At 71.5% G+C, this 83,565-nt stretch carries 67 protein-coding genes and 2 tRNA genes; 33 read left to right on the forward strand and 36 right to left on the reverse strand.

Annotated features, from left to right (window positions below):
* Window positions 1-86: 86 nt before the first annotated feature.
* Window positions 87-1,595: a carotenoid oxygenase family protein gene (locus tag EES42_RS25380; protein ID WP_124720555.1), complete on the forward strand. Its 1,509-nt coding sequence runs from the start codon at window positions 87-89 to the stop codon at window positions 1,593-1,595.
* A gap of 122 nt (window positions 1,596-1,717) precedes the next feature.
* Here EES42_RS25380 and EES42_RS25385 read toward each other — a convergent pair whose 3' ends face one another.
* On the reverse strand, window positions 1,718-2,311 hold the full coding sequence (locus tag EES42_RS25385) for a dienelactone hydrolase family protein (RefSeq protein ID WP_124720556.1): 594 nt from the start codon (window positions 2,309-2,311) through the stop codon (window positions 1,718-1,720).
* Window positions 2,312-2,661: 350 nt separating this feature from the next.
* Between EES42_RS25385 and EES42_RS25390 the strand changes: the two genes are divergently transcribed.
* The 3 genes from EES42_RS25390 to EES42_RS25400 all read left to right on the forward strand — a co-directional run bounded on the left by EES42_RS25390 (window position 2,662) and on the right by EES42_RS25400 (window position 7,157).
* A complete protein-coding gene (locus EES42_RS25390; protein ID WP_124720557.1) occupies window positions 2,662-3,576 on the forward strand; it encodes an AurF N-oxygenase family protein in 915 nt (304 codons plus the stop codon).
* A 28-nt stretch (window positions 3,577-3,604) separates the two neighbouring features.
* Window positions 3,605-5,254, forward strand: coding sequence for an FAD-dependent oxidoreductase (locus EES42_RS25395; RefSeq protein ID WP_124720558.1), 1,650 nt, complete (start codon window positions 3,605-3,607; stop codon window positions 5,252-5,254).
* 286 nt (window positions 5,255-5,540) lie between these two features.
* Entirely contained in the window at window positions 5,541-7,157 is a 1,617-nt protein-coding gene (locus tag EES42_RS25400) for a chitobiase/beta-hexosaminidase C-terminal domain-containing protein (protein ID WP_206433569.1), read from the forward strand.
* 71 nt (window positions 7,158-7,228) lie between these two features.
* Here the strand turns inward: EES42_RS25400 and EES42_RS25405 are convergent, their stop codons facing one another.
* Window positions 7,229-7,756 carry a DoxX family protein gene (locus EES42_RS25405; protein WP_124720559.1) on the reverse strand — a complete coding sequence of 176 codons (528 nt, stop codon included), beginning with the start codon at window positions 7,754-7,756 and terminating at the stop codon, window positions 7,229-7,231.
* Between the two features lie 250 nt (window positions 7,757-8,006).
* Between EES42_RS25405 and EES42_RS25410 the strand changes: the two genes are divergently transcribed.
* On the forward strand, window positions 8,007-10,022 hold the full coding sequence (locus tag EES42_RS25410) for an NADPH-dependent 2,4-dienoyl-CoA reductase (protein ID WP_124720560.1): 2,016 nt from the start codon (window positions 8,007-8,009) through the stop codon (window positions 10,020-10,022).
* 108 nt (window positions 10,023-10,130) lie between these two features.
* Window positions 10,131-10,679: a PadR family transcriptional regulator gene (locus tag EES42_RS25415; RefSeq protein ID WP_124720561.1), complete on the forward strand. Its 549-nt coding sequence runs from the start codon at window positions 10,131-10,133 to the stop codon at window positions 10,677-10,679.
* A 77-nt stretch (window positions 10,680-10,756) separates the two neighbouring features.
* Here the strand turns inward: EES42_RS25415 and EES42_RS25420 are convergent, their stop codons facing one another.
* On the reverse strand, window positions 10,757-11,728 hold the full coding sequence (locus tag EES42_RS25420; protein ID WP_241196581.1) for a DMT family protein: 972 nt from the start codon (window positions 11,726-11,728) through the stop codon (window positions 10,757-10,759).
* Entirely contained in the window at window positions 11,725-12,615 is an 891-nt protein-coding gene (locus tag EES42_RS25425) for a phosphatase PAP2 family protein (RefSeq protein WP_124720562.1), read from the reverse strand. Before EES42_RS25425 ends, EES42_RS25420 begins: the two co-directional genes overlap by 4 nt.
* A 161-nt stretch (window positions 12,616-12,776) precedes the next feature.
* On the opposite strand from EES42_RS25425, the gene EES42_RS25430 reads away from it, so the two are divergent.
* The 6 genes from EES42_RS25430 (at window position 12,777) to EES42_RS25455 (ending at window position 17,726) form a co-directional block, all read left to right on the forward strand.
* The gene (locus EES42_RS25430; RefSeq protein ID WP_124720563.1) at window positions 12,777-13,400 is read left to right on the forward strand and encodes a TetR/AcrR family transcriptional regulator; all 624 of its coding nucleotides are present in this window, start codon (window positions 12,777-12,779) and stop codon (window positions 13,398-13,400) included.
* Window positions 13,401-13,659: 259 nt separating this feature from the next.
* Window positions 13,660-14,487, forward strand: a complete 828-nt coding sequence (locus tag EES42_RS25435; protein WP_124720564.1) for an SDR family oxidoreductase — start codon at window positions 13,660-13,662, stop codon at window positions 14,485-14,487.
* Window positions 14,488-14,579: 92 nt separating this feature from the next.
* Complete coding sequence (locus EES42_RS25440; RefSeq protein WP_124720565.1) at window positions 14,580-15,593, forward strand: SPFH domain-containing protein; 1,014 nt, start codon at window positions 14,580-14,582, stop codon at window positions 15,591-15,593.
* Window positions 15,590-16,489, forward strand: coding sequence for a hypothetical protein (locus EES42_RS25445; RefSeq protein ID WP_124720566.1), 900 nt, complete (start codon window positions 15,590-15,592; stop codon window positions 16,487-16,489). The genes EES42_RS25440 and EES42_RS25445 overlap by 4 nt, the downstream gene beginning before the upstream one ends.
* A 174-nt stretch (window positions 16,490-16,663) precedes the next feature.
* On the forward strand, window positions 16,664-17,176 hold the full coding sequence (locus tag EES42_RS25450) for a nucleotide triphosphate diphosphatase NUDT15 (protein ID WP_124720567.1): 513 nt from the start codon (window positions 16,664-16,666) through the stop codon (window positions 17,174-17,176).
* Window positions 17,177-17,231: 55 nt separating this feature from the next.
* Window positions 17,232-17,726 (forward strand): FBP domain-containing protein, encoded by a 495-nt coding sequence (locus tag EES42_RS25455; protein WP_124720568.1) that lies wholly within the window; start codon window positions 17,232-17,234, stop codon window positions 17,724-17,726.
* 26 nt (window positions 17,727-17,752) lie between these two features.
* Here EES42_RS25455 and EES42_RS25460 read toward each other — a convergent pair whose 3' ends face one another.
* The 4 genes from EES42_RS25460 to EES42_RS25475 form a co-directional block, all read right to left on the reverse strand.
* Entirely contained in the window at window positions 17,753-18,979 is a 1,227-nt protein-coding gene (locus EES42_RS25460) for a cytochrome P450 family protein (RefSeq protein WP_124720569.1), read from the reverse strand.
* Window positions 18,980-19,086: 107 nt separating this feature from the next.
* Entirely contained in the window at window positions 19,087-19,653 is a 567-nt protein-coding gene (locus EES42_RS25465; protein ID WP_124720570.1) for a GNAT family N-acetyltransferase, read from the reverse strand.
* Window positions 19,654-19,902: 249 nt separating this feature from the next.
* Window positions 19,903-19,976, reverse strand: a tRNA-Pro gene (locus EES42_RS25470).
* Window positions 19,977-20,025: 49 nt separating this feature from the next.
* Complete coding sequence (locus tag EES42_RS25475) at window positions 20,026-22,659, reverse strand: ATP-binding protein (protein ID WP_124720571.1); 2,634 nt, start codon at window positions 22,657-22,659, stop codon at window positions 20,026-20,028.
* Window positions 22,660-22,767: 108 nt separating this feature from the next.
* Between EES42_RS25475 and EES42_RS25480 the strand changes: the two genes are divergently transcribed.
* A complete protein-coding gene (locus tag EES42_RS25480) occupies window positions 22,768-23,295 on the forward strand; it encodes a DUF309 domain-containing protein (RefSeq protein ID WP_124720572.1) in 528 nt (175 codons plus the stop codon).
* A gap of 120 nt (window positions 23,296-23,415) precedes the next feature.
* On the forward strand, window positions 23,416-23,928 hold the full coding sequence (locus EES42_RS25485; RefSeq protein WP_241196582.1) for a hypothetical protein: 513 nt from the start codon (window positions 23,416-23,418) through the stop codon (window positions 23,926-23,928).
* A gap of 7 nt (window positions 23,929-23,935) precedes the next feature.
* Here the strand turns inward: EES42_RS25485 and EES42_RS25490 are convergent, their stop codons facing one another.
* The 3 genes from EES42_RS25490 to EES42_RS25500 are packed head-to-tail and all read right to left on the reverse strand — an operon-like array spanning window position 23,936 to window position 28,045.
* Window positions 23,936-25,171 (reverse strand): NAD(P)/FAD-dependent oxidoreductase, encoded by a 1,236-nt coding sequence (locus EES42_RS25490; protein ID WP_124720573.1) that lies wholly within the window; start codon window positions 25,169-25,171, stop codon window positions 23,936-23,938.
* A complete protein-coding gene (locus tag EES42_RS25495) occupies window positions 25,168-26,592 on the reverse strand; it encodes an NAD(P)/FAD-dependent oxidoreductase (protein WP_124720884.1) in 1,425 nt (474 codons plus the stop codon). Before EES42_RS25495 ends, EES42_RS25490 begins: the two co-directional genes overlap by 4 nt.
* Window positions 26,593-26,611: 19 nt before the next feature.
* Window positions 26,612-28,045 (reverse strand): FGGY family carbohydrate kinase, encoded by a 1,434-nt coding sequence (locus EES42_RS25500; RefSeq protein WP_124720574.1) that lies wholly within the window; start codon window positions 28,043-28,045, stop codon window positions 26,612-26,614.
* A gap of 442 nt (window positions 28,046-28,487) precedes the next feature.
* On the opposite strand from EES42_RS25500, the gene EES42_RS25505 reads away from it, so the two are divergent.
* Together EES42_RS25505 and EES42_RS25510 are read left to right on the forward strand one after the other, a co-directional pair.
* Window positions 28,488-29,495: a hypothetical protein gene (locus tag EES42_RS25505; protein ID WP_124720575.1), complete on the forward strand. Its 1,008-nt coding sequence runs from the start codon at window positions 28,488-28,490 to the stop codon at window positions 29,493-29,495.
* A gap of 88 nt (window positions 29,496-29,583) precedes the next feature.
* A complete protein-coding gene (locus EES42_RS25510; protein ID WP_124720576.1) occupies window positions 29,584-31,113 on the forward strand; it encodes an amino acid permease in 1,530 nt (509 codons plus the stop codon).
* A gap of 103 nt (window positions 31,114-31,216) precedes the next feature.
* On the opposite strand, the gene EES42_RS25515 is transcribed toward EES42_RS25510, so the two are convergent.
* From EES42_RS25515 to EES42_RS25525, 3 genes are read right to left on the reverse strand one after another with little or no spacing between them, the layout of a single operon-like run.
* Entirely contained in the window at window positions 31,217-32,491 is a 1,275-nt protein-coding gene (locus tag EES42_RS25515; protein WP_124720577.1) for an MFS transporter, read from the reverse strand.
* A gap of 5 nt (window positions 32,492-32,496) precedes the next feature.
* Window positions 32,497-33,102 carry a DUF5825 family protein gene (locus EES42_RS25520; protein ID WP_124720578.1) on the reverse strand — a complete coding sequence of 202 codons (606 nt, stop codon included), beginning with the start codon at window positions 33,100-33,102 and terminating at the stop codon, window positions 32,497-32,499.
* Window positions 33,099-35,015 carry a RiPP maturation radical SAM C-methyltransferase gene (locus EES42_RS25525; RefSeq protein WP_124720579.1) on the reverse strand — a complete coding sequence of 639 codons (1,917 nt, stop codon included), beginning with the start codon at window positions 35,013-35,015 and terminating at the stop codon, window positions 33,099-33,101. Before EES42_RS25525 ends, EES42_RS25520 begins: the two co-directional genes overlap by 4 nt.
* Window positions 35,016-35,398: 383 nt before the next feature.
* Here EES42_RS25525 and EES42_RS25530 point away from each other — a divergent pair, with 383 nt between their 5' ends.
* From EES42_RS25530 to EES42_RS25555, 6 genes are all read left to right on the forward strand, one after another.
* Window positions 35,399-36,559 (forward strand): substrate-binding domain-containing protein, encoded by a 1,161-nt coding sequence (locus EES42_RS25530; RefSeq protein WP_124720580.1) that lies wholly within the window; start codon window positions 35,399-35,401, stop codon window positions 36,557-36,559.
* 103 nt (window positions 36,560-36,662) lie between these two features.
* Window positions 36,663-38,024, forward strand: coding sequence for an ABC transporter substrate-binding protein (locus EES42_RS25535; protein ID WP_124720581.1), 1,362 nt, complete (start codon window positions 36,663-36,665; stop codon window positions 38,022-38,024).
* 81 nt (window positions 38,025-38,105) lie between these two features.
* Window positions 38,106-39,122 carry a carbohydrate ABC transporter permease gene (locus EES42_RS25540; protein ID WP_124720582.1) on the forward strand — a complete coding sequence of 339 codons (1,017 nt, stop codon included), beginning with the start codon at window positions 38,106-38,108 and terminating at the stop codon, window positions 39,120-39,122.
* Entirely contained in the window at window positions 39,119-39,991 is an 873-nt protein-coding gene (locus EES42_RS25545; protein ID WP_124720583.1) for a carbohydrate ABC transporter permease, read from the forward strand. Before EES42_RS25540 ends, EES42_RS25545 begins: the two co-directional genes overlap by 4 nt.
* Window positions 39,992-40,032: 41 nt before the next feature.
* A complete protein-coding gene (locus EES42_RS25550; protein WP_124720584.1) occupies window positions 40,033-41,082 on the forward strand; it encodes a hydroxyacid dehydrogenase in 1,050 nt (349 codons plus the stop codon).
* Window positions 41,079-42,980 carry a DUF2264 domain-containing protein gene (locus EES42_RS25555; protein WP_124720585.1) on the forward strand — a complete coding sequence of 634 codons (1,902 nt, stop codon included), beginning with the start codon at window positions 41,079-41,081 and terminating at the stop codon, window positions 42,978-42,980. The genes EES42_RS25550 and EES42_RS25555 overlap by 4 nt, the downstream gene beginning before the upstream one ends.
* Before the next feature lie 65 nt (window positions 42,981-43,045).
* Here EES42_RS25555 and EES42_RS25560 read toward each other — a convergent pair whose 3' ends face one another.
* From EES42_RS25560 to EES42_RS25585, 6 genes are all read right to left on the reverse strand, one after another.
* A complete protein-coding gene (locus EES42_RS25560; protein WP_124720586.1) occupies window positions 43,046-43,678 on the reverse strand; it encodes a LutC/YkgG family protein in 633 nt (210 codons plus the stop codon).
* The gene (locus tag EES42_RS25565) at window positions 43,675-45,219 is read right to left on the reverse strand and encodes a lactate utilization protein B (protein ID WP_124720587.1); all 1,545 of its coding nucleotides are present in this window, start codon (window positions 45,217-45,219) and stop codon (window positions 43,675-43,677) included. The genes EES42_RS25560 and EES42_RS25565 overlap by 4 nt, the downstream gene beginning before the upstream one ends.
* The gene (locus EES42_RS25570; RefSeq protein WP_124720588.1) at window positions 45,216-45,983 is read right to left on the reverse strand and encodes a (Fe-S)-binding protein; all 768 of its coding nucleotides are present in this window, start codon (window positions 45,981-45,983) and stop codon (window positions 45,216-45,218) included. Before EES42_RS25570 ends, EES42_RS25565 begins: the two co-directional genes overlap by 4 nt.
* Window positions 45,984-46,161: 178 nt before the next feature.
* Window positions 46,162-46,908, reverse strand: a complete 747-nt coding sequence (locus EES42_RS25575; RefSeq protein ID WP_124720589.1) for a FadR/GntR family transcriptional regulator — start codon at window positions 46,906-46,908, stop codon at window positions 46,162-46,164.
* Between the two features lie 161 nt (window positions 46,909-47,069).
* On the reverse strand, window positions 47,070-48,116 hold the full coding sequence (locus tag EES42_RS25580; RefSeq protein ID WP_124720590.1) for a S66 family peptidase: 1,047 nt from the start codon (window positions 48,114-48,116) through the stop codon (window positions 47,070-47,072).
* Window positions 48,117-48,215: 99 nt separating this feature from the next.
* Window positions 48,216-48,995: a crotonase/enoyl-CoA hydratase family protein gene (locus EES42_RS25585; RefSeq protein WP_124720591.1), complete on the reverse strand. Its 780-nt coding sequence runs from the start codon at window positions 48,993-48,995 to the stop codon at window positions 48,216-48,218.
* A 120-nt stretch (window positions 48,996-49,115) separates the two neighbouring features.
* Between EES42_RS25585 and EES42_RS25590 the strand changes: the two genes are divergently transcribed.
* Together EES42_RS25590 and EES42_RS25595 are read left to right on the forward strand one after the other, a co-directional pair.
* Window positions 49,116-49,994 (forward strand): DUF2510 domain-containing protein, encoded by an 879-nt coding sequence (locus EES42_RS25590; protein ID WP_124720885.1) that lies wholly within the window; start codon window positions 49,116-49,118, stop codon window positions 49,992-49,994.
* A 130-nt stretch (window positions 49,995-50,124) separates the two neighbouring features.
* Entirely contained in the window at window positions 50,125-50,451 is a 327-nt protein-coding gene (locus EES42_RS25595; protein WP_124720592.1) for a hypothetical protein, read from the forward strand.
* A 37-nt stretch (window positions 50,452-50,488) separates the two neighbouring features.
* On the opposite strand, the gene EES42_RS25600 is transcribed toward EES42_RS25595, so the two are convergent.
* Window positions 50,489-51,121, reverse strand: a complete 633-nt coding sequence (locus EES42_RS25600; RefSeq protein WP_124720593.1) for a class I SAM-dependent methyltransferase — start codon at window positions 51,119-51,121, stop codon at window positions 50,489-50,491.
* A gap of 470 nt (window positions 51,122-51,591) precedes the next feature.
* Between EES42_RS25600 and fusA the strand changes: the two genes are divergently transcribed.
* Entirely contained in the window at window positions 51,592-53,688 is a 2,097-nt protein-coding gene (fusA, locus tag EES42_RS25605) for an elongation factor G (RefSeq protein ID WP_124720594.1), read from the forward strand.
* A 58-nt stretch (window positions 53,689-53,746) separates the two neighbouring features.
* Here fusA and EES42_RS25610 read toward each other — a convergent pair whose 3' ends face one another.
* From EES42_RS25610 to EES42_RS25620, 3 genes are all read right to left on the reverse strand, one after another.
* Entirely contained in the window at window positions 53,747-56,392 is a 2,646-nt protein-coding gene (locus tag EES42_RS25610; protein ID WP_124720595.1) for an ABC transporter substrate-binding protein, read from the reverse strand.
* Between the two features lie 212 nt (window positions 56,393-56,604).
* Window positions 56,605-58,113, reverse strand: coding sequence for a DUF4246 domain-containing protein (locus EES42_RS25615; RefSeq protein WP_124720596.1), 1,509 nt, complete (start codon window positions 58,111-58,113; stop codon window positions 56,605-56,607).
* A 229-nt stretch (window positions 58,114-58,342) separates the two neighbouring features.
* Window positions 58,343-58,416 (reverse strand) — tRNA-Pro (locus tag EES42_RS25620).
* A 126-nt stretch (window positions 58,417-58,542) separates the two neighbouring features.
* Here EES42_RS25620 and EES42_RS25625 point away from each other — a divergent pair.
* The gene (locus EES42_RS25625; RefSeq protein ID WP_124720597.1) at window positions 58,543-59,244 is read left to right on the forward strand and encodes a thiamine pyrophosphate-dependent enzyme; all 702 of its coding nucleotides are present in this window, start codon (window positions 58,543-58,545) and stop codon (window positions 59,242-59,244) included.
* Between the two features lie 55 nt (window positions 59,245-59,299).
* Window positions 59,300-60,202 (forward strand): transketolase family protein, encoded by a 903-nt coding sequence (locus EES42_RS25630; protein ID WP_124720598.1) that lies wholly within the window; start codon window positions 59,300-59,302, stop codon window positions 60,200-60,202.
* Between the two features lie 163 nt (window positions 60,203-60,365).
* Here EES42_RS25630 and EES42_RS25635 read toward each other — a convergent pair whose 3' ends face one another.
* From EES42_RS25635 to EES42_RS25655, 5 genes are all read right to left on the reverse strand, one after another.
* Window positions 60,366-62,582: a right-handed parallel beta-helix repeat-containing protein gene (locus tag EES42_RS25635; RefSeq protein WP_124720599.1), complete on the reverse strand. Its 2,217-nt coding sequence runs from the start codon at window positions 62,580-62,582 to the stop codon at window positions 60,366-60,368.
* On the reverse strand, window positions 62,579-64,045 hold the full coding sequence (locus tag EES42_RS25640) for a M1 family metallopeptidase (RefSeq protein WP_124720600.1): 1,467 nt from the start codon (window positions 64,043-64,045) through the stop codon (window positions 62,579-62,581). The genes EES42_RS25635 and EES42_RS25640 overlap by 4 nt, the downstream gene beginning before the upstream one ends.
* The gene (locus EES42_RS25645) at window positions 64,042-65,715 is read right to left on the reverse strand and encodes an extracellular solute-binding protein (RefSeq protein WP_124720601.1); all 1,674 of its coding nucleotides are present in this window, start codon (window positions 65,713-65,715) and stop codon (window positions 64,042-64,044) included. The genes EES42_RS25640 and EES42_RS25645 overlap by 4 nt, the downstream gene beginning before the upstream one ends.
* A 59-nt stretch (window positions 65,716-65,774) precedes the next feature.
* Window positions 65,775-66,635, reverse strand: a complete 861-nt coding sequence (locus tag EES42_RS25650; RefSeq protein WP_124720602.1) for a carbohydrate ABC transporter permease — start codon at window positions 66,633-66,635, stop codon at window positions 65,775-65,777.
* Window positions 66,636-66,717: 82 nt separating this feature from the next.
* Complete coding sequence (locus EES42_RS25655; RefSeq protein WP_124720603.1) at window positions 66,718-67,731, reverse strand: ABC transporter permease; 1,014 nt, start codon at window positions 67,729-67,731, stop codon at window positions 66,718-66,720.
* 339 nt (window positions 67,732-68,070) lie between these two features.
* Between EES42_RS25655 and EES42_RS25660 the strand changes: the two genes are divergently transcribed.
* From EES42_RS25660 to EES42_RS25680, 5 genes are all read left to right on the forward strand, one after another.
* Window positions 68,071-69,057, forward strand: a complete 987-nt coding sequence (locus EES42_RS25660; RefSeq protein WP_206433570.1) for a hydroxyacid dehydrogenase — start codon at window positions 68,071-68,073, stop codon at window positions 69,055-69,057.
* A 148-nt stretch (window positions 69,058-69,205) separates the two neighbouring features.
* Window positions 69,206-70,300 (forward strand): LacI family DNA-binding transcriptional regulator, encoded by a 1,095-nt coding sequence (locus EES42_RS25665; protein ID WP_124720605.1) that lies wholly within the window; start codon window positions 69,206-69,208, stop codon window positions 70,298-70,300.
* Between the two features lie 156 nt (window positions 70,301-70,456).
* The gene (locus tag EES42_RS25670) at window positions 70,457-71,845 is read left to right on the forward strand and encodes a M60 family metallopeptidase (RefSeq protein ID WP_124720606.1); all 1,389 of its coding nucleotides are present in this window, start codon (window positions 70,457-70,459) and stop codon (window positions 71,843-71,845) included.
* A 23-nt stretch (window positions 71,846-71,868) separates the two neighbouring features.
* A complete protein-coding gene (locus EES42_RS25675) occupies window positions 71,869-74,313 on the forward strand; it encodes a polysaccharide lyase 8 family protein (protein ID WP_241196583.1) in 2,445 nt (814 codons plus the stop codon).
* A gap of 37 nt (window positions 74,314-74,350) precedes the next feature.
* A complete protein-coding gene (locus tag EES42_RS25680) occupies window positions 74,351-76,261 on the forward strand; it encodes a DUF2264 domain-containing protein (protein ID WP_124720607.1) in 1,911 nt (636 codons plus the stop codon).
* Here the strand turns inward: EES42_RS25680 and EES42_RS25685 are convergent, their stop codons facing one another.
* From EES42_RS25685 to EES42_RS25715, 7 genes are all read right to left on the reverse strand, one after another.
* Window positions 76,262-76,825: a GAF domain-containing protein gene (locus tag EES42_RS25685; RefSeq protein WP_124720888.1), complete on the reverse strand. Its 564-nt coding sequence runs from the start codon at window positions 76,823-76,825 to the stop codon at window positions 76,262-76,264.
* 20 nt (window positions 76,826-76,845) lie between these two features.
* Window positions 76,846-77,451, reverse strand: coding sequence for a GTP-binding protein (locus EES42_RS25690; protein WP_124720887.1), 606 nt, complete (start codon window positions 77,449-77,451; stop codon window positions 76,846-76,848).
* A gap of 277 nt (window positions 77,452-77,728) precedes the next feature.
* Entirely contained in the window at window positions 77,729-78,100 is a 372-nt protein-coding gene (locus tag EES42_RS25695; protein ID WP_124720608.1) for a DUF742 domain-containing protein, read from the reverse strand.
* Between the two features lie 2 nt (window positions 78,101-78,102).
* On the reverse strand, window positions 78,103-78,537 hold the full coding sequence (locus EES42_RS25700) for a roadblock/LC7 domain-containing protein (protein WP_072488891.1): 435 nt from the start codon (window positions 78,535-78,537) through the stop codon (window positions 78,103-78,105).
* 7 nt (window positions 78,538-78,544) lie between these two features.
* The gene (locus tag EES42_RS25705; protein WP_124720609.1) at window positions 78,545-80,548 is read right to left on the reverse strand and encodes a sensor histidine kinase; all 2,004 of its coding nucleotides are present in this window, start codon (window positions 80,546-80,548) and stop codon (window positions 78,545-78,547) included.
* A gap of 432 nt (window positions 80,549-80,980) precedes the next feature.
* Window positions 80,981-82,228, reverse strand: a complete 1,248-nt coding sequence (locus EES42_RS25710) for an MBL fold metallo-hydrolase (RefSeq protein WP_124720610.1) — start codon at window positions 82,226-82,228, stop codon at window positions 80,981-80,983.
* Between the two features lie 99 nt (window positions 82,229-82,327).
* The gene (locus EES42_RS25715) at window positions 82,328-82,768 is read right to left on the reverse strand and encodes a PPOX class F420-dependent oxidoreductase (protein ID WP_124720611.1); all 441 of its coding nucleotides are present in this window, start codon (window positions 82,766-82,768) and stop codon (window positions 82,328-82,330) included.
* Window positions 82,769-82,929: 161 nt separating this feature from the next.
* On the opposite strand from EES42_RS25715, the gene EES42_RS25720 reads away from it, so the two are divergent.
* Window positions 82,930-83,493, forward strand: a complete 564-nt coding sequence (locus tag EES42_RS25720; protein ID WP_124720612.1) for a carboxymuconolactone decarboxylase family protein — start codon at window positions 82,930-82,932, stop codon at window positions 83,491-83,493.
* Window positions 83,494-83,565 lie beyond the last annotated feature (72 nt).

Consider the following 83,565-nt stretch of genomic DNA (forward strand, 5'->3'; position numbering starts at 1 on the left):
CCGACTGACGCGGCACCGACCGCACAGCAGACTCTTTCCCGGCACCGGCGAGAACCGCCGGCACCGATCACGGACGGGGAAGAGCGATGAGCAGTCACACACGCCGAAGGATCCTCCAGGGAGCGGCGCTCGCGGCGGCCGGCAGTGTCGTCGGCGGTTACGGTCTCGGCCACTACGCCGGCGAGGCGCAGGCCGCCACCCGTGGTACGGCGGCCGGGGGCGGCGAGTCGACTCCCTTCCTGGAGGGCGCGTTCGCGCCGGTCACGGAGGAGCTCACCGCGTTCGGCCTCGAAGTGACCGGCCGGGTGCCGCACGACCTGGACGGCCGCTATCTGCGTACCGGCCCCAACGCGCTGGGCCTTGAGGACCCGCGGGCCCACCACTGGATGCTCGGCGACGGCATGGTGCACGGGGTGCGGCTGCGCGGTGGGCGCGCCGAGTGGTACCGCAACCGGTGGGTGCGTTCCTCGCAGGTGGCGCGGAAACTGGGCGAGCCGTACCCGGGCGAGGTGCCCCCGGACGACTTCCCCTGCAACACGCACGTCATCCCGTACAAGGGACGGATCCTGGCCCTCCAGGAGAGCGGGCCGCTGCCGTACGAACTGGACGGCGAGCTGAGCACGGTGCGCACGTACGACTTCCGCTCCACGCTGGAGGGCGCGTTCACCGCACACACCAAGTACGACGTGGCGGCGGACGAGCTGCACGCGGTGACGTACTACCCGACCTGGGACCACGTACGGCACCTGGTGATCGACCGGACCGGACGGGTGGCGCGGACCAGCAGGATCCCGGTGGCGGACGCGCCGATGATGCACGATTTCGCTCTCACCGGGAAGTACGTGGTGATCGTCGATGTGCCGATCACCTTCGACATGGCGGCCGCCGAGTCGGGCGCACCCGTGCCGTACGTGTGGAACCCGAAGCACCCGATGCGGGTGGGGGTGATGCCTCGCGCCGGCGGCGCCACCCGCTGGTTCGAGATCGACCCGGTGTACTACTCGCACACGCTCAACGCGTACGACCAGGGCGACACCGTCGTCATGGAGCTCACCACCATGCCCGCGCCGTTCTACGCCGCGGGCCGGGGCAACGGCGGACCCTCCACGACCGGCACCCCCGTGCTCGACCGCTGGACCATCGACCTGCGCGCGGGCCGCGTCCGCAGCACCCGCGTCGACGATCTGCCGCAGGAGTTCCCCCGCGTCAACGAGTCCCTGGTGTCGCGGCGGCACCGCTTCGCGTACGCGGCGAGCGCGGCGGAGATGTGGCGTGCGTACGAGACGGTGGACGGGGTGCCGCCGGACGAGAAGTTCACCAACTGCCTGGTCAAGCACGACATGCTGCGCGGCAGCCGCCAGGTGCACCGCTTCCCGGACGGCGCGGCGGCCGGCGAGCCGGTGTTCGTACCGCGCCGCGGGGCGCGCGACGAGGACGACGGCTACCTGCTCTCCTATGTGCACAACCCCGACCGCGGCGCGAGCGACCTGGTGATCCTCTCCGCCCAGGACTTCACCGCCCGCCCCCTGGCCCGCATCCACCTGCCGGGGCGGGTGCCCCTCGGCTTCCACGGGAGCTGGGTGCCGGACGCGTGAGGGGGCGCCCCCGGCCACACGGGGCCTCAGATTCGGAGTCCGGGGGGCGGGCCCCCGCGCGGCCCGTCACTCCATGTGAACAGGCCGTCCCCCCCCCGTCCCGTCCCGCTCGCCCCACCGTGTCACGCGTCGCTGTCGTCGGCGTCCCGGGAGCGGAGGAACGTCAGTGTGCGGTCGAGGAGAAGTGCGGTGGCCCCGGCGTCGTAGGACGGCAGGGAGTTGTCGGCGAACAGGTGCCGGTCGCCGGGGTAGAGGTGCAGTTCGGCGTCGGCCGCCTCGTCGACGAGGGCGTGGGCCGCGTCCGCGTCGCCCTCGTCGGTGAACAGGCGGTCCGCCTCCATGGCGTGGATGCGTACCGGGAGCCGGGCCGGCCACGTCCCGAAGGCCGAGCTCGGAACGCAGGAGTGGACGAACACGGCGCCGCGTGCGCCCGGTCGGGTCTGGGCCAGTTTCTGGGCCGGCAGCACGCCGAGGGAGAACCCGATGTAGACCAGCTCCGCGGGGGCGTCGGTCACTGTACGGACGCCTCGGTCCAGCAGCTCGTCGAAGCCGGTCTTCTCCGCGTACGCCAGCCCCTCGTCCAGGGTGTCGAAGGTGTGGCCGTCGTACAGGTCGGGGGTGTGCACGGTGTGTCCCTCGCCGCGCAGGACGTCGGCGAAAGCGGTCACACCGGGGGTCAGGCCCTGGGCGTGATGAAACAGGAACACTTCGGCCACCGTGAGCCTCCAACAGCCTTCGGACAATGATCGATCCACGAATCTAGAAGGTCCGGGACCTGTGCACAACAGCGGCTTGCCGGGCCACGGATGTGGAGCCGCGCCACGGGCGGCCTCCGGTGACGGATGGGGCGGACGCCCGTCGGACTCCGATGATCGATCGCGCGGATTCGTCACGAGGGGTAGGCCCGCACGCCACTCTTGCTATACGTTCCGTCTAACAGCTTGCTAGACGTCACGTCTAACAAGCGATGGAGGCGCCCGGCAGCCAAGCACCCCGTCGAGCGGGCACGGGATGGGGTCGCGGTCGGCCGGCGTCGAGTCGATCTGTCGAATCGAGGAGCCGCACCATGGCAAGCAGCACCCTTCGGCCGGAGGACCAGGACCGGCTCGACGAGCAGGACGTCGCCCGGCGGCTGCTCGACTCGTCGGCGAAGCTGTCGTACGACCCGGTCACCGAGGTGGACTGGGACACACCGCTGGACAAGGACTTCCACGGCGCGAGCCCCGAGTGGAGCACGCTCTACGGCACGGCGTACTGGAACGAGCTGACCGACGCTCAGCGCAAGGAGCTGACGCGGCAGGAGGCCGCCTCGGTGGCCAGCACCGGCATCTGGTTCGAGATGATCCTCCAGCAGATGGTGCTGCGCGACATCTACACGACCGACGCGACCGACCCGCGCTTCCAGTGGGCCCTCACGGAGATAGCCGACGAGTGCCGGCACTCCATCATGTTCGCCCGCGGGGCGGCGAAGCTGGGCGCCCCCGCCTACCGGCCGCGCCGTGCGGTGGTCGAACTCGGCCGGGCGTTCAAGACCCTCGCGTTCGGCGAGGCCGCGTACGCCGCGATCCTGGTCGCCGAGGAGGTGCTCGACGTCATGCAGCGGGACTGGATGCGGGACGAACGGGTCGCACCGTTCGTCCGCACCATCAACAACATCCATGTCGTCGAGGAATCAAGGCACATGAAGTTCGCCCGCGACGAGACCCGCAAACGGCTCCGGCACGCGGGCCCGCTGCGCCGGCAGCTCAACGCGTTCGTGATCGCGGTCGCGTCCTACTTCATCGTCACCAGCATGGTGAACCGCAAGGTCTACGAGAACGCCGGGCTCGACACCCGGCGCGCCCTCGCCGAGGCCGGGTCGAACGAGCACCACAAGTCCCTGATGCGGTCCAGCTGTTCGGGACTCATGGAGTTCCTGGCCTCGGCGCGTCTGCTCACCAAGCCCGCGCTGGCCCTCTACAAGCGCGCCAACCTGATCTGATCCGAGCCGAGCGACCCGAGCTGACGAGATGACCTACGCCATCACCCAGACCTGCTGCAGCGACGCCACCTGCGTCGCCGTGTGCCCCGTCAACTGCATCCATCCGACACCGCAGGAGCGGGCCTTCGGCAGCACGGAGATGCTGTACGTCGACCCGAAGACCTGTATCGACTGCGGCGCCTGTGCGGACGCCTGCCCGGTCGACGCCATTTTCCCGGTGGACAGCCTGCCCGCCTCGCAGGCCGGGTACGCCGCGATCAACGAGGCGTACTTCGCCGGACAGGAGCCCGGCCCGGACAGCACGGGACCGAACTTCCACCACTGGAACGCGCCGTCCTTCGAGCGCAGCCTGCCGTCCGACTTCGCACCGATCCGCGTCGCGGTCGTCGGCACCGGCCCCGCCGGGATGTACGCCGCCGAGGACCTCCTCCTGCACACCAACGCCGAGGTGACCCTGGTCGACCGGCTGCCCGTGGCCGGCGGACTGGTCCGGTACGGCGTGGCGCCCGACCACCCCGCGACGAAGAAGGTGGGCGACACCTTCGCGCGCTTCCACGACCACCCGCGGGTGCGGATGCACCTCGGGGTCGAGATCGGCAAGGACATCACCGCGGCCGAGCTCGCCGCCCACCACGACGCGGTGATCTACGCGGTGGGCGCCTCCACCGACCGCCGCATCGGCGTCCCGGGCGAGGAACTGCCCGGCAGCATCTCGGCGACCGCGTTCGTGGCCTGGTACAACTCCCACCCCGAGGTCGCACCGGACGCCGTCGACCTGTCCTCACGGCGGGTGGTCGTGGCCGGCAACGGCAACGTCGCGCTCGACGTCGCCCGTATCCTCGTCGCGGATCCGGCGGCCCTGGCCGGTACGGACATCGCGGATCACGCGCTCGCGGCACTGTGCGCCTCGAAGGTGCGCGAGGTGGTCCTGCTCGGCCGGCGCGGACCGGAGCACGCGGCGTACAGCGCCTCCGAGTTGCTCGCCCTCAAGCACCTGCCGGGCGTGGAGCTCGTGGTCGACGACCACGATCCGCGGACCGCCGCCACGATCGACGGCGCTGCGGCGGGCGAGAAGGCCGGGCTGCTGCGCGGCCTGGCCCGCGAGACGGTGGACTGGTCGCGTACGCCCGGGTCGGAGCGGCGCATCGTCTTCCGCTTCCGCTCCGCCCCCGTCCAGGTGCTCGGCGACGACGCGGTACGAGCCGTGCGCGTGACGGGTGGTCCGGGCGAGCTGGACATTCCGGCCGGCACGCTGCTGCGGGCGGTCGGCTACCGCGGCGTGCCCGTCGCGGGGCTGCCCTTCGACGAGGCGACCGGCACCGTCCCGCACGAGGGCGGCCGGGTGAAGGGGATGCCCGGCACATACGTCGTCGGCTGGATCAAGCGCGGGCCCTCGGGCGGCATCGGGGCCAACCGTGCCTGCGCCGCCGAGACCGTCGGCACGCTTCTGGACGATGCCGTGGCCGGCTCCCTGCCCACACCGGCGCCCGCACCCAAGGCGTTCCTCCGGCTGGCCCGGAGCCGCAGCCGCCATGTCGTCGACGCCAGGGGGCTGGCCGCGATCGACAGGGCCGAGCTGGCGCGTGGCCGCGACGGCGGGCGACCGCGGGTCAAGTTCGGCACGGTTCCGGAGCTGATCGCGGCGGCGAAGGGCGGCCGCTGGAAGCTGCCGAGCTGAGCCAACAGGAGGGCACGGGAGGGGCGCTGGGCGCGGGGCCGGGTACGGGGACGGCAACGGCGCCTGCCTGGCCGCTTCCCCGCCCTGCCCGCGGGGCCCCGCCCCCGCCCGGCCAGCGGCGTGCCCAGCCAGACGTTCATGATCACTTCACCGGGAAGTCGACCGGGCCGCACCACTGCCTGTCTCACGACACCTAACGTCTCTGGTTCAGACCGGTTATTCATCCGTTATGCAACCAGGCCGGGAGTCCAGGACGGACTTCCCGGGCCGGAGAACAGGTACCCCCGTGAGACTCACCCCTCTCGTGATCGCCGCGACGTCCGTCGCGCTCGTCGCCCCGACCGCCGCGCAGGCCGACTCCCCCGGCACGCACACCCCGGCCGCACCCGGCGTCAGCGTCCCGGGCGGGCGGTACGAGCACTCCGTCGAGCTGAAGTTCCGGGCCGAGCGCGGCACCACCGTCCGCTACACGCTGGACGGCACGACCCCGACCCGTGACAGCCGCGCCTACTCCCCCGGGCGCCCGCTGCGGATCAAGAAGGACACCAATGTCACCGCGGTCGCCTTCCGGGGCAAGCGGAGCAGTGTCCCGGTGTCCTACGGCTACCTGATCAAGTCGCGGGAGAAGCCGCTGGCCCGGCTCGTCGTCATGTCCGACGTGCACGTCGGCAGCCACGCGACCGCCGACAAGAAGTACGAGAGCTTCTTCGACACCATCGGGTCGATCTTCCCCGAGCCCGACGCGATCCTGTCCAACGGCGACATGATCAACGACAACGGTGACGGCAAGGGCCCCGACCACAGAATCGTCTCCGAGATCTTCCAGGCCAATCTCGCCCGCAAGGGCATGACCGACACTCAGCTGCTGATCTCCAACGGCAATCACGACGCGAGCCTCGCCGCGATCCGGGCCGGCTATCCCAAGGCCTGGTTCCCCGACTCCGGCGGCGGCTACTACGAGTCCGACGTGAAGGGGCTGCACGTCCTCACGGTCAACACCGAGACGTACAACTCCGACACCGCCCAGCGCACTTGGCTCAAGGGGCGGCTCGCCGCGATCACCGCCGACCCGGCCTACGCGGGCAAGCCGGTCCTGGTCCAGGGCCACCGGCCCACCACCGGGACGACGATGGACGGCCAGCAGGCTTCCAACCCGCGGCTCGCCGAGGACCTGAGCGCCTTCCCGCAGGCCATCCTCTTCTCCGGCCACTCGCATCTGAACATCAACGACGACCGCTCGATCCACCAACGCGACTTCACCTCGGTCAACGACGGTTCGATGTCGTACATCGAGGTCGACCACGGGTACCAGATGGTCACCGACGACGGTCTCGCCGACCGCTTCGAGTCGCCCACCGCCCAGGCGCTCTTCGTCGAGGTCTACAAGGACCGTACGGAGATAGCGCGGGTGAACATGGCCGCGGACAAGCACGACATCTACACCGGTGGCCAGTGGTCGGCGAACTGGCAGCCGCCGTACGCCAGCGCGGGCACCCTCGGCGGATCCACCTGGACCGTGCGGCTCAAGGGTTCGACGAGCGGGCAGATCAAGGACAACTTCCGCTACACGGACGCCGAACGCAACACCGTGGCACCGAAGTTCACCACCCGCAGGCCGCTGTCCCGGGTCCAGGACGCCAGGGGCGGCACCGCGCTGCGGATCGCGCAGGCCACGGACGACCAGATGGTCCACCACTACGACGTCGATGTCACCGATGCCGCGACCGGCGCCTCGGTCGTCTCGTCCAAGGTCCTGTCGGACTACTACTTCATGCCCCGCCCGAACAGCCTGGACATCCCGGTGCCGGGCACGGTCCGCAGTGGCCGGTACGTGGCCCGGGTCGTCGCCGTCGACGCGTACGGGAACGCCTCCCCGGCCGCCTCGCTGAGCTTCCGCAAGTAGCGGGGCCGGGACCGGGCGGCTCCCTCCCGGGGTGCCGCCCGGTCCCGACTCCGGCCTTCGGCGCGGTCCGGTCAGGTCGTGTCGGGGTCGACCGCGACCCGCCCCCTGGCGCGCCTGCCGACCACGGCCGCCGCGGCGACGGCACTGCCCGCGAAGGCCAGGGCCACCATCCACGGCTGGTTGAAGGCATGCCGGGTGACCTGGTCGACGGAGTAGCGGCCGGGGCCGGTCAGCCCGATCGCCGCGGCGGTGAAGCCGAGGAACGCCGGGTACTCGTAGCCACCGCCCTGCGCGAAGAACCCGGCGGGTGCGTGGACGGCCACGGCCCCCGCCATCGCCCCGGCCGCGGCCGCTCCGGCCGCCGGGGTGGCGAGGCCGAGGGCCAGCAGCACTCCGCCGCCCGCCTCACCGAGCCCGGCGGCGACCGCGCTGTGCTTCGGCGGGTGGAAGCCCATCGCCTCCATCGCGGCCGTGGTTCCTTCGATGCCCCCGCCGCCGAACCACCCGGCCAGCTTCTGGGTGCCGTGCGCGGCCAGTACCGCGCCGGTGCCGACGCGCAGGACGAGCAGGCCGAGGTCACGCCGGTCGAGGCAGGCCATGGGTGTCTCCGCAGGGGTTCGGGGGCGGGTGGAGTACGAGGGGCAACCGCGCCGTGCCGGGCGGATGCCGCCATTCCACCTTCCGTGCCGCCGGGCACCGACGCGTCCCGGTGCTACGCCGTTCGAGGGATGCCCCGCCCATGCCACGGGGCACACCCGAGTGAGACCCACGCCATTGTGCAACTTGTTGCATAATGGCGTTCCGGTGGTCTACAACTGGCGCAGACGACACTGCGTGAGGAGCCGCCGCATGAGCCCGTACCCGAATCTGCTGAGCCCGCTCGACCTGGGGTTCACCACCCTCCCCAACCGGGTGCTGATGGGTTCGATGCACATCGGCCTCGAAGAGGTCGAGCGCGGCTTCGAGCGGATGGCCGCCTTCTACGCGGAGCGCGCCCGGGGCGGCGTCGGACTGATGGTCACCGGTGGCATCGCCCCCAACGCCCGGGGCTGCTCCTTCCCCGGCGGGGCCAGGATGACCACCGAGGCGGAGGCCGAGCAGCACGCACTGGTCACCTCGGCCGTCCATGCGGCGGGCGGCCGGATCGCCATGCAGATCCTGCATTTCGGGCGGTACGCACACCACCCCGACCTGGTGGCACCGAGCGCGATCCAGGCGCCGATCAGCGCCTTCACCCCGCACGCCCTTGACGACGACGAGGTCGAGGAGACCATCGAGGACTTCGTCAGGGCGGCCGAGCTGGCGCGCCTTGCCGGATACGACGGGGTCGAGATCATGGGCTCCGAGGGCTATCTGATCAATGAGTTCATCGCCGCCGCCACCAATCACCGCACCGACCGCTGGGGCGGCTCGTACGAGAACCGCATCCGGTTCCCCGTCGAGATCGTGCGCCGGGTCCGCGAGCGGGTCGGCAGCGACTTCATCCTGATCTACCGGCTGTCGATGCTGGACCTGGTTCCGGGGGGTTCCTCGCTGGAGGAGGTCGTGCGGCTCGGCCGCGAGATCGAGGCGGCGGGTGCGACGATCATCAACACCGGGATCGGCTGGCACGAGGCCCGTATCCCCACCATCGCCACCTCGGTGCCGCGCGGCGCCTACACCTGGGTCACCGAGAAGATCCGGGGAGCCCTCTCCGTGCCGCTGGTGACGAGCAACCGCATCAACACGCCCGAGGTCGCCGAGGAGGTCCTCGCCTCGGGGCGGGCCGACATGGTGTCGATGGCCCGGCCGTTCCTCGCCGACCCCGACTTCGTCGCCAAGGCCGCCGCGGGCCGCGCCGACGCGATCAACACCTGCATCGGCTGCAACCAGGCCTGCCTGGACCACATCTTCAGCGGCAAGGTCACCTCCTGCCTGGTCAATCCGCGCGCCTGCCACGAGACCGAACTCACCCTGTCGCCGACCCGCACCGTGAAGCGGGTGGCGGTCGTGGGCGCCGGACCCGCCGGGCTCGCGTGCGCCGTCTCGGCGTCCGAGCGCGGGCACGAGGTGACGCTGTTCGACGCGGCCGAGGAGATCGGCGGCCAGCTGAACGTGGCGCGCCAGGTCCCCGGCAAGGAGGAGTTCGACGAGACGCTGCGCTACTTCCGTACCCGGCTCCGGGAGGAGAAGGTCGAGCTCCGGCTCGGTACGCGGGTCACGGCCGGCGCGCTCGACGGCTTCGACGAGGTCGTCCTCGCCACCGGCGTCACTCCGCGCTCCCCCGCGATCCCGGGCCAGGACCACCCCAGCGTGGTCGGCTACCTCGATGTCCTGCGCGACCGGGCGCACGTCGGCGAACGGGTCGCGATCATCGGGGCGGGCGGCATCGGCTTCGACGTAGCCGAGTTCCTGACCGACTCGGGGGACGCGGCGAGCCGCGACCCCGAGGTGTTCTTCCGGCAGTGGGGCGTCGACACCGAATACCGCGACCGGGGCGGGCTCCGCGCCCCGGAGCGTCCGAGGACGCCCCGGACCGTCCATCTGATCCAGCGCAGGAGCGGCAAGGTCGGCGCGGGGCTGGGGAAGACGACCGGCTGGATCCACCGCACCGAACTGCGGCACCGCGGCGTCACGACGATCGCGGACGCCGCGTACGACCGGATCGACGACGAGGGTCTGCACCTCACGGTCGACGGGGAACAGCATCTCCTGCCGGTCGACACGATCGTGCTCTGCGCCGGTCAGGAGCCGCGCCGCGACCTGTACGAGGAGCTGCTCGCCGCGGGCCGCCCGGCGCATCTCATCGGCGGTGCCGATGTGGCCGCCGAACTGGATGCCAAGCGGGCGATCCGCCAGGGCACGGAGCTCGCGGCCGCACTCTGACGCACGGACACCGTGGCCTCGTGGACCGGCCCGCACACCACGAGGTCGCGGCGTCCATGAGGTCACTGCCGCGCCGGGTCACGGCCGGCCGTCCATAGGATGCACCCCATGTCACTCCCCCATGCGATTCTCACCGCCCTGCTGGAGAAGCCGTCGTCCGGGCTGGAGCTGACCCGCAGGTTCGACCGGTCGATCGGCTACTTCTGGTCCGCCACGCATCAGCAGATCTACCGGGAACTGGCAAAGCTGGAGCAGGCCGGCCAGATCCGGGCGCTGCCCTCGGAGCAGCCCGCCCGCGGTCAGAAGAAGGAGTACGAGGTGCTGCCGGCCGGCCGCGAGGCGCTCCGCGCCTGGGTGGCCCGCCCGGAGGACCCCAAGCAGGTCCGGGATCCGCTGCTGCTGCGCATGCGGGCGGCGGCGGTCGTCGGAGCCCCTGGCCTGGACGCGGAACTCCGCCGCCACCTGGGCCTGCACCGCCGGCAGCTGGCGGAGTATCTGGAGATCGAGGAGCGGGACTTCCCGCCCGGACGGGACTCCGAGGAGGACCGGCTGCGGCACCTGGTGCTGCGCGGCGGCATCGACCTGGAGAACTTCTGGATCGGCTGGCTGACCCGGGCGCTGGGCGAGGACGGGCAGCCCGGTCCGTCGGGCGTCTGAGGGCAGGGGTGACGAGTCGGGGCGACGCCACGTGCCGCTGCCTCGGGAGGGCCGGACCGTCCACCGCTCCCGGCCCGCTACGGCCCGCCCACCGGCACCCGGTCGAGTTCGAGATCCGGGCGCAGTACCCGACCGCCCACCGGCCCCCGGCTCCCGGTCACCACGCGTGACGGTGATCCGGCCGGCGGCACCACGGCCGCCGTGGCCCGGTCACCGAGGGCCGAGGTCTGCGCCTGGGCGCGGCTGAGCAGAATCACGCCCCGCACTGCCGCCGCCGTACCGAGCAGTGCCAGGAGAAGGCTGGTCGCACCGCCCTGGAGGCGTTCGCCGAGCAGGGCGAGGCCGATGGCCGCGGCGGCCACCGGGTTGGCGAGGGTGACGACGGCCAGGGGTGCGCCGAGGCCGCCCCGGTAGGCGGTCTGGGAGAGCAGCAGCCCGCTCATCGCGAACGCGGAGACCAGCAGCGCGACGACGACCAGGCGCCAGCTGAACAGCGGACCGGTGTGGTCGGTGACCGAGACGGTCAGGGTCTGGGTGAGCGCGGAGGCGACTCCGGACGTGATGCCGGAAGCCGCCGCGTGCCGCAGGCCCGGACGCGCGCCCGGGCGGCTGAGGCCGGCGACGACCGCCATCGTCCCGGCCCCGACGGCCAGCGCCTCGGGCAGGCTGAGCGTCTCGTGCGGGGCGGTACCGCCCGCGGTCATCAGCAGGGCGCCGAGGCCGAGCAGGGTGAGGATGGTGCCGCGCCACTCGGTCCTGGTGACCCGGCGTCCGGCGGCCCTGGCGCCCAGCGGGACCGCGGCGACCAGGGTGAGGGCGCCGAGCGGCTGGACGAGGGTGAGCGGGCCGTATTTGAGCGCCGCGACGTGCAGCAGCGCTCCCCCGGCGTTCAGCGCGACCGCCGACCACCAGGCGCCCCGTCCCAGCAGCCGCAGTACCCCGGCGCCCGGTTCGGTCCGCCCGGCGAGCCGGGCCTGCGCCACCGCGGCCGACGCGTAGGCGGCGGCGGAGACCAGGGACAGCGCGACCGCGATCACGGTGGCGTTCATCGACGCGCTCCGGTCGGGCCCGTCGAGACGTACGAGGACGCGGAGTACGTCCGCGAACCGGCGTACCCGGTGGAAACCGCGGGCTCGGCGGTCCCGGGCAGCGCCGACGGCACGGGTTCGCCCGGCGCGGGCAGCCACGGGAGGTGTGCCGGGACCGGGTCCGTGCGCGGCAGCCGCAGCGCCGCGAAGGCCACCGCGAGCAGCGCCGACACCACGATCGAGTCGAGCCAGTAGTGGTTGGCCGTGCCGACTATCACCAGCAGGGTGACGAGCGGATGCAGCAGCCACAGCCAGCGCCACCGCGACCGGGTCGCGACGATCAGCCCGACGGCGACCATCACCGCCCAGCCGAAGTGCAGCGAGGGCATCGCGGCGAACTGGTTCGCCATCGAGTCGGTCGCGGGCGTCGCCCCGTACACCGACGGTCCGTACACCTGGCCGGTGTCGACCAGTCCGGTGGCGGCCAGCAGCCGCGGCGGGGCGAGCGGGAAGAGGAGGTGGAGGGCGAGCGCGGCACCGGTGAGTGCGGCGAGGATCCGGCGCGACCATATGTAGTGGCGCGGGCGGCGCCAGTAGAGCCACACCAGGAAGAGCAGCGTGGCCGGGAAGTGCACGGTCGCGTAGTAGGTGTTCGCGAGGTGGATCAGCGTCTCGTTGTGCAGCAGCAGGCTCTGCACCGCGCCCTCGCCCGGCAGGTGTACGGAACGCTCGAAGTCCCAGACGTTCCCGGCGTTTCGAAACGCCTCGTCGACATGACCGTTCGCGGCCTGCCGGCCGAGTTTGTAGATCACGAAGAGTCCCACGACCAGAAGAAGTTCGCGGACGAGGGGCGGTCGGGCAGAACTGTCCGGCTCCCGATCTGCTGGCTCGCTACCGGCGTACATCACCCGGTGCCCCTTTGCTGACGAAGCGGTGTTACGGCGGCATGGTCCAGTCCATGCCGTATCGATACGCCAGTGTACCGATACGCGAACGTATCGGTACACGCGCGTATCGGTACACTGGCGTATCGAAGACCTCGCCGCAGATTCGCCGAGAGGGAAAACACATGTCGCCGCAGGAAACCGCACCGGGACCGGCACAGACGCCACGCCGCTCGAAGATCACACCTGAGCGGGCGCAGGAGTTCTACGCGGCGGTGCTCGACATGCTCAGAGAGTCCGGCTACGAGGCACTCACCATGGAGGGGGTCGCCTCCCGGACCCGTTGCGGCAAGTCCACGCTCTACCGGCAGTGGGGCTCCAAGCCCGAACTGGTCGTGGCCGCGCTGCACGGCACCCGGCAGGCACTGCTCCCGCACATCGACACCGGCTCGCTCGCGGGGGATCTGCGCGAGGCGGCACGGGCGATCGGTGCGGGCTCCGGCCGCGACACCCCCCTCATGCACGCGCTCAGCCATGCCGCGCTGCAGAGCCCCGAGCTGCTGTGCGCGCTGCGCGAGGCGCTGATCCTGCCCGGCCTCGCGACGATCGACGACATGGTCCGGCGCGGTGCGGAGCGCGGCGAGATCCCGGCGGACAACCCGGCGGCGGAGTTCGTCTCCGCGCAGCTGCTCGGCGCGATGCGCGCCCGGCCGCTGCTGGAGGGGAAGTACGCGGACGAGGTGTATCTCACGCGCTTCGTGGACAACGCGATCCTCCCCTCGCTCGGACTGGGCGCGTCCTCGGCCTGAGGACCGCCCCTGCAGACGTGGGCCGTTGTCCGAGCGGATGACGACGGCCCGCCGGCGCCGCACCGTGGGGACGGGGGCGGCGCACCATCCGGGCGGCCGGTGACCCCTTGGGGAGTCACCGGCCGCCCGCGGTTGCACCCGCACGCCATCGCGCCCGGACCGACGACTGTTCCACCAAACAAACAGTTGGTAGATTCTCCCGACCGGCCGGCGCGGGCTCCGGCCGCGCACGCATTCCGGAGAACGGCGGGGCGGACCCATGGACATCGGCAATCCCATCGACTTCACGGGGCGAGCGGTGATCGTCACCGGCGGCACGAAGGGCATCGGTGCCGCGATCGCCGAGGCGTTCCTCGCCGCCGGCGCGGAGGTGCTGGTCTGCGGCCGCGGCGAACCGCCGGAACTGCCCGGAAGCGGCGCACGCCGGGCGCACTTCCGGTCGTCCGACGTCCGCGACCCGGCGGCCGCCGCCGGGCTGGCCGACGCGGCGGTGCAGCGGTTCGGACGGCTGGACGTGCTCGTCAACAATGCGGGCGGCTCCCCCGACGCGGACGCGGCCACCGTGTCACCACGCTTCGTCGAGAAGATCGTCGCCCTGAATCTGCTGGCCCCGTTCTACGTGTCACAGGCGGCCAACCGGATCATGCAGGGGCAGCGCGACGGGGGCTCGATCGTCAACATAGGCAGCGTCTCCGCGCACACGCCGCAGCCGGGCACGGCCGCGTACACGGCGGCGAAGGCCGGCCTGCTGGGGCTGACCCGGGCGCTGGCCCTTGAGTGGGCGCCGAAGGTGCGGGTCAACCACATCACGACCGGGCTCGTCCGCACACCGAGCGCGGCGCCGGTCTACGACGAGGACGGCGGCGCCGCGGTGGCCGGGGTCGTCCCGATGCGGCGGATGGCGGCGCCGGACGACGTGGCGCGCGCCTGCCTGTACCTGGCGGGCGATCTGGCCGGGTACGTCAACGGCGCCGACCTGGCGGTGCACGGCGGGGGCGAGGTACCGGCAAGGTTCCTCGCAGCGAAGCGGGGACCGGGCGACGGGAGCGACGGGGCCAGGGGACCCCGGCCGCAGGAGCCGCGCTGACGAAAGCGCGGGAAACTCTTTTTCTCGTCCTCTTGACGATAATCACCGCCTCCCCTTATCGTCCACATGACGAGAAAAAGAGGGGGCCCGACATGGCCGACATCACCAGGCGCTTCGGCTGGCGCCATCTGCGCTCCGCGCCCACCGCGCACATCCGCCACCACAAGCGCGGCCGGCTGGCCCACGACGGGCCCGGGCTGAGCTTCTGGTACCGGTCATTGAGCGCCGCACTCTCGGAAGTCCCGGTGAACGACAGGGAGTTGGCGATGGCGTTCCACGCCCGCACCTCCGACTTCCAGGACGTGACCGTGCAGGCCACCGTGACGTACCGGATCAGCGACCCGGCCGAGGCGGCCGCCCGGCTGGACTTCTCGGTCGACCCGGACACCGGGGTCTGGCGCGGTGCGCCGCTGGAGCAGATCGCCACCCTGCTCACCGAGACCGCCCAGCAGCACACCCTGGACGTGCTGGCCAGGACCGCGCTGGCCGAGGCGCTGGTCGACGGTGTCGCATCGGTACGCGACCGGGTCGCGGCAGGGCTCGCCGCCGAACCGCGACTGCCCGCCACCGGGATCGACGTGGTCGCGGTACGGGTGGTGGCGATCCGCCCCGAGGCCGAGGTGGAGCGCGCCCTGCGCACCCCCGCCCGCGAGCAGATCCAGCAGGAGGCCGACCGGGCCACCTACGAGCGCCGCGCGGTTGCCGTGGAGCGGGAACGGGCCATCGCCGAGAACGAGCTCGCCAGCCAGATCGAACTTGCCCGCAGGGAAGAGCAGTTGGTCGAGCAGCGCGGCACCAACACCCGCCGCGAGGCCGAGGAGAACGCGGCGGCCGACGGGGTGCGCGCCGAGGCCGAGGCGGCACGCAAGGTGCGGCTGGCCCGCGCCGAGGCCGAGGCCGCCCGCGAGGTCGGCGCCGCACGGGCGGAGTCCCAGGCGGCCTGGCTGCGGGTGCACGGCGAGGTGGATGCCGCGACCCTGCACGCCCTGGCGGCGACCAGGCTCGCCGAGAACCTGCCGCGCATCGACAGCCTCACCCTCTCCCCCGACGTGCTCACCGGACTGCTCAGCAAGCTCGGCAGCGCCGGACCGGACACCCGGGCATGAGTCTCGCCCCGCGCGCGGTACTGGTCCACCGCACCACCGAGTACGAGGAGTTGCTGGCCCGGCACGGCACACACGGGCAGGCCGCGTTCTTCCTGTCCAGCCGAGGCCGCTCCATCGACGAGGTGGCACGGCGGCACCGGCAGACCCGGCAGGCGCTGGCCGACGTGGCGGCGGCCGTACCGCTGCAGTGGCGTCAGTCGCGGGTGGAGCGCGCGGATCTCGACCGCTTCCTCTTCGGGCCGGAGGACGTGGTGGTCGTCGTCGGACAGGACGGGCTGGTCGCCAACGCGGCCAAGTACCTCTCCGGCCAGCCCGTGGTGGGCATCGACACCGACCCCGGGCGCAATCCGGGCGTGCTCGTCCGTCACCGGCCCCGCGACGCGGCCGCCCTGCTCCGGGCGGCCGTTTCCCCCGGCGGCACGGCGGACGAACTCACCATGGTCGAGGCGGTGTCCGACGACACCCAGCGCCTCCTCGCCCTCAACGAGATCTACCTCGGCCCGCCCGGCCATCAGACCGCCCGCTACCGGCTCGGCCCGGACGCCCCCGACGCGCCCGTCGAGCCGCAGGCCTCCTCCGGCGTACTCGTCGGCACCGGCACCGGCGCCACGGGCTGGATCCGCTCGCTGTGGCAGGAACGCCACAGCGAACTCCGCCTCCCGGCACCCACCGATCCGCGCCTCCTCTGGTTCGTCCGCGAGGCCTGGCCGTCGCCCGCGACCGGCACCTCGCAGGTCGCGGGCGAGCTGGGGCGCGAAGAGGGGCTGAGGCTCACCGTCGAGTCCGACCGGCTGGTGGTCTTCGGCGACGGGATGGAGACGGACGCACTGGAACTGACATGGGGCCAGACCGTGCGGCTGGGCATCTCGGCGATCTCACTGCGCCTGACCGTCTGATCTCCCGACCGGCCGGTAGCCCGGCCGGCTGACCGCCGGGTCGCCCGGCCGTTGCTCCGTGGTGCGGCCCGCGCGGAGGGCGGCGACGCGGTTGTCCGTAGGCTGCCCCGTACGACCGGAGTGCCGGGCCCGTGCCCGCGGCCCTCCCCGCCTGCGAGGAACACAGGGAGCACCATGACGACCACACCCGCGGACGACTCTTCCCGCAACACCCGCCCGCCGAAGGCACAGGCGGCGCTCGGGGTGGGTGTCGTCGTACAGGACGGCCATGGACGGATCCTCCTCGGCAGGCACCACGGCGGAACCTGGGAACTGCCCGGCGGCAAGGTCGACCCGACGCACGAGTCGATCGCCGAGGCGGCCGTGCGTGAGCTGCGTGAGGAGACGGGGCTTGAGGCCGATGCGGCGGGCGTACGCGTCTTCGCCATGCTCCACGACGTGGTCGGGGGCATCAACCGGGTGTCGATGGGCGCCGAGGTGACCGTACGGTCGGGAGTCCCGCGGGTGACCGAACCGCATCTGATCAGCGCCTGGCGGTGGACGGGTCTCGACGCCCTGCCCGGGTCGCTGTTCGCCCCCTCCGCGCAGGTGCTCGCGGCCTGGCGCCCGGACCTCTCGATCGAGCACCCGCCCGCGCACCGGCTGATGATCGCGGACGGCACGGCCGCCGCCGGGACCGACGCATAACCTTGCCCCATTAATCATTTGCCTAGTGCTCGTAGGCAGAGTTAGCGTCCCCCGCATGAAGGCCGTGAATGAGCAGGACATCCGTACGTCGTTCGTCAACTGCTCCAAGGGAGAGGCCAAACGTCTGCCGCTCCCCCGCGATCTGGAGGAGCAGCCCTGGGACGATCTGGACTTCCTGGGATGGCGGGATCTCTCCGCCCCCGGGCGCAGCTACATCGTCACCGAACGCGGCGGCGAACTCATCGGCGTGACGCTCCGCTTCCCCTCCCAGCAGCGCGGCTTCCTCCATCGGAGCATGTGCTCGCTGTGCCTCACCACGCACCCGGGGAGCGGCGTCTCGCTGATGACCGCCCGCAAGACCGGCGCGGCGGGGCGCGAGGGCAATTCGGTCGGGCTGTACATCTGCACCGACCTCGCCTGTTCGCTGTATGTCCGGGGCAGGAAGATCGCGGCGCCCGGCGCTCGCTTCAAGGAGTCCCTGACGGTGGCGGAGCAGGTGGAGCGGACCAGGAGCAACCTCGACGCGTTCCTGGGCAAGCTCTTCGACTGAGGTGGCGACAGGCCCGGTGAGCGCCTTCAGGCAGGGGCGCCGGCGGTGAAGGTGACGGGCAGTCGCTCCGGGCCGCGCAGCCCTCCTGGGCGCCACCGCAGTTCGCCGGGCGGCACGGCCAGGGCGAGGCCGGGAAGACGGCGCAGGGCGGTGCCGATGGCGATCTGGCCCTCCAGCCGGGCCAGCGGCGCCCCCAGGCAGTAGTGGATGCCGTGTCCGAACGCGAGGTGGGCGTTGTCCTGCCGGGAGATGTCCAGGCGGTCGGGTTCGGGAAATTGGTCCGGATCGCGGTCGGCGATCGCGGATGCCACGAGCACGGTCGCGCCGCGCGGGATGTCCACCCCCGCGATGGTGACGTCCTCGCGTGCGAACCGGGCGATGCCGGGGTTGACCGGTCCGTCGAAGCGCAGGAACTCCTCGATCGCCCCCGGCAGCAGCGCCGGGTCCTCCCGCAGCCGCCGGAACTGGTCGGGGTGGGCGAGCAGCGCCGCGATCCCGCTGCCGATGAGGTTGACGGTGGTGATGTATCCGGCCGCCAGCAGCAGGAAGGCCATGGCGATCAGCTCGTCCTCGTCCAGCCTCCGCTCCTCGTCCCGGGCGGCCACCAGGGCACTGAGCAGGTCGTGCCCGGGCCGGGCCCGCTTCGCCCCGATCAGCCCGGTCAGATAGCCGTGCATGCGCCGCCACGCCTCGTCGGTCCGCGCCGGATCCGGCGGCTCGGCGCCCTGCAGGACCAGGTCGTCGGTCCACCGCTGGAAGTCGCCCCGGTCCGTCACCGGGACGCCGAGCAGTTCACTGATCACGGTGACCGGGAGCGGCAGCGCGAAACCGCCCACGAGGTCCGCGCACCCGTCGGACACGATCTCGTCGAGCAGCCGGTCGGCGATCTCCTGGACGCGGGGCCGCAGCTCGGCCACGCTGCGCGCGGTGAACGCCTTGGACACCAGGCGGCGCAGTCGGGTGTGGTCGGGGGGATCGGTGCGGAGCATGTTGCGCAGTACGGATCCGCGGTCCGTGGCGGGCAGCCGCTCGATGAGCCGGGGGTCCGACGCATCGGCGACGTCGCTGCTCAGCCGCGGGTCGGAGAGGGCCGCGAGGCCGTCCTCGTACCGTGTGACGAGCCACGCCTCCAGGCCCCCGGCGATGACGGCACACCGTACCGGGCCGTCCTCGCGCAGCTGCCGGTAGACCGGGAAGGGGTCGGCCACGAAGGCCGGATCGGTGTAGGGAAGAAGGACCGGCTGCTGACTCATCACGCCTCCCTGAGACCACTCCGCTCTGCCCCGTTCAGCCTGCTTCGTACCAGCGTAGTGGGCCGAGTGGCCCCGGGCGTCCGGGCCGCTCGGGGCGCCGAGGCGGGTCAGGGCGCCGGTTCGCCGTTCCCGTGGCCCCAGGTCCGCAGCAGCACTCTCCGCCCCTTCGCCTCCCGCGCGACGGGTTCGTCCGTGGTGGGCGCGAATCCCGCAGATCGTGCCACGGCGGCACTCGGGGCGTTGTCGGCCTCTATCCGGAGCAGCACGCGCCTCGCTCCGCAGTGCTGAAGGGCGTACCCGGTGGCGACCGTGACCGCTGCGGACGCCAGCCCCCGACGCCGGAACCGGGATCCGACACCGTAGGCGAGTTCGATGTCCCGGTCGTCCAGGTCGTCCCACCAGATCAGCACCTCGCCCTGCGGCTGCCCGCCGTCGGCCGTGATGGCCAGTTGCACACGACGGCCCTCGGCACGGGCTTCACGGGCCCGCCCGAGGTACGCGCGAGCGGCTTCCGCGTCGAACGGTGAGGGTACGGGCGTCCAGCGGTCGATCTCCGGATCGTCGTACATCTCGATCAACGCGGGGATGTCCGCTTCGTCCCACTCCCTGAGCACGATGTTCTGCCCGGCAAGGCGAACAGGGGCGGCGGGTAAGGTTCTCGGCTGATTCTTCATGGGTTGATCGTGCCTTGTCCGGTGCCATCACCACAGCTCCAAGACCGGATATCGCCGGTCGGCCGGCGGCGCGTCCAGCCGCTGGGAATCCGGCAGGGCGCCGGGCAACTCGGTGCGCGGGAGCAGCGGTTGTACGCCTTCGGCGAGGCGACAGGAAGCCGGGCACCCGGGCCCCGACCGACCCGGGAACGGCCGAAGGGCCGCTCCAGATTTCTCTGGAACGACCCTTCGACCTGCGACTCTCACAAGTCGGGACGACAGGATTTGAACCTGCGACCCCTTGACCCCCAGTCAAGTGCGCTACCAAGCTGCGCCACGTCCCGATGCGGTTCCCCCGGTGTTTCCCGGCGGGCTCGCAGGACAAACATTACCTCACTCCGAGGACCGGATCGACGCCCGTGCCTGGTGGGCGCGGTTTGCCAGGGATTCCGCACCGCATGCGGTGGCCAGTTTGTGGGCCCGGGCGAGTTCGCGCGGTGAGCGGATCGCGATGCCGTAGTCGACGAGGGCCAACGCGTGTTCGTACGCGGACGGGGATGCCTCCAGGTGGCGGACCGACTCGGCCAGCAGGTGGGTGGCGTCCTCGGGGGCGGCGAACAGGGCGACACAGCGCAGTGCCTCACCGATCGCGGTGTCCGTGCCGAAGCGCTCGGCGTGCACCCGGGCCGTGGTGGCGAGTTGGGCGGCGCGGGCCGGGTCCTCCTCGGTCAGGGCCCGGGCCAGGTCACCGGCCCAGGGTGCCCACACCCCGTTGAACCTGCCTCGGGGTTCGAGAGCATGGCCGGCCGCTTCGAGTTCGACGATGGCTTCCTTCGTACGGCCTTCGGCCAGCAGCAGCCGACCGCGGACGCACGGGCCGTCGGGCAGCACCATCGCGCTCGGGTAGGGCGCGCCGAAGGCGTAGCGGTCGGCGATCTCGCGGGCCTCGGTGACCCGGCCCCGGGCGACCAGGGTGTCGATGAGCAGGCAGGCCGCGTCCCAGTGGACCGGAAGTCCGCTGCCGACGCGGTCGGCGAGGCGCAGTCCTTCGCGCAGGAAGCCCTCGGCCTCGGCGAGACGTCCGCGTCGGCGGTGGACCAGTCCGAGCAGGGTGTGCGCGAACGCGAGGTGCGCGCCGCTCCAGCCGGAGATCTCGAAGGCGCGGACGGCCTCGCCGAAGAGTTGCTCGGCCCGGTCGAGATGGTCGGTGAAGGCGTAGGTGATGCCGACGAGGGTCGGCAGTTCGAAGCCCCACTCCGAGTCGGTCCAGCCCAGTCCCCGGGCGGGGTGGCCGTCGACCAGGGCGCGTTCGCAGAGATCGACGATCAGCTGGGAGTTCTCGCCGCGCAGCATGGCGTCGAAGGCGCGGAGCGTGAGCAGGGCGCGCTCGGCGTTGTCGCGGCCCTGCAGGTGGTCGGCGTTCCGTGCGAGGCGGCCGGATCGGCCGGGGCCGTCCTCCTCGCCCGCCTGCATGCCCTCCCAGAGGAAGTGGGCCGCCTGGAGCCGCATCAGGCCGGGGCCCGGGGCGGTGCGGGCGGCCTCCGCGGCGAGGGCGCTCGCCGCTTCCTTGAGCTGGTTGTTGTGCGAGTGCGCGGCCGCGAGCCGGTAGGTGGCGTCGACCCGCTGGTCGACGTCGAGTCCGGGCATGTCGAGGGCGTCGCGCAGGTGCTGGACGGTGGTGGCCGGGGAGCTGAGCAGGGTGGCGCAGCCCAGTTCGTACAGCAGGGTGGCCTTCACGCGTTGACGCGGTGGCTCCTGCAGGGCTCGTTCGAGGCAGCGGCGGGCGGCTTCCGGGGCACCGACGGCGAGGTGCTGTTTGGCCGCTTCGCGGAGCTGCTCGACCAGTTCCTGGTCGTCGTCCGGGTGCACTTCGAGCAGGTGGCGGGAGGCCGCCGCGGGGCCGAGTCCCGCGCGGGTGATCGCCCAGGCGGCGCGGCCGTGCATGGCGGTGCGGGTGGCCGGCGGGATGGACCGGTACACCGCGCTCGCGATGAGCGGGTGGACGAACTCCAGCGGATCGAAGCCGGTGACGATACGGGCCTCGCGCAGCCGCGCCGTGCAGTCGGCGGCCTCGGCGGAGCTCATGCCGGCCAGGGTGGCGGCGAGGTCCTGGGAGATGTCGGTGCCGAGGACGGCGGCGGCCCAGGCGAACCGGTTGGCGTTGGTGCCGAGTCGTTCGAGCCGGGCCACGAGGCCGCTGCCGCGGGCCGAGGCGCCGAGCTCGCGCAGCAGTCCGGCCGACTCCTCCAGCGGTGCCAGTTCGCGGTCCTGGACCTTGGCGACGAGTTCGACAGCCTCGTAGGGGTTGCCGCCGGTGACGGCCCACACCTCTCGGCAGAACGGGTCGTCGGCGTGTTCGCCGAGGGCCGCGCGGACCAGTTCCGCGGTGGCGTCGGGGGTGAGGGCGCGCAGCGCGACCCGGACCTGGGAGGGGTGGGCGCTGCCGAGTCCGCTCTCCTTCTGCCGCGCGGCCAGCTCTTCCGGCCGGTGTGCCTGGACCACCAGGACGGGCAGTTCGCCGAGGCGGGCGGTGAAAGAGGCGAGCCAGGCGAGGGATTCGCCGTCCGCCCAGTGCGCGTCGTCGATGATGAGCAGCAGCGGACGGTGACTCAGCCGGGACGCGAGCCGGGCCACCACGAAGTCGAGGCCGTCCCGCACACCTTGCGGATCGGGCTGCGGGCCGGTCGGCTCGGCCAGTCCGAGGGCGGGTGCGGCGATCTCGAACCAGGACCCGAACAGGGCCCGCACCTCGTCGGGCGGGAACCGGTCGAGTGCTGGTTGCAGCAGTTGGCGCACGACGTGGAACGGGACGGAGGTGACCGTTTCGCCGCCTCTCGCGGACCAGACGGTGCAGCGGTCGGCGGCGATCGTCTGGATCTCGCCGAGCAGTGCTGTCTTGCCGATGCCTGCCTCGCCGCTGAAGATCAGCAGCCCGCCGACGGCCTGGGCGCCACAAAGGGCGTCCACGGCTTGTGTGGCGGCAGCGAGTTCCGGTTCGCGCTCGTACAGCGGCCGGGACGGCTTCATGCCTACCCTCCCCAGGGTGGTGCGGATGGCTTTCGACACTAGTCGTGTCCGGGGGTCCACGGACAGTGGTTCGGACAGTTCGCCGCAGGTGCGGGGCACAATCGTGGCGTGGAAGAGACTGGCAGGGACCGCGACATCGAGGGCCGGGCGCGCAACGCCCGCCCGCGCGACGGGCTGGGACGCCCCCTTCCCTACGGGGCTCCGGGGGTCGAACGGCAGCCGGAGGGGGTGGTCCGTGCCCCGGAGGAGACGGTGCGCGAGGCGCAGCGGCTGCTGGACGCGGGAATGCCGTTCCATGCGCACGAGGTGTTCGAGGACGCGTGGAAGTCGGGCCCGGTGGCGGAGCGGGAGTTGTGGCGCGGTCTCGCGCAGCTGGCCGTGGGGCTGACCCATGCGGCCCGGGGCAATGCGACGGGCGGGGCGCGGCTGCTGCGGCGCGGGGCGGCGGCACTCGCGGAGTTCGCCGGGGCCCGGCCGTACGGGATGGGTGTCGACGGGCTGATCGGCTGGGCCGGGGAGCTGGCGGGGCGGGTGGAGGCGGCCGACAGTGACGGGGCGGCCGGTGACGGGGCGCTGCGCGGCAAGCCGGTCGATGCGATCGCCGAGGCGCCGTGTCTGCGGCCCCCGACGCGTTAGCCGGGCCGTGGAACCGAGGGCCGGGATGTGGCCGGGCAGACACCGGAGCCGGGTCATATTGCGCCGCCCGTCGCCCGGAGCGGTGAACAGGGCCGCCCGTACCCATTACGATCGCGCGTCATGAGCATTTCTGACCAGGACCAGGCCGTGGACACCCCGATACCTGTCCCCGAGGCCGGTTCCAAGGCCGGTTCCGAGGCCACTTCCGAGGCCAAGGCCGAGACCGAGCCCCGGGCCGAGACCGCGACCGAGCCTGAGACCGAGGCCGAGACCGCGACCGTGACCGGGACTGTCGCGGGGGCGGAGACGGAGCCGGGTCTGGACACGGAGCCGGAGCTGGAGACGCAGCCGGGGGCGGACGAGGACACCGAGGACCGGAAGCTGACACCGCGCCAGGCGAGACGGCTGCGGATGGTTCTCTCCTCGGTCGGCATGGCCGCGATGGCGGTGGTCCTCGCGCTGCGGATCGCCAGCCGGTCGTCCGTCCTGGTGGTCGGGGTGTACGGGCTCGCGCTGATCCTGTGCGGGATCGTGATCGAGCTGAGCCGCAACGGCCGTACCCGGCTCGGCAGTTGGCTGCTCGCCGTCGGCCTGGTCGCGGCGATCGGCTCGGACTGGCTGCTGATTCCCTGACGTACGGTCAGCGCGCCGAGATCCGTACGGTCCCGCCGTGCGGATCGGCCCGGTCGAGCCAGTCTCCGCGCAGGTGGAACGGGCGGTCCGGTACGGCGGGCAGCAACAACCGCTGCCGGTGGAGCTCCCGGCCGTCCTGGCGGACTAGGAGCAGCGGCGCGGTGAGTCGCCGGTCGGTGCGCAGGGTGAGGCGGCCGTGGAGCGGGAGGTCGCCGGCCGGGCCGACGAGGTTCGGGGCGATCCACCGCAGTGGGGATTCGACCGCGATGGACGGCCGTCCGGTGGGCCACTCGCCGGCTGTCAGGTGGCGCAGTACGGGCGCGGCGACGGCCCGGCCCTCGGCGAGGGCGACGCCCGCGCTCTCCACGCCGTGCAGCAGGTTGCCGACGGCGAAGACTCCGGTGCGGTTCGTGCGGTGGGATGCGTCGTACGCGGGGCCGCGGGTGCCGGGGTCGAGGGTGATCTCGCCGCGCCGGGCCAGTTCGTGGTCGGGGATCCAGTCGCCGGTGAAGACGACGGTGTCGCAGCGCAGGGTCGCGGTCCGGCCGTCGTGGTGCCGCACCAGGACCCCGGTGAGCCGTTCCCGGCCGGTCAGGGCGGTGAGGGTGGTGCGGCCGAGGACCGGGGTTCGGTCGCCGGTCCGGGTCAGGGCGGTGAGCCGGGAAACCGGCCGGTCGCTGACCACGGCGACGACGTCCACGCCCGCGATGCGCAGGGTGTCGGCCGCGGCACGGCTGATGGGCCCGTCGCCGATGACGACGGCCCGGGTGCCGATGCGTTGCCGGTACAGGTGGACGGCCTGCTGGAGCTCGCCGGTGGTGTAGACGCCGGGCGGGCGGCTGCCGGGGACCAGGCGGGCGCTGCGGGGGCGTTCGCGGGCGCCGGTGGCGAGAATCACCGCGCGGGCGGTGATCCGTTCGAGGCCGGTGGGTGCGGTGGTGTCCACGGTCAGCGGTCCGGCCCAGCCGGTGACGGTGACTCCGGTACGCAGTGTGGCTCCGGCGCGTTCGGCGGCGGCCACGCAGCTCCGGGCGTACGCGGGCCCGGTCGCGCCTCCCCGGCCCATGGTGTGGCCGCCGAATCCGCCGTGGTGGCAGTGGCGGGGGATGCCGCCGGCGGCCTGTTCGCGTTCCAGGATCTCGACCCGGCCCGCGCCGGACGCGGCGAGTTCGGCCCCGGCGCCGAGGCCGGCCGGGCCGCCCCCGACGATCAGCACGTCGACGGTCCGCTCGTGCCGGGTCATGACCGGGCTTCCTCGAAGAGTGCGCGGACCGCGGCCCCGCAGTAGAACCCCTGGCAGCGCCCGTTCCCGGCTCTCGTCCTGCGGCGCAGACCGTCCGGGGAGCGCGGCGGCACCGGGCCGGCCAGTGCGTCCCTGATCTCGCCCGCGGAGACCCGCTCGCAGTGGCAGACCAGCGTGCCGTACGCGGGGTCGGCCGCGACGCGTTCGGCGTCCTGGTACGGGCGCGGGAAGGCCTCGCCGAGGTTGGGCATGGTGACGGGCGGCAGTTCGGACGGGGTGCCGAGATCGAGGCCCGAGTCGCCGAGCAGGTCGACGACGTGTGCGGCGATGGCCATGGAGGCGGTGAGTCCGGTGGAGCGGATGCCGCCGACGGTGATGTGGCGCCGCTCCGGCCGGGACTTGATGCGGTAGTCCTCCTGGCCGGTCGCGGCACGGAGTCCGGCGTAGACGGCGGTGACTTCCTCGTCGAGCAGTGCGGGCAGGATGCGGCGGCCCTTCTCGCGCAGCAGGGCGATCGCGCCGGCGGTCGAGCCGGTGGCGGTCTTGTCGTCGAGGTCCTCGGCGGTGGGGCCGAGCAGCACATTGCCGAAGACGGTCGGTGCGACCAGTACGCCCTTCCCGGCGGCGGTGGGCACCGGCAGCAGGATGTGGTCGACGAGATCGCGGGCGAGCTTGTCGAAGACGATGAGCTGGCCCCGGCGCGGGGTGACGGTGAAGTCGTCGTGGCCGAGTTCCCGGTCGAGTTCGTCGGCGTGGAGTCCGGCGGCGTTGATCAGGTGGCGGGTGCGCAGCGGCCCCCGGGTGGTGGTGAGGGTGTGGACTTCGTCGTCGCTGTCGATGTGCCGTACCCGGCAGTTGAGGTGCAGATGGACTCCGGCGCGTACGGCCTGGATGGCGTAGGCGAGCGGGGTGGTCCAGGGGCAGATGATGCTCTCGTCGGGGATTTCGAGCGCTCCGAGGGCGCCCGGTCCCAGATGGGGTTCGCGGGCGCGCAGTTCCCCGGCGTCCAGGAGGCGTGCCGCGCGGTAGTCGTTCCGCTCCGCCTTCGCCAACAGGGCGGGCAGTGCGGCCAGTTGTTCTTCGTCCCAGGCGACGAGCAGGGCTCCGACGCGTTCGACGGGGATGCCGGTCTCGGCCGCGTACGCGCGGAGTCTGTGCTGCCCCTCGCGTACGAGCCGGGCTTCCAGGGAGCCGGGTACGGCGTCGAATCCGGTGTGCAGGATGGCGGTGTTGGCCTTCGACGTGCCGTTGCCGATGTCGTCGGAGGCGTCCAGGAGTGCGGTGCGCAGCCGGTAGCGGGCCAGTTCGCGGGCGATTGCGGCGCCGACGACGCCCGCGCCGACGACGGTCACGTCGTAGGGCTGGGTGCCGGACGGCTCGTCGGCGGTGAGTTCACCGGCCGTGGTGATCGTGAGGGGCATCGGGTGGCTCTCGTACGTCTCAGGCATGGTCCAGCAGGGTCTGTACGGCGGTCCGGAACCCGGCGAGCCGTTCGGCCGCCTCGTCGGCGCCGATCCGGGGTTCGTACACGGCGGCGGGCTTCCAGTCGGGCAGGGCCTGCCGGACGGGGAGTCGCGGGTCGAGGCCGAGCCGGGCGACGGCTCCGACGCCGAGTGCGGTGACGTCGGGCAGTGCGGACACCTCTACGGGCCGTTGCAGCAGGTCGGCCTGGGTCTGCATGAGGAGTCCGGAGCGGGTCAGGCCGCCGTCGACGCGGAGCGAGGTCAGTGGTGAGCCGAGATCGGTGGCGACCGCCTCGGTGAGTTCGACGACCTGGGCAGCGATGCCTTCGCACAGGGCGCGCACCAGATGACCCCGGGTGGTGCCGAGGCCGAGGCCGGTCACCGATCCGCGCAGGTCGCCGCGCCACCAGGGGGCGGCGAGTCCGGCGAGTGCCGGTACGAAGGTGACGCCGCCGGAGTCGGGCACGGACGCCCCGACCGGGTCGAGGTCGGCCGCGCCGGAGATCACCCCCAGGCCGGTGAGCCAGTCGACGGCGGACGCGGCGGTGTAGACCTGCCCGTCGAGGCAGTAGCTCGTACGGCCGCCGAGCCGCCAGGCGACGCAGCTGACCAGTCCGGTGGAGCCGCGGCGCGGGACGGGCCCGGTCTGGGCGAGCAGGAAGGCGCCCGTTCCGTAGGTGCATTTGGCGTTGCCCGGGTCCAGGGCGTTCTGGGCGAGCAGCGCCGCCTGCTGGTCGACGAGCAGCCCGGTCAGCGGGAGTTCGCCGCCGAAGGCGGTCGTCGTGCCGACCGTGCTGTCGCAGTCGACGACGTCGGGCAGTGCCTCGTCGCCGAGGCCGAAGACTTCCAGGGCCCGGGGCGACCAGCCGGCCCGGTCGAGGTCGAGCAGTTGGGTGCGGCCCGCTGTGGCCACGTCGGTGACGAACGCGCCGGTCAGCTGGTGGACGAGCCAGGAGTCGCTGGTGGTGACGACGCCCTCGCGGGTGAGTTCCCGGCGGATCCAGGCCATCTTCGGGGCGGCGAAGTACGGGTCGAGCGGAAGCCCGGTGAGGCCGGTCAGCTCTTCGTCGTACGAGGTGAGTTCGGTGCAGATCGAGGCGGCGCGCCGGTCCTGCCAGACGATCGCGTCGGTGAGCGGCCGTCCGGTTTCCCGGTCCCAGGCGAGCACCGTCTCGCCCTGGTTGGCGAGGCCGACCGCGACTACGGGTTCGGCGGCTTCCCGTAACGCCCGGCGGCCGGCTTCGACGACCGAGCCGAGCAGTTCGGCGGGGTCGGCCTCGACCACTCCCCCGGCGCCGTGCCGCGGTCTCACCGGCACGGAAGCGGAACCGATCACACCGCGCTCGGGGCAGATCACCAGAGCCTTCGTCCCCGACGTGCCCTGGTCCACGGCGAGTACCGGGCCTGTCATCGACTCTCCAGTGGTGCGGAAGCTCTGCGGCTTGAACGGAATCGTGATCACTGAACTCGACGCCCAGAGTGGTGCAGACCACCGCGTACGTCAAGGGCCGTCCGGGACGCGACCGGAACAACCAGTACATCTTTCAACGTCCTGGTGAACCAACCGACTTGAGTAAGATCCGCGAATCGGTCCGGGGTTCGGAGCGACTGGCCTTACACTCACCGCCGAGCAACAACCGGACGCTTTAGGGCAGTTCGATTTTCAACAGCTGCTTCACCCCCCACGTCCTTGAGGATTGATGAGACCGACACCCTGCCCCGAGCCCCCGACCACCGGTGCCCCGGCCTTCCGCAGCTGCACGGGCTCCACGCCACCAACGGGTTGCGTGACGTGCTGAGGAGATCTCCCGACCGTCATATGCCGGCCTGTCGCTCAGGGACAGGACGAGTCCATGGCCAACAGTGATTTCCGGCCGGTCTACCACCCGGCCGGCCATGACAACGATCTGCGGGTCGCGTTACAGGACTTGCGCACCGGACGCTGGATGTCCATGCGCAATCTGCTGGAGAGCACCCCGGACTGGACCCTGTGGACCCAGCGCACCCAGGTGCTCGGAGCGGTCGCCGCCGGTTCGGACGCGGTGCAGGCCTGGCTGGCCGAGGACCCCCGGAGCACCGCCGCCGCGGTGATGCACGCGCGGGTCGTCGTCGAACGGGCGGTGCGCGCCCACCGCGAGGCCCACCACCGGGCCCAGGAACTGTGGTCGGAGGCCTGGCAGGCGTGCCGGACGGCGGCGAACGCCTCGCCCGCGGACCCGGTGCCCTGGGTGTGCCTGCTCGCCCTGTCCCAGCTCGACGAACACCAGCAGCTGGAGGAACACCGGCTGCACCCGCCGGGGCCGATGCTCTTCCCCGGTCCGTGGGGACTGCTGGCCGAGGCCGACAAGCGCGATCCGTGCAACCGCGAGGCCTACCACCGGATGCTCCAGTTCGTGTACGCGCGAAAGGCCGGAGGATCGCTCTCGGAGGCCGTCAACTTCGTCCAGTGGGCCGCCTCCGCGGCACCGGACGGCTCCGCGCTGCACGTGCTGCCGCTGTATGTGCGGGTCGAGCGCTACCGCCGCGAGCAGGGCCACGAGAAGGCCCTGGACCTGCACTGGGTCACCGAGGACGCGGAACGGGACGCGGCCCGTGCGCTGGAGCTCTGGTTCCGTCGCACACCACCGATCTCGCACTCCCTGCTCGATCTCAACCACCTGGCCCACGCCCTGTGGGGAGCCCTCCAATTCGCCGACGCCGCAATGGTGTTCGAGGAGCTCGGCCCCTATTTCACCTCGGTTCCATGGGTGTACCGCACACGGGGCCGCAAGGGCCCCGGAGACGCGGAGGACGTCTTCCTGCGCGCCCGCAGCCGCTGCCTCTCCGTCTCCCGCGGCCCCGGACGGGGGCCGCAGCGCTGAGCGACGGCACCGCGATGCCCTGTGCCCGCCCCGTCCCGAACCGATGACCGACCGTCCCTTTTCACCACCGCTCATGGAGGTTTTCCCGATGTCCATATCCACCCCGACCCAGTCGGGTGCGGAGGCAACCCCGCCGAAGGACGAGGAGGAGCGGCTGCGCGAACTCGGCTACCAGCCGGTGCTCGCCCGCCGCATGGGAGGCTTCGGCAACTTCGCCATCAGCTTCTCCGTCATCTCGATCCTGTCCGGCTGCATGACCCTGTACGGCTTCGGCATGTCGACCGGTGGTCCGGCCGTGATGCTCTGGGGCTGGGCCGGTGTCGGGCTCTTCGTGCTCTGCGTCGGCATGGCGCTCGCCGAGGTCACCAGTGCGTACCCGACCTCGGGGGCGCTGTACTACATGGCCGACCGGCTCGGCGGCCGCAAGTGGGGCTGGTACACCGGCTGGCTGAATCTGCTGGGTCTGCTGGGCGCGATCGCGGGCATCGACTACGGTGCGGCGCTGTTCACCGGCGCGCTGATGAACCTCCAGTGGGGATTCACCCCCACACCGGGCAAGACAATGATCATTTTTGTCTGCATCCTGCTGCTGCACGCCGTGCTGAACCTCTTCGGTGTCCGCCTCGTCAGCGTGCTCAACTCCATCAGTGTGTGGTGGCACCTCGCCGGTGTCGCGGTGATCGTCACCGTGCTGGCGATCGTGCCCTCGCACCACCAGTCGCCGTCGTTCGTCTTCACCGAGTTCGTCAATGACACCGGCTGGCACAACCCGTTGTACGTGGCGGCGATCGGTCTGCTGCTCGCGCAGTACACCTTCTGCGGCTACGACGCCTCGGCCCACCTGTCGGAGGAGACGTCGAACGCCTCCGTGACGGCGGCCAAGGGCATCGTCCGCGCGATCTGGGTCTCCTGGATCGCCGGCTTCGTGCTGCTGGCCGGGCTGACCTTCGCCATCCAGGACTACGCGGGCACCCAGAAGAGCGCCACCGGGGTGCCGCCGGCCCAGATCCTGATCGACGCGCTGGGCACCTCCGGGGCCACCGCGATGCTGCTGATCGTGATCGCGGCCCAGCTGTTCTGCGGCAACGCCGAGGTCGCCGCCGCGAGCCGGATGGTGTTCGCGTTCAGCCGGGACAACGCCCTGCCGGGTTCGGCGCTGTGGCGCAAGGTGAGTGCGCGCACCCAGACGCCGGTCAACGCGGTGTGGTTGTCGGTCGTCGTGGCCGGGGTGCTCGCGCTGCCCTCGCTGTACTCCGCCACCGCGTACGGTGCGGTGACCGCGATCAACGTCATCGGCATCACGCCCGCCTACGCGATCCCGATCTTCCTGAAGCTGCGTTCCGGGAGCCGGTTCGAACGCGGGCCGTGGCATCTGGGCCGCTGGAGCAAACCGATCGGCTGGATCGCCGTGGTGTGGGTCGCCATCGTGACCGTGCTGTTCCTGCTCCCGCAGTCCTCCCCGGTGACGGTCGACTCGATGAACTACGCGTCGATCGCACTGATCGCGGTGCTGGCCCTGGCCACCGTGTGGTGGTTCGTCGCCCGCCGTTCGTACAGCACGCCTTCGGCGTACGGGAACGCACGCGAGCAGGCCGAGATCGAGGAAGGCATCGTCTGATCCGGCCCGACTCCCGCCGGCCCTTCCGGAGCCGCCCGGCCGACAGGCCGCGGCCCGGGAGGGCCGCGTGCTTGTCGGGCCCACCCCGAGCGGTGCCCCGGCACTACGGCAGCCAGAGGCAGGCGGCGGCCAGGAGCGCCACCGTCGCCCCGCCGGTGAGCACCGGCACATTGCCCAGCCAGGCGGCGAGCGCACCGCCACCGAGCGCACCGATCGGCACCGTGCCGATGAGCGCGGCCTGCAGGACCCCGGCAACGCGGCCCTGGAGTTCGGGCGGTGTGATCAGCTGCTGGGTGGTGGTCATGGAGATGGCCCAGACCGTGGCCGCGAGACCGAAGACGAACTGGTACGCCAGCAGCGCCGGGAAGCCCGGGCCCAGGGATGCGCCCGGGATCAGGAAGATCGCGAGGGCGGCCACCACGGCGCAGATCCGGGTCGCCGCGGCCAGCCCGATGGTGGCGGCGAACCGGCCGGCCAGCAGCACTCCGAGTACGGTGGCGACGCTGAACGCGGCGTAGACCGTCCCCAACTGCCAGGCCGGCAGCCCGAGATCGCGGGTGGCATAGAGCACGAAGAGCGCGTCGGCGGCTCCGCTGCCGAGATTGAACCCGGCCCCCGCGAGCACCTGTCGGCGCAGCACCCGCTCACCGCGCACCACTTCGAGTCCGGCACGCAGCGCGGCCGTTCGGGACTCCTTCTCGTGACGGGCGTGCCGGACCGGGGAGTTGAGTGTCGCGGGCAGACCGAGGAGCAGCAGCGCTTCGATCCCGTACGCCACGCAGGCGGCCAGCAGTGCGGTGGAGGCCCCGGTCAGGCCCACCAGGACACCGCCGAGGGCGGGGCCGCCGATCTGCCCGGTGGTACGGGCTCCGGTCAGCGCGGAGTTGGCGGAGAGCAGCTGCTCGGGGTGCACGACCCTGGGCAGGGCCGCCTGAAGGGCGACGGCCAGCATGGAGGTCAGTGCGCCGGACGCGGTGGCCACCAGGTACAGCTGGGGCAGCCCGAGCCGTCCGAGGGCGTCCGCCACGGGTACGGAGCCGACGACCAGCACCTGAAGAACGGTGAGGAGCACGGTCAGTCCACGCAGCCGTGCCCGGTCGACCAGTACCCCGGCGAACGGGCTGAGCAGCGCACCGGGGAGGTAGCTCAGCGCCATCAGTGCGGAGGCGCCGAAGGGCCCCGCCCCCAGCCGGGTGACGGCGAGCAGCGCGAGGGCCAGGGTGGTGACCTGGCGCCCGACGGAGCTGGCGATCTGTTCCCCGCACAGCAGCGCGAACGGCCGGTGGCGCAGCAGCGCGCGCCCGGCTCGCCGCGGCTGTCCGGTGCCGGGGGGACGGGCACCGGCGGCAGGGGGCGGCGGGTCGGGCTGCTGCTCCATCCCGTTCAGATGTCGGTGCAGGGGACGGGCCACCGGCGGATGCGCGGCGGCAGGGCCACCGCCCAGCCGTCGGTCACCCGGGCGAGGCGCTCGGCCGCCAGCAGGTCCACCGCTTCCCGGCCGACGGCGTCCAGCGCGGCCACGGCGGTGGGGTCCTGGACGGTGCGGAAGGCGGCGAGCAGATCGGGATCGTCGATCGTGAAGCGGGCCGCGGCCGACGGCTCCCGGCGGTCCATGACGGTGACGAAGTCCGGTCCGCGCCGGTGGTAGAGCTGTCCGTAGGCGTGGCGCTCCCGCCAGGTGGTGAGCTCCGCCGGTTCGCCGGGCAGGGGGCCGGGGGCCGGCAGGTGGCGCAGCAGACCGGCCGTCCCGGCCACCTCGTGCGCGGGCCCGGTGAACAGCGGGTCGTCGGTCGCCGGAAGCCAGCGCACCACGAGGTCGTGGCTCTGGCACTCGCGCAGGAACCGGACCGCTTCCGCCGCCGGGCGGCCGCCCGCCCCCAGCCGCAGCGGTTCGTCGACCGTCACCAGCCGTCCGCGGATCCGGTGCGGCACCCACCCGGCCGGCAGGGCGGGCGCGGTGCGGGTCGGGGGTGCGGGCAGGGGGCTCATCCGGCGGCCTTCTCTCCGTTGTCCGGCGTGCCCGATGCCCCGCCGGCCGTCCCGTCCGGCGCCTGGGCGCGCTCGACCGACCGGACCGGTACGTGCCAGGTGGGCAGCGACACGTAGGAGCGCCCGTCGTCGAAGAGGAGTCCCAGCGCGACCGTTTCGCGGAGCCACGCGTCCAGCTCCGCTCCGGTCGGCGGGTCCCCGTCGGCCGTGAGCAGCCGGTGCAGTGCGCTCCGGGTGCGGCCCGCTTCCAGGTGGCGCAGGGCGGCGGCGTGCCAGCCGGTCAGCCGGTGGGTGCGGCGCGGCCAGCCGTGGCGCCGGTCGTGGACGAGGAGCGTCTCGTCGCCGGTGGGCTGTTCCAGGACCAGGGTCGAGGCGGGATGGCCGGTGTACCAGTCGCGGGCCGCGGCCTTCAGCCGCGCCTCGGTCCCGCCGCCGATCCCGGCGGGCGGGGTGTCGAAGAGGTAGACCAGATCGGCCAGTTGGTCCTCGGGCAGGTCGTAGACATGGCGGTACATCTCGGCGGGACGGCGTTGCGGAAAGCCGAGCGCGGGGTTGGCGAAGTTGGGGCTGAACCGCTCCAGTTGGATGCGGTGGGCGCCGCCGGGCGGCTGGAGGTGGACGAGCGCCGGCATCTGGTCGATGACGGAGGCGTAGTCCTGGTCGGTCTCCCCGGGGAATCCGTACAGGTAGTTCCAGGAGCAGGTGAGCGAGTGGTTCTCGCACTCGCGCAGGGTCCGGATGTTGCGGGAGCCGCTGACGCCCTTGTCCATGAGGTCCAGGGCCCTGTTGCTGAGGCTCTCGATGCCGGGCTGGATGTGGACCGAGCCGGCGCGGGCGAGCAGTTCCAGTTGCTCGGCGGTGAGGTTGGACTTGACCTCGTAGTGCATGCGCAGGTCCCAGCGGCTCTCGGCGGCGAGCGGGAGGAAGTCCTTGAAGTAAGCCATGTCGATGATGTTGTCGACGGTGACGATGTCCAGGATGCGGTGACGCCGGACCAGGCGGTCGACCTCGTCCCAGAGCCGGTTTCCGGGTTTGGCCCGGAAAGTCATCGCCGAGCCGTTGAGCCCGCAGAAGGTGCAGTGGTGCTTCTCGCCCCACCAGCAGCCCCGGGCCCCCTCCACCACCAGTTTCGGGTGGACGTACTCGGCGACCGGGGAGGCGTCGACGGCCTGCTGCCAGAGGTCGTAGTCGGGCGAGGGGATGTCGGCGGGTGCGACGGTGCGCCGGGACTCCTCGTTGGCGCGCGACTCCTGCCCGTCCCACCAGCAGAGTCCGGGGACGTCGGCGGGCGCGGTGCCCGCGTCGATGTGGGTGAGCAGGGCGGGCAGGGCGTACTCCCCCTCGCCGCGCACCACATGGTCGACGAAGCGGTGGTTGCGGTGCAGTGCGTGGCCCATCGGGCCGTCGCAGTTGCTTCCGCCGAACACCACGGTCAGTCCGGGGCGGCGCCGTTTGAGTTCCGCCGCGAGCGCCAGTGAGGAGACGTTCTGCATGAACGTGGTGGTGAAGCCCACGACATCGGGGGCCTCGTCGAGTATCGCGTCCGCGCTCTCCTCGATGAACTCCGCCGCGTGGACCCGCATCGCGGTCGCGGTGGAGATGTCGGTCCCGCGCCGTGCGGCGTACTCCTTGAGCTGCGCCACACCCCATTCGGGGTCGTTGTACAGGACGCCGGAGAACACCCAGTCCCCGAGTCCGTCAAAGATCGATTCGCTGCCGACCGCGACATGGTCACCGGGGCGCAGCGCCCCCTTCGAGCGTTCCAGCAGGAATTCCGCCCAGCGCAGGGAGCCGTGGAACTCGCGCACCTCGTCGTCCGGCCGGGTCCGGTCCAGCAGCGCGTGCAGCAGCCCCACCTGGAGCGAGGGGAGTTCGATCGGCTGCCAGGGCATGGTCACCAGATGTATTCGCACTGAGCCTCCCACGGCACGGTGGCGGACGCCGGGCCGCGCCCGGCGTCCGCCCTTCTCGTCGCTGTCCGGCCGGACCGGAGCATTGCGGTTCAGCGCGTCGGACGTTTCTCGATCGTCTGCCGTTCGCGGTTCTTCGCTTCTTCCTCGCGGACCACGACCTTCTTGATCTCCATGTGCCCCTCCCCTCGGCGTTCGGTCTCAAGTCCGTTGACGTTAGGTCGCGTTGTGACGCAGTGGCAAGGGTGCCTGCTGGGGCCGGTGGGGCGTACTGGGCGTTCCGGGGCCGTGGCCGGCCGGGGACCGATCGCTATGCTGCGTGCCGAGCGCTCACCGGAAGCGCTCAAACGAACAGTGCGCGGCGGTACGGCGAGGGGGCCAGCAGCATGCGGGAGCCGGTTGAACTCAGGCGGCAGCGGATCCTGTCGGTGGTGGAGTCGCGCGGCGCCGTCAAGGTCAGCGCCCTCGCGGCCGAGCTCGACGTCTCGGTGGTCACGGTCCGGCGGGACGTGGAGGAGCTGGCCCGGGAGGGGCGGCTGCGCCGCGGGCACGGGGTGGCCCGTCCGGTACGGGAGCCGGTCCCGACCGCCGCGGTCCCGGCGGCCCGGGGCAAGGAGCCGGGCGGGGACGCCGGGGCGGTCGCCCTGGTCGTCCCGGAGCGGCACACGTACCTGTACGAGACCCTGCACGGCGCCCGCTCCGTCCTGGAGGAGTCCGGGATCCGGATCGCCCTGCACATCGCGCCGCCGTCGGCCGGTGCCGAACGTCCGCTGGTGGAGCGGGCGCTGGCGGACGGGGCGCGCGGGTTGCTGATCGCGCCGCGCTGGCGCAGCGCCCGCTCGGAGGAGCTGGACTACGGCTGGCTCGCGAACGTGGGGGTGCCGACCGTGCTGATGGAGCGGCGGCCCCGGCCGGGCAGCGCGCTGCACGCCCTGGACTCCGTCTGTTCCGACCACTGGTACGGGATCCATCTCGCCGTGGACCATCTGGTGTCGCTGGGGCATCGCCGGATCGTGCTGGCCGCCCGGGACGACAGTCCGACGGCGCGCAGCATCCGTACCGCGTTCGCCGAGATCGCGGCGGCCCGTCCGGAGGTGGCGCAGTGGTCGGTGGTGCTGAGTTCCTCGCAGGCCGTACCGGGCCCGGACACCCCCGCCCCGGCGGGGGCCCGCGGGCCCGCCGGGGCGGGCGACGGCCGTGCCGTGCTCGACCTCGCCGCGCTGCTGCGGGAGCAGGGCGTGACGGGCGCCGTGCTGCACGGCGACGTGGACGCGCTGATGCTGGTGCAGCGGCTGGCGGAGAGCGGTGTCGAGGTGCCCCGGGACTGTTCGGTGGTGGCGTACGACGATGTGGTCGCGGCGCTCGGCAGCCCGCCGCTGACGGCGGTGGCGCCGCCGAAGGCGGAGATCGGACGGGCGGCCGCCGAACTGCTGCTCCACCGGCTGTCGGGCGGAGCGGGCGCGAGCGGTCCGGTGCGCCGCACGGAGCTGCTGCCCACGCTGAAGGTGCGTGGATCGGCCCAGGAGCCGCCCCGCTCCATCGACTGATCGTTTGACCGCTTTTATTTTCTTCTGAGCGATCTCTTGACCAAGTAACGATCAGCCGATCAGGATTCCCCGTGAGCCGTTTCAGCAGCCGCGGGAGGCGCACATGCCCGGACGACAGAGCCGTCGATCCGTGCTCGCCACGATCGCCGCCCTGCCGTCGGCAGCTGCGCTCGGCGCCTGCGGCGGCGGGACGTCGGCGGCGGTTGCCACGCGCGGCACCGGCGCCGCGGCAGACGGGGGCGGCAGGCGCCCCACCCGCATCACGTTCTGGTCCGCGCTGCGCGGCAGCCAGGACGTGGTGGACGCGTTCAACCGCACCCACGACACCGTCCAGGTCGACTTCCAGCAGGTCCCGGCGGGCTCGATGGGCGGGTACGCCAAGCTCAGCAACGCCGCCCGGGCGGGCAACGCCCCGGACGTCGCGACGATCGAGTACCCCCAGATCCCCGGCTTCGCCATCGACGGGGTCGCCCGGGACATCACCGGCCTGGTCGGCGACCGGCTGCGCGCCGCGCTGCTGCCGCAGGCGCTCGGCCTGACCACCTTCGACCGGCGGGTCTTCGGCGTGCCGCTGGACGTCGAGCCGATGGTGATGCACTACCGCACCGACCTGTTCGCCGAGTACGGCCTGCCGGTCCCACGCACCTGGGCGGAGTTCGAGGAGGTGGCCCGGACGGTGCGCCGCAAGGCCCCCGGCCGCCGCCTGGCGGCCTTCGCCACGGACGGCGCCCCGCAGTTCGCCTCGTTCGCCTGGCAGGCCGGTGCCCAGTGGTTCGACACCCGGGCGGGCGCCTGGAACGTGTCGTTCGCCGACGCGCCGAGCCGCCGCGTCGCCGCGTACTGGCAGCGGCTGATCGACCAGGACCTGGTCGTCGTGAACGCGGTCGACGGCCGGCAGTACGACGCCCAGATCGGCGGCGGCCGGGTCCTCACCCGGCTCAGCGGCGCCTGGGAGGCCGGAGCGCAGATGAACGCCCGGCCCGCGCAGAAGGGAAAGTGGGCCGTCGCGCCGCTGCCCCAGTGGAGCCCGTCCGCCGCCGTGCTCGGCACCCACGGCGGGTCCACCTTCGCGGTCACCTCCGGCAGCAGGCACCCGGAGGCCGCCATGGAGTTCATCGAGTGGCAGGTCTCGCACCCCGACGCGCTGCGCGCCCGGCTCGCCGGCGGCACCAGCAGCCAGTACCCGGCCGCCCCCGGCCTGGTGGCCGTCGGCCGGAGGGCCTTCGACCGCGGCTACTACAACGGTCAGGACCTCTACGCGCTCTTCGAGCAGGAGGCGCACAAGATCCGGGACGGCTGGACATGGGGGCCGCGGATGTCCGCCTCGCTGAAGGTGATGCAGGACGGCTTCGCCCGGGTGGGCGGCGGCCGGGGCTCGGTGATCGACGCCGTGCGCGCGACCCAGCGGGGCACCATGCCGGATCTCAGGGCCCTGGGCCTGGCCACCACCGAGCACAGCACCTGACCGAGCCCCCTTCACCCCAAACCGGCAGCAGCCCCCTTCACCGGCGGCAGACCTCCCAGCAGCAGAGAGGCAGGTGACACCATGACCAGCCCGATCACCACCCCCGCTTCCGCCCCCTCGCGCCCTCCCGTACCCCCGTCGGGGACCTCTCCGGTGCCGCCGCCGGCCGCCGCATCGGCACGCCGGGCCCGCAGGCACGCCCGGCGCCGGGAGCTCGGCGCGTGCGGCGCCCTGATGACCCCCTTCTTCATCCTTCTCGTGACGGTTTTCCTGATCCCCGTCGGGACGGCCCTGTGGCTCAGCTTCTTCGGCGCCGACCAGCCCGGGCTCGGCTTCGGCCCGGAACGCACCGTCTTCGTCGGGCTGCGCGGCTACACCGCCGTGCTGACCGACCCGACGTTCCTCGGCGGACTGGGCACCGTCGTCCTGTACTGCCTGATCTACATCCCGCTGATGGTGACCGGCGCCCTCGCGCTCGCCCTGCTGCTGGACTCCGGGGTGGTACGGCTGCGGTCCTGGGCCCAGCTCGGGCTGTTCCTGCCGCACGCGGTGCCCGGCATCATCGCGGCCGTCATCTGGCTGTACCTGTACACCCCGGGGCTCAGCCCGGTGATCGACCTGCTGGCCGGGGCCGACATCACCGTCGACTTCCTCGGTGTGCACACCGTGCTGCCGTCGATCGTGAACATCGCGCTGTGGAGCAATCTCGGCTACAACATGGTCGTCTTCTACGCCGCCCTCCAGGCCGTACCGCGCGAGGTGATCGAGGCATCGGTGGTCGACGGCGCGGGTCCGGTCCGTACCGCGCTCCAGGTGAAGGCACCGCTGGTGCGTTCGTCGATCGTGATGGTCGCGATGTTCACCCTGATCTTCGCCCTGCAACTGTTCACCGAACCGATGCTGCTGAGCCAGGCCACACCGATGATCGGCTCTCGGTTCTCGCCCAGCATGTACATCTACGACGCGGCGTTCACCCGTAACAACTACGGCCTCGCCGCGGCCGCCTCGGTCGTCCTGCTCGTCTGCACGATCGCGCTCTCCTACGGCGTCACCCACTGGTCCAACCGCGTGGGGGCGCCCGAGGAGGACACCCGGTGAGCGCGGTCTCCGGCCGGACCGCCGCCGCGCGGCGGCCCCGGCTCCTCGGCCGCGCCGTCGTCAACCTCGTCGTCGGCATCTCGGTGCTGTACACACTGCTGCCCGTGCTGTGGCTGGTCCTCGCCGCCTCGAAGGACCGCGACGCCCTGTTCGGCAGCGATGTCCTGTCGCTGGACCACTTCTCCTTCGCACAGAACCTGAAGGACCTGTTCACGATGGACGGCGGACTGTACGGGCGCTGGTACGGAAACAGCCTGCTGTACGCGGTCCTCGGCGCCGCGCTCGGCGCGATGGTGAGCATCGCCTGCGGGTACGCCTTCGACAAGTACCGCTTCGCGCACAAGGAGAAGCTGTTCGCTCTGGTGCTGGCCGCGGTGATGGTGCCGCAGACCGTGCTCGCGCTGCCGCTGTACCTGATGGCGTCCGGCACCGGCCTCGTCAACACCTTCTGGTCGGTCTTCGTCCCGGTGCTCTTCAACCCGTTCGGGGTCTACCTCGGCCGGATCTTCAGCCGGGGCTACGTGCCGGACGAGGTGCTGGAGGCGGCACGGCTGGACGGCGCCGGCGAGCTGGCCGCCTACTTCCGGGTCGCCCTGCGGATGCTGGGACCGGGCCTGGTCACCGTCTTCCTCTTCCAGCTCACGGCGATCTGGAACAACTTCTTCCTGCCGATGGTGATGCTCTCCGACCAGCACCTGTATCCGGTCAGCCTCGGTCTCTACACCTGGAACAGCGCCGCCGTCGTCTCGCCCGAGTACTACCCCGTCGTGATCATGGGTTCGCTCCTCGCGGTCCTGCCGTTGATCCTCGCCTTCGCCCTGCTCCAGCGTTTCTGGAAGTCGGGGCTCACCGCGGGGGCCGTGAAATGACCGGAGCACCGCCACCGTCCCATCCCTCTGCCAGGAGAAAGATGCCCAGGACCAGCCCTGCCTCTTCCGAAGCTCCCCTCACCCCGAACCGGCCGCGCGCCGCCGTGGCCATGAAGCCGGGCGCCGCGACCGCGCTCCTCGACGCCCGGTCCCTGGCCGCGCTCGACGAGGTCTGCGATCTCGCGGACCTCCCCGCCCTCGACGACTTCACCACCGACCGGGCCCGCGCCGTACTGGCGGACGTGGAGATCCTGGTCACCGGCTGGGGCTGCCCGCCGCTGGACGCGGCCGCCCTGGCGGCCGCCCCGCGGCTGCGCGCGGTCGTCCACACCGCGGGCAGCGTCCGCGGACACATCACCGAGGAGTGCTGGGACCGCGGCATCGAGGTGTCGTCGGCGGCCGCCGCCAACGCCCTGCCGGTGGCCGAGTACACCGTCGCGATGATCCTGCTCTCCGGCAAACGGGTCCTGGAACGGGCCCGTGAGTACCGCGCGGAGCGCCGGCGCGACAACTGGCTCGCCACTCCCGCAACGGTCGGGAACCACGGCCGCACCATCGGCATCCTGTCCGCCTCGCTGATCGGCCGGCGCGTCATCGAACTGCTGCGCCCCTACGACCTGCCCGTCCTGCTGCACGATCCGTACGTCACCGACGCGGAGGCCGCGGCGCTCGGTGTGCGGCCGGTCGGCCTCGCGGAACTCTTCGCGCAGAGCGACGTGGTGAGCGTCCACACCCCGCTGCTGCCGTCCACCCGCGGGCTCGTCGACCGTGAGCTGCTCACCTCGATGCGCCCGGACGCCGTGCTGATCAACACCGCGCGGGGCGCCGTCGTCGACCAGGAGGCGCTCACCGACGTACTCCGGCAGGACCGGATCCGGGCGATCCTCGACGTCACCGATCCCGATCCACTGCCCGCCGCACACCCTCTCTGGGACTGCGACAACGCTCTGATCACCCCGCACCTCGCGGGCTCGCAGGGCAATGAATGGCAACGACTGGTCGGCCTCGCGGTCGGCGAGATCGGCCGCTGGGCCGCGGGCGACGGTTTCGCCCATTCCGTACGACGCGAAAGGCTGGCATTCCTCGCATGACCGCTCCGCATCCGATCTCACCCATCGAACTCCCGGCGGACGACCGGGAGTCGAGCCCGTACACCGGCTACACCCGCGCACACTGGGAGGCCGCCGCCGACGGGCTGCTCCGGGCCGCCTGGCAGTGGGCCACCCCGGGCGGCGCCCTGCTGGACCTGCCGGGCCGGCCGTCCGCGTCCGGTGTGCGTTCCGACGGTCTGGAGGGGTACGCACGCACCTTCCTCGCCGCCGCCTTCCGGGTGGCGGGCGCGGAGGGCAAGGATCCGCACGGCTGGCTGGACCGGTACGCCGACGGGCTCGCGGCGGGTACCCGTACCCCCGGCCGTGACGACGCCGAGTCCTGGCCGCTGATCCGCGACCACACCGTCTTCGGCCAGCCCATGGTCGAGTCCGCCTCGGTGGCGATAGGTCTGCGGCTGACCCGGCCGTGGCTCTGGGACCGGCTGGACGCCGGGGTCCAGGACCGGACCGAGGAGTGGCTGCGCGACGCGCTGCGGCACGTCCCCTCTCCCAACAACTGGTACCTCTTCCCCTACTCCGTTGCCGGGTTCCTGGAGTCCGTGGGCCGTGGCGACGCGGAAACGGCACGGGCCAAGCAGCGGGCCCTCGATCTGCTGGAGGGCTGGTACCGGGGCGACGGCTGGTACGCGGACGGCGACGGCCGGGCCTTCGACCACTACAACGGCTGGGCGCTGCACCTCTACCCGGTGCTGGACGCGCATCTGTCGGGCGACGCCGGACTGTCCGCGCACTACGGCGCCCGGCTGCGCGAGCACCTGGAGGGCTTCTCGCTGCTGTTCGGCGGCGACGGTGCGCCGATCCACTTCGGCCGCTCGCTGACCTACCGTTTCGCGGCGGCCTCGTCGGTGGCGCTCGGCGCCGTCAGCGGGCACACCCCGCTCACTCCCGGCGCCTCGCGGCGGGTGATCAACGGATCGCTGCGCTACTTCCTGGAGAGGGGAGCGACCGGTACGGACGGGCTGCTGAACCTGGGCTGGCACGGCCCGCACGAGGCGTCGCTGCAGAACTACTCGGCGCCCGCCTCGCCGTACTGGGCGTCCAAGGCCTTCGTCTCGCTGCTCGCCCCGGAGGGCCATCCGCTGTGGACGGCGACCGAGGAGCCCGCGCCGAGCGAGGGCCCCGACCGGGTGCTCGCACTGCCCGCGCCGGGGCTGCTCGTCCAGACCACCCGCGCGGACGGGATCGTACGGCTGCACAACCACGGCAGTGACCATGTGCGCCCGCACGAGGGCGAGTCGGGTGTGCAGGACGATCCGCTGTACAGCCGCCAGTCGTACTCCACGGTGACCGGCCCCACCTCGCGGGGGAACGCGGCGGACAACCACCTGTCCGTGGTCGTCGCCGGGGCCCGCAGCGGTCGCCGGGTCATCCGTGCGCTGGGCGCCGGCGGGGGCGACGGCTGGGGCTGGGCCGCCTCCTGGCACCGCCCGGTGTTCACATCGGGCTCGCCGATGGTGCCGGGACTGCGGGTGGAGAGCGTCACCGCGGTGCGCGGGCGGTACGAGCTGCGGGTACACCGGGTGCTCGGCGCGCCGGACGGGGCTCGGGTGGAGCAGACGGGCTGGGCGACCGGCCGCGACGAGGCCTTGGCCTCCGAGCTGCACGGCCTGCACGGCTGGGAGTCCCGGGACGAGGTACGGGCTCCGCAGGGCACCGCGTACACGCCCTGGGCGGTGGTGCCCCGGCTGTCCGCGTCCGCGACGGGCTCGGTGGTGCTGGTGGCGCTGGCCTCGCTGACCGCGGAGCCCGACGCGGCGCCGCTGGACTCGGTGGTCGACGCGGTGACGGTGGACGGGGACACCGTGGAGGTCCGCTGGGCCGAGGACGGGACGACGACACGTATCGGCTTCGAGCCGGTGACGGTCACGCACGGGTGAGCACCGGGGTGCGCGGCTCGGGAATCCCCGTAACCGCCGCGCACCCCGCCCGCCGGGCGTCGGCCCTACACGTCCGTCCTGATCACCACGGCCAGGGTGCGCGGACCGTGCACGCCCTCCACCCGCTCCAGCTCGATGTCGGAGGTGGCCGAGGGACCGCTGATCAGCGTCGTCGGCCGCTGCGGCACCAGCCGTGCCACGGCTTCCGGCACACCGGCCTCGACCGTCGACAGATCGACGACGCAGACATGCAGATCGGGGACCAGGGAGAGCGCCCGCCGTCCCTGGTCCGGCGAGCCGTCCAGGAAGATGGTGCCGGTCTCGGCGCAGCTGACGGCCGAGGCGGTGACGACGCCGTCCAGCGCGTCGAGCCGGGGCGCCGGGATGTCGTCGGAGTCCTGCTGGACCTCGCCGTCGTACCCGTCGAGCCAGCCGGCGTCGAGCCCGGCCGGCACACCGATCCGCCGTGCCCCGCGCTCCCGCAGCACCTCGGCGACGACGTGTGCGGTGCGGTCGGCGGTGCAGGTGTGCACGGTGGCCTTGTAGTCGACGAGCCGGTCGGTGAAGAGGGCCAGGCGTTCGTCGTCGGGGAGGGTGCGGCCGGTGCGGTAGCCGCGGGGGACGGCGACGTCGGGGGCGGGGGCGAGGGAGAGGGCGTCCTTGATCCTGCCCAGCACCGTTTCGCGAGCGGTCGTCACTTCTCCTCCTCCGGCTTCCTGCGGTTCTGCTCGTACTCGTCCGCGGCGGCCCGCATCGTCGCGGCGCCCTCGGCCGATGCCAGCCAGGAGCGGAAGGTCTGCTTCGGCGGCACCTCGGTGTCCCGGCTCTCGCTCCAGCCGTCGAACGGCGGCGGGAGATGCGAGATCTTGCCGTCCCGCCCGCCGAGGACGCGGCCGATCCCCGCCCCCTTCTGCGCGGCGGTGAAGAGCTTCGGATGCTTCATGACGGTGGCCGCGGCCTTCATGGCCAGCTTCTCCGCCGTGGTGCCGGACTGCTCGGTGTGCTGGTGGCGCAGCTCGACCAGGAGCGAGGGAATGTCGATCTTGACCGGGCAGGCGTCGAAACAGGCGCCGCAGAGGCTGGAGGCGTACGGCAGCGAGCTGTTGGGGTCGTCCTTGGCCGCGTGCATCCCGGCGAGCTGCGGAGTGAGGACCGCGCCGATCGGTCCGGGGTACGTCGATCCGTACGCGTGGCCGCCGGCCCGTTCGTACACCGGGCAGACGTTGAGACAGGCCGAGCAGCGAATGCAGTTGAGGGCCTCGCGTCCGATCCGGTCGGCGAGCGCCGCGGTGCGGCCGTTGTCGAGCAGGACCAGATGGAACTCCTGCGGTCCGTCGCCCGGCGTCACCCCGGTCCACATCGAGGTGTACGGGTTCATCCGCTCGCCGGTGGAGGAGCGCGGCAGCAACTGCAGGAACACTTCGAGGTCCTGATAGCGCGGCAGCACCTTCTCGATGCCCATGACGGTGATCAGGGTGTCGGGCATCGTCAGACACATGCGGCCGTTGCCCTCGGACTCCACGACGGCGAGGGTTCCGGTCTCGGCGATGCCGAAGTTCGCCCCGGAGACCGCCACCTTGGTCGTCATGAACTTCTCGCGCAGGTAGGCGCGGGCGGCGGCGGCGAGATGCGCCGGCACGTTGTCCAGGCTCGGGTCGACGCCCGGGATCTCCTTGAGGAAGATCTGCCGGATCTCGTCGCGGTTGCGGTGGATCGCGGGCACCAGGATGTGCGACGGCTTGTCGTGCGCGAGCTGGACGATCAGCTCGGCGAGGTCCGTCTCGTACGGGGTGATGCCGACCGATTCGAGGTGTTCGTTGAGGCCGATCTCCTGGGTGGCCATCGACTTGACCTTGATGACGTCGCTGCTGCCCGTCGCCCTGACCAGCCGGGCGACGATCTCGTTGGCCTCGACGCCGTCGCGCGCCCAGTGGACGGTGCCGCCGCGCTCGGTGACCTTCCGCTCCAGCTGCTCCAGGAGTTCGGGGAGCCGGTTCATGGTGTCGGTCTTGATGGCCGAACCCGCCTCGCGCAGCGCTTCCCAGTCGGGCAGTTCGCCGGTGACATCGAGGCGTTTGGCGCGGATGGTGCGGGTGGCCCGGCCGAGGTTGCGGCGCAGTTGTTCGTTGCGCAGTTCGTCGTGGGCGGCCTCGGGGAACTTCCGGTCGCCGCGTAGATTGCCCGTTCCGTACGGGGAGCGGGGCGGGGTCGCGGGCATGCCGAGGAAGGTGCTGCTCATCGGACGGCCTCCGTGGGGACGTACGGCGAGGTGCGGGTGGCGGAGAGGACCTGCGCGAGGTGCAGGGTGCGGGTACCGGACCTGATGCGGGAGAGCCCGCCGCCGATGTGCATCAGACAGGACGAGTCGCCCGCGGTGCAGACATCGGCCCCGGTGGTGGCGATGTTGCGCATCTTGTCCTGGAGCATCGCGGTCGACGTCTCGGCGTTCTTGACGGCGAAGGTGCCGCCGAAGCCGCAGCAGGAGTCGGCCTCGGGGAGTTCGACGAGGTCGATGGAGTCGACGGCACGGAGCAGCTTCAGTGGCTTGTCACCGACGCGCAGCATCCGCAGCGAGTGACAGGTGGGGTGGTACGTCACCCGGTGCGGGAAGTACGCGCCAACGTCGTCCACGTCCAGGACGTCCACGAGGAACTCCGACAGCTCGTACGTCTTGGCCTTGACGGTGGCGACGCCCGCGCGCAGCGCCGCGTCCCCGTACCGTTCGGCGACGATCTCGTGCTGATGACGGACCGAGCCCGCGCACGATCCGGACGGCATCACGACGGCGTCGATCGAGGCGTCGCCGAACTGGTCGGCGAAGTTGCGGACCAGGGGAACGGGTTCGCGCTGATAGCCGGTGTTGACGTGCATCTGACCGCAACAGGTCTGCCCCGGCGGGAACACCACGTCGTGGCCCAGGCGGGCGAGCAGGACCGCGGTCGATTTCACCGCCTCGGGGAAGAGCGTGTCTCCCAGACAGGTGGCGAAGAGTCCGATGCGCATGGGGGTCTCTCCGATCGCTTCTGCATTTTTATGGTCCGACCATACTAGCCTCGGTCCGGAACGCGAGGGATGCGGCGCCGCGATCCACCGGGCGAGGGATTGATTAGCATGCACCTGACAATGACGCATTGCGTCCGTACATCTCCGGTCCGTCCGGCCGGAGCCGTACGTGGATGCGTCAGGAATCCCCTGGCGCCCGGTCGGAGTTCTCGTCGACCAGCGTGCCGTGGAGGCTGCGGATGTGCTTCTCGACCAGGTCGGCCGCGCTCACGCCCTCGCCCGCGCGCACCAGCCTCAGCAGCTCGGTGTGCTCGGCGTTGAGCGCGGCGGCCGTGGCCGGCCAGTCCTCGGCCGCCTCCAGCGCGCGCAGGATCAGCGGTCGCACCGACTCGCGGACGGCGGAGGTGAGCGTCGAGGTCAGTTCGTTGCCGGAGCTGCGGGCGATGTGCACATGGAACCGGGTGTCCAGATCGTTGAACTCCAGGACCGGAACACCCGGCTCCGCCATGCGTACGACCAGCGCCTCCGCCTCGTCGAGATCCTCCGGGGAGGCGTTGCGCGCGGCCGCCTCGAAACTGGACCGCTCCAGCACGACGCGCGCCTCCAGGACGTCCTCCAGGCTGTAGCTGCCCAGCGCGAAGTGCAGTCGCAGCAGCCGCCCGAGCGCGTCGTCGGGGTGGCGCACGATCCGCGCCCCGGCGTCCGGCCCCCGGCCCGGCTGCGCGACCAGTACCCCGATGGTCTCCAGCACCCGAAGCGCCTCGCGCAGCGCGGACCGGCTGACCCCGAGCACCGGCGCGAGCTCGCGCTCGGGCGGCAGCCGGTCGCCCGCCCGCAGTTCACCGGCGAAGACCCGCTGCTCGATGCTCTGGAGCACCAGCTCATGCGTACGGGACTGCCGTACGGGTTGCCATTCGACGGGCATCCGTCACCTCTTGCCTCGGCCGGAACCGTCCGGTTGCCGTCGCTTCTGTCACTGGATCTTCAACTATGTCACACACCGCATATGGTCGGACCAAAGAGGCGATGCCTGCCCGGCGTTCCCGCCCGGCAGGTGTTCGCCGGCCCGGTCCGGGCGAGGCCCGCTCAGTAGGTGACGACGATGCGGCGCCCCACTCCGTCCACCTCGATCCGGCCGCCGAACGGAATGATCTGCTGGGGGTCGGTGTGACCGAGGCCGACATCGAGGACGGCCATGGTCTCGGGGGCGTACTCGCCCAGTGCCCGCAGCACCGCTTTCCGCTGCTCCGTGCGGTACCGCTCCCCGGCCTCGGCTCCGAGGGGCTTCTCGAACGACCAGTTCTTGGCCCGGCCCATGAGGAGGGCGGGGAACTGCCGGAGCAGCCCGCGCTCCCCCATGCTCCGCAGAATCCAGTAGACCTCGTCGGCCGACGGCATCTCCTCGCTCGTTTCGAGGAACAGCACCCGCCCCGCGTAGTCGTCCACCGGCCGGATCTCGCGATCGGCCATCAGCAGCCAGGAAAGGATCTCCAGATTTCCGCCCCAGCTCGCGCCCCGCACGTTCCTGCCGTCGGCGTTGTGCCAGATCCAGCCCCCGCAGGGCAGCATCTCGGGCTCGGAGTCGAAGGTGCGGGGGTCCTCCCATCGGCCGTTCTCCCCGTTGGACTCCTTGGACGGGGTGAGTTCGAAGTCGCCCCGGGTGAAGAGGGCGGCGCGCATGGAGTCCGCGGTCAGCGGGTGCATCGCGCCGGGACGCCCCAGTTCGACCATGACCGTTCCGCCGTGGTAGCCGACGATGCCCAGATTCTCCAGGTACACCAGCAGGTTCGTGCAGTCGCTGTACCCGAAGAACGGCTTGGGATTGGCGCGCAGGAGCTCACGGTCCAGGTGCGGCAGCACGGTGATCTGGTCGTCGCCGCCGATGCTGGAGATCACGGCCTTGATGCCGGGGTCGGCGAACGCCGCGTGGATGTCGGCGGCGCGTTCCTGCGGGGTGGAGCCCGGCTTCCTCGTCGTCGGGTACTCCACCGGTTCGAGGCCGAAGTCCTCCCGGAGCCTGCGCAGCCCCAGTTCATGGGGCAGCGGCAGGATGCCGGGGAGACCGGAGGAGGGCGACAGCACGGCGACGCGGTCGCCGGGCCGGGGCTTGTCGGGGTACGTGTGGGTCGACATCCGCCGAGCCTAGGGGCCGGGAACTTGAGCGTCGCCACGTTTTGCCGGCCCGGCCGCCGGAGGACCGGGCGGCGAACACCGCGACGAAGACTCGGGCCGTCACCCGTCGAAGGATCCGTGGCGGCCTGCGCCGCCTCCGAAGCGTTCGGCCCCGGCCTGCGTCTCTCCCGCCGTCAGCGGCACCAGGCCGTGCCGGTACTCCTGGGCCAGCGCCTCCGGTTCACTCAGACCGTGCTGCTCGCGTACCGAGAGCCGGTCGTGGCGCAGACACAACTGCGGGAAAGCGGCGATCTCGTGGGCGAGCCGCTCCGCCGTGCCGCGCGCCTCGCCGGGTGGCACGATCCGGTTGGCGAGCCCGATGGCGTACGCCTCGGCCGCCGGGACGGGCCGCCCGGTGAGGATCATGTCCATGGCCCGGCTCTCGCCGATCAGCCGCGGCAGCCGTACCGTTCCCCCGTCCACCAGCGGCACACCCCAGCGGCGGCAGAACACCCCGAACACCGCGTCGTCCTCCGCCACCCGGAGATCGCACCAGAGGGCGAGCTCCAGCCCGCCGGCCACGGCGTGGCCGGAGACCGCCGCGATGACGGGCTTGCCCAGGTGCATACGCGTCGGCCCCATCGGCCCGTCGCCGTCGGCCCGGACCTCGTTGCCCCGCTCCGTACCGATGCCCTTCAGGTCGGCACCCGAGCAGAACGTACCGCCCTCGCCCCACAGCACGGCGACGCACGCGTCCGGATCGGCATCGAACTCCCGGAAGGCGTCGGCCAGTTGCCGGGCGGTGGGGCCGTCCACGGCGTTACGGACCTCGGGCCGCCCGAGGATCACGGTGAACACCGGCCCGTCGCGCTCGATCCGCACGGCTGCTTCTTCACTCATCGTTCGGCCTCCCACAGGGACGGCGGACGGCCCCGCCGACTTCATCGATCCGGGTCGATCCGGCACAGCTGATTCATGTGATTCTCACGCAAACGTTCTACGGTGGGGCGCGTGACCCAGATGAGCCCGCCCGGCTGGCACCCAGACCCCGGGTATACAGGAATCGGCCCCGTCCACGAGCGCTGGTGGGACGGCACCCGGTGGACCGACCAGCTCCGCGTACCGCCCGCCACGATCCGGCGCCGCCGGATGCGCGTCGGACTGGGCATCACCGCCGCAGTGGTGGTCCTCGCCGCCATCGGGGGCGGCGTTTCCCTGCTGTCGGACAAGTCCGGCGACGACAACGATCGCGCGGCCACGGTCCCGTCCGCCCCGCCCTCGGACTCGCCCCGTCGTGGTCCGGGCGCACCGGGAGGCGGCGGCGGGAGCGGCGCCCCCGAGCAGCAGCTGCCGGGGACCGAGGACGGCTACGCCACGGACCTGGCCAGCGGGATCAGCCTCCCGGTGCCGGACGGCTGGAAGGGCAGCTCCGGGGTCGCGGGCGCGGGAGTGACGACGGGTGAGTACCCGTGTCCAGGCGACACGTCCCAGCAGTGTGTGCGCGGCGGGGTGTTCTCGATGCCCGCGAAGGGCCTGAAGCTCGACACCACGACGGCGAAGGACACGGCGGTGAAGGACATCTCCGCCAACGCCACGGATTCGTACGGCGAGAAGATCTACGGCGGCATCACCTCGCACGAGGAACTCAGGTCCGGTCCGGTGACCGTGGCCGGTGAGCAGGGCTACCTGGTGCGCTGGAAGGTGGTGACGAAGAACGGTGACGACGGGTACGTCCAGTCGCTGGCCTTCCCGTCGCCCCGCTCGAAGGACCTGCTGATCGTGGTGCGGTCCGGCTTCGACGTCAATTCCAAGGCGCCCGCGCTCTCCGTCATGGACGACATCACCAAGGGCATCAAGGCCTCGTCGGGAACGGGCTCCGGCCCCGGCACCACCGCGTAGGGCACGGCCCGGCCCGGACGAAGGGCCCTGGGCGGCCCGCCTTCGTGCACCCGGGTGTGAGTACGAAGGCGGGCCGGGCTGAGTACGCCGACCGATCCACCGGCGGGCGGTCGCTGGTCGAATGACCATCATGCTTCCTGACGCACCGTCCCGCCCCCGCATCCAGCACGTCGCCGGCGCCGGCACGACACTCGCGCTGTCACTGGCCCCGCTGGTGATCGGCGTGCTGCTCGCCAAGTCCATGGCGGCGGATCCGATGACTCCGGTGAACGCGCTGGTCACCCGGGGCGGGCAGCCCGTACCCATCTCGCCCGCGCAGTGGCGCGGCTGCGGCCGGCAGGTCCTGCGCAAGTGGAAGGGCCCGCTGAAGGCGGGTCGGCATCCCGTCGCGCTGGTGCGGCGGTGCCCCGGGGTCCGGCGTACGCGCCGCCTGGGAGAGCTGCCGGTCGGGCACTGAGCGAACGGCGGTCCCGGCGCCCGGGGCCGGCCGGGTATCAGGCCCGTCGGCAGTGCAGGAACAACTGGGGCTCGGCCACCGCCGCTTCGTACTCCGGGGTGAACAGGGTGCTCTGCTCCCACAGCACCGAGAGGCCGGCCGCGGTGACCAGCTCGGTGAACTCCTCCGGGCCGAAGCTCGTCGCCCGCACCTCGTGCCCCATGAAGACGACGCCGAAGTCCTCCACGTCCAACGGCACCGTGGCCACGACCAGATGACCGCTGGGAACCAGCAGCCGGCCGAGCTTCCGCAGCAGCCGGAACTGGTCGTCGCGGGACATCTGAAGCAGTGAGAAGTACGCGCAGACCGCGTCGAAACTCCCCTCGTCCAGGGCGAGTTCAAGAATGTCGGCGCATTCGAACCTGGCGTCGGGAACCTGCCGGGCCGCCAGTTCGACCATGCCCGGCGAGACGTCCACCCCCAGCACTTCATGGCCTGCCCCGGTGAGGGTCTGCGCGGTCGGCCGCCCCGTTCCGCTGCCGACGTCCAGGATCCGGCTGTGCGGCGTGAGGTCGCCCAGCAGCCGTTGCAACGAGGTGTGGTGGGCGGCGGATCCGGCGAACGCCCGCTCGTAGTCGGCGCCCAGCGCGTCGAACACCGTGGCGGCAGCGCGGCCGTGGTCTCCGTCCATCGATGTGGTCCCTTCCCCAAGCGCCGTGCCGTGCGGTTCCCCGAGGATCGTTTCATCATTCGTCGGCGCCCACAACGCCCGCCTCTGGGGGACGGGGGCCGCGAAATCCGGTTTCCCGCCGCCCGCGCGTTTCCTACACTCACCACGAAACGCGCGCCACGACGGCATGGTGACGCGCACCGTGACCAGTGAGGGGAGACCGGCCGTGCGCTACCGCACCGCTGTTGTCGTTCCCTCGTCGCGGTACGAGGTGATCCTGGTGTCTTCGTGCGCCCGGTGCAGGCTGCGCGGCCCGCACCGGTCCCCCGCGACGGACAACTGACCTCGCAGCGCCCGGCGTCGATACGGCCGGGCGGTCGCCCACCGGAGTGACACACCGGTGCGGAGGTCTGCGCCCGGCCTGGTCACAGGCCCGTTCGTCCGGGAATCGCGCCCTCCCGTTCCGGAAGAATTCCGAAAGGCCATGGGCCGTGCGTACCGAACTGCACCGTCAACCCACCAGTCCGCCGACCGACGTCCGCAACCTGGGCATCCTCGCCCACGTCGATGCCGGCAAGACCACCGTCACCGAGCGGATCCTCTATCTCACCGGCGCCGTCCACAAGCAGGGCGAGGTCCACGACGGGACGACCGTCACCGACTTCGACTCCCAGGAACGCGACCGCGGAATCACCATCTTCGCCGCCGCGGTGAGCTGCTCGTGGGACGGTCACCGGATCAATCTGATCGACACCCCGGGACATGTCGACTTCTCCGACGAGGTGGAGCGCTCGCTGCGGGTGCTCGACGGCGCGATCGCGGTGTTCGACGCCGTCGCGGGCGTCGAACCGCAGAGCGAGTCGGTGTGGCGGCAGGCCGACCGGCACGGGGTGCCTCGGATCGCCTTCGTCAACAAGCTGGACCGTGCCGGGGCCGACCTCGACACGGCGGTCGCATCGATCAGGGACCGGCTGCACACCGTCCCGCTGGTGGTCCAACTGCCGATCGGGAGCGAGGACGGGTTCGGCGGAGTGGTGGATCTGCTGCGCATGCGGGCGCTGCTCTGGGCCGACGACGGCACCTTCGAGGCGGGGCGGGTGCCCGATGCGCTGCGCGAAGAGGCGCTGCGGCGCAGGCGGCTGCTGGAGGAGACGGTGGCGGAGCTCCATCCGGCGGCGCTGGAGGAGTTCTGCGCGGAGTCGTCGGTCTCCGAGCAGACGCTGCGGGCCGCGCTGCGCGACCTGACCCGTACCGGCGAAGGTGTTGTGGTGCTGTGCGGTTCGGCCTACCGCAACCGCGGTATCGAGCCGCTCCTGGAGGCCGTCGTGGCCTACCTGCCCTCGCCGCTGGACGTGCCGCCGGTGCGCGGCACCCTGGACGGCGCGGTGCAGGAGCGGCCCGCCGATCCGGCGGCGCCGTTCGCCGCGCTGGTGTTCAAGGTGAACTCGACGGCCACCGGCCGGCTGACCTGCCTGCGGGTGTACTCGGGAACGATCCGGAAGGGGGACACGGTGCTGGACGCGGGCGCGCGGCGCCACGAACGCGTCGGGCGGATCCTGCGTGTGCAGGCCGGCCGGCACACCGACGTCGACACGGCGGTGGCCGGGGACATCGTCGCGGTGATCGGTCTGAAGGCGGCCCGCGCCGGGGCCACCCTGTGCGCACCTGCGGCGCCGCTGGTCCTCGAACCGCCCGCCGCGGCCGACCCGGTCGTCTCGGTGGCGGTCGAGGCCCGGCGGCGCACCGACACCGAACGCCTGGTGACGGCGCTGGCGCGGCTGGTCGAGGAGGATCCCTCGCTGGCGGTCCGCACCGACCCCGAGACCGGGCAGACGGTGCTGTCGGGCATGGGGGAACTGCATCTGGAGGTGGCGGTGGAGAAGATCCGGCGTGCGCACGAGCTGGAGATCGCTGTCGGCAGGCCGCAGGTGGCGTACCGGGAGACGGTCGCCCGTGGGGTGTCCGGGCTGGTGTACCGGCATGTGAAGCAGGACGGCGGCGCCGGGCAGTTCGCCCATGTCGTCATCGACGCGGAGCCGTTGGGGGCCACCGGTGACGGCGGTGCGGACGGCGGGCCCGACTTCGTGTTCCGGTCGACCGTGGTCGGTGGCCGGGTGCCGCAGGAGTATGTGCGGGCGGTGGAGGCCGGCTGCCGGGACGCACTGGCCGAGGGTCCGCTCGGCGGGCATCCGGTGACCGGGCTGCGGGTCACACTGACCGACGGGGCCACCCACTCCAAGGACTCCTCGGAGATGGCGTTCCGCACGGCCGGCCGGTTCGCGCTCCGTGAGGCGTTGCGGGCGAGCGCGATGGTGTTGCTGGAGCCGGTGGCCGAGGTCACCGTCACCGTGCCCGACGACGCCGTGGGCGGGGTCCTCGGCGATCTGGCCGCGAGGCGCGGCCGGGTCTCCGGCTCGACCGCGCGGGCCGGCACCGCGGTGATCACGGCGACCGTGCCGCTGGCCGAGCTGTTCGGCTACGCGACCCGGCTGCGCAGCCGGACCCAGGGCCGGGGAACGTTCACCTCCCGCCCCACCGGCTACGCCCCGGCGCCGAGCCCGGTCTCCCCCGGGACAGCGGACCGGTGACGACCGCGCCGGCCCCTCCCGTTCGCGGGCGGGGCCGGTCCGGCCGCACCGCGGCGGTCTACGGATGCGCCGGGATCACACAGTCGTCCTCCTGCGCGGGTGCGCGCCCGGTCGGCCAGGCCACTCCCTCGAACGTCAGCCGTTTCGAGCCGGGTTCGAGATGGACCACGGACAGGGCCTTGTTGTACGGGTTGCCCGCGTTGGTGAGGCAGATCCAGCCGCCGGCTCCGCGCACCCTCAGATCGGCGTTGAGCTTCCCGAGGTCTTTGCGGATCCGGTCGGCCGAGGGCACTTCCTGCCCACTGGTGTGGACCGCTCGCGCCAGTGCCCTGGAGGCGGTGAGGACGACGTCGTACGTCACGATGGTGCGCCCGTCGTCGAGGTACACGTCACCGATGGTCCCGGCCTGGTCCGTGATGCTCTGCCGCAGTGTCTCCATCGCGTCCTCGGCCTCCCTGAGGTAGAGCGGCGGCTGCTGTCCCTTGTGCTTCGGGTCCTGCTGCCACTTCCGCAGCTCGGTGGACCACGCGTCGGGGTGTGCCGGGGCGGCGTAGCGGATGGTGACGGACGGTTTCCCGGATCCCGGGTCGCCCTGGAGCAGGGCGCGGTGCCGGTCGTCGAGGCGCTGGTCGAGGGTGGTGGCGTCGGAGCCGGTGATCACCGTGTACGACTTCTTCTCGCGGCAGTAGGTGGTGGCCAGCTTGTTGACGAACAGTTTCAGATGGAGGGCGCGGCCCGCGAAGTAGATGACGTGGGCGTTGGAGCGGCAGATGTTTCCCGCGAAGTCCTCGAACTCGTTGGGGGTGACGCCCGCCTCCTCGACGTCCGGGGACTCGAAGCGCATGTCCTGGACCCCGCCCTGTGCCTTGCCCGCTCTGGCCTCGGCGAAGGCGTCCCGCAGCGAGCGGTTGTAGTCGTCGCCGGGCCGGTCGTCGGTGACCAGGGCGGTCTCCGCCCCGGCGAGTCGGGGGTCGAAGGCGAGCAGTGCGCGGGCCTGGTCCTTGGTGGTGGAGACGGCCCGGGCGAGCCCGGGGAAGGGAACCGTTTCCTTCCCTTCGGGGTTGGAGAAGTCGTCGGCCGTCACCACACTGGCGACGGCCGGGAGCTTCAGCGTGTTGGTCACGTACGTGAGGGCTTCCTTGGTCTTCGTCACGCTGAGGTTGAACCCGACGACGGCCCGCAGGTCGGGTTCCTGGCGCTGGAGCTGATCGACCGTGCCGCGCCATTCCCCGTAGCCCTTTCCCGGGTTGGCGAGGACGAGGCGGATGGGCGGCTTCGCGGAATCCACGCCGTTCGCTCCGGCCTGGGCCAGATAGGCCCCCTGGATCTCGCTGAGGATCTGGCGCTGGACCGCCGGGTTGTCCGACTCCATGGGGATGAGCAGGGCGACGGTGGCGTGCTTCGCCGCGGCGACCGCCTTGTTCTGTTCCGCGATCCGCGCGAAGACCTCGGGCATCCCGTCGTAGGTGGGCATGAACACGCCGCTGCCGTCGGAGACGCCCAGGCACTCCTCGCCGTGCACCTGAAGTCCGTTGCCGCAGCTCTCCGGCTCGCGGAAGAAGCCGTAGTAGGTGCCCAGTCCGGCCGCGGCGAGCGCCAGTGCCGTGACCACGGCGGTCACCGGCCCCAGGATCCGGCGACCGGGCCGGCGGCCGGGCTGCGGGTCGGGCGCGTCGTCCAGGGTGATCTGGACCAGGCGGCTCGGCAGCGGGGTACGGCCGCCGCGGCTCCGTTCCTCCGCGACCCGCACCCGCTCGCCGAAGCGCTCCTCGATCGCCTCCGCGAGGGCGGCCGCCGCCGCGGCGGGCTTGGCGCCCTCCGTGGGCGTGGCCCCGTCCGGCTGTGAGGTGGTGACGACCACGGGGTACACGCGAAGCGCGCGGAACTCCCCGTCGTACGCCTCCATGAGCCTGTCCCGGATGACCCGCCGCGCGTCCACGGTGTCCACGTCCGGCAGCAGGAGCACGGGGCGGCGGGCCCGGTTGAGGCGGCGGACGGCACCGTAGTGCGCGTCGATGTCGGCGAGCAGGGCCTCGACGAGCAGCAGCTGTTTCGCCGCCGCGGGCTCGCTGCGCAGCCGTTCCAGCTCTTCGCAGACGGCCTCGAAGGTGCGCTGCCGGGGAAAGCGCCGGGTGCCGTACCAGCGGACGGTCCGGTGGTGCGGGAACCTGAGTGCGTTGACGACCTTCAGGAGCAGGCCGACCAGCCCCCCGCCCATGCGTTCGCTGACGTACGGGTCGTCCAGGAGGGGGTTCAGCCGGGGACGCAGCTCGGGCAGAGTCTGCCGGCGTTCCTCGGTGATCGCCTCCCTGATCTGCCGCTTCAGGTCGCCGATCTGGCGCGGGTGGGACTGGGTCGCGACGGGCTGCCATTCGTAGAGCGCCGTACGGGCCGCCGCGAAGCGCGGGAACACTATGGGCAGACCGTGTGCCACCCGGCCGCCGTAGCCGCACCCCTCGGTCATCGCCTGCAACTGCTCGACGACCAGGCCCTCCTCGTCCTGGCCGGCCGGGACATCGCTCGGATTGTTGACCGGCACGACGCCCCGGTAGTTCCTGAGCAGCGCACCGAGCCACTGTCTGACGGGGGCGGGCGCACCCTCGACCTGAACGACGAGCGCACCGTATCTGCGCTCGAAGCGCACCCGCTTGCGGGTGAATCGCTCCCTGAAGGTCAACTGCGCCAGGACATCGTCCAGCCCCATCCGTACTCCCCGTTGTCGGACGGCGAATCGGCGATCACTATAGTGTCAAGTAGGCGTAGGAAAACGGAAGTTGGAGATTCGACATCTTCAGCTGTCGCGGTTGTGCGGGCCGGTCGGCGGGACCGTGCGCACGACGGTCCCGCCCAACGGTTTCGACGGCCCCTTGCCGGACTCGGGGGTCCTGAACTTCACACGCTCAGGGCGGACGAGGCTCAGTGCTCGCAGAGGGAGAATTCTCGTTCGTAGAGCTGATCGTTGTGTTCGTCGACGAAGAACTTGCGTTCCTGCATGAGTTGTTCGCGGTAGTTCTCAGCCTGTTCGAGCGTCATGGTCGAGGTCGCGGACCACGGTTGCTGCGGCGGCACATCGGATGTCGAGACGATCTTTTCCGACGGGTCGACCAGGAAGAACGCAAGGATTCTGCGGTGTCCGGGGCGAGTGGGGTCCACGAGGCGGAATGAACCGACGCGGTGTTGCAGGATGTTCGGGAACGCCAGGCAGCGACCCGCCGGCGTGGACGCCGATCCCAGCATCTGGTTGAGTGCGTCTTCGTCCTCCAGGCCGTAGACCTCACGCAGACCGTTGTCGTCGTTCTGTTCGTAGCTCGGGTCGTCGAGTGCCGCCCGGAAACTCAGCCGGCTCTCGGTGATGTTCTCGCTGTCCCAGTAGTAGATGCCGGTCGAGACGATCCGCTCGTTCAGCATCCCCTCGACATGCCAGGAACCGCCGGGGTATTCGGGCTTGTCCGGGGTGAGGTGAATAGTGGCGAGCTTGGCGATGACCTGGAGACTGCGGCCGCGCAGGTCGACCCGGGCGGATTCATCGGGCAACGCGGGCGGGGTGAAGGCCGGGGCGTCCGGGATGACCGGGCGGCGGTTTTCCCACCAGTCGTCCTGGGCCGCTTCCCATGCACGGAGGGCTTCCGCGTAGGCCTCGTCATCGCTGTAGGAAGCCTTGTCCGGATACTCAGGTTCCGAGTCGTACCACCCGTACGGATCGGCGTCGATCCGCAGGGGCCTCGGGTGGCGCAGATCGGTGAGCACGTTCTCCAGCAGCGGGCGCATGCGCGCGAGCAAGTCCGGCAGCACGGAGGCCAGTTCGTGATGAGCCTCGGGGTGGACGTTGTTGACGTACGAACGGAAGGTGACATCGCCGTCGTCACTGACGTCGACGTCCGTGGGCAGCCACTGGAACCTCTCCGAGAACTCGTACTTCGAGTAGCGGTCCGTCGGGTTCCGCCAAGCCCGCTCGGGCGCGCCGCTCACCTCTCTCACCAGGCAGAACAGTGAGGGATGAACCAGATCCAGTACCTGGCCGTCGGATCCGGGGTGCCAGTCCTGTTCTGCCTCGGGGACCTGTTCCAGAACCCGGACCGCCTCGCGCAGCCGGGATCCGAGCCGGTCGTCGACCAGTGTGTCCGACTGCCACACCCCGTCGACGGCGGATACCTCGATGCCGGTTCGTCCGTCCCGCAACGAGGCGTAGTGCACGAGTTCGGCGAGCACGTATCGAACCTGTGCTTCGGTGAGGCCCTGGGCGACCGCTTCCTGCGTCCACCTGGCGACGATGTCGGCATCGTTCATCTTGTCGAACCACGCCGGCTTCGCCCGAATGTGTGCGCTGCACTGCATCATCTGGAGTTCCCGCAGCGTTCGGGGCGCCGCGAACGATATGGAACGGGAAGCATGAAAGGGCAGCGGGAAAGCAGACAGGCCGGTCAATTCTCGTGGTCCCTACAGTCGGTGTGCGGTGGCGGGAAGGATAGCTCGGCAGACTGACACCGCAGCCGTGAGCTCTGTCTTCAGCTTGATCGGGACGTACCCCTCGGCCACGCAGGGTTCGAGTGCGCGGTCGTGCGACCGAGCCGGGATCACCACAACGACCCCGGACGCACGAAAGGCCGCCCTCTCATGGATGAGAGAACGACCTCCGACCTGCGTTTCCGCACAGTCGGGACGACAGGATTTGAACCTGCGACCCCTTGACCCCCAGTCAAGTGCGCTACCAAGCTGCGCCACGTCCCGATGCCCGCCTGACCTGGGGTTTCCCCCTGGCTGAACGCGCATGAGAACAATACCGCACTCGGGCGGGTGGTCACGAACGCCTTTACCGCTTGACCTCAACCGCGCTTGATGTTCAACGCTGGTCCCATGACGAACACCACCGCCGCACCGGCGCGCGACCATCGTGACATGTACCGCCTGATGAGCCTGATGACCGGGGCAGAGAAGCACGGCCCTGCGGCGACCTCCACCCTCGACGTCCTCTGGGTGCTGTACGACCGGGTACTGCGGGTGACGCCGGACACCGTCGACGCGCCCGACCGCGACCGGTTCCTGCTGTCCAAGGGGCACGGGCCGATGGCCTACTACGCGGTGCTGGCCGCGCACGGGTTCTTCGGCGAGGAGCTGCTGCCGGGGTTCGGGTCGTACGGATCGCCGCTCGGGCACCATCCGGACCGGATGCTGGTGCCGGGGGCCGAGATCGGCAGCGGGTCGCTGGGGCACGGGTTGCCGCTGGCCGTGGGGAGTGTGCTCGGGCTTCGGGCGCAGGGGCTCACCGACCCCCGGGTGTGGGTGCTGGTCGGCGATGCCGAGCTGGACGAGGGCAGTAATCACGAGGCGCTCGCCTACGCGGGCCCGGCCGGGCTGGAGCAGCTGCACACCGTGGTGATCGACAACGCTTCGGCCTCGTACGCCCGGCCGGGCGGGATCGCGGCCCGGTTCGAGGCGGCGGGCTGGTCGGTCGCCTCCGTCGACGGGCGGGACCACGAGGCGCTGTACGCGGCCTTCACCGCGCCGCACCCCGGGCGGCCCCGGGCCGTGGTCGCGCACGTCGACCCCAAGCCCTGATCGCACCGGGCGAACGGCCGAATCCACCGCACACAGCACGAGAGGGACACTTCAGATGGACACGATGCGTGACCGCTTCATCACCACCACGTCGCAGCTGCTGGACGAGGACCCGCGCCTCGCCCTGGTCCTGGCCGAGATCAGCCGGGACGGCTTCGGCCCCGCCGCACGGGCCCATCCGGACCGGGTCGTCAATGTGGGAATCAGGGAGCAGCTGCTGATCGGGGCGGGTGCCGGGATGGCGCTCACCGGGCTGCGGCCGATCGTGCACACCTTCGCCAGCTTTCTGGTGGAGCGGCCGTTCGAGCAGGTGAAGCTGGACTTCGGCCACCAGGGAGTGGGCGGGGTGCTGGTGAGCGCCGGAGGCTCGTACGACTGGCCCGCCGGTGGGTTCACCCATATGTCGCCGGGCGATGTCGCGCTGCTGGACACACTCGACGGCTGGACGGTCCATGTGCCGGGCCACCCGGACGAGGCCGAGGAGCTGCTGCGGCAGGCCGCGGCCGGGGACGGCCGGGTGTACGTACGGCTGTCGCTGCAGTCCAACGAGCGGGCGCGGCCGGTCGGCGCGGGGGCCGGGTTCACCGCGGTGCGGGAGGGGACGGACGGGGTGGTGATCGCGGTCGGGCCGATGCTCGACAACGTGCTCGCCGCGACCGAGGGGCTCGACGTGACGGTGCTGTACGCGACGACGGTGCGTCCGTTCGACGCGGCCGGGCTGCGGCGGGCGGTGGGTGATCACCGGGCCGCCGATGTGGTGATCGTCGAGCCGTATCTGGCGGGCACCTCGACCGCTGCCGCCAATGACGCGCTCGCCGAGCTGCCGCACCGCGTGCTGGGGCTGGGTGTGGGGCGGGCCGAGCTGCGCAAGTACGGGGAGATGGACGAGCACCTCGCCGCGCACGGGCTGGACGCGCGGGGGCTGCGGGAGCGGATCGGCGGATTCCTCCGCCGCTGATCCGGGCGGAGCGGGCCAGAGCGGGGCGGGCGGCGACGTGGTGGTGCGGGGGAGCACGGCGACGCCGCCGGTGGTGGTGTGACCGGCGGCGTCGTTGTGCTGTGGTGTGGTGGTTGTGCTTCGGCTGCGTGTCGCCGGGCGGGCCGGCGGCGCGGAGGAGCCGCTACGGGTGGACGAGCACCTGGGACAGTGCCACGCGGCCGGTGCCGGACGTCACGATCCGCACCGTGCGGGTACGGCTGTCCAGGTCCAGGACCGTCGGGCGCAGCGCCTTCCCGCTGACGTGGATCGTTCCGTCGTCAGTGACCACGTCGAAGTCGGCGGTCGTCGAGGAGGAGTTGTTCCAGATCTCGATCTGGCGGATCCGCCGCTCGGTGCCCAGGTCGACCTGCCACCAGGCGCCCGCCTCGGACAGGGTGCGGGTGTCCGTGTTGGTGTCGCCGTCCAGGGCGAGTGCCGCGTCCGCCGTGCCCTCGGTGGAGGACTGGGTGGCGGTGCCGGTGCGGGCCAGGTCGGTGCGCAGCTGCTCGACGGGGCCGCCGTGGGCGCCTGCCCGGCTCGCGACGGCGAGGGCCTCGGCCGGCAGCCGGTCCAGGCCGGTGAGGTTGTCCGTCATGACCGAGCCCTTGCCGCCGAGTGCGGGCGCGGCGGTGTCGGTCCAGTTGCCCCGGGCGGTGTTCTCGATGCCGTAGTCCGCCCAGTTGGAGACCCACTTGTACCCGATCCGGGTGATGACATTGCGTTCGACGCGGATGTGCGAGGACTGCTCGTCGAGGTAGATGCCGTTGCCGTCGCGCTCGGTGTTGCCGAAGGCGGAGCGGTTGATGTAGTTGCCGGACAGGACCGTGCCCGGCTGGGCGCCCTGGGTGTAGATGGCCCCGCCGTCGTGCTGCTCCCGGGCGACCTCCATGACGTCGGTGATCCGGTTGCCGGTCACCTTGTTGTCGCGCAGGACGGACTTCTGGGACTCGGGCTGGTTCCAGCCCCAGCCGACCGAGATCCCGGAGTACGGGAGGTGGTCCAGGCTGTTGTGGTCGATGGTCAGCCCGGCCTCGTACCCGGCCCAGATGCCCACCGAGTCGGTGTACTCGACTCCGGAGCGGGTGATGGTGTTGTACGCGACGGTGTTCCGCTCCCCCGCGAGCGCCGCCGACGGCATCGGCTCGGTGTCGCCCACGTAGACGGCGCCCGAGGACAGGTCGGTGAAGGACGAGCGGGTCACGGAGCTGTCCTTGGTGCCCGCTTCGAGGATCGCGCCCGCTCCGCCGAGCCGGGTGAACCGGCCGTTCTCGATGCTGATGTGCCGGCCGCCGCGGACGGTCACCGCCGCGGAGGGCTTGGTGTAGAAGCGGCCCGCGTGGTCGACGGGGCCGGTGGCTCCGGTCAGGGTGAGACCGGCCTGCATTCCCGCGTAGCCCTCGTCGGTGCCCGGCTGACGGTACGCCGCGTACGCGAAGCCGATCCCGCTGACGGTGACGTCATGGGCGCCGTCGACGACGAGCAGTTGTTCGGTGTGCGGGGTGACGGTCTGTGCGCGGCGCATGTTCTCGCCCTTGCGCGGCAGGTAGGTGACGGTGCGGTCCTTCGAGTTCCAGACGAACTCGCCCGGCTGGTCGAGGAGTTCGGGGGCGTTCTCGAAGAAGGCGACGCCGCTGTAGCGGGTGGAGTCGACCGTGGTGGAGTCCCAGGCGGGGCCGGTGCGATCGGTACCGCTCGCCGAGTTGGTCCAGCAGGGCTGGGCGAAGGTCATGACATCGCCGTTCACTGCCGTGATCCGGCAGTGGTAGTTGCGCCAGCGGACCCGGATGACGGCTTCGGCGTCGGTGGGGCGCTGCCACTTGGCGATGCCCGTCGCGACCGCGCCGGTCATGCCGGTCCTCGTGGCGTCGCAGGTGCTCGCCGCGCAGGCCTCACCGCGGGCGGGGGTGGCGCGCCTGCCGTCGACGAAGAGCTGGCGGGGGGTGACGCCGGCCGGGACCCCGGCGGTCCAGGTGCCGTCGGCGTTCTGCCGCCAGCCGGTGATGTCCCGTCCGCCGGAGAGGACGGGGCGGGTGCCGGGGGCCGCGCTCCAGGTGACGGTGCGGCCGTCCTTCCCGGAGTCGGCGGCGCCGAGCCTGAGCGGTTCGTCGAGCTTGTACGTGCCGTTCTTCAGCAGGACCCGGACGTCGCGCCCGCTCTCGGTGCGGGCGCGGTCGCGGGCGCCCTCGGGGGTGCAGGGGCGGGCGACCGTACAGGAGTTTCCGTGTCCGTCCGGGGCCGCGTACAGGGTGCGGGCGCCCGGTGCGGCCTGGGCGGTGGGGGCGACGAGAAGTGCGGCCAGGAAGGCGGCGGTGGCGGCAGCGGCGGTTCCTCGTACGGTGTTCAGGGGGCGGCGGTTCACGCGGAGGCCTTCCAGTCGGGGTGGCCGGGCATGGGCGGGTTCACGGCTCCGAAGAGCCAGTCGCGCAGGAACGGGTCGAGGGAGGAGTCGCGGGCGACGTCGACGGTGTGCCGGATGAACGCCTCGCTGGTGTAGGTGGAGTCCTTGAAGCGCTTCACCCACTCGCGCATGACCTTGTCGAACTTCCGCTGACCGATCCGGAGGCTGAGGGCGTACAGGACCAGGGCGCCGCCGTCGTAGATGTTGGTGCCGCCGAGCGCCTTGGGCAGTCCGGGCGGGCCGTCGGCGGCGCGGACCGCGTCGAGCTTCTCGTACGTCGCCTTCATCTTGTCCTCAAGGACCGACCAGCCGCGCTCCTCGCCGTACAGGCCGGCGTAGTACACGGCGGGGCCCTCGTTGAGCCAGGCCTGTTGCCAGTCGTTGGGGGTGACGGAGTCGCCGAACCACTGGTGGACCAGTTCGTGGACCATGGTGGTCTCGTAGCCCGGCTGTCCGTTGGCGTTGAGCTTGAACCAGTTGGTGGAGAACAGGGAGAGGGTCTGGTTCTCCAGGGCGTCGGTGTAGCCGTCGTAGATGTGGACGCCGTAGACGGAGAACGGGTAGCGGCCGAACTTCGCCTCCAGCCAGGCCAGATGGTCCGCGGTACGGGCGGCGATCGGACCGTACTTGTCCTCCTGGCCCTGCGGGACGATGTGGCGCAGGGGAAGTCCGCGATGGCTGGTGCCGTACAGGTAGGTGCCCTTGACGACGGCGATGCCGATGAGTTCGGTCGCCATGCGCTCGCGGAGGGCGAAGTGCCAGACGGTGGAGCCGTCGGCGCGCGGGGTCTTGTGGAGGAGTTCACCGTTGGCGGCGGCGACATAGCCCTGTGGTGCGCTGATGTGGAAGGTCCACGTCGCCTTGTCGGACGGGGTGTCGTTGCAGGGCAGGAAGGTGTCGGCGCGGGAGGACTGGGCGGCGGATGCGAAGCCGCCGTCAGTGCCGAACTTCCAGCCGGTCAGGCCGAGTCTGGGCGCTTTGCCGTTGCCCCGGTAGCGGATTTCGGTGGTGAACGCCTGTCCGTTGTGGAGCGGGCGGGCGGGGGTGACGGTGAACTCCTGGCCGCTCTTGCCGGGTGCGAGCACCCAGGTGGCGGGGCGGCCGGCGACGGTGACGGAGTCGATGGTGTGTCCGTCGGTGTCCAGGTTGAACGCGGAGAGGTCCTGGGTGGCCTTGGCGTTGATCCGCACCACGGCGGTGAAGTCGTAGGTGACCGGGGTGAAGTCGAAGGTCAGGTCGTAGTGGACGACCTGGTATCCGCCGTTGCCGAGGGTCGGGAAGAGCGGGTCGCCGACGCCGTCCGAGCCTGGCTTCGGGTCGAAGCCGTGCGGCTGTGCGATGGCGGTCGAACCGAGTGCGGGTACGGCGACGGCCGCGGCCACCGCCGCGCCGCCGAGCTTCAGGGCCGACCGTCGGGTCGTCACTTCTTCCCCTTCTGGAAGGCTTCCTCGAACTCGCCGCGGGCCTGCTCGCCGCCCTTGGCCAGGTAGTCCTTGACGAGCTGGTCGTAGGCGGACATGGGCTTGCGGCCGGAGATGATGTCCTTCAGCGCGTCCCCCTTCAGCGTGTTGAGGCTGCCGGAGCCCTTGGAGTCCCAGGTGGGCGAGGAGTACTGGAGCGTCGGGTCCGGCTCCATCATCGGGATCATCCTGGTGAAGGTGTCGTGCACGTGGCGGACGCCCTGCTCGGAGTCGGCGCTGAAGACGGCCGGGACGGCGGAGGCCATGAACTTCCAGGGCACGGTGACGTCCTGGGTGCCCTGCTTGGTGAGCGCCGGGTTGCCCTTGGCGTCGCGGGTGAAGTCCTTGCCCTCGACCCCGTAGTTGATGAGGGTGTACTCCTGGCTGCCGAACGGGGACGCGGCGAAGTCGGCGAGGGCCAGGATCTCCTTGACGCGGTCCCCGGACGCCTTCTTGATGTGGGTGTTCTGGAGCGAGATGTTGTCCATCCAGGCGACGGCGTCCTTGCCGACCGGCACGAACGGGCGCGGGTCGTACTTCTTGTCGATCGCCTTCATCGCGGCGATGTATCCGACACCGGGCGCCAGGTAGGTGGGCATCCCGTCGTAGACGTAGGCGCCCTTGCCGTTCTTGAACATGTCCGTGTACTGGGCCTTCTGCGCCCCGGACATCTGGAGGGTGCCCGGGTAGTAACAGCCGGCCTTGTACAGCAGCCGGGCGGTCTCCACCGCCTTGCGGTACTCCGGGGTCTCCAGGTCGGTGGTGAACTTGCCGGTCTTCTCGTCCAGACGCCAGAAGTTGGGCGCGCCCGCGGACATGGCGAGCATGCTGGTGGCGCCCGCGATGATGGCGTACTGGTCCTTCTTGGGCCGGGTCAGCTCCTTGCAGACCTCGACGAACCGGTCGAGGTCGGTGATCTGGTCGAGGCTGCTGACGCCGACCTCCTCGAACAGGTCGTGCCGGTACACGCCGGCGCCGCCGGTGCCGGTGCGGGCGATCGGGATGCCGTAGAGCTTCCCGCCGAAGATGGCGGACTGCCAGGCGCCCTTCGGGATCGCGGCCAGGTTCGGGTAGTCCTTGACCTTGTCACCGGCGAGGTACGGGGTCAGGTCGGCGCACTTGGCCTGGAGGAAGGCCGCCTTGTTGTCCACGCCGCCCACCTCCGGGTACATGAAGAGGTCCGGCAGGCTGTCGCTGGCGACCATGGTGGAGAACTTGGTGCCGTAGTCGTCGGCGGGGACCGCGGTGATGTTCACCTGACCGCCGAGGAGCTTCTCGATCTCCTGCCAGGCGGCGTTCTTGCCGCGCGCGGGCGGCGGCGGGGAGAAGGTCTCCATCGTCGCGCTGATCGGCTTCGCCCCCTTGAGCGGGGTGCTTTTCGTGGCGCGCAGCGGCTTGGCCGGGTAGCTGAAGAAGCCCTGCGGAACACCGGCCGCGGTGCCCGCCAGGTCGGGGTTGAGGCCGATGTTGCGGACCGCGGTCTCCGGGAGCAGCGAGGCGCTCTTGGCCTCCGCCTTCGCGGTCGTGCCGCCGTCGCCGCAGGCGGCGAGCAGCGGGGCGGCGGCCAGTCCCAGACCGACGCCCGCACCCATGCGGAACAGTGCTCTGCGATTGATGGGGGTGGAGCTCGACACCTGAATCTCCTTGGGAGAGGGGAAGGAAGGAGTGGGGGGCGGTGTGGCGGTGGCCGTGCTCAGCCCTTGACGGCGCCTGTGAGCACGCCCTTGGTGAAGTAGCGCTGGAGGAACGGGTAGACGCAGAGGATCGGTACGACGGCGATCACCAGGACCGCCATCTGCACGGCCTGCTGCGGGGCGAGCACCTCGCCCGCCGAGGCGGCGTTCAGGCTCTGGCCCTGGAGCACGTAGGTGCGCAGCACCATCGGCAACGGCCACTTGTCGGAGTCGTTGAGGTACAGGAGCGAGTTGAAGAAGGCGTTCCAGTACGTCACCGCGTAGAAGAGGCTGATCACGGCGAGGACCGCCTTGGACAGCGGCAGCACGATCCGCACCAGGATGCGGAAGTCGCCGGCCCCGTCGACCTTCGCGGCGTCGTACAGCTCGTCCGGCAGGTTCATGAAGAAGGACCGCAGGACGACCAGGTTGAACGCGCTGACCAGGGTGGGCATGACGAGCGCCGCGTAGGTGTCGTACAGGCCCAGGCCCTTGACCAGCAGGAAGTTCGGGATGATGCCCGCGTTGAAGAGCATCGTGAACAGGGCCGTCATCAGGATGAAGCGGGAGCCGGTGACGTCGCGGCGGGAGAGACCGTACGCCATGCCCACGGTGACCAGGAGGCTGGCGAGGGTGCCGAGGACCGTGATGCCGACGGAGACGATCAGCGCGCGGGTGACGACTCCGCCGGTGAAGATGGTGCGGTAGGCGTCCAGGGTGGGGTGGTCGGGCCACAGGACGAGGCCGGAGCTCTTGATGATGTCGGTCTGCGAGGCGAAGCTCGTACCGATGACGCCGACCAGTGGGTAGGCGACGGCGAGGACGACCACGACGACGGCTATCGCCTTGGCGGTCTGTCCGATGCGGGTCGGCCGTTCCATCCACGGGGGCCGGCCGTCCGACTTCCGTGCGGGAGCGGGCGGGGGCGCCGGTGCGGTGGATTCCGTAGTGGCGCGCGTCTTCTCAGCGGTCAGCACCGCGGTACACCCCTTCGTGGCCGAGTCGGTGGGCGAACTTGTTCGCGCCCAGGACGAGTGCGGTGCCGATGACCGCCTTGACGAGTCCGACGGCGGCGGCGACGCCCCAGTCGTTGTCCTTGATGCCGTGGTAGTAGACGTAGGTGTCGAGGACCTCACCGGCGTCCGGACCGACCGCGTCGCGCTGGAGCAGGATCTGCTCGAAGCCGACGGAGAGGATCTGTCCGAGGTTGAGGATCAGCAGCAGGATGAGTACGGGGGCGATGCCCGGCAGGGTCACGTGCCACAGGCGGCGTCGTGGTCCGGCGCCGTCGATGGCGGCGGCCTCGTACTGCTGCTTGTCGATGTTCAGCAGCGCGGCGAGGATGATGATCGTGCCCCAGCCGGCGTCCTTCCAGGCCACCTGGAGGGTCAGCAGCCAGGGGAAGGCGTCGGGGTCGCTCATCATGTCGTAGCGCGGCAGTCCCATTCCCCCGAGGACGTCGGGCAGGAGCCCGGCACCACCCAGGATCTGCTGGAAGATCGAGACGATGATGACCCAGCCGATGAAGTGCGGCAGATAGACGACGCTCTGCACGAACCGTCTGATCCGGTCGCTGGCGATGCTGTTGAGCAGCAGGGCCAGGGCGATCGGGATCGGGAAGAAGAACACCAGCTGGACGAGGGCGATCTCCAGGGTGTTGAACGTCGCGGACCAGAAGGCCGGCTCACCGAACGCCGCGGAGAAGTTGGCGAACCCCACCCAGACGCTGTGCATGTAGCCGAGGTACGGCTGGTAGTCCTGGAACGCCACCACGTAGCCGAGCAGCGGTACGTAGTGGAATACGACGAAGTACAGCAGTCCGGGCAGGGTGAGCAGCAGCATCACCCGGTCCCGCTTGATCCGCTGCCAGAGGCTCAGCCGGTGCTGTGCGTCGACGGCCCCGGCAGCGGGCGGGGAGGGTGTTTCAGCCTTCTGCCGCCGCTTCTCCCGCGGCAACGGGGGTGCTGTTTCAGCCATGGTGCGTCCTGTTCGGCTGGGTGGCGCGTGGTGGGCCTTCTGGGGCCGCAAGTTAGTAAGCGGTTAACCCAAGCGTCAAGAGATCCGGGCAAAAGTCGTTGAGTCGCGATGTCCCGGCGGCCGAATCCAGCACCTCGAAACCATAAATATGGTACGGAATTGGACAGTTGAAGCGGATGAGAGCTTGACGGTCGGCCATGACGCTCCCTAGCGTGCCGGTCATCCCATAGAACGCGATTACTGTCCGGAGGCAGGGTGCGAACCACCGAAGAGGCACCGGCACATTCCGGTAGCGATGCCGCGACACCGTCCCCGCGACGGCCGCGCACGCTTCTGGTCATGAGCCCCGGGCTGCTCGACGATGTTTTTCCGCCGCCGGTCCGGGCCCGCCTGGAGGAGACCGCCGACCTGCGGAACCCGTCCGTGATCAGCGAGTTCGACTCCCCGGAGGCCGCGGCGGCACTGAGCTCGGCGGAGGTACTGCTCACCGGCTGGGGCTGCCCGCCCGTCGATGCCGAACTGCTGGACCGGGCGCCCGCGCTGCGTGCCGTGATCCATGCGGCCGGCACGGTGAAAACGTTTCTGTCCCCGGTTGCGTTCGATCGCGGGATCGTCGTCTCGTCGGCCGCCGCCGCCAACGCGGTGCCGGTCGCCGAGTTCACCCTGGCGGCGATCATCATGGGTGCCAAGCGGGTGTTCCCGCTGGCCGGGCTCTTCCGCACCCGGCGTACCCACCGCACCGGCGCCGACCTCGACCGGCAGCACTGGCTCGGCACGCACGGGCTGACCATCGGTGTGGTCGGGGCCTCCCGGATCGGCCGCCGGGTCATCGAACTGCTCCGGGTTCTGGACGCGGAGGTGCTGCTCCACGACCCGTACGTCAGTGCCGCCGAGGCGGAGCTGCTCGGTGTCACCCCGACCGATCTCGACACCCTGGTGGCGACCAGCGACGTGGTGACCGTGCACGCCCCGGACACCGCGGAGACCCGCGGGATGATCGACGCCCGGCGGATCGGCCTGATGCGGCCCGGCACTCTGCTCGTCAACACCGCGCGCGGCCGGCTGGTGGACACCGAGGCGCTGACCGGGCACCTGGTCAGCGGGCGGCTGGACGCGGTCCTCGACGTGACGTCGCCCGAGCCGCTGCCGGACGGCCACCCCCTGTGGGACCTGCCCAACGTCTTCCTCACCCCGCATCTGGCGGGCGCCCAGGGCAACGAGGTGGGACGGCTGGGGGCGCTCGCGGTCGACGAGCTGGTCCGGTACGCGCACGGCACACCGTTCGACCACCCGGTGCACCGGGACGACCTGGGGAGGATCGCGTGAGGTCCGTCGCCCATGCGGGCGCAAGGCCCATTGCCTGCACTTTCGGCCGACCCGGCGGGCGTACGTGATGGGCGGCGCGACGGGGCGGCGCCTGCCCGGAGGGGCACTAGGCTCGGCGTCACACAACAGCCACCAGGGGGTGAGCCGGATGCGCCGGCAGAGCACAGCCGCGGACGGACAACGACGGGCGACGGTCACCGACGTCGCACGGCGCGCAGGCGTCTCGACGGCCACGGTCTCCCGCGTACTGAACCGCAACTACCCGGTCGCCGAGGCGACCCGGGAGCGGGTCGAGTCCGCGATGCGCGAGCTGGGCTATGTCGTCAACGCCCACGCCCGTGCCCTGGCCGGCGTCTCCAACCGCACCGTCGGGATCATCGTCAACGAGGTCATCGACCCGTTCTACGCCTACATCGCGCGCGGTGTGGAGCGGGAGGCGGCGCTCGGCGGACGGCTCTGCCTGGTCTGCTGCACCCAGGGCGACCCGCAGCGGGAGCTGGCCTTCATCGATCTGATGCACGAGCGCCGGGCGGACGCGGTGGTCGTGGTCGGCGGCTCCATCGCGGACCGCGGCTACACCACCGAGCTGGCCCGCAGGGCGCGCGAGCTGGACGCGGGCGGATCGAAGCTGGTGCTGTGCGGCAGGCCGCCTCTGGACGAGGAGGCCCCGACCGTCGCGGTCGAGTACGACAACGAGGGCGGCGCCTTCGCCATCACCGACCATCTGCTGATGCAGGGCCACGAACGGATCCTCTACCTCGGCGGCCCGCCCAAACTCTCCACCACCCGCGACCGGCTGGCCGGGCACCAGCGGGCGCTGCGGCTGCGCGGCATCGACCCGGACCCCGACCTGGTCCGTCCCGGCGCCTTCAGCCGCAACTTCGGCTACCGGAAGATGGCCGAAGTCCTGCGGGACAGGCCGGACTTCACCGCCGTCTTCGCGGCCAACGACATGGTGGCGGCGGGCGCGGCCCAGGCCCTGGAGGAGGCCGGGATCCGGGTGCCGAAGGACGTGTCCCTGGTGGGATACGACGACATCCCGGTGGCCCAGGAGCTGCGGCCGCGGCTGACCACCGTCCACGTCCCGCTGGAGGAGATGGGACGCCAGGCCGTACGGCTGGCCGTGAGCGGCGGGGACGAGGACGACTGGCGCGAACCCACCACGGGGGCGCTGCGGCTCGGAACCCACATCGTGGTACGCGATTCCGTTGCGCCGAGGGCCGGCCGCTCCACTCGGAAGTGACCGGTTACTTCCCACCTGTCCACAGTCGACCATAGTAAATCGCAGTAACTTCGTACCCCCTCTTGCCTCCGAATAGCAACCGCTTACATGCTGGCGCCGAGCAGCACCGTTCCGCACGCTTCCGCCCCTCACTCGTTCTCGCAGGGAGAGTTCCGCATGCGCATGCCCACAGACTCCGCCGGCTCCTCCACCGCCCCTTCCGCCGCCTCCTCCCCCGTCGGCCGGCGCTCAGTTCTCGCCGCGGCCGCCGGGGCCGGGGCGGCGATCGCGCTCGGCGCCGCCTCCGGAACTGCCCGGGCCGCCACCTCCGTAGCCTCCCAGGGACGCCCGGTCAAGCTGACCGTGACCGCCCGGCCCGCCGCCGAGGCCGAGCGGCTGCGGCTCGGACAGGCCCTGCGCGGCTCGGAGTTCCAGCCCACCGGCCTGTACGTACCGGCCGGCACGCCCCTCTCGCTCACCGTCCAGCCGCACGACGGTCTGCTGCCCACGCTCTGGATCGGCGCCTGGGACTACTACGGCGAGATCACCGAACCCCGCAGCCATCCGCTGACCGCCGGGGCGAACACGGTCACGGACCCGCACGGCGGCCCGGTCTACCTCACCCTGACCGGCCGCGGCGAGCGGGCCGGTGTGCTGGTCCGCTCCGGTGCCGTCCCCATGCCGGTCTTCACCCTGGGCCGTACCTCGGAGGCCGACTACCAGCGGCAGCTGGACACACTCACCGCATCGCCGTACGTCGAACTGCACGCGCCGCACACGATCATGACGCTCACTCGCGAGGGCGCGCTGCTGTACCGCGACGAGGACCACGCCGCGCTGCTCGGCCTGGTCGAGACGATCATCGACTCGCACGCCCGGATCAGCGGGCTGGACGGCTCGAAGCCGGTGCACCGGCGCAAGGCCGGGCCGTACCACTTCACCGAGGTCAGCAAGGTGCCCACCGGGGTCGGCGCCTACGCCACACACGGCTACAACGGCTTCCCGCGGGCCTACCTCGACCGGGCCACCACCGTGGAGGGGCTGCGCACCCGGGGCTGGGGGCTCTACCACGAACTCGGCCATCTCCACCAGCAGATGGCGTACAAGCCCGGTGGCCTGACCGAGGTCACGGTCAACATCTACTCGCTGGCCGCGCAGCGCACCCTGAAGCAGCCGTCCAACCTCCTCACCGTCGACCCGAAGACGGGGCTCACCTACTTCCAGTCGGCGCGGCAGAAGTTCGGCACGGCCGGTCTCACGTACGAGAAGTCCTTCGGCGCGTACGAGAAGCTCGTCCCGTTGCGTCAGCTGGAGCTGGCCTTCGGCGACGACTTCTGGCCCCGGATGCACAAGCTGGTCCGCGAGGAGAATCCGCAGTCCGACTACACCGAGAACGACAAGCGCTACCGGGCACTCGCGACCTACTCCAGCCGGGTCGCGGGCTACGACCTCACGGACTTCTTCGTGAACACCTGGGCGTTCCCGATCGACGCCACGGGCCGGGCCGAGCTGGCCGCGCTGAACCTTCCGAAGCCGCCCGTCGACCCGTCCGCACTGGACGACTGACCGCAGCGACAAGGGAGTTCACCGTGAACCTCAGCAGACGCACCCTGCTCGCGGCGACCGGCGCCACCGCCGTAACGGCCGCGACGACACTGATGACGACGGCAGGCACAGCGCACGCCTCACCCGTCGCGGACGCCTCCGCCGAAGACGGCACCACAGCCGCTCCCGCCGCCGGCTTCGACACACTGCTCCAGCGCGCCGAATCACTGCTCACCGGCGGTGGATTCGACCCGGCCGACCCCGACTTCACCGACGCCGTCGCGGCCCTGGACACCACGGCCGGGGACCTGTGGGACACCCTCGACCGCAGCGCCGGCCGCACCGCGCTCTGGCCGGACCTCGCACCGCTCACCGACCCGGGCAACTTCGGCCAGAGCTACACCCGGCTGCGTACCGTCGCGACCGCCTGGGCCACCGAGGGCACCGCTCTCGCCGGGAACGCCCAGGTGGCGGACGCCCTCGTCGCCGCGCTGCGCTTCACCCACGACACCGCATACAACCCGGCCAGGCGCGAGACCGGCAACTGGTGGTTCTGGGAGATCGGTGCCCCCCGTGCGCTGATGGACTGCTCCGTCGTCCTGCGCGGCCGGCTTCCCGCGGCCGACCTGGCGGACTATCTCGCGGTCGTCGACCGCTTCTGCCCGGACGCGGACCGCCGCACCAACTCCCCCACTCTCCCCGAGACCGGGGCGAACCGCACCGACAAGGCCGTCATCGTGGCGTTGCGCGGGCTGCTGGGACAGGACCCGGCCAAGCTCGTGTCGGCCCGCGACGCGCTCTCCGACGTACGCGACTCGGGCCGCAACAGCCTTTTCCGGTACACGAGTTCGGGGGACGGTTTCTACGAGGACGGCTCGTTCGTCCAGCACGATGTGGTGGCCTACACCGGTTCGTACGGCATCGTGCTGCTCAGTGGCACGGCGTATCTGCTGGCCCTGCTGGCGGGGTCCGAGTGGGCGGTGGCCGACCCGAAGGTGTCGGTGATGTACGACGCCGTGGAGCGGACCTTCGCACCGGTGATCTTCGACGGGCTGATGATGGACTCGGTGCGAGGCCGGGCGATCTCCCGGGAACGCGCCGGTGACCACCGCGACGGTGCGACGGCCCTGGCGGCGATCCTGCTGCTGGCGTCTGGAGCGCCCGCCGAGTACGCCACGCGCTGGCGGGCACTGGTCAAGGGCTGGCTGACCCGCAACCGCACCACCCCCTTCGAGGGTCTCGCGACGCTGCCCCAGCTCGCACTGGCCAAGGCCGTACTGGACGACCGGACCGTACCGGCCGGACCGCGCTCCACGGGCAGCCATGTCTTCGCGGACATGGACCGTGTCGTGCACCGCCGCCCCGGCTGGGCCTGCGCGCTGTCGCTCTCGTCGAAGCGGATCTCGGCGTACGAGGCAGGCAACGGCGAGAATCTGCACGGCTGGTACACCGGCGACGGCATGACGTATCTGTACGCCGACGACGACCTGGGGCAGTTCAACGACGGCTTCTGGCCGACCGTCGATCCGTACCGCCTGCCCGGCACCACGGTCGACACCCGGCAGCGGACCGATCTCGGCACGGGCGCCGGCACCTCCACCTACCGCCCGGCCAACACCGTCGCGGGCGGTGCCGTGCTGGACGGCCGGTACGGGGCCGCCGCGATGGAGGTGATCGGCGGCCAGGGCACCACCTTGCGGACCAGGAAGTCGTGGTTCCTGCTGGACAACGCGGTGATCGCGCTCGGCGCCGGCATCACGGCGAGCGACGGCCGTCCGGTCGAGACCATCGTCGAGAACCGCAGTCTGGGTACGGACGGACGGCACCGGCTGCTGGTCGACGGCGTCCGCCAGCCCGTCGAGCAGGGCTGGAGCGGCACGTTCGGCCGGGCCCGGTGGGCGCATGTCGAGGGAGTGGGCGGCTATGTGTTCCCCGGCGGAACCGCCCTGCACGCCCTGCGCGAGCAGCGCACCGGCACCTGGCGGGCCATCGACACAGGGGCGGACACGGGCGGCAGCACCGACCCCGTCACCCGCCGCTATCTGACGCTCTGGACGGACCACGGCGCCTCCCCCACCGACGCCCGCTACGCCTATGTGCTGCTGCCCGGCGCATCGGCCGCGGCGACCGCGGCCTGGTCGGCGTCCCGGCCGGTCCGGATCGTCGCCGACGACAGCACCGCACAGGCGGTGGAGGTGCACCGGGCGGGGCTGACCGCGGTGAACTTCTGGGGCGCCGGAACGGCCGCCGGGATCACCGCGTCCGGCCCGGCGTCGGTGCTGGTGCAGCGCCACGGCGCGCACATCCGGGTCGCGGTCGCCGACCCGGGCCGCACGCTCACCACCCTCTCGGTCGAACTGCCCTTCCGGGTGCGGGCGGTGGCGGCGGCCGATGACTCGGTGAGTCTCGTTCCCGGCCGCAGACCCGTGCTCACCGTCGCCGTCGGCGGCTCACGCGGCCACACCCACCGAGCCGAACTCGTTCCGTAACCCACCCCGCGCATCACCCACGAGGAGCAGCACCACCATGTCCGTCGCACCGCATCTGCACCTGCCGCCGCCCGACCGGCTCCTGTCGTCACGTACCGGCTGGACCCGGGCCCACTGGGAGGCGACCGCCGACCGGATGCTGGATGCGCTGGTGCCGTACGCGACCCCCGGCTTCGCCCAGTACCGGCTGCCCGGCCGCGGCAGCTGGTCGGGTGTCGTCTCGGACGGTCTCGAAGGCTTCGCCCGGTCGTTCCTGCTCGCCGCCTGCCGGATCGCGGGGGCGGGCGGGGCGGCCGACCCCGCGCTGATCGAGCGGTACACGGCGGGTCTGGCCGCCGGCACCGACCCCGGGAGCGGGGAGGCGTGGCCGAGGCTGACGGACTGTTCGCAGCAGATGGTGGAGGCGGCGTCGGTCGCGGTGGCACTGCACGAGACCAGGCCGTGGATCTGGGACCGGCTGGACGCCCGGGTGCAGGAGCGGGTCGTCGACTGGTTCTCCGGATTCGTCGGCGGGCGCACCTGGGACAACAACTGGCGGCTCTTCCAGGTGGTGTCCGAGCAGTTCCTCGCCTCGGTCGGCGCACCGTACAGCCGCTCGGACATCGAGTCGAACCTGGACAGGATCGAGGACTGGTACGTCGGTGACGGCTGGTACACCGACGGGGACGGCCGGAACTTCGACTACTACATCGGCTGGGCGATGCATCTGTACCCGTTGCTCTGGTCGCGGATGGCGGGCGCCGACGACGGCGGCCGGACGGAGGTCTACCGGAAGCGGCTGCGCAGGTTCCTGGAGGACTATCCGCACTTCTTCGGCTCCGACGGCGCCCCGGTCCACCAGGGCCGTTCGCTGACCTACCGGTTCGCCGCCCTGGCACCGGTGTGGATGGGGGCGCTGGCCGACTGCACCCCGCTCGCGCCGGGGCTCACCCGCCGGCTCGCCTCCGGCACGATGCGGCACTTCGCTGAGCGCGGTGTGCCTGACGAGCGGGGGCTGCTGACGCTCGGCTGGTACGACACGTTCCTGCCGAGCACCCAGCCGTACTCCGGTCCCGCCTCTCCGTACTGGGCGAGCAAGGGCTTCCTCGGGCTGCTGCTGCCGGCCGACCACGAGGTATGGACGGCGCGCGAACTCCCGCTGCCGATCGAGGAGTCCGACCAGTACACCGCGCTGCCCGCCACCGGCTGGCTGCTGCACGGCACCCGTGACGACGGCATCGTCCGGCTGGTCAACCACGGCAGCGACCACAATCCGCCGTTCGACGAGGCGGCCGACCCGGCCGAGGGCACGCACGATCCGCACTACGCCCGGTTCGGGTACTCGACTGCGACGGCCCCCGAGGCCGCCCCGCACGCCGTGGCCCGCTCCATCGACGGTCATCTGGCGCTCCTGGCACCGGACGGCACCCCGTCACCGCGCAGCCGGATCCATCCGTTGCGCTGCGAGGGCCGCGTCGCGGCCTCCTGGTACGCGGCCCGGCTGCCCGGCGACGACCGTCCGTACCGGATCGAGACGACGAGTGTGCTGCACGGCCCGTGGGAGATCCGGGTGCACCGGGTCGAGGCGCCCGAGGGGGCGGTGGTGCGGGAGGGCGGTCACCCGGTCGCCCATGCGCGGAGCCCGTTCGCCCTGTCGGGCCCCGACTGGGCACTCGCCCGCACGGCCGACGGTCTGAGCAGCGCCCTGATCGCGCTGCACGGCTGGGACGGCGGGACGGAAGGGGCCGCTGTGGCACGTGATGTCCAGTCCAACGCGTACGGACCGCATTCGGCGATTCCGTACCTTCGCAGCGGGCCGCACCCGGGCGGGCGGAGCATCCATGTCTCGCTGGTCGCCCTCTCCCGGGACGCCGTGCATCCGGAGGCGCTGCGCGATGCGGTGCGGGTGGGTGCGGGTGCGGACTCGGTGGTGCTGACCTTCCTGGACGGTACGACGGTCGAGGTCTGATCAGATTCCGATGCCGTTGCCCTCCCGCTGATCGATGTGCCCGACCAGTTCCATCGCCAGGGACTTGATCGCGTCGAGCCCCGCCCTGCCCCACGGGCGGGGCACGGTGTCGACCGCGCAGACGGCGCCCAGGGCGATGCCCGTGCGGTCGATGAGGGGCGCGCCGAGATAGGAACGGATGCCTATCTCGTCGACCACCGGGTTTCCGGCGAAGCGCGGGTAGTCGCAGACGTCCTCCAGGACGAGCGCCTTGCGCCGTACGACGACATGCGGGCAGTAGCCGCGGTCGAGCGCCACATACCGGCCGCTGCGGCTGCTGCCCGCGGCGGCGGCGCCGAGATCGGATCCCTTGTGCGTGCCGGCCGGGGTGTGCAGACCGGCGAAGAACTGCCGGTTGCCGTCGATGAAGTTGACCATCGAGAAGGGCACCTCGGTCACCTCGGCCACCCGGTCGGCGAAGGCGTCGAAATTGTCGAACGAGGCGTCGGAGCGCTCGCCGAGCCCGAGCGTCCTCAGCCGCTGGGTGCGGACCAGGGCATCGCCGTCGACGGGCGTGAGCAGCATGCGGCCGTTGTTGTTCCGGATCACGGGCGGGCTCCGAAGCCGGTCAACGGGGCCGGGGCCGAGGTGGCGTTGATCAGGTGCTGGACCAGTGTGACCAGGGCTCCGGTTCCGGAGCTGGCGATCCGGGCGTCGCAGAGCACCACCGGGACGTACGGGCCGAGGTCGAGTGCGGCCCGGATCTCCTCCGGTGCGTAGCGGTAGGCGCCGTCGAACTCGTTGACCGCGACGATGAATCCGATACCGCGCCGCTCGAAGAAGTCGACGGCGGCGAAGCACTCGGCGAGCCTGCGGGTGTCCGCGATCACGACGGCTCCCAGCGCTCCCTGGGAGAGTTCGTCCCACATGAACCAGAAGCGTTCCTGGCCCGGGGTGCCGAACAGATAGAGCACATGCTGCTCGTCGAGGGTGATGCGGCCGAAGTCCATCGCCACGGTGGTGGCGGTCTTGGACTCGATCCCTTCGAGACTGTCGGTCGCGGCGCTGACCTGGGTCAGCAGCTCTTCCGTGCTGAGCGGTGCGATCTCACTGACCGCACCGACGAACGTCGTCTTGCCGACCCCGAACCCGCCCGCCACCAGCACCTTGAGCGCGACGGGAAACCCCTCCGAGCCCGTGGGACCGCCGATGTCGCCGCCGGGATCGCCGTACCCCGGCTCGGGCTCGTGGACCGGAGCATCCGCGTAGCCCCGGGTGCCGCTGTGGTTCAGGGTGTCTTCGTAGCCCTGTGCATCCCAGTAGCCGTGCACCTCCCCGTGGTTCCCCGGCTGCCCGTGGCTCTCCGGGCCGCCGTATCCCTCGGACCGGCCGTGGCTTCCGTGGGCTGCTCGGGTTCCTTGGCTTTCGTGACTTCCGAAGCCTTCGGGGCTTGCGTTGTTGTCGTACACGGCGGAGCTGCCGAAGCCGTCAGAGCTGTCGTCGTAAGCCATCGAGCACTGCCTCCAGCAGAGATCGGTCGGTGGGCATGTCGTGGAAGGCGGGTGGGTGCGCGGTCACTGCCCCGCAGTCGACCAGGTCGGAGACGAGCACCTTGGTGACGACCGCGGGCAGCCGCAGATGTGCGGCGATCTCGGCCACCGAGGTCGGGCCGCCGCACAGCCCCAGCGCGACGGAGTGCTCGGGACCGAGATGCGTCTGCGGCTCGGTCCCCGTGGCCATGATCAGGGAGAGCAGATCGAGCACGGTCGTGGGACGGGTCCGGCCGTTGCTCACGGTGTACGGGCGGATCAGCCGGCCGGCCGCGTCGTCGAGCAGTGGCCCGTCCTGCGGGACCGACACCCTCACAGCCCCGTGGCGCCCGGTGTCCCGGCCGCTTGTCTGACAGGCGTCATCAGATAGGGCCGGACACTCTTGACCAGCATCGTCATCTCGTAGCCGAGCACCGCCGCGTCCGCCTCGCGGCCGGCGAGCACGGCGAGACAGGTACCGGAACCGGCGGTGGAGACGAACAGCAGGGTCGAGTCGAGCTCGACCACCACCTGCCGCACCTCGCCGCTGTCGCCGAAGCGCGCGCCCGCGCTGCGGCCGAGCGAATACAGACCGGCGGCCAGCGCGGCCATGTGGTCGGCGCTGTCGGCGTCCATGCCATGAAGGGATTTCACCAGCCCGTCGGCGGAGAGGAGAACCGCGCTGCGTGTGTACGGGACGCGCTGGACCAGTCCGCTCAGCAGCCAGTCGAGGTCCGAGACCTGACCGGACGGCATATCGGTCGCCATGGTGCATCTACTCCTTGGAGGTGTTCGTTTCGAGGGGTTCATCGACCGGGGCCGCGTCCTGGGCCGGGCCCGAGGGGTACGGGGCGGCGGTCGCGGTGAGTCCGCGTACCGGCAGCGGTTCGAGCGGGGCGCGGGGCTGCCAGGCCTGCGGGTCCGCCGCCGTCCCGAGGCCCGTCTCCGGTTCCGGGGCGGTGTCGGCCTCGGCTTCGCTGCGGGCCTCGGCGAGTTCGATGCCGCGCCGGAAGGCCGCCATGAGTCCCGGGTCGTGCAGGGCCTGTTCGTCGTCGCTGCGCGGGGCGGGTGCCTCCCTGAGCTGCGGGACCAGGTGCTCCTGGTTGGCGCGCCTGGGCAGTTGCGGCCGGCCCATGGTGCCGCGCACGACTCCGGGTTCGGAGTGCGAGGCGTCGGGGACGTCGTCCGCGGTCCGGATTCCGGGGACGGCCTCGGCCGGGGTGGGACGGTCCGGGCGCTCGGCCCGCAGCGGGAGCGGTGGCGCCTCGCCCTGCCCCTGGCCGCCGTGTCCCTGGCCGCCGTGTCCCTGCTGCTGCGGCGGCTGGTGCAGGCGCAGCGGCTGGCTGGGGACGTAGGGCTGGCGGACGGTGTTCGCCTGCGGTCCCGGTGCGATGCCCGGACCGGGGTTCAGGCTCGCGTTCGGCGCCGGGTCGGGGTTCAGGCCCGGGGCCGGCCTGTGGTGGCCGGCCCTTGCGTCCTCGGCCGGTGGGCGGTGTACGGGGCCCGGGGGCGGGACCGGGGCCGAGCCGCCCTCGGCCGGAGCGTCCCCGTCCACGCCGAGCAGGGACTGCGGCAGGACGAGCACGGCCTGTGTGCCGCCGTAGATGTTGCTCTGCAGCCGGACCGCGATGCCGTGCCGGCGGGCCAGTGACGCGACGACGAACAGCCCGATCCGGCCGTCCTGGAGCAGATGGGCCACATTGACCTGGTCGGGGTCGGCGAGCAGGGCGTTCATCCGCTTCTGCTCGTTGCCCGGCATGCCGAGTCCCCGGTCCTCCACCTCCAGGGCCAGTCCGGCGGTGACCTGCTGGGCGCGCAGCAGCACCTGGGTGTGCGGGGCGGAGAACACGGTCGCGTTCTCGACCAGTTCGGCCAGCAGATGGATCACGTCCGCCACGGCGTGGCCGCGCAGCGTGCCGGCGATCGGCGGCACGAGCTTGACCCGTGGGTACTGTTCGACCTCGGCGATCGCCGAGCGCAGGACCTCGGTCATGGTGACCGGGTTGCTCCACTGCCGCCGGGAGACGGCGCCGCCGAGGACCGCGAGATTCTCGGCGTGCCGGCGGATGCGGGTGGCGAGATGGTCGACGTGGAAGAGGCCCTTGAGCAGATCGGGGTCCTCGACCTCGTGCTCCAGCTCGTCGAGCAGCTGGATCTCGCGGTGCACCAGCGACTGGAGCCGGCGGGCGAGATTGACGAAGACCTCGACCTTCTGGTCCTCGCCGGAGTTGTCGGAGAGCCGGGACGCCTGGACGACCGCCGCCACGGCGGCCTCCTGCTGGCGGTCGAGTTCCTGGGCGAGCAGTTCGAAGGCGTCGCTGCCGGGAGCCGACGGCGGTGCGGGCCTGCGCGCGGACACCGGTTCGCCGTTGCGGAGCTGTTCCACCACCCGTTGCAGTTCGGCCTGGCCCTGGGCGCTGGTGCGACGGAGTGCCAGGCAGCGGCCGAAGACGGTGGTGGCGACGCGGTTGGCGGCGAGGTACGCGGCCAGGACCGCGGCGAGCGCCAGCGCTCCGGCGACGCCCAGCGCGATCCAGAGTTCGCCGGAGAGGCGGGCGCCGGAGCGGGCGGTGAAGATGACCGCTGCGGCTCCGCTCAGTACCGCCACGACGGTCGGCAGTACCGCGGTGCGCAGGAGTTGGGGGCGTATACGCGCCTCGGGGGACAGCTGGGCGGCGCGCGGCCTGGCCGTGGCCGAGTGGGAACGGGCACCGGGTCGGCCGTGCCGTCCGCCCTCTCGGCGTTCCGGTCGCGCTTCGGGTGCGCGAAGTTGAGACATCATTGTCCTCGGTACGTGGGGCACCAGGAATCGGCGTTCATGCGGTGGCACCTACGGTGGTCGGTCAGGCTCGGTTCATCGGTCGGGCAGGCTCGAAAGTCATGAGCCCACCGTTGATCACCGGCCACACACGGTAGTCGTCAATCACGCGGGTGCGGCGGGCAGTTGTCGAACTTGCCCGCCATCCGTCCCGCTCTGGTATGACCGCTCACACAAGGGACCGATTACTCTGCATTGACACCTGGCCCTCCGACACCCGAATGGCCGATCGGAATGAGCCCATGAGCACACGAAACGGCTCGGCCCGTCCGGTCGTGCCGGACGGGCCGAGCCGTCTGAATGTGCCACGCGTGTCCTGTACGCGGCGGTCCGGGCGCCGTGCCCGTACGCCGGGACGGCCGGCCGCGGAGCGTACGCCGCGACCGGACGGTGCTACGCCGTCGGCGCCACCTCGGCGTGGCCGGCCTCCGCCGGCTCGCCGTCCGACGCCCGGCCCGTACCGCCGGCCAGGTCGGCCGACAGATCCGTGATCCGGGCCGCCGCCGCGGGCCGCTGCTCGATCGGCTGCGGAGCCACCGCGCGCCACCAGGGCTCATCGGGAACGGTCTGCGCCGTGGGCTCGAAGGGTTCGCCGGGCAGCGGCAGCGCGACGCGGGCGCCCGCGTCCTGTGCGGCGGCGAGGGTGCCCTCGCCCGGCTCGGCCCACGGGTGCGGGGCGAGGTTGAAGGTGGCCCAGTGGATCGGCAGCATCGCCCCGAGCGGCTCGCCGCCCTGGAGGTCCAGATGGGCCCGCATGCCCTCGGCCGGGGTCATGTGGATGTCCGGCCAGTACTCGGAATAGGCGCCGATCTGGATCATCGTCGCGTCGAACGGGCCGTGTTCGGCGCCGATGTCCTTGAAGCCCGGGAAATAGCCGGTGTCGCCGCTGTGATAAATCCGGTGCTCGGGGCCGGCGACGGCCCAGGACGCCCAGAGGGTGTGCTGCTGGTTGCGCAGGCCACGGCCGCAGAAGTGCCGCGCCGGGGTGGCGGTCAGGCTGATCCCGGCGATCTTCGTCGTCTCGTTCCAGTCGAGCTCGCGCATCCGGTCGGGGGACACGCCCCACCGCTCCAGGTGGGCGCCGACCCCCAGCGGGACGGCGAACACCGTGTCGGTACCGGCGAGCGCGCGGATCGTCGGCATGTCGAGGTGGTCGTAGTGGTCGTGGGAGATCACCACCGCGTCCACCGGGCCGAGGGCGGCCAGCGGCAGCGGCACCGGGTGCAGCCGCCTGGGCCCGGCGAAGGCGAAGGGCGAGCAGCGCTCGCCCCACACCGGGTCGAAGAGCACCCGTCGGCCGTCGATCTCGGCGAGCACACTGGAATGGCCCATCCAGGTGAGCCGCAGCCCCGTGGCGGGGGTCTCGGCGAGGTCCGCGTAGGTGGTGGCGTGGACGGGCACGGTGCCGACCGGGGCCCTGCGTGCCCGCTCCTCCTTGCGGAAATAGACCTTCGCGAACTCCAGGGTGGATCCGGACGGCCTGGTCCGCGCCCCCACCGGGTTCTGGAAGACGCCGTCGGCGAAGTTGGGCGAACGGCGGATGCGCTCCATGCGGGCACCGCCCGGGTCTGCGCCGAAAGCGGCGGGGCGCAGCGTACGCAGCCGGGTGCGGAGCGGAGGCAAGGGGTCGGCGCCGGTCAAAGCATCTCCCTGGGGAAATCGGTGTCGTCTCATTATGGGCGGGGGTACGAAGGAGCGAGAGCGGAGCGTCCGGGGGAACGACGGCCGGAGCGGGCCGGGTCAGCCACGCGGCTGCCCGTACACGTGCTCGATGTGCAGCCGCAGCACGATGCGCCGGTCCCGGACCATCGCGCCGCGGTAGTCGTCCCAGTCGGGGTGCTCGCCCTGGACGTCGCGGTAGAGCGCGATGAGCTCCTCGACCGTCGCGTCGTGCGGATCGGCGGCGACCGGGGACAGCTCGGCGGTGGCGTCCACGACCGTCCACGCCCAGCGGTCCGCGCTGGTGACGTGGTAGCCGGCCCGGGGGTCGCGGCGGAGGTTCTTGGTCTTCGCCCGGTCTTCGGTGATCGAGACGCGGACGATGCGCTCCCGGGGGTAGTAGAAGTGATTGACGTTGGACAGCTGGGGCCTGCCGTCCCGCCTGAGTGTCACGAGCACTCCGCCGTTCTCCTCGGCGAGCAGCCCGAGCAGCGCTTCCTGCCGTGCGTCGAATGCCGTCATGCCGGATCCAACGTCCGTACCCGTCGCAGGATTCCGGATCCGGCCGCACCGCCGTGTCACATCCGGGACCCCCGCGTCCGTCGTACCGGTGGAAACAGCCCGTCCGGCGGTGTCCGCAAGGCCGCCGGGCGGCACCCGAGCCGTATCGAAGGAGACCGGTCATGACCGCCCGCATCCCGCTCGACCCGCCCCGCACCCTCCTTTTCCGCGCCGTTTCGTGGTACTCGAACCGGACGTACGGCAAGGTCATCGATCCGCTACGGGCCGCCGCCCACCACACCGGGGTGCTGTGGGCCGGTGCCCGCTTCGAGCTGTCGGTGGGGCGCTGGAAGAAGCTGGACCCGCAGCTCAAGGCGCTGGCCGTGATGTCGGCCGCGGCCACCGTCGGCTGCGGCTGGTGCATGGACTTCGGCTACTGGGAGAACCACCGGCACGGCATGGACCCGCGCAAGCTGCGCGATGTGCCGGTGTGGCGGGAGAGCGAGGTGTACGCCCCGCTGGAGCGCGACGTCATGGAGTACGCGGAGGCGATGAGCGTCACCCCGCCGGAGGTCGGTGACGAGTTGGCGCAGCGGCTGCGGACCGCGCTCGGCGAGACGGCCTTCGTGGAACTGACGACGATGGTCGCGGTGGAGAACATGCGCTCCCGGACCAATTCCGCCCTCGGGCTGACCAGTCAGGGCTTCAAGGACCGGTGCGAGGTGGAGCGCCCCGCCGATCGCTGACCCGGCAACTCGGCCGGTGCCGCCGCACCGGTTCCCCGTCCGGCGCGGCGGGTAGCTGCCATGGCAGCTACC

The organism is Streptomyces sp. ADI95-17 (assembly GCF_003846175.1).
In the GTDB taxonomy this organism is placed as follows: Bacteria; Actinomycetota; Actinomycetes; order Streptomycetales; family Streptomycetaceae; genus Streptomyces; species Streptomyces sanglieri.

Excerpts from the sequence above, each read along its gene's own strand:
- EES42_RS25665 (WP_124720605.1), top strand. The coding sequence starts at position 69,206 with ATGCGCCGGCAGAGCACAGCCGCGGACGGACAACGACGGGCGACGGTC.
- EES42_RS25415 (WP_124720561.1), top strand. The coding sequence starts at position 10,131 with ATGTCACTCCCCCATGCGATTCTCACCGCCCTGCTGGAGAAGCCGTCG.
- EES42_RS25610 (WP_124720595.1), bottom strand. The coding sequence starts at position 56,392 with ATGGGGCTGGACGATGTCCTGGCGCAGTTGACCTTCAGGGAGCGATTC.
- EES42_RS25570 (WP_124720588.1), bottom strand. The coding sequence starts at position 45,983 with ATGCGCATCGGACTCTTCGCCACCTGTCTGGGAGACACGCTCTTCCCC.
- EES42_RS25680 (WP_124720607.1), top strand. The coding sequence starts at position 74,351 with ATGTCCGTCGCACCGCATCTGCACCTGCCGCCGCCCGACCGGCTCCTG.
- EES42_RS25430 (WP_124720563.1), top strand. The coding sequence starts at position 12,777 with ATGTCGCCGCAGGAAACCGCACCGGGACCGGCACAGACGCCACGCCGC.
- EES42_RS25585 (WP_124720591.1), bottom strand. The coding sequence starts at position 48,995 with ATGAGTGAAGAAGCAGCCGTGCGGATCGAGCGCGACGGGCCGGTGTTC.
- EES42_RS25440 (WP_124720565.1), top strand. The coding sequence starts at position 14,580 with ATGGCCGACATCACCAGGCGCTTCGGCTGGCGCCATCTGCGCTCCGCG.
- EES42_RS25450 (WP_124720567.1), top strand. The coding sequence starts at position 16,664 with ATGACGACCACACCCGCGGACGACTCTTCCCGCAACACCCGCCCGCCG.
- EES42_RS25495 (WP_124720884.1), bottom strand. The coding sequence starts at position 26,592 with ATGCCCCTCACGATCACCACGGCCGGTGAACTCACCGCCGACGAGCCG.
- EES42_RS25685 (WP_124720888.1), bottom strand. The coding sequence starts at position 76,825 with ATGCTGCTCACGCCCGTCGACGGCGATGCCCTGGTCCGCACCCAGCGG.
- EES42_RS25720 (WP_124720612.1), top strand. The coding sequence starts at position 82,930 with ATGACCGCCCGCATCCCGCTCGACCCGCCCCGCACCCTCCTTTTCCGC.
- EES42_RS25655 (WP_124720603.1), bottom strand. The coding sequence starts at position 67,731 with ATGGCTGAAACAGCACCCCCGTTGCCGCGGGAGAAGCGGCGGCAGAAG.
- EES42_RS25540 (WP_124720582.1), top strand. The coding sequence starts at position 38,106 with ATGACCAGCCCGATCACCACCCCCGCTTCCGCCCCCTCGCGCCCTCCC.
- EES42_RS25505 (WP_124720575.1), top strand. The coding sequence starts at position 28,488 with ATGGCCAACAGTGATTTCCGGCCGGTCTACCACCCGGCCGGCCATGAC.
- EES42_RS25565 (WP_124720587.1), bottom strand. The coding sequence starts at position 45,219 with ATGAGCAGCACCTTCCTCGGCATGCCCGCGACCCCGCCCCGCTCCCCG.
- EES42_RS25705 (WP_124720609.1), bottom strand. The coding sequence starts at position 80,548 with ATGTCTCAACTTCGCGCACCCGAAGCGCGACCGGAACGCCGAGAGGGC.
- EES42_RS25475 (WP_124720571.1), bottom strand. The coding sequence starts at position 22,659 with ATGAAGCCGTCCCGGCCGCTGTACGAGCGCGAACCGGAACTCGCTGCC.
- EES42_RS25595 (WP_124720592.1), top strand. The coding sequence starts at position 50,125 with ATGCTTCCTGACGCACCGTCCCGCCCCCGCATCCAGCACGTCGCCGGC.
- EES42_RS25380 (WP_124720555.1), top strand. The coding sequence starts at position 87 with ATGAGCAGTCACACACGCCGAAGGATCCTCCAGGGAGCGGCGCTCGCG.
- EES42_RS25535 (WP_124720581.1), top strand. The coding sequence starts at position 36,663 with ATGCCCGGACGACAGAGCCGTCGATCCGTGCTCGCCACGATCGCCGCC.
- EES42_RS25395 (WP_124720558.1), top strand. The coding sequence starts at position 3,605 with ATGACCTACGCCATCACCCAGACCTGCTGCAGCGACGCCACCTGCGTC.
- EES42_RS25410 (WP_124720560.1), top strand. The coding sequence starts at position 8,007 with ATGAGCCCGTACCCGAATCTGCTGAGCCCGCTCGACCTGGGGTTCACC.
- EES42_RS25485 (WP_241196582.1), top strand. The coding sequence starts at position 23,416 with ATGAGCATTTCTGACCAGGACCAGGCCGTGGACACCCCGATACCTGTC.
- EES42_RS25515 (WP_124720577.1), bottom strand. The coding sequence starts at position 32,491 with ATGGAGCAGCAGCCCGACCCGCCGCCCCCTGCCGCCGGTGCCCGTCCC.
- EES42_RS25500 (WP_124720574.1), bottom strand. The coding sequence starts at position 28,045 with ATGACAGGCCCGGTACTCGCCGTGGACCAGGGCACGTCGGGGACGAAG.
- EES42_RS25445 (WP_124720566.1), top strand. The coding sequence starts at position 15,590 with ATGAGTCTCGCCCCGCGCGCGGTACTGGTCCACCGCACCACCGAGTAC.
- EES42_RS25630 (WP_124720598.1), top strand. The coding sequence starts at position 59,300 with ATGGACACGATGCGTGACCGCTTCATCACCACCACGTCGCAGCTGCTG.
- EES42_RS25575 (WP_124720589.1), bottom strand. The coding sequence starts at position 46,908 with ATGCCCGTCGAATGGCAACCCGTACGGCAGTCCCGTACGCATGAGCTG.
- EES42_RS25580 (WP_124720590.1), bottom strand. The coding sequence starts at position 48,116 with ATGTCGACCCACACGTACCCCGACAAGCCCCGGCCCGGCGACCGCGTC.
- EES42_RS25555 (WP_124720585.1), top strand. The coding sequence starts at position 41,079 with ATGACCGCTCCGCATCCGATCTCACCCATCGAACTCCCGGCGGACGAC.
- EES42_RS25715 (WP_124720611.1), bottom strand. The coding sequence starts at position 82,768 with ATGACGGCATTCGACGCACGGCAGGAAGCGCTGCTCGGGCTGCTCGCC.
- EES42_RS25670 (WP_124720606.1), top strand. The coding sequence starts at position 70,457 with ATGCGCATGCCCACAGACTCCGCCGGCTCCTCCACCGCCCCTTCCGCC.
- EES42_RS25590 (WP_124720885.1), top strand. The coding sequence starts at position 49,116 with ATGAGCCCGCCCGGCTGGCACCCAGACCCCGGGTATACAGGAATCGGC.
- EES42_RS25530 (WP_124720580.1), top strand. The coding sequence starts at position 35,399 with ATGCGGGAGCCGGTTGAACTCAGGCGGCAGCGGATCCTGTCGGTGGTG.
- EES42_RS25660 (WP_206433570.1), top strand. The coding sequence starts at position 68,071 with ATGAGCCCCGGGCTGCTCGACGATGTTTTTCCGCCGCCGGTCCGGGCC.
- EES42_RS25465 (WP_124720570.1), bottom strand. The coding sequence starts at position 19,653 with ATGAAGAATCAGCCGAGAACCTTACCCGCCGCCCCTGTTCGCCTTGCC.
- EES42_RS25510 (WP_124720576.1), top strand. The coding sequence starts at position 29,584 with ATGTCCATATCCACCCCGACCCAGTCGGGTGCGGAGGCAACCCCGCCG.
- EES42_RS25455 (WP_124720568.1), top strand. The coding sequence starts at position 17,232 with ATGAAGGCCGTGAATGAGCAGGACATCCGTACGTCGTTCGTCAACTGC.
- EES42_RS25460 (WP_124720569.1), bottom strand. The coding sequence starts at position 18,979 with ATGAGTCAGCAGCCGGTCCTTCTTCCCTACACCGATCCGGCCTTCGTG.
- EES42_RS25405 (WP_124720559.1), bottom strand. The coding sequence starts at position 7,756 with ATGGCCTGCCTCGACCGGCGTGACCTCGGCCTGCTCGTCCTGCGCGTC.
- EES42_RS25600 (WP_124720593.1), bottom strand. The coding sequence starts at position 51,121 with ATGGACGGAGACCACGGCCGCGCTGCCGCCACGGTGTTCGACGCGCTG.
- EES42_RS25700 (WP_072488891.1), bottom strand. The coding sequence starts at position 78,537 with ATGGCGACCGATATGCCGTCCGGTCAGGTCTCGGACCTCGACTGGCTG.
- EES42_RS25420 (WP_241196581.1), bottom strand. The coding sequence starts at position 11,728 with ATGAACGCCACCGTGATCGCGGTCGCGCTGTCCCTGGTCTCCGCCGCC.
- EES42_RS25625 (WP_124720597.1), top strand. The coding sequence starts at position 58,543 with ATGACGAACACCACCGCCGCACCGGCGCGCGACCATCGTGACATGTAC.
- EES42_RS25435 (WP_124720564.1), top strand. The coding sequence starts at position 13,660 with ATGGACATCGGCAATCCCATCGACTTCACGGGGCGAGCGGTGATCGTC.
- EES42_RS25490 (WP_124720573.1), bottom strand. The coding sequence starts at position 25,171 with ATGACCCGGCACGAGCGGACCGTCGACGTGCTGATCGTCGGGGGCGGC.
- EES42_RS25520 (WP_124720578.1), bottom strand. The coding sequence starts at position 33,102 with ATGAGCCCCCTGCCCGCACCCCCGACCCGCACCGCGCCCGCCCTGCCG.
- EES42_RS25390 (WP_124720557.1), top strand. The coding sequence starts at position 2,662 with ATGGCAAGCAGCACCCTTCGGCCGGAGGACCAGGACCGGCTCGACGAG.
- EES42_RS25550 (WP_124720584.1), top strand. The coding sequence starts at position 40,033 with ATGCCCAGGACCAGCCCTGCCTCTTCCGAAGCTCCCCTCACCCCGAAC.
- EES42_RS25650 (WP_124720602.1), bottom strand. The coding sequence starts at position 66,635 with ATGGAACGGCCGACCCGCATCGGACAGACCGCCAAGGCGATAGCCGTC.